This is a genomic window from Pseudorhodoplanes sp., assembly GCF_059499825.1.
In genome coordinates this window covers 1-109,668 of the sequence record NZ_JCABZI010000002.1, presented here as the reverse complement: position 1 = coordinate 109,668, position 109,668 = coordinate 1, and the positions used below count along the sequence as shown (strand labels likewise).

Genomic DNA, 109,668 nt, shown 5'->3' with positions numbered 1-109,668 from the left:
ACGAAGTGAAGACCAGGCGGCTGAAGCCCTCGCGCCACGGCCATATGATCGACCTGCGGCGCACCCTTCGCTCCAGCATGAAGGCGGGCGGCGCGGTGATCGACCTCAAATATCTTGGGCCGAAAACCCGTCAGCCGCCGATCGTGGCGCTGCTCGATATTTCCGGCTCGATGAGCCAGTACACGCGGCTCTTCCTGCATTTCCTGCACGCGGTGACCGACAACAGGAAGCGCGTCTCCACGTTTCTGTTCGGCACGCGGCTGACCAATGTGACCCGTGCGCTGAGACAGAAGGACCCGGACGAGGCATTGGCGGCCTGTTCCGGCGGGGTGCTGGACTGGTCCGGCGGCACGCGCATTGCGCCGTCGCTTGCCGCCTTCAATCGGCAATGGAGCCGGCGGGTGCTCGGGCAGGGTGCGGTGGTGCTGCTGATCACCGACGGGCTGGAGCGCGAGCCCGGCAACGAACTCGGTTTCGAGATGGACCGGCTGCATCGCTCCTGCCGCCGGCTGATCTGGCTCAATCCGCTGTTGCGGTTCGAGGGTTTCGAGGCCAAGGCCAGCGGCATCAGGGTGATGCTGCCGCATGTTGACGAATTGCGACCGATTCACAATCTCAATGCGATGAAGGATCTGTGCCGCGCGCTCTCGGCGGACGGCGACGGCAAGGCCGAGGCGAAGTATTGGTTGAACAAGGTCGCGTAGAACATGAGCGGCGCGCGGGGCGGCTATTTGTTTCGCGCAGGCTCAGGGACAGATTCAAGATCACAGCGGAGAGGATTCAAATGACTCAACAATCGCTGGCGACGGACGAGGACATTCTCAAAGCCGCCGAGGACTGGCGGAAGTCCGGCAAGGGCGTCGCGCTCGCCACCGTGGTCGAAACCTGGGGCTCGGCGCCGCGTCCGGTCGGCTCCAACCTCGTGATCGACGAGGAGGGCAACTTTCTCGGCTCGGTATCGGGCGGATGTGTCGAGGGCGCGGTGGTAACCGAAGCGATCGATGTGATCGGCAGCGGCAAGCCGAAGACGCTGGAATTCGGCGTCGCCGACGAGACCGCCTGGAGGGTCGGGCTGTCCTGCGGCGGCACCATCCGGGTCTATGTGGAGAAGGTTGATTGATTTTGGGCGCGGTGGTCGTGCCGCAATCTCGGTGCAACCTCCCCCCTTGCGGGGGAGGTCGGCGGCGGAGCCGCCGGGAGGGGGGTGAGGGCAAGCAGATGCCGCACCGGAAAGTGCCGAAGCAGAAACGCTCAAATGCCCGCGCGCTCCGCAGCGATATGACGGATGCCGAGCGTAGGCTTTGGTATCGGCTGCGTGCGCACCGCTTGAACGGCACTTCATTCAGACGGCAGGTGCCGATTGGAAGTTACATCGCCGATTTCGTGTGTTTGCAAGCTAGGTTGATTATTGAAGTTGATGGTGGGCAGCACGGTACGGAAAGCGATGCTAAGCGCGAAGCTTGGCTGCGGGGTCAGGGCTTTCATGTGCTGAGATTCTGGAACAACGATGTGCATGCGAATATCGATGGGGTTTTACAGGCAATCTCAGACACACTTGCGCAGGCATCACCCCCCTCCCTAACCCTCCCCCGCAAGGGGGGAGGGGACACCACCGAGTTCGTGGAAACAAAATGAAACTCTCCATCCTCACCGCGCTCAACACCGAACGCGCCAACCGCCGCGCCGCTGTCGTCGTCACCGATGTCACAAGCGGCGAGCAGCGGCTGGTGAAAGGCGCCGACGTCTTCCACGATCCGCTGAAGGACCTGATCGAGAAGCATATCCGCAGCGGCAAGAGCGGCATGGAGGAAACGCCGGACGGGAAGGTGTTCATCACCGTGCATGTGCCACCGGCAAAGCTCGTCATCACCGGCGCCGTCCATATCAGCCAGGCGCTGGCGCCGATCGCAAAGCTGCTCGGCTACGACGTGACCATCGTCGATCCGCGCACCGCCTTCGCGACCCAGGAGCGTTTCCCCGATGTGAGGGTGATCGCGCAATGGCCGGACGAGGCGCTCCCCAGCCTGAAGGTCGACAAGTACACCGCCTTCGTCGCGCTGACGCACGATCCGAAGATCGACGATCCGGCGCTGCTGCATGCGCTGTCGAAGGACTGCTTCTATATCGGCGCACTGGGTTCGCGGAAGACGCATGCGCGCCGGGTCGAACGGCTGAAGGCGCAGGGCATCGCGGATGATGCGATCGCGCGCATCCATGCGCCGATCGGGCTCGATATCGGCGCCATCTCGCCGCCGGAAATCGCGGTGTCGATCATGGGCCAGATCACCGCGCGTCTGCGGCAATCGCCGGAGAAGGCCACATGAAATTCGGCCCTTTCGCGCCCGACGACGCCTTGGGCGGCACCGCCGTGCATACCATCCGCGAGGGCGCGCTGGTACTGAAGAAGGGCACGGTGATCACGCCATCGCACGTGGCGGCGCTCAAGCAGGCCGGCATCGCCAGCGTCGTGGTTGCCCGCCTTGATCCGGGCGATGTGTCGGAGGACGATGCCGCAGCCGCCATCGCCGCAAGCGCATCAGGCGAGGCCGTGCGGGCCGACAAGGCCTTTACCGGCCGCTGCAATCTGTTTGCGGATAGTGCGGGCGTGCTGGTCGTCGATCGCGAGCGGATCGATGAACTCAACCGGATCGACGAAGCGGTGACGATCGCGACGCTGCCGGCCTACAAGCCGGTGGTGGAGGGCGAGATGATCGCCACCGTGAAGATCATCCCGTTCGCGGTTGCGGGTGATGTCTACATGCAGGCGATGCGCACGGTCGAGGCGGCAAGGCCGCTGGTGCGGGTCGCGCCCTATACGATCCGGAAGGTCGGCATCGTATCGACGCTGCTTCCCGGGCTGTCGCCCAAGGTGGTCGACAAGACGCTGAAGATCACCGAGGAGCGGCTGGCGCCCGCGGGCGCGCGCATCGTCGCCGAGCGCCGCGTGCCGCACGATCAGGCCGCGCTCGCCACCGCGATCAAGGACGTGCAGCGGGCAGGGGCGGAGCTTGTCATCGTGTTCGGCGCCTCCGCCATCGCCGACCGGCGCGACGTCATTCCGGCCGCGATCGAGGCGGTGGGTGGCAAGATCGAGCATTTCGGCATGCCGGTGGATCCCGGCAACCTGATGCTGATCGGATCGGCGAACGGACGCCCGGTGCTTGGCGCGCCGGGCTGCGCGCGCTCGCCGAAGGAGAATGGCTTCGACTGGGTGTTGATGCGATTGCTCGCGGGACTGCCGGTCACGCGCGCCGACATCACTGGCATGGGGGTCGGTGGCCTCTTGATGGAAATCGTGACGCGTCCGCAGCCGCGCGAGGAGCCGGAGATCGACAAGGGCGGACGCTTCGCTGCCGTCGTCCTCGCTGCCGGACGCTCGACCCGGATGGGTGGACCGAACAAGCTGATGGCGCAGGTGACGGGCAAGCCGTTGGCGCGGATCGCGGCGGAAGCGGCCCTGGCGTCGAAGGCGCGGCCGGTGGTCGTCGTAACCGGCCACCAAAGCGAGACCATTGCAGATGCTCTGTCCGACCTGCCGCTGCAATTCGCCCATAATCCGGATTTTGCGGACGGTCTGTCGACCTCGCTGCGGACGGGACTTGGCGCGCTGCCGGCGGATATCGATGGCGCGGTGGTGATGCTGGCCGACATGCCGCAGGTCGATGCTGCGCTGATCGACCGGCTGATCGCGGCTTACGATCCGGAAAAAGGCGCGCTGATTGCGGTGCCGGTGACCGACGGCAAGCGCGGCAATCCGGTGCTGTGGTCGCGGCGCTTCTTCCCCGAACTGATGGCGGTGACAGGCGACGTCGGCGCCCGGCACCTGATCGCCAAGTACAGCGAGGCGGTGGTCGACGTGCCGATGACGGGGCCGGGCGCGTTGGTCGATGTCGACACCCCCGCCGCGCTCGCGGCCGTGCGGGCCGAACTCGAAAACGGCTGAATAGCGCCACCGCGTGCCGCCTGCGGCACGATCCATCTATCTGAAGCAATGATGGTTTTCGGCGTCACGTGATCGTGCGCCGATCCCCGCTTGCGTTTCCTCCGGCGGATAATTATGACTGACTGGTCAGTCATAATTGGAGCGCCTGATGCCTGCCGGACCACCCCGAAAGCCGCGGCCGCGATCCGCGCGCGCGCCAGGTCCGGCTGAGCCGCCAGCCCCGAGCATAGAGGCGGCGGCATCACCCCCGCGCAGCGCGCGCGACATCCGCAGCGCCGCAAGGCGGCAATCCATCATGGGCGCCGCGCTGGAGGAGTTCTCGTTGCGTGGTTTCGAAGCGGCGCGGCTCGACGACGTGGCAAAGCGGGCCGGCGTCGCCAAAGGCACGGTCTATCTCTACTTCGCGGACAAGGAGACGCTGTTCCAGGAATTGGCGCGCTCGATGCTGACGCCGTTGATCGGGAATATCGAGACGCTCGCGGCAGTCGATCTGCCGTTTCCGGTGCTGGCGGAGCGGCTTGTGGCTGTCGTGGCTGACGAACTGGTCGGCTCGCGACGCAAGGACATCATTCGGCTGATCATCTCGGAGGGGACGCGCTTTCCGGCGATTGCCGACTTTTATTATCGCGAAGTGCTCAGCCGGGTGTTCTCGGCGCTGCGGCAAATTCTCCAGCGCGCCCTCGACCGTGGCGAATTGCGTCATCGCGGCCTCGTTGCGTTTCCGCAACTGCTGGGCGCGCCGGTGCTGGTAGCCGTGGTCTGGCAGAGTCTGTTCCAGAAGCACGCTCCGCTCGACATCCGGGCGATGCTCAACGCGCATCTCGATATTCTCCTGGACCGCGATGGAGGCGGGTCATGATCGTCCGGCAATGGATCGGTGCGGCTGCTCTCGCACTCGGAACGCTGTTGTCCGCTTGCAGCAATGGCAGCGACAACGTCATGCAAGGCTGGATCGAAGGCGATTTCATTTTCGTCAGTCCCGACGAACAGGGCCGCATCGAGCAGATGCTGGTGCGGCAGGGCGATGCGGTAAAGACGGGACAGCTTCTGTTCGTTCTGGATACGCAGTTGCAGGAGGCCGATCTCGGCGTGGCCGAGGCGACGCTGGCCAATGCCAAGCAGGCGTTCGATCGCGCACAGCAGCTCCTGCAAACCAAGTCCGGCACACAGAAGGATTTTGACGTCACGCAGGCGCTGTTCCGCGAGGCGCAGGCGCGGCTGGCCTCGGCCCAGACACGGCTCAACCGAAGGCGGGGCTTAAGTCCGGTCGACGGGTTGGTGCAGCAGGTTTACTACCGCGCCGGCGAAACCGTGCCCGCCAGCCGTCCGATCGTTTCGGTGCTGCCGCCGGGCAACGTGAAGGTCCGCTTCTACGTCGCCGAGCCGATGCTGGCGCGGATCGCGATCGACGAGCCGATCAGCTTTTCCTGCGATGGCTGTCCGGCTGGGATGACCGGCAAGATCAGCTTCATTTCGCAATATGCCGAATATACCCCGCCGGTGATCTACTCGCAGCAGGAGCGCCACAAGCTGGTCTATCTGGTCGAGGCGATTCCGAACGATCCGGCCGCGCTCCGGGTAGGGCAGCCGGTCGATGTGACGGTGACGCCCCGGGTTGCAGCGAAATAGACGCGTGCAGTCATGACCGTCAATTCGGACATCGCCATCGACGTGCACGGCCTGACCAAGTCGTTTGGCAGCCGCGTGGTCGTGCGCGATCTGTCGATGCAGGTAAAGAAGGGGACGATCTTCGGCTTTCTCGGGCCGAACGGCTCCGGCAAGACCACGACCATCCGCATGCTCACCGGCTTGCTCACCCCAGACAAGGGCGATGGCACGTGCCTGGGCTACGACATCCGGAAGCAGGCCGACCAGATCAAGCTGCGTGTCGGCTACATGACGCAGAAATTCAGCCTGTATCAGGATCTGTCGGTGCGCGAGAATCTGGAATTCGTCGCGCGCCTCCATCTGATGAAGGATCCCGCCGGCGCGGCGCGCGACATGATCTCGCGGCTTGGGCTGAAGGGCCGCGAAGAGCAATTGGCCGGCGAATTGTCGGGCGGGTGGAAGCAGCGGCTCGCGCTTGGCGCCTGCACGCTGCCGAGCCCGCAGCTTCTTCTGCTCGACGAACCGACAGCAGGCGTCGACCCGAAAGCCCGGCGCGAATTCTGGGACGAGATTCATGCGCTCGCCGCGGAAGGGCTGACCGTGCTGGTCTCGACCCATTACATGGACGAGGCCGAGCGTTGCCATGAGATCGCCTATATCGCCTATGGCGAACTGCTCACCCACGGCTCCGTCGATGCCGTGGTGCGGCAGGCGGGGCTCACCACCTACGACGTCAGCGGGCCTGACGTGAACGGTCTGCTGCACGAATTGCAGAACAAACCCGGCGTCGACATGGTAGCGCCGTTCGGCAACAGCCTGCATGTGTCGGGCCGCAATGCCGAAGGCCTGGAAACCGCAATCAAGCCGTATCGCGACCGGCCGGGGCTGACCTGGAAAAGCTCGGAGCCGACGCTGGAAGACGTGTTCATCGATCTGATGAGCCGCGCGAAGGATAATTTCCAGTGAGCGCGCAGTCTCCCGCGAACGCACCCGTGAGCACGCCGGCGAGCGTCAAGGTCCCGCGATGGGCCGCCTTCCGGCGCCGCACCGTGGCGATGCTGATCAAGGAATTCATCCAGCTGCGCCGCGACCGTGTGTCGTTCGCGATGATCGTGATGATCCCGCTGATGCAACTCGTCCTGTTCGGCTATGCGATCAACACCACGCCGCGCAACCTGCCGACCGCGGTGCTGCTGCAGGAGCACAGCGATCTCGGCCGCTCGGTGCTGAAGGCGCTGCAGAACACCCGCTATTTCAAGGTCACGCATCAGGTCGAGGACGAGGCGGAGTTCGACCGCCTGATCGCCTCCGGGACCGTGCTGTTCGGTGTCGAAATCCCGCGTGGCTTCGAGCGTGCGCTTCGGCGGGGCGAACGGCCGGTGCTGCTGGTCGCGGCGGACGCGACCGATCCGGTGGCGTCAGGCTCCGCGCTCGGTGCGCTCGGACAACTCGTGCGAATCGCGCTGCAGAACGACCGCGGGCTGCCGGAGAGCGGTCAGCCGCTGTTCGAATTTCGCGCGCATGCCCGTTATAACCCGGCGGCGGAAACCGCGCTCAACATTGTGCCGGGCCTGGTCGGCACCATCCTGACCATGACCATGCTGATCTTCACCGCGTTGTCGGTGACACGAGAAATCGAGCGCGGAACCATGGAAGCGCTGCTGGCGATGCCGATCACTCCGGTGGAGATCATGCTGGGCAAGATCATTCCCTATGTGGTGGTCGGCTTCATCCAGGCTGCTCTGATCATCGGCACGGGCGTGTTGCTGTTTCATGTCCCGATTTTCGGCAGCCTTTATCTACTGGCTTGGTTGTCGACGCTGTTCATCGCCGCCAACCTGTCAATCGGCTATACGTTCTCCACCGTCGCACAGAACCAGCTGCAGGCGGTGCAGATGTCGATGATGTTCTTCCTTCCGAACATCCTGTTGTCGGGGTTCATGTTCCCGTTCGCCGGCATGCCGGCCTGGGCGCAGTGGATCGGCGAGGGGTTGCCGCTCACCCATTACATCCGCATTGTTCGCGCGATCATGCTGAAGGGCGCGACCATCGAGGATCTGCGCTATGACGCGATCGCGCTGTTCGGGCTGATGCTGATCGCGATGACGATTGCGGTCACGCGCTTCCGTCGGACACTGGATTGACTATCGCCTCACATGCAATCCGAGCCGCGCGTAAAAGCCGTCGCGGTCGTCGCTGTCGGTTGCCCATCCCGCTGCCGCCGACCATTCGACCCAGGCGAAGCGGAAGCCGGTGATATGCAGCCCGGCGCGAAACTGCTTGTAACTGTCGCCGGTTGCGAAACCGCCAACCTCCGGTCCGAAATAGAAGGCGTCGGCCACGCGCCAGCCATAGGCGGCGCGCGCGACATAGCTCGGCCCGATCGATGAGACGGTTGCGTCGGCCGCAATCATCGTCATCGCATCGGGCTCATGCCAGAATTCGACCGCGCCGCGGATGCCGACGTGACTTCCGTTGAGGTCGCTGCCGGGATCGTACGGCGTCGTACCGTGATGCTGCAGATCCAGTCCCGCAAAAACAGTCACGAAGGTCTTGTCACGGACGAAGCGCCATCCCGCCAGTGCTGAGCCTACGAATTGCGTACCGGTAACCTGCGCATCGTCGAGCGCGCCGGAGCGGTATTGATACGAACCGGCACCGATCAACGCCTTGAAGGTGAAGCCACCGCGATCGAGTCCATCGGGTGACCACAGCGCGCCGCCATATGAGAAGCTGCCGTGGCGCCAGATGTCCGTGCCCGTGAAATAGAGAAAAGTATCATCGCTGCGCGCTAAGCCATCGGCATGCGCGGCAAGATTGCACGACCATACAACTGCCGCCACGGCAGCGAGCCGCAGGGCCACGCGAACGCATGACATGGAAAGCAACCCGCTACCAACGCGAGCCGGCAGGATACGCAGCCACTACCCGGTATTATCATGCTACGAGGATCAATTTCAGGTTGCAACAGGCTAGCGCCGCACCATCCGTCGCGGGGACTCGCCAAAGCTGCGGCGCACCATCGCGGAAAATGCGCTCGGGCTCGCATAACCCACCGCCGCGGCGACGCTGCCGACCGGCTCTCCCGAGGAGAGGCGTGCCAGGCCGTCCATGGCGCGCAGACGTGAGCGCCACTCATTGAAGCTGAAGCCGGTTTCGCTTCGGAATAGCCGCGCCAGGGTCCGCCGGCTGGCGCCGGCTCGCTCGGCCCATTCGTCGAGGCCGCCGTCCGCATCCGGATGCTCGAGCAACGTACGCGCCACGCGCGCGGCTCGCGGATCGCGCGGCATCGGGAGATCCAGCTTGCGTTCCTGCATGCGCTTCAATTCGGCAAGGATCAGGGCGGCGATCATGCCGCCTCGACCGGACTCGTCATAGGCGAGCGGCTCCTCCAGCGCGGCGAGGATCAGCTCCCGCATCAGCCCGCCGATTTCGACTAGGGTCGGACTTTGCGGCAGGCCGTGACACGCTTCCGGATCGATGTAGATCGTGCGCATGGCAAGTTCGCCGCGCATGACCATGCCGTGCGGGAAGGCGGGCGGCATCCAGAGCGCGAGCGCGGGGGGCACGATCCAGGCGGCGTCGACGGTCTCTACTTTCATGGTGCCAGAGATCGCGTGGATGAGCTGGCCGCGCTTGTGAAGGTGCAGCGGAATGCGATCGCCGTCCGGAAAGGTCTTGGCCATGGCCGCGATCGGGCGGGGGGCGTCGTCGCGATTGTTTCGGTATTCCGGGCGCATGGCTGGTTCCGGTTGGCCTGATCGCGACGATAATCGGCCTAACATCGCCATCGGGCAAGCGTATTGATGCGGGGTCAGATTCTTTCTCGCCGGGCCGCCCATGACCGACATCGCCGCAACCCATCAGCCGTTCAGCCGGGAGACCCGGGTGTCGATCGGGTTCATCAACTGGGCGCATGCGATGGATCACTACGTGCTGCTAATCTATCCGACGGTGGTGATCGGGCTGGAGGCGGTTTATGCGCGCACCTACGGCGAACTGATCGCGCTGTCGACCGCGGCTTTCATCTCGTTCGGGGTGTTCTCGCTGCCCGCCGGCTGGCTCGGGGATCACTGGAGCCGCCGCAACATGATGGTGCTGTTCTGGTTCGGTTGCGGCGTCTCGCTGTTTGCGGCGGGCCTGGCTCCGAACCTGGTCACGCTCGCGATCGCGCTTGGCGCGCTTGGCATGTTCGCGGCGATCTATCATCCGGTCGGCATGTCGATGCTGATCGAGGCTTCGAAGGCGCGTGGCCGCACGCTGGCCTTCAACGGCGTCTGCGGCAATCTGGGCGTCGCGCTGGCGGCCGGGATCACCGCGCTGATCGCGAGCTATCTCGGCTGGCGAATGGCCTTTTTCATTCCGGGCGCGGTCTGCATCGTCACCGGGTTCGTCTATATGTGGGCGGAGAGGGGCGACATCACCGGCAGGAGCGCGCGCAAGACCAATCCGGACGTGCGTCTCGGTCGCACCGCCACCTTCATCGTCTTCGGACTGTTTATTGTCATCGCGCTCGGTGCAGGCCTCGCCTTCAACGTCATCACGGTCGCGCTGCCGAAGGTGATCGATGAGCGCGCGGGACAGGGACTGTCGCTGGTTGCGGTCGGCGGCATTGCGACCGCGGTGTTCGTGGTCGGCGGGATCGCGCAGCTTGTCATTGGGCGACTGGTCGAATGGTTTCAGCCGCATATCCTGTTCGTGTTCGTCACGCTAATGTTGTTCACCGGCGCTGCATGGTCGGTGGTCGCGACCGGACCGATGCTGCTGGTCGCGCTCGCGCTGGCGATGGCCGGGGTCTACGCTCAGGTGACGGTCAACGACATCGTGCTGGCCCGTTATACCGCCGATGCCTGGCGCGGGCGGGTTTACGCGGTGCGCTATTTTCTGGTCTTCGTCACCGCCGGGATCGCGGTCGCTTCGATCGCATTCCTGCATGCGCGCGGCGGGTTCGATCTGGTGCTGCTTTTCACCGCTGGTGTCTGCCTGGTGTTCTTCCTGGCGACGCTCGGGCTCGCTGCCATGGTGTCGGGCGCGAGCATACGCAAACCGGCTGCGGTGCCGGCGGAATAGTCATGGCTCCGCCGGACGGAATTCGTCCGCGCCGCTGCCACGGCGGAGGGTCTCGATTTCGGCCTGCATGCGCTTCATGTTCTCGAACAGGCGCTTTGCGCTGAGCTGCATGAAGTAGTATCCGAATTTCGGATTCTGGAAAAACAGCTGCCGCACCTGGTCGTAGGAAATGGCAAGGATTTGCCCGCCATCGACGCAGATGGCGGATTGCGTGCGAACCTTGTCCGGCGACAGCATGCCGAGTTCGCCGACGACTTCGCCCGGCGGGATCTCAATCGAGAGCTCCGGAATACGCAGGCTGCCGGACATGATGAAGATGATCTCGTTCGCGGCATCGCCTTTCCGGAACAGCACTTCGCCGGGCTTCATGTCGCGCGTCGTCGTGAACGGCCTTATCCAGTTCATGTCGAGGTCGCCATCGTTCGAAGCCTCGACCTCGCGGACCAGCGTGAGCATCTGCCGCAATCGCCAGATGTTCAGCGGCAGCAATGCGACGTGGAGCACCAGCACCGGGTAGGCCGGATGCAGGTATCCGTAGGCGATAAACAGGAAGTTGCTTGCGATGGCGACGATGCGCAGCGGCACCATGGTCTTGGTGTAAAAGGTGGCAAAGACCAGAGCCGCTGCGAAATAACCGAGCCATTCGCTGGGTCGGAGCCCTCCGAAATGGCTGACGATATCTGCAAGAGTCATGGCAATCCCCTGAAGGTCGGACAAACCTGACCGCCTTCAGGGCGCCGTTCAATGGGAATTTGCGCCAGCCGGCCGTCGCATAGCGCGATGGCTATCCGGGCGGCCCCAGTGAATTGCCGGCTGCGCTACAGGGTCACGGCTCGGCGGGCTGGAATGTGTTTGCGTCTCGCGCGGCACGCAAGGCTTCGTTTTCGGCCTGGGTCCGTTTCAGATTGTCGAACAGGCGGCGCGCGCTTAGCTGCATGAAGTAATATCCGAATTTCGGATTCTGGAAGAACAACTGGCGCACCTGATCATAGGTTATGACCAGGATTTGCCCGCCATCGACGCAGATTGCCGATTGGGTGCGGACCTTGTCGGGGGACAGCATGCCGAGTTCGCCGACGACTTCGCCGGGCGGGATGGCGATGCCCAACTCCGGAATGCGCAGGCTGCCCGACATGATGAAGATGATTTCGTCGGCGGGGTCGCCTTTGCGAAACAGCACTTCACCCGGTGCCATGGCGCGCGTGGTCGTGAACGGCTTGATCCAGTTCATATCGAGGTCGCCCTCGAACGCCTCTTTGGTCTCCGTCACCAGCGACAGCATCTGCCGGAGCCGCAGGATGTTCAGCGGCAGCAGCAGGCAATGCAGCACCAGCAAGGGATAGGCTGGATTCAGGTAGCCATAGGCAATGAAGAAGACGTTGCTGCAGATGCCGACGATCCGCAGCGGCACCATGGTCTTCATCGAGAAGGTGGCAAAAACCAGCGCGGCGGCGACATAGCCGATGACTTCGGCAAAGCGCATATGGGTGAGGTAGCCGATAAGGTCGGCCATCTGTGAGCTCCGGAGTACGGGGAAAGGGCGGGGAGGCGGGGTGCAAGAAAGGCGCGATAAACTGGCGGCCTTCGGTAGCGACTTCAATCAAAATCTTGTCGTGGTGGGCAGGGGGGCAAGGCCAGAGTCCCGGAGGGAAAGGCCGTAACGGTTGCGACCAAGCGCTGACGCCCTATTTCAGAGCGATGCCGCTCGGCGGGGACGGCATTTGAACCTTTTGGCGGCGGGCAGCTACAGAAAAGTCATGGTGGCCTTGAATGTCCGTTCGGGCTCACCATATGACGTCGAACAGCGTTGAGTGAAAGCTCCGCTGCTGAGGGCCACGAATGCTGCAGGTGACGCCGGATGTACGCGCACCCGCTCATTTCGTGGCTTTTTGCTGCGCATTGCATCAGTGCTTCGTCATCGGTGATGGTGCGGGAACGATGCGGGGAGGCCGTGTCGCAAGTTCCGCTTCCAACCGTGCGATATTGTCGAACAACCGCTTGCTGGTGAGCTTGAGGAAGCCGAGACCGAATTCCGGGTTCTGGTAATAGAGCTCCTCGAATTTCTCGTAGGCGAGCGACAGCACTTCGCCGTCGTCGACCGATATCAGTGTCGCGGTTCGCACGCCGTCCGGCGAGAGCAGCCCCAGTTCGCCGACCACGGCTCCGGGTTCGAGCATGATGCCGATCTCCTGCAGCTGGTAGCGGCCGCTCACCACGAGATACATGGCCTCTGCGATGTCGCCCTTGCGGAAGATCACCTGTCCCTTTTTCGTCTTGCGCCGTGTCATGAATGGCTGAAGCCATGTCATGTCGAGATCGGACCGCGCGGCGCGCTGGGTCCGCCGGATCAGTTGGCGCATCTCGTGCACCCGATACAGGTTCAGGGGCAGCACGATGCAATTGAGCACGATCGTCGGCCAGATACCGGCCAGCCCGGCATAGATCAGAAACAGCACATTGGTCACGATGCCCACGACCCTGAGCGGGATCATGGTCTTCATCCAGTATTGCACCACCGTCAGAACGATGCCTGCGGTCGCCGCAGCTTGGGCAATCAGCGGAATTTCCATATCGTGCTCCAGGCCGGCTGCCTCTGCCGGCTCCCGGCGCACTATCGCCGCTCGGCGCCCTTTCGATCAACTCCGGCGGACAACTTCCCGATCAGCGCCATTGCCGCAGCCGGCGCCCGGACCTTCCCTTCGTGGATAAAGTACAAGAAGACGTCGCGGGCCTGTTTCTTCGGCGGCGATGGTGTGTCGACGCAGGGCAGGTCTTCGGGCGCGCCGCCCTGAGCCCATTGTTTCGCGCGGGCGGCCCAGGCGTCGATGGCCTTGGGCTGGTAGCCGGTCTTGATCGAGTCCTGACCCTTTTGCAGACGTGCATAGACGAAATCCGACGTCACATCGGCGATGGCCGGATAGGTGGCGTGCTCCGAAAAGCAGACCGCGACCCCGAACCGGCGCAGCAGCTTGGCAAAGCCCGGGACCCGGAAGCTGTCGTGACGCACCTCGACCACATGGCGGAGCTTGCGGCCGTCAAACTCGGCCGGGAGCAGCTCCAGAAATCGCCCGAAATCGGCCTCGTCATATTTCTTGGTGGGTGCAAACTGCCACAGCAGCGGACCCAGCCGATCCCCCAATTCGCTGACGCCGGAATTCAGGAACCGTTTGATGGAATCGCCGGCGTCCGCGAGCACGCTCCGGTTCACCGCAAAGCGCGGGCCCTTGAGGGAGAAGACGAAACCGTCCGGAACCTCCGAGGCCCATTTGCGGTAACTCGCCGGGCTTTGCGTGCGATAGAAGGTGCCGTTGATCTCGATCGACGTCAGGTGGCTGGCGGCGTAGCGCAACTCCTGGGCGTGGGGCAGGCCCTTCGGATAGAACTCGCCCCGCCAGGGCGCAAAGGTCCAGCCGCCGATTCCGGTGTAGATCCGCCCCTGTTTGGCTGCCATTCCAGCATTCCTCGGATATTGACCCTGACCATTCTACCGCTATCGTCTGTACAAAGCGGATTGTGCGGCAGCCTGAGACGTGGCTTAAGGCAACGATACATTTTTCAATGCCGGGGGACATCCATGCGTCTGTCTATCATCGCCACATTCATCGCAGCCGTGTCGCTGTCGGTCGCTTCGACCTCAGCCGACGCCCAGAGCAGGGTCCGCGCCGGCGGGCTGTCCTGCAAATTGTCGCCCACGGTCGGCCTGATCATCGGCTCGCGCCAGCAGATCCAGTGCACGTTCACCCCCAGCACGGGTGGGCGCGTTGAATATTACAGCGGTCATATCGGGCGGCTTGGCCTCGATCTCGGTGTAACCGGGGGCGGACGGATGATCTGGGGCGTGTTCGCGCGCACCACCAAGCTTCCGCCGCGCACGCTTGCCGGCACCTATGTCGGCGCCAGCGGCGACGCCTCGCTCGGCCTTGGCGGCGGCGCGAACGTCCTGGTCGGCGGCTCCAACCGGACCATCTCGCTGCAGCCGCTGCGCTGCAGGGACAGGTCGGCGTCAATCTGGCGGTCGGGATCGCCAGCATGACGCTGCGCTGAGGCGGATCGGATTTCGTTCGGCAAGAAGGGGCCGCGCGAGCGGCTCCTTCCTTTAAGTCGGTCGATCAGGCGCCAGGCACGCTGCCGGGCGGCAGGAAGTCGACCTCATGCGCGGCCGAGACCCGCACGACTTCTTCCGGGTCGGTCATGTTGTGCAGCAGCTCGAACAATTCTTTCAGCTTGCGTGAGGGCGAGACCCAGAATAATGCGCGGGTGGGCTTGTCGGTCTTGTTGTAATAGCCGTGCGGCAGGCCCATCGGCATGCGCACCAGATCGCCCGGACCGGCCTTCACCCATTGACCGTCGAGATACAGATCGAACGTGCCTTCCAGCATGTAGATAAACTCGTCCTGGGTCGGATGGATATGCGGCGGCACGAAGGTGCCGGGCGGGTCCAGGGTCTCGAACGAAAACGAGGTCGCGCAGTTCGATTTCTCATAATAGGTGTGGCCGAGAATGTTCCACACCGCCGGCGCGGTGCTCTTTCCGGCAGGCGTGATCCCCGGCGCGAGTTTGATCTCTGACATGCTGTGATCTCCTTCAGTAAGGCTTTGAACAGCGGCGGATGATCCAAGCAAAACCGGAGGCCTCTGCCAATGCGGGCCTTCGCCTACTGGAACGCGACCTCGGCGAAGCTTCGCAGCTTGCGGGAATGCAGCCGCTCCCATTCCTGCGATCTCAGCTTTTCGATCGCACGCAAGCCGATATCGAGATGCTGACCGACCCGCTGCCGGTAGAATTCGGCGGCCATTCCGGCCAGCTTGATCTCGCCATGCAGCGGCTTGTCGGAGACGCACAGGAGCGTACCGTAGGGCACGCGAAAGCGGAATCCGTTGGCTGCGATCGCCGCGGATTCCATATCGAGACCCACCGCACGCGACAGCGACAGCCGATGGATGACGGCTGCATGATTGCCGAGCTCCCAGTTGCGGTTGTCGACGCTTGCGACCGTGCCGGTGCGCATAATGCGCTTGAGCTCGTAGCCGGACAGGCCGGTCACTTCGGCCAGCGCCTGTTCGAGCGCGACCTGGATCTCGGCCAGCGCCGGGACCGGTACCCACAGCGGCAATTCCTCGTCGAGCACATGATCCTCGCGCACATAGCCATGGGCGAGCACGTAGTCGCCGAGCTTCTGTGAGTTGCGAAGGCCCGCGCAATGCCCGAGCATCAGCCATGCATGTGGGCGCAGCACTGCGACATGATCGGTGATGTTGCGCGCGTTCGACGGCCCAGTGCCGATGTTGATCATGGTGATGCCGCGGCTCCTGGGCGCCACCAGATGATAAGCCGGCATCTGCGGCAGGCGCGCGAGCGGCGCGACAGACTGCGCCAGGCCACCCCTGCGGGTGACGAGGTTGCCGGGCTCGACAAACGCCCCATAGACCGGATCGCCAGCGGCGACGCGTTCGCGGCACATCCGCACGAAGGCGTCGACGTAAAACTGGTAGTTGGTGAAGATCACGAAGTTCTGGAAATGCTCGGGATCGGTGCCGGTGTAATGCAGAAGCCGGTGCAGCGAGTAATCGACCCGCGCGGCGCGAAACATCGCAAGCGGGGCAGGGGCGCCGTGCGGCAGATGTAGCGTGCCGTCGGCGATCGAGTCGTCCATGGTCGCGAGGTCGGGCGTATCGAAGCGGTCGCGCAGCGGCAGCTCCGTCGCCTGACCGCCGGACGCGCGGCTCGCGGCAATGCCGATGTCCGACGCATAGGCAAAATGGACCGGGATCGGCTCGTGCGACTCGCCGATTTCGACGGGCACCCGATGATTGGCGAGCAGCAGTTCGATCTGCTCGGTGAAATAATCGCGGAACAGGTCGGGACGGGTGACGCTGGTTTCGTGCGTGCCCGGCCCGGACACGAATCCGTAGGAGAGGCGAGAATCCACGCGGCCATAAGTGTCGGTGGTGATCCGCACGAACGGATAGGTCGCGCGCACCCTTGCATCGAGTCGTGCGCCGGCGGCAAAGGCCTCGAAATGCTCGCGCAGGAATTGGGTGTTGCGCCGGTAGATATGGTCGAGCCGCTCGACCGCTGCCCTCGCATCTGTGAAGCGTTCGGCCGGGATGTGGTGCGGGGTGAGGAGGGTCAGGCCGTCTTGCATGAGACGGAGAGTGTACCGGCTTCGTGCGAAGTCAAGTCACGCTGCCGCCGCGACCCGGCCGGAAAAGCAAAAGGGGCCGCTTGCGCGGCCCCTTCGCATTTTTTCTCGACTAAGGCGTCTGGACTTAGAAGTCCATTCCGCCCATGCCGCCCATGCCGCCGCCACCCGGCATGCCGCCGGCGCCGCCCGCGTTCTTCTTGGGCAGTTCCGCAACCATGGCTTCGGTGGTGATCAGCAGGCCCGCAACCGAGGCTGCATTCTGGATCGCGGCACGCACGACCTTGGTCGGATCGATGATGCCCTTCGACAGCATGTTGCCGTATTCGGCGCTCTGCGCGTCGAAGCCGAAGGAATACTGGTCCTTCTCCAGGATCTTGCCGACGATCACCGAGCCGTCTTCGCCGGCATTGGTGGCGATCTGACGGGCCGGAGACTGAAGCGCCTTGCGCACGATCTCGACGCCGGTCTTCTGGTCGTCGTTCTGGGTGCGGATCTTCTTCAGGGCTTCGCTGGCACGGAGCAGGGCGACGCCGCCGCCCGGCAGGATGCCTTCCTCGACCGCGGCGCGGGTGGCATGCATCGCATCGTCGACGCGATCCTTGCGCTCCTTCACCTCGACCTCGGTCGCGCCGCCGACGCGGATCACCGCGACGCCGCCCGCGAGCTTGGCCAGACGCTCCTGCAGCTTCTCACGGTCGTAGTCCGAGGTGGTCTCCTCGATCTGCGCCTTAATCTGCGACACGCGCGCCTCGATGTCGGCCTTCTTGCCGGCGCCGTTGACGATCGTGGTGTTTTCCTTCTCGATCAGCACCTTCTTGGCGCGGCCGAGCATGTTGAGCGTGACGTTTTCGAGCTTGATGCCGAGGTCTTCCGAGATCGCCTGGCCGCCGGTCAGGATCGCGATGTCCTGCAGCATGGCCTTGCGGCGATCGCCGAAGCCCGGAGCCTTCACCGCCGCAACCTTCAGGCCGCCGCGCAGCTTGTTGACCACGAGGGTCGCGAGCGCTTCGCCTTCGACTTCTTCGGCAATGATGACGAGGGGCTTGGAAGTCTGAACCACGGCTTCGAGCAGCGGCAGCAATTCCTGCAGGCCCGACAGCTTCTTCTCGTAGACGAGGATATACGCATCGTCGAATTCGGTGCGCATCTTGTCGGCGTTGGTGATGAAGTAGGGGGAGATGTAGCCGCGGTCGAACTGCATGCCCTCGACGATGTCGAGTTCGGTTTCAAGCGACTTGGCTTCCTCGACGGTGATCACGCCTTCGTTGCCGACCTTCGCCATGGCCTTCGCCAGGAAATCGCCGATTTCCTTGTCGCCGTTGGCGGAGATGGTGCCGACCTGGGCGATTTCGTCGTTCGAGGTGACCTTCTTGGAATTCGACTTCAGGTGCTCGACAACGGCTTCGACCGCCAGATCGATACCGCGCTTCAGATCCATCGGGTTCATGCCGGCGGCGACCGACTTGGCGCCTTCCTTCACGATGGCCTGGGCGAGAACGGTGGCGGTGGTGGTGCCGTCACCGGCGAAGTCGGACGACTTCGAGGCGACTTCGCGCACCATCTGGGCGCCCATGTTCTCGAACTTGTCGTCGAGTTCGATTTCCTTGGCGACCGTCACACCGTCCTTGGTGATGCGCGGAGCGCCGAAAGACTTGTCGAGCACGACGTTGCGGCCCTTGGGGCCGAGGGTGACCTTCACCGCATTGGCGAGAACGTCAACGCCGCGCAGCATCTTGTCGCGCGCGTCGACGGAAAATTTTACTTCCTTCGCAGCCATTGTCCTATGTCCTCAATTCGTTCTTGTTGATTTCAGGCGGCTAGATGTCAGGCGGCCTTCTTGCGCGCGACGGTCTCTTCCATCACGCCCATGATGTCGCTCTCTTTCATGATCAGGTATTCGGTGCCGTCGATCTTGACCTCGGTGCCGGACCACTTGCCGAACAGAACCGTGTCGCCGACCTTCACGTCGATCGGAATGAGCTTGCCGGCCTCGTCGCGGCCGCCGGGGCCCACGGAGATGACCTCGCCGGTCTGGGGTTTTTCCTTGGCGGTGTCCGGAATGATGATGCCGCCGGCAGTTCTGTCTTCGGACTCGATGCGCTTGACGACGACGCGGTCGTGAAGCGGGCGGAACTTCATGGGTATCCTCCTTCAGCTCGATAAAACGAAAATTTTGAGACGGAATCCCGGGTTGGAACCCGGTTGCCGGCGATCTAGGGCCGGCTGGTCCGTGCGCAAGGGGTTTGACCCAAAAAATTGGCACTCGTCAAGGGGGACTGCTAGCACGCGTTGGCGGTCCGCTCCCACGCTCGGAAACAATTATCAGCAGCCCTTGGGCTATGCTGCTAACGCCTTGATTTTAGGAACGAATATCAATTTTTAGGCTTGTCAGAAACGATCGGGGATTGAAATCTTGCGGTCTCAAGGTTCGTGGGAATCGCTTTCCTAGAGGACTGACATGCCATCGGAAGACTTTAGAAAACAGGTGAATGGATACGGTCTGACCACCGCGGAAATCCTTTATCGGCGGCCCGACCACCCTTGGCTGCTGCAAACCTATGTCTGGCAGAACTATGATCTCTGCCCGGACTTTCCGGAGTTGAACCAGTTCTTGCGGTTCTGGGAAAAGTCGATCGAGGGGGTGCTGCATACCGTTACGGTCGCGCATTCGCGCCTGATCCGGCCGTCGGAGATCAAGGCGGTGGACGGGGTGTTCCGGCTGCACTAGCGGCTTGCGCTTAACTGTCCGGCGGACGTCGGTCGGTTATTCCGGCCGGCCGGCGAACGGCGCACAGATGGCTACAGCGCACATATGGCTGATGTGCGCCCGGCGCGCATAGTCAGCGCCCGGCATTTGCAATAGCGTCTGCGGCCCTTCGAAAGCCGCATCCTCCAGTATGTCCCATCTGTCATCCCGCCTTGCGCTCATGAGCGGGAATTTCATCACCGGGCTGTCCGTTCTGGCACCGGCCGGCATGCTGACCGAACTGTCGGCCGAACTCGGCGTGACCGTGCGCGATATCGGCCTGCTCGTGACCTATGGGGCCGTGGTCGTGTGCTTCGGCTCGCCGATCGTGTCTTGGCTGACCACGCGGGTTGGCCGCCGGCTGCTGCTGAGCGGCACCCTCGCGGTCATTGCCGCCGGCCATCTGTTGTCCGCCATGGCCGACAGTTACGCAGCCATTCTGGCTCTGCGGCTGGCGATGCTGACTTTCGGGGCGATCTATACTCCCCAGGCAGCCAGCACGATGGCTCTGATTGCCCCGGAAAAGGAACGGGCTGCGGCGCTTGCTTACGTGTTTCTCGGCTGGTCGCTGGCCATTGCCATCGGTTTGCCGCTGATCACCCTGTTCGCGACGCAATTCGGCTGGCGCGAGACTTTTCTTGCAATCGGCATTCTTGCGGTGATGGGTGCTCTCCTGAACGCAGCAGCGCTGCCCGGCGGATTGCAGGGCCATCGCTTGTCGCTGAGCAGTTTTGCAGACATTGCCCGCAACCGCACGCTGCTGCTGATCCTGCTGATCACGCTGCTCCAGATGTCGGGGCAATTCTCGATCACGATCTATATGGCGGCACTGGTCCAGAAAGTTGCGGACGCAGGTCCGGCCGCGGCGGGGCTGTTGTTCTCGCTGCTTGGCATAGCCGGTTTGATCGGCAACCTCGCCGCAACCCGAATGGTGCAATTCGCCGGTGTCCCGCGTACGCTCGGATTTTTCATCCTGGTCATGATGTCCGGGGCGCTGGTCTTTGCGCTCGGGACCGGGATCCTGGCGCTCATGGCTGCGGGTGTTTTCATTTTGGGTCTTGGTATCACCGCCGGAAATTCGATGCAGCAGGCGCGGCTCGTCACGGCGGCGCCGGTTCTGGCAAGCGCCACCGTCGCGCTCAATACATCGTTCCTGTATGTCGGGCAGGCAATCGGCTCAGGCGCGGCGGGCATTCTGTTCCAGCACGAATTGTACCGGACCATCGGATTCTTATCCGTCGCGTGCTTCGGGACGGCATTTCTGGTGTTTGTATTGTCCGAGCGCCGACGTGTCAGTGCAAGTGCCGTTCGTTAATGTCGGATTGACCATGTCATCGCCACACGTATTGCGGCGTAGGAAAAGAGCGCGATGGCGCGACTTCTCGCTGTTCCAATTCACAGTCTGTTAGCGCCACTCTCGTTAGTTGTGGTCAGAAGGACGCGCCTATGACCGCACTTGCTACGACCCATACCGAGATTTCGCCCACCCACAATTTGCTCGCTCTCGCGGCGGAGAGATCGTCGGAGAAGCGGCTCGAATTGCTCAGGCGCATCTCCGATACGTTTTCCGTTCAGAACGAGAGCTCAACGGTCCAGTACCTGCTTGGAGAAATTGTTTCCAAGCTGCTCGAAAACTTCGAGCGGGGCGATCGCGCGAGCGCGGCATCGATCCTGTCGCGTATGCCAAGTCTCCCGGAAGAAACGGCGAACGCTCTCGCTTACGACGCCGACTTCGCGGTCGCGCAGCCAATCATCCGCGACTACCGCGGGCTGCGTGACAAGGTGCTGGTCGACCTCGCGTCCACGGGAAGCCAGGCGCATCTCGAGGCCATCGCCGGCCGTCACACGCTCGCGCCGGACATTACCGACATCCTCACTGAACGCGGCAACGACGAAACTATCCGGACGCTTGCAGCCAACCAGGGCGCGCGCTTCTCGCGTCTCGGCATGCGCAAGATGATCCACAAGTCCGAGCACGACGCAATGCTGCGGGAGTTGCTGGTCAATCGTTCGGATCTGTCGCTGGAAGCGGTGGGCCAATTGCTCCCGATCGTGTCGCAGATACTTGCATCAAAGCTGCGCAGCTCGGATCTGACTTTCAGTCCGGCGGTCGTGCAGGAGCAGGTCACCAATTGGGTGTCCTATCGCAAGAAACATATCGGTCAGGTTCACCGCTACATCCAGCAGATCCGCGCCGGCTCCGAAAAGCTCGACAATGCCCTGATGGTGCTGGTCATGGAGCGGCGCCTGCTCGACGTTGCAACGGTGATCGCCAGTTCTCTCGATCTCGATCATGACTACGGGTTCAATCTCGTGACCCAGGGCAGGACCGATAACGTCATGGTGCTGCTGCGGGCGCTGAATGTGGCTTCGACCGCCGCTTTGGGCGTGCTGAGACTGCGCAGCGACAAACTCGGCCAGCAACTCTGCGGCCCGCCCGTGGACGAGGCGACTTACGAAAGCGTCGATGTTGCCGGCGCCCAGCGCGTGATCCGCTTCCTCAAGGTGCGGCGCCTCGCGATGGCGCAGGAACAGGCCGCGCAAGCCTCCTAGTGGAGGGTGCCGACGATTGCGCCGATGGTGCAGGTCGCAAGCGTGCCGGAGACAATGGTCTTCGGGCCGAGCGCGACGATTTCGTCGCGCCGCTCCGGCGCCATCACGCTCAGGCCCGCGATCATGATCCCGAGCGAGCCGAAATTGGCGAAGCCGCAAAGCGCATAGACCAGGATGAGGCGGGAGCGCTCGCTCAGCGCCTCGGGTCCGAGCTTGGACAATTCGACATAGGCGATGAACTCGTTGAGGACCGTCTTGATCCCCATCAGTTCGCCGCCGCGCAGCGCTTCGTTCCAGGGCAGCCCCATCAGCCAGCAGACCGGAGCCATCACCAGGCCAAGCATGCGCTGCAGGGTGATGTTCGCTCCGCCTATTTCGGGCAACACCGACAGAATCGCGTTAGCGAGATGCACCAGCGCGACCAGCACTGTCAGCATCGCGATGATATTGAGCAGGAGCGTCAGGCCTTGACCGGTGCCGATCGCGATCGCATCCATCGTCGAGGTCGCGACCGGCGGCGGATCGGCATAGTCCCCGACGGTGGATTCGTCCCGTTCTTCCGGCACCATCAATTCGCTGATCAGGATCGCGGCCGGCGCGCCGAGCACTGAGGCAATCAGCAGGTGCCCGGCGATCTCGGGAATGATCGGCCGCAGGATCGTGGCATAGACCACGAGCACGGTGCCAGCGATCCCGGCCATGCCGCCGGTCATGACGATGAACAATTCAGCCCGCGACAGCTTGTCGAGATAGGGCCGGATGAACAGTGGCGCTTCCACCATGCCGACAAAAATATTGGCGGCGGTCGACAGGCCGACCGCGCCGCCGACGCCCAGCGTGCGCTCCAGCGCCCACGAAAAGCCGCGCACGATCGGCGGCAGGATGCGCCAGTAGAACAGCAGCGTGGTCAGCACGCTCATCACCAGAACCAGCGGCAGCGCCTGGAAAGCGAGGATGAATTCGCTGCCGGGAAATTTTGGATCGAACGGCAGAGGACCGCCGCCGAGATAGCCGAACACGAAGCTGGTGCCTGCACGGGTTGCGGCGGCGATGGCGTCGACCGCGCTATTGGCGGCGGCGAAGCCGACGCGCAACGCCGGGATTTTGAAAAGCAGGACAGCAAGAATGACGGTGAGGGCCATCGCCGCAAACACCCGCCGCCACGATACCGCACGATGATTCTCGCTCATGGCAAAGGCCATCGCCGGAATGACGATGGCGCCAAGAAGCGATTGCAAGACAAGCATGTCAGTCCGCCCCGCCGCGTCGCGATTGTCGCGGCTATGAGCCATGCGTTCAAGCGCTCTTCTCAATGAAGACCTTCAATGCTCAACTCAAGAAAAAATCGGGGAGGAGATTGCAATGCGTTTGAACGCTTTCGCTGCTATGATCGGCGCTCTGGCGATGGCCGCCACCAGTGCTTCCGCGCAGGATAGTTATTCGTCGCGGCCGGTGACGCTGTCGCACGGGTTCGGGGCGGGCGGCAATTCCGATACTGTCGCGCGCATCATCGCGCCGGCTCTGGCCGAGCGCCTGGGCCAGCAAGTGATCGTGGAGCCGCGGGTCGGCGCCGGCGGCAATCTCGCAACCGATCGGGTCGTCAAGGCCGACCCCGATGGCTACAACCTGATCGTGCTCACCGGCGGGCATGCGGTGGGCGGCGCCCTGTACAAGGCCCTGCCGTTCGATCCGGTCGATGATCTTCAGATGTTGTCGACGCTGATCTATTTTCCGTTCGTGATTTCGGTCCGCAAGGATCACAGATTCCAGTCGCTCGCCGACCTGGTCGCGGAGGCCAAGGCCAAACCCAAGACCGTTACGTTCTCCTCGGTTGGTGTCGGTTCGACCCAGCACCTGGCCGGGGAGTTGCTCGCCTCGCTTGCCGGCATAGAGCTCGTCCATGTCCCGTACCGGGGCGGTCAGGCACCAGTGACGGACCTCCTTGGCGGCCGCATCGATGTGATGATCGACACCCTCACGGTCACCCGGCCGCAGCTCGATGCCGGTACAATTCGCGGGCTGGCGGTGACCAGCCTGTCGCCGTGGCCAAGCCTTCCCGGCATTCCGGCGGCCGCGGACACAGTCAAAGACTACGACGTGCGTTCGTGGATGGGCGTCGCCACCACCAAGGGCGTGCCGGAGTCACAGGTGAAGCGATTGAATGCGGACATCCTTTATGCGCTTCAGCAGCCGCAGGTCCGCGACAAGCTCGAGGCGATCGGCAACGAAGTTCGCGGGTCGACGCCCGAGGAAATGCGCGCCTGGGTGGCGGGAGAGGTCGCCAAATGGCGAAAAGTCATTGATGAAGCGCAGGTCGAGCGGCGATAGGCGGGCGGGTGAGCAACAATCCCTCGCGTGCCGCCCAGGCTCGAAACTCCAGTGCGAGCTGTTGGGCTTCGTCGGGGCTTTGGGCGTCCTCAAGACGCCTGACCAGGACGGATGCGGCGAGGCTGCAGTGGTTCATTGCGTGACGGCGAACGATTTCTGCCGCCTCCAGGGACGACTCAACCGCGTGTCCATCGCGCAATCGGACGGCGGGGCGTATGGCGAATGCTGACATCGCTTCGCTCCATGCTGGATACGGGACGAACGCAGGCGGAGCCGGCTGGTTCCGCCAGTGCACGGCCGCGACCGTCAAGCGCGCGTGATCAAGTCTGGAGCTGCGACGGTCGGGATGAAATCCCGTCGCGGGGCGGCTGGATCGGGCGTCGGCCACCCCGTCTCGGTCCGGTTGCGCCCGCTCTGCTTTGCCCGATAGAGCGCAGCGTCGGCGGCAGCGTATAGCGCGTCAAAATCGTAACCGGCCTGTATGCTGGAGGCGAGACCGACGCTCACGGTCGCGGCAACGGGCTGGCCGTGAACGCTGCCGGCCGCGCTCGCGAAATTGCTCCGCACCCGCTCAGCTACCGTGATTGCGGTTTCGGTGTTGACGCCCGGCAGTAAGGCCAGGAATTCCTCTCCGCCGATGCGGCCGAGCAGGTCGAGCGGACGCAACGACTGCATCGCCGAGTGCGTGAACAGGGCCAGCACCGCGTCTCCGGTGCGATGTCCGAACCGGTCATTGATGGACTTGAAGCGGTCGAGGTCGAACAGGAGAAGGGTAAGGGCTTCGTTCTGCTTCTGGGAACGCGCCAGCAGCCGTCCGGCCCGCTCAGTGAAGCCACGTCGGTTCGGAATGCCGGTCAGAGGATCGATGGTCGCGACATAGCGCTGTTGCGACTCGGCGCGCTCCTTGGTGAGCGCCATCAACAGGAACACCAGTGCAAACGAATAGAGCAGCGGTGCAAAGATAAACAGTGACGATGTCTGGGCGCCGAAGGAGGGCGTCTCCAGCGGGAAGGGCATCGTCATGAGGTACGGTGCGCGAACGGGAAAAAGCACTACGTGAATTGCCGCGATCCCGATGACCGGCCAGCGAGACAGCAGGCGTTCGTGCCGGCCGCGCCACAGCTCCGAGATGAAAGCAAAGCTGTAGCTGGCGACCAGAACGGAGGCGAGGGCGATGCGCGCGGCCGTCGCGTGCATGAACGCGTCGAATTGGCATGCTGCGAGCCAGATCAGGGAGCCGGCCACGAGCGAGAGCGGCACCGGGCGGCGTCCTTCGAACACGCGCGCGCCGGTCCATAACAGCCCATAACCCAGCATCATCAGGGCATTTGCGGCCTGAATCGACCAGGCGTCGGACACGATGCCGCGCAGCCCGAACAGCGCGGTCGCCGGGGCAATGACAAGAAACGCCGTACCCCACCAGGCGAGTGCCGGGGTGTTACGAGCCTGCATCCAGGCAAAAAGCAGGAGCAGACCGCTAAGCCCCATGCTGAAGGTGGTCACGGCGAACAGCGTGGCGATGTCGAGTATCACACGCGCTCAATAGCAAGATTCCCGTTCGGAAATCCATCCGGTGTTCCAATCGGAGGGGCGCACATCTTTTGGGCGACCCGCTCACCAGATGACCGTACGGGACCCGGTGGCGGCGTCAGCCGCGGCCTTCGAAGGGCATCTTCGTGGCCTTCACCGTCATGAACAGGACGTTCGATTCCAGCGACAGGCTTGCCATGTAACTGATGGCCTTGCCGACATCCTCGACCGCCATGCGGTCTTCGGCGCGCGTGGAGCCATCCGGCTGCAACATGCCCTGGGTCATCCGTTCCGTCAGCGCCGACACAGCGTTGCCGATGTCGATCTGGCCACAGGCAATGTCATAGGCGCGGCCGTCCAGTGCGGTGGATTTGGTCAGGCCGGTCACCGCGTGCTTGGTCGCGGTATAGGCCACCGTCAGCGGGCGCGGCGTATGCGCCGAAATCGAGCCATTGTTGATGATGCGGCCGCCGCGCGGCGTCTGGTCTTTCATGATCTTGAAGGCCTCCTGCGTGCACAGGAACGGCCCGGTAATGTTGGTGGCGACCACCGACATCCATTTGTCCAGCGACAGGTCTTCCAGCGGCACCGGAGGCGCGCCGATACCGGCATTGTTAAAGAGGAGGTCGAGCCGGCCGAAGGTCTCCTTCACTTTTGCGAACAGCGCCCTGATCTGGGCCGGGTCGGACACGTCGGTCGGCACCACAAGTGTCTTGCGACCCAGCGCCTGGCCTTCTTTCGCCACTTCCTCGAGCGGCTCCTTGCGGCGGCCGGCCAGAACCATGTCGAAGCCGTCCTTCATCAGGGCGATGGCGCTGGCGCGCCCGATCCCTGAACCCGCTCCCGTCACCAGCGCAACCTTGGCCGCCATCCCGTCACTCCTGCTTCTGATCCGGCTCATGTCCTTCTGGATATGAGCGAAAGGGCGGCCATCCTACGGATTGGCCGCGCCTCTGCAATGGCTGTGGCGGTATGATGGACGCGCGTCAGCTGGCGAGCGCGGCGGCGGCATCCCGCGCGATGCTGCGGTGGCTCGCCGGCATGGCGAGCCGAGTCGAGATCAGGTTGGGCGAGCCGGGCCGGCCGAACCGGTATCCCTGCATGGAATGCACACCGGCGGCGCGCAGGAACAATTGCTGTTCGGCAGTCTCGACGCCTTCCGCCGTCACCTTCATGCCGAGACCGCGGCCAAGGCCGACAATGGCATGAACGATGGCGGCGGCGTCCGGCGAGCGCTCCAGCGAGCGGACGAAGCTCTTGTCGATTTTCAGCTTGTCGAACGGGAAGCGCCGCAGATAGGCGAGCGACGAATAGCCGGTGCCGAAGTCATCGAGGGCGAGGCGAAGTCCCAAAGCCTTGAGCCGGTGCATCGCCACCTCGGCACTCTCGACATTGCCGAGGAGCGTGCTCTCGGTCAGTTCGAGCTCGAGGCAGGCCGGATCGAATTCGGTTTCCGCCAGGATGCGCTCGACCGTGTCTACAAAGTCAGGCCGGCGGAATTGCAGCGCGGACACGTTCACCGACACAATAAGACCCGGCCACGACTTTCCTTCCATACAGGCCCGGCGCAACACCCACTCGCCGAGTTCGATGATGAGCCCGGAATGCTCGGCGATCGGGATGAAGCGGGCCGGCTCGATATCGCCGCGCGTCGGATGCGACCAGCGCGACAACGCTTCAACGGCGAGCATGGTGTCGCCGCTGCCGTTGACGATAGGCTGATAGACAATGCGCAGCTGATCGGAATTGATCGCATCGCGCAGATCGCTTTCGAGCTGCTTGCGTTCCGAAAGGTCGGCATCCATCGCCGCATCATAGATGCAGGCACGGTTGCGGCCTTCGTTTTTAGCGCGGTAGAGCGCCATGTCGGCATAGCGCATGACGTCGGCGGCGACGAGCCCGGACCGGCGGTCGATCGTCGCAATGCCGATACTCGCACCGATCAGGATGTTGTGCCCGCCGATTGTATAGGGAGCACAGATGGCGGAAATGATCCGCTCCGCCGTGCGATGCAGGGCGGTGACCTCGGCGCCGCCGGTGATGATCACCGCGAATTCGTCGCCGCCGAGCCTGCTGACCAGATCCTCGGGGCGCAGCAATCCGGACAGGCGTGACGTGACCTCGCGGATCAGCTCATCGCCGACAGGATGGCCGAGCGTGTCGTTCACATCCTTGAAGTGATCCAGGTCAATGTAGAAAACCGCAGCCGACGGTGCGCCGTTCTGTACCGCGACGAGCACTTGTTCCAGACGCTCGCCGAAAAAATTCCGGTTCGGCAAGCCGCAAAGCGGATCGTGCAGGGCCAGATAGCGCAGGCGTTGCTCGCCCTGCGCGATCGTCGCTGCCGTCCTGCGCATGTAACCGTGGATGAGCGCGGCCAGAATTGCGAAGCCCGCAAAGGCGACCGTGATAAACGGAATTACACTGGTTACGATCTCGGAGCCCGGGCGCTTCGGCAGCCAGGTCAGGCTCATTACGGTGTGGCCGTCATAGTCCTTGAGGTCTTGGCTGTGTTCATTGGCGGGGGCGAGCTCCTTTTCGGTAACGCGCAACCCGTTGAGTTGCAGACGTCCCCCGATTTCCGCGAGCAGGCCTTCGTCTACGAACTTGACGGCGATCACGAGCGGCATGGTCTCCCGCGCGGCTTCGCCTGCGATCTGCTCGGTCGGTGCGATCAGGGAGGCGGCGATCGCCGCCGGGCGGCCGAGAAAGCGCTGGATCAGCGTGACGCGGGTCGGTTTTCCGACGTCGGTGCTGCGTCGCGGCTCGGAGATGCGGATCGCGCCCTTCGGTTCGTCTCCGGTGCGGCCGCGAAGATAGTCGATGGTCGGCGCGAGCTCCGGAACGATCGAATTGAACCAGCGCGGTTCGACACTGTTGCGGCCGAGCATGGCATAGGTCAGCTGGTCGGACCCGTCGGCCACGAAGACGAAATCGTGGTCGAAATAGTGCTTCAGCCAAAGCCCGACACGGTTATGCACCCACTCGCGATCGAACCGGTCGCGGATGCGGGAAGCCGCTTCCTCGTTGGCGCTGACGCTTTCCAGTTCGCGCAGGAGTTGCTCGCCGTGATTGGCGATGGCGCGCGACAGCAGCCGCTTCTCATGATCGAGCGAGACTTCGTCGGCGCGGCGCGCAGACGTGACGACGGCGACGACAACGCAAAGGATGGCAATCGCGACGATCACGCTGATCGGAATAACGATGCTCAACCGGGCGCGGTCCCAGTTTCCTTGCGCGCCTTTGTCAGCGAAACGCGCATTGGTTTCGGCCACCGCGATTACCCCTAAGTGCCGGATTACGATGCGGAAAACCTAGGAGACAAAGCTTGCGATTAACTTGCGCGCATCGCTCCAAGTGCAGCCGGAGCGGAACACCGGCGCCTTTCCGGGCGGGTGGTTAACCAGAGGTGCATCGCCCGTAGGAAATCGTGGGCTTTCGGAACTTGTCATCCCGCGCTTGATGGGATATCGCCCAACTTTACAACTCAGACGAAGCAAAATCTTTAGATTGGGCGAATAAGAAGCGATGACGACGAGAACGAAGCCTCCTTTCCGCGCCGACCATGTCGGGAGTTTCCTGCGTCGGGCGCGGCTCAAGGCTGCCCGTGTCCAGTTCGGCGCCGGCGACATCACGGCCGAACAACTCCGGACGGTGGAAGACGAGGAGATCGAAGCGCTTGTTCGTCACCAGGAAAGTTGCGGGCTGAAACTCGCCACGGACGGCGAATTTCGACGCGCGTGGTGGCATTTCGATTTTCTGGGTTTGCTGGATGGAGTCAACGTGGTCGAGGCCGATCAGGGCATCCAGTTTGCCGGCGTTCAGACCAAGCCGCTGACGCTGAAGGTGACGGGCAAAGTCGATTTTCCCGCCAATCATCCTTTTCTCGACCACTTCCGCTTTCTGAAGGCGACGACGAAAGTCATGCCGAAGATGACGATCCCGGCGCCGACGGTGCTGCATTTCCGGGGCGGACGCCGGGCGATCAGCAACACGGTCTATCCCGAGATGGAGCAGTTTTTCGCCGATGCCGGTGCGGGTTATGCGAAAGCGGTACGCGCGTTCTACGACGCCGGCTGCCGCTATCTGCAGTTCGACGATACAGCCTTCGCTTATCTCTGTTCGCCGGTCGAGATCGAAAAAGCCAGGCAGCGCGGCGACGATACCGATGGCCTCCAGAACAAATATGCGGAGATGATCAATATCGCGCTGGCGGCGAAGCCCGCCGACATGACCATCACCACCCATATCTGCCGCGGTAATTTCCGCTCGACCTGGGTCTCCGAGGGCGGCTACGAGCCGGTCGCCGAGACGCTGCTCGGCCGATGCAATTACGACGGCTATTTCCTCGAATATGACAGCGAGCGCGCCGGCGGGTTCGAGCCGCTGCGGTTTCTGCCCAAAGGCGACAAGCAGGTGGTGCTCGGCCTGATCACCTCGAAAAGCGGTACGATCGAGCGCCGGGACGACATCAAGCGGCGCATCGAGGAAGCGGCGAAATTCGCGCCGATTGAGCAGTTCTGCCTGTCGCCGCAATGCGGCTTCGCCTCGACCGAAGAAGGCAACGAACTGACCGAAGACGCGCAATGGGCGAAGATGCGCGAAGTCGTCGCGATCAGCGAAGAGGTCTGGGGACGCTGACGCCGGTATCGCGCCGCCCTATGCCGTCCCGGCATAGGGCGGGCGCGGGATGGCGTTGTGGGCCGCGCGCAGCGCTGCCGACCAGCGCTCGCGCAAGTCGTGGAAATAGGGTTCGCCCGGCTCGATGCGGTACGACAATTCCGCATCGCAGACATCGCGCCGCGCCACCAGAATGTCGATCGGCATGCCGACGCCGAGATTGGAGCGCATCGTCGAATCCATCGAGATCAGCCCGATCTTCAGCGCATCATAGAGGTCGACACCGTAGGTGATGGCGCGGTCGAGCACCGGCTTGCCGTATTTGTGTTCGCCGATCTGCAGATACGGTGTGTCGGTGGTGCATTCGATGAAATTACCGGCGGAATAGATCATGAACAGGCGCATGCGCTCGCCCTTGATCTGACCGCCGAACAGAAACGACACGTCGAATTTCACATCCGCTGCGGCGAGGGCGGGGCTTTCGGTGTCGGAAATCGAGCGCACCACGCGGCCAATGCGCTGCGCCGCCTGGAACATCGTCGGCGCATTCATCAGCGTTTCGACCTCGCCGGTATCCGGATTCTCCACTCCCTCGATCATGGTGGAAACGACCGACTGGCTCATCGACAGGTTACCGGAGGAAGCGATCGCCATGATCCGTTCACCCGGCTGCTTGAACACATGCAGCTTGCGGAAGGTCGACACATTGTCGAGCCCCGCATTGGTGCGCGTGTCCGCGATCATGACAAGCCCTTCGCGAACCAGAATTCCGCAGCAATAGGTCATCGTGTCAGCATTCCATCCTTGCGGCCGCGATCGGCCCGGCGGCGGCATTATCCTTATTCCGCCGCACAGCAAAAGCCCAATGTCGGACATTTGCCTCGATCACCGGCCGATTTGCCGCACGCGGGTAGGCGGACCTATTCCTGACTTTGGTCCGGCCCCTGCTGGATGCGAATCCGCACATCCAGACCTTCGCCATCGCCGCCGATCCGCGATCCGCGGACCGGTGCCGCGCTCAGATAATCAAGCCCGACGGCGACCCGCAGATATGCATCGGTCGGGCACATGCCGTTGGTGGCGTCGAAGCCGACCCAGCCGAGCCCATCCACATAGGCCTCCGCCCAGGCATGCGCGGCCTGCTGCTCGTTCATGCCGTCGGAGCGGTGAAAATAGCCCGACACATAACGCGCCGGAATGCCGAGACTGCGGGCAGCCGCGATGAAGATATGGCTGATGTCCTGACAGACGCCGCGCTTCAACGCGAAGGCCTCCGCCGCGGTGGTGTGAGCGTGGGTTGGATCGGTGTCGAAGGCGATCGTTTGCGGCAGCGTGTCGAGCAACGCATGCAGCTTCGGCAGCGGGTCCTGCGCGCCGTTGCCGGCGACCTCGCGGGCATAGGCGCAGATATCCTCGTTGGCTTGCGTCAGAGGTGTTTCCCGCAGGAACAGCGATGGTGGAAACGGCTCGACCGTGCCCTTCACGACGCCGTTCGCATCCTCGATTTCGGCCTCTCCCTCGACATGCACCATCAGATGGTCGAGCGGACCCTCGGCGGTCAGCGTGTGCGTTCTATTGCCGAAGGCATCGACATGGCAGGTGAGGGGGCAATCGGCCGACACGTCGATGCGCCAATTCATGATGTACTGGCTGTCGGTGTTGCGCGGGGTCAGACGCAGCGTCTGGATCACCCCGGTCACCGGCCAGGAATAGCGGTAGATGGTATCGTGCCAAATTCGGATGCGCATGGGTGGGGCGGATGCTGGCGTCTGCCCGCCGCAAAGGCAAGAGCCTTGGGGACGTTAAGCCTGGACCGCGGCGACTGGGTGACTGCGCCAGTGCCGCAGCTCGGGGGCTTAGCAAACGGGCCCTGAACCGGTACGCGCTCCGGAGCCCGTCGAGGGGACATTTTGTTGGCGTGGCTCAGAGCGCGGCGATGACTTGGATCTCGACCATCAACCCCGGATCGGCGAGATGGACGACTTCCACCATCGTGCTGGTCGGCAGGTTCTCCTTGAAGAACTCTTCGCGCGCAGCAACGATTTGCCTGAACTCGCGCATGTCGGTCGTATAGACCGTGGTCCAGACAATATCGGACAATGTCGCCCCGGCCGCCGTAAGGCTTTTCTCGATGTTCCGGATGCACTGGCGCGTTTGCTCCAGCATGCTTCCGGTACCGACCTGCTGGCCGTCGTCGTCGCGCGAGACCTGGCCGGAGATAAAGACCAGCGACTTTGGATGGTCGACGCGTACGAAATGGTTGTAAACCGTCGCCCGGACATTTTTCATGCCGGGCGGATTGCCTCGCTTTATGGGCATCGTTGTCTCCCGATTTATTGCCGCGATGGGCCTTCGATCAGTCGGAACTGATATTGGAGGCCTTGATAATATCTGCCCATCGCTTGTGGTCTGCGGCAATCAGCGCGGCGAATTCGGCCGGTGTATTGCCGGAGGGCTCGTAGCCATTGTTCACCAGCCATTCGCGCGTCGCGGGCTCGGCGATGATCTTCCTCACCTCGCTCGAGATGCGCTCGACGACGGGCTCGGGCGTCCCGGCGGGGAAGAACAAGCCTTGCCAGTTCAGGGCTTCGTAATTCGGCAGCCCCAGAGCTTCCGACACCGTCGGAATATCCGGCAAAGCCGGCGAGCGCTGCTTTCCGGTGACGGCGAGGCCACGCACCTTGCCCGCCTTGACCTGCGGCAGCGCGCCCTGGAAGCCGGACACCATTGCGGGTACGCGGCCACCGATCACATCCGCGAAGGCCGGCGGTCCGCCCTTGTACGGCACGTGTCCCAGCTTGATGTCAGCCTGGGCGCTCAGCATTGCGCCGGCCAGATGCTGCATGCTGCCAAAGCCCGATGAGGCGTAGTCGATCGAACCGGGGTTGGCTTTGGCGGCCGCGACCAGATCTTTCAAGGAATTGCCCTGGAAGCCGGGTCCGACCAGCCAGACGTTGTGCGACGTCGCAAGCTGGGTAATCGGCACGAAGTCTTTCATGCCGTCGATCGGAGGATTGCGACTGACGAGCGGGGTCACGATCGTGTCGATTGCGCCCAGCAGCAGCGTGTAACCATCGGCCGGCGCGCGCTTGACGGCCGCCGCGCCAAGCATGCCGGCGGCTCCGGGCCGGTTCTCGGTGACGACGGGCTGCCCCAGCCGATCTTTCAGTTTATCCGCGATGTAACGCCCGATGGTATCGGATCCGCCCCCCGGCGCCTGCGGAATGATGAGTGTTATGGGCTTGGAAGGATACGCCTGGCTATGCGCAAAACCGACGCTGGCAAGAACCACAGCGGCAGCCAATGTGTTCGTGAGGAGCGCTTTTGGATTGAGTCTTGTCACGATTGCTTCCTGGATCGACTGGCTACAAGGCCTGAGGGCTAGGCCAGATATTGCTGGGTGATGGTGGTGCTGATGCGGTTGTTGTCGGCGATGAATTCCTGGATGAATTCGTGCAGGCCGTTCTGGAAGATGGCCTCCATCCTCGCATTCTGCAGCCGGGTGCGGACGCCGCGCGCGAGCCGCTGCGAAGGACCCTGCCGCCCATAGGCGACCGCAATCGCATCGAGATAGCGCACCAGATTCTCGTAGCAGCTTGCCAGCGAGCGCGGCATTTCCTCCTTCAGGATCAGGAGGTCGGCGACCAGCCACGGTTTGACATTCTCGCGATAGACCCAGTGATAGGACGTAAGCGCCGAGACCGAACGCAGGATCGCGGCCCATTGGAAATAATCCAGCGGCCCGCCGACATGCTCGTTCGCCGGCAGCAGCATGTGATACTTGACGTCTAGAATGCGCGCGGTGTTGTCGGCGCGCTCCTGATACAGTCCGAGCCGTGAGAACCAGTAAGCGTCGTTGCGCAGCATGGTCCGGTAGGCCGAGCCGTCGAACCGCAGCGACGATTCCTGCACCCAGCGCAGGAAGCGCGACAATTCCTCGCGCGAGGTCGGGCCGTTGCCGTAACGGCGCAGTTCGAGCCAGGTCCCGTTGATCGCGTCCCACATTTCCATGGTGAGCGCAGTACGGACCGCGCGCGCGTTGGTGCGGGCGACCTCGAAACACGAGCGGATGGAGGAGGGGTTCGCAGTCGAGAAGGCGAGGAAGTCGGTGACGTTTTCCTCGTTGGCCTCCTCATAGGCCTCGAAGAAAGCGTGCGCGCAACCCGCCGTCTGCAAAGCGGATTCCCATTCGTTGCTTTCGCCGATATAGGCGATCGGCAGCGAGGTCAAGCGCTGGGTCGCCTCCAGGATACGCGCGAGATATTCCGCGCGCTCGACATAGCGCGCCAGCCAGTAGAGGTTGTCGGCGGTTCTCGAAAGCATCAGCCGTCCAGTACCCAGGTGTCCTTCGTGCCGCCGCCCTGGCTGGAATTGACCACGAGCGAACCGGCCTTCATCGCGACCCGCGTCAGCCCGCCGGGCACGATCCTAATCTTGTCGCGGCCAGTCAGCACGAATGGCCGTAGATCGACATGGCGCGGCGCCACCCCGGAATCCACGCAGGTGGGGCAGGTCGAGAGCGCGAGCGTCGGCTGCGCGATGAAGTTCTTGGGCGCGGCTTTCAGCTTGGCGCGGAAGGCAGCGATGCTTGCCTTGTCGGCTGCGGGTCCGATCAGCATGCCATAGCCGCCGGAGCCGTGAACCTCCTTCACCACCAGTTGCTCGATATTGTCGAGCACGTAGGACAGATGTTCCTCTTCGCGGCATCGCCAGGTCGGCACGTTCTTCAGGATCGGCTCCTCGCCGAGGAAAAATTTCACGATGTCGGGCATGTAGCTGTAAACGGCCTTGTCGTCGGCCACCCCGGTGCCGACGGCATTGGCAAGCGTCACATTGCCCGACTGGTAGGCAGCCATCAGGCCGGGCACGCCAAGTGCGGAATCCGGCCGAAAGGCGAGGGGATCGAGGAAGTCATCGTCGATGCGCCGGTAGATCACGTCCACCCGCTTCGGCCCTTGGGTGGTGCGCATGTAAACCACTTCGCCTTTGACGAAGAGGTCGCGGCCCTCGACCAGTTCGACGCCGAGCTTGTCCGCCAGGAACGAGTGCTCGTAATAAGCCGAATTGAAAACGCCCGGGGTCATCAGCACGACCGTCGGCTCGGCCGCCGAGCCGATCGGCGCGACCGATTGCAGCGTCGCCAGCAGATCGTCGGGATAATTGTCGACCGGCGCGACCCGGTGGCGCGAGAACAGTTCGGGAAACAGCCGCAGCATGATCTCCCGGTTTTCCAGCATGTAGGAGACGCCGGACGGGGTGCGGGCGTTGTCTTCCAGCACATAGAAGGTGTCGGCATCGACCCGCACGATATCGATGCCGGCGATATGCACATAGATGTCGTGCGGCACCCTCTGCCCATTCATTTCCGGCCGGAACGCCGGATTCTGAAACACCAGATCGTCGGGAATGATTCCGGCACGCAGGCATTCCCGCTTGCCGTAGATGTCCCGGATATAGGCGTTGATCGCCTTGACCCGCTGCTCCAGGCCGAGCCGGAGCGTGCGCCACTCGGTCCCCGAGAGAATGCGGGGGATCACGTCGAAGGGAATCAGCCGCTCGGTCGCATCGGCCTCGCCATAGACGGCAAAGGTGATTCCGATCCTCCTGAACAGCACCTCCGCTTCGCGCCGCCGCAAATCCAGTTCGTCCGGGCGAACATGCGATAGCCAGGCAGACAATTGCGAATAGGCGGGTCGGATCTGGCCGTCCACACCGCTCATCTCGTCGAACGCAACCGCCATGTCCCCCAAAGGTCCTTCCCCAGCAGCCGTGAACGCTGCAAGCTTCGCGCCAGTTCCGTCAGAATGGAAGGGGGACCGGTTCGGCCTTTTTGCCCATGGAAAGGGCGCGGGGCCTGTCCGGTGACACCTTTTCGTTCACCTGCTTGAGCCCGCGAGGCGCTCGCGGTACCAAAGCAGGAGAGGAGTCTAATGCCGATGAGCGAAGCGGACAATGACGCGACGGTCACCGCCGCGATTCTGGTTATCGGCGACGAAATCCTGTCCGGGCGGACCAAGGACAAGAATATCGGCTACATCGCCGAATATCTGACCGCGATCGGCGTGGACCTGCGGGAGGTGCGGGTCGTGGCCGATGTCGAGGAGGACATCGTCGCCGCTCTCAATGCGTTGCGTCATCGCTATTCCTACGTGTTCACAACCGGCGGCATCGGGCCGACCCACGACGACATCACCGCCGACAGCGTCGCCAAGGCCTTCGATGTGCCGATCGACTACGATCCACGCGCGGTCGCACTGCTGCAGCAGCGCTTCAAGGGACCGGACCTGAACGAGGCGCGCATGCGCATGACCCGGATCCCGCACGGCGCCGACCTCGTGACCAACAAGGTCTCGCTGGCGCCCGGATTCTGGATCGGCAATGTGATCGTGATGGCGGGGGTGCCGAGCATCATGCAGGCCATGCTCGACGAGGTCGGGCCGAAGCTCCGGACTGGGAAGCAGATGCTGTCGGTATCGATCCGCGCCGATGCGCGGGAGGGCGATATCGGCACCGAACTCGGCGAGATTGCAAAGGCCCATCCGGACGCCAGCTTCGGCAGCTATCCGTTTTTTGATGATGCGTCCGGACCCAATACCAATGTGGTGGTCCGCTCGCGGGACCCGGACGTGCTGGCGGTGGCAAAGATTGCGGTCGAGGACATGCTGGCGAGCGTCAAGGCCAAGCTCAAGGCGTCCTGAAGTTCCAACGCTCTTGTGATTCCCGTTTGCGCCGTGCCCGCGCTACCTGCGTTGGCATGTGGATGCTTCTGGTTCGGACGGTTGCCGGCATCGCCATTATGGCGTCTGCGACCATCGCAGGCGCGGCCGATTGGTCCGTCCTCAAGGCGCCCGGCACGATCGCACTGATCCGGCATGCCGATGCGCCGGGTGTCGGCGATCCGAAAGGCTGGCGGCTCGACGATTGCAGCACGCAGCGCAATCTGAGCGAGCGCGGGCGCCAACAGGCGCGTGCTCTGGGCGACGCCTTCCGCGCCAACGCAATCGCGCCCGAGAAGATCGTGGCGTCGGAATGGTGCCGGACGATCGAGACTGCGACCCTGATGCAACTCGGACCCGTCGAGCGGCAATCGGCCTTCAACAATGCCTACGTGCTGTACGGACAGCGCGCCGACTTGACGCTTGCCGCCCGTCAGACCCTTTCCGGCTGGAACGGTGAGGGGCTCCTGGTGGTGGTGACGCATGGCGACAATATCGAGCTTCTTGCGGGTGTCATGCCGTCACAGGGAGAAATCGTGGCGGTGCGCCGTGATCCGGGAAACCCGGACCGGCTGATTGTGGTCGGCCGCATCAAAGCCGCCGATGCGACGGGCAGAACCGGAGGTTGAAATGAGCCAGCAGACCTTTCCGCGCCGCCGGATGATCGGGCTCGGCGCCGGCGCGATTGCGGCGCTGGCTTTGCCAAGGCTTGCGTCTGGCCAGCAATTGCCGCTCACCCCGCAATGCAGTGCCGACGCACAGGCAACCCGCCCGCAGACCGAGGGGCCGTTCTTCAAACCGAGATCGCCGCTGCGCTCTGATCTGCGCGCCGAACTCAAGGGGACCCCGGTGACGCTGACCGGTCTCGTGCTGACGCGCGACTGCCGCCCGGTGGCCAATGCGCTGGTCGATCTGTGGCACGCCGATGCCGATGGCGACTATGACAACCGGGGTTTCCGCGGCCGCGGCCACCAGTTCACCGACACGCGGGGACGCTACCGCTTTCTGACGATCCGGCCGGCGCGCTATACCGGGCGCACGCCGCATTATCATGTGAAGGTTCAGGCGGCGAACGGGCCGGTCCTCACCACCCAGCTCTATTTCCCGGGCGACCCGGGAAACCGCCGCGACCCGATCTACCGGCCGGAGCTGGACATGACCTTTACCGGCGCGTCCGACGCCCGCTTCGATTTTGTGCTCGACCGGGCCTGACGCAACTCGCTTGATTTTCCTGTGGACCGGGCCGTGCTGGCGTTGGCAGCCTGCCTCTGCCAAGGCATGGCGGGAGCGTTGCCGCCGGGGGACAAGCGATGATGATGGCCGAACAGCATCCAAATGCGCCGAAACATTTTCCCGTATCGTGGGACCAGTTTCACCGCGATGCGCGGGCGCTGGCCTGGCGGCTGGCCGCGGCCGGCCCGTTCAGCGCCATCGTATGCGTGACCCGCGGCGGCCTGGTACCGGCGGCGATCGTGGCGCGAGAGCTCAATGTGCGGCTGATCGAGACGGTCTGCGTGGAGAGCTATGCCGGTTCGGGTGTCGGCCGGCAGGGCGAGCTTCGGGTTCTTAAGGGCATCGCCGACGCTGTCACCAGCGGCGCTCACGGCGGCGGGCAGGGCGTTCTGATCGTCGACGATCTCGTCGATACCGGAAAGACCGCGCGGGTGGTGCGCGATCTGATCCCGAAGGCGCATTTCGCCACCGTCTATGCCAAGCCGATGGGACGGCCGCTGGTGGACACCTTCGTCACCGAGGTGTCGCAGGACACCTGGATTTTCTTTCCGTGGGATACGGGTCTTGCCTTCATGCCGCCGATCCGCGAAGGCGGGTAAGCGGCTTGCCGCGACGCATCCGCTGCGCCATGGTGCGGCGCGCCTTCGGGGCCCCCGCGGACGTGGCGGAATGGTAGACGCAACGGACTTAAAATCCGTTGAGGGTAACCTCGTGAGGGTTCGAGTCCCTCCGTCCGCACCAGCAGGCAACGCAGGCACCGCATCCGGCTTTTGCCCCAATTGTTCTCTAACCAACCTCATGATCCTCTACGGCAATCCGCGCGTCTTCTTTGTTGCCCTTGCTGGCTTGCTCGCGGTGACCGGCTGCGCCAGTCACGAACTGGCCATGAATGCGAGCCGTCCCGGAAAATTCCGCGTCTTCAGCTGCGATCAGATGGACAAGCGCGGCGGCGACCTGGTCAAGCGCGAGCGGGAGCTCAACCAGTTGATGCAGAAGGCCCGGCAGGGGGCGGGCGGTGAGATCGCAATCGCGATCGCGTATCAGAATGAGTACAATACAGTGCTCGGTGATCTTCGCGAGCTCGAGTCCACCGCGGCGGAGCGCAATTGCGCATTGAAGTTCAGAACCGTGAGCGAGCGCGCCGTCCAATAGCGGATGGAACTTTTTTCCGGACCGCGTATTATCGGTCCGTCGCACGAGCATATCCCCGCCATCATTGAAAGGATCGGCCAGCCATGGGCCCCTTGATCAGCATCCTGATCACGTTTCTTGTTGTCATTCTGGTTCTTTATCTGGTCAACATGCTGCCGATCGACGGCCGCGCGAAGCAGATCGTGCGCATCATCGTCATCATCATCGGCGTGTTGTCGCTGCTGAAATATCTCGCCGTTTTTTGAGGATAGCGAGCTTTACAGCCGGATACTGCGCAGCCTGAGCGCATTTCCGACCACACTGACCGAAGACAAGGCCATTGCTGCTGCCGCCACGATTGGCGACAGCAGGATGCCAAAGGCGGGATAGAGCAGCCCGGCCGCGACCGGGACCCCCGCCGCGTTGTAGACAAAGGCAAAAAATAGGTTCTGGCGAATGTTGCGCATCACCGTCTCCGACAGGCGTCGCGCGCGCACGATGCCGGTGAGATCGCCCTTCAGCAGCGTCACGCCGGCGCTTTCGATCGCCACATCGGTGCCGGTACCCATCGCTATGCCGACATCGGCCGCTGCGAGTGCCGGGGCATCGTTGACGCCGTCGCCGGCCATCGCAACGATTCGTCCTTGGTTTCGGAGCTTTTGCACCACGGCGGCCTTGCCGTCGGGCAGAACCTCGGCTTCGATCTCGGTGATGCCGAGCTTTTTTCCGACTGCCAGCGCAGTCGTCCGGTTGTCGCCGGTCAGCATGACCACGCGGATGTTTTCCGCGCGCAGCGCTTGAAGCGCAGCGTGAGTTTCGGCCTTGACCGGGTCGGAGATCGCGATCAGACCCGCGGTCTTGCCGCCCACCGCGACGAACACGACGGTCGCGCCATCGCCGCGCAGGCGTTCTGCATCGGCTTGCATGGACGTGCTATCGATCCCGAGTTCGGCGAGGTACGACGCGCTGCCGATTGCGACCTGCCGACCGTCAACATTGCCGATTGCCCCTCTGCCGGTCGGCGAGTCGAACGCTCCGACCCGCGACATTGGCAGCGCCCGGTCTTTCGCCGCAGAGACGATCGCTGTTGCAATCGGGTGCTCGCTCGCGGCCTCGACGCTGGCGGCAAGGCGCAACACCTCATTCTGGTCAAAACCGCTCGCCGCGACCAGACCGGTGAGCGCCGGCCGGCCTTCGGTCAGCGTTCCGGTCTTGTCGATGACCAGCGTATCGACCTTTTCCATCCGCTCGAGCGCCTCGGCATTCCTGATCAGGACGCCGGCCTGCGCGCCGCGGCCGACACCGACCATGATCGACATCGGCGTCGCCAGTCCGAGCGCGCAGGGGCAGGCGATGATCAGCACCGATACCGCAGCAACGAGACCATAGGCGAAGCGCGGTTCGGGTCCGAAAGCCGACCACGCGCCGAAAGCGATCAGCGCAACCGCAACCACTGCAGGCACGAACCAGCCGGAGACCTGATCGGCGAGCCGCTGGATCGGTGCGCGTGAGCGCTGCGCCTGCGCCACCATCTGCACGATGCGGGCGAGCAGCGTATCGCGCCCGACCTGTTCGGCGCGGAACACGAATGAGCCGCTGCGGTTGATCGTCCCCGCGATCACCTTTCCGCCGATCTCCCTGCTGATTGGCATCGACTCGCCCGTCACCATCGATTCATCGATGGTGGAGCGTCCCTCAACGATCTCGCCGTCGACCGGCACTTTCTCGCCCGGCCGAACCCGGATGCGATCGCCGACTGCGATCTCATCGATCGCGATCTCGTGCTCATTGCCGTCGTCGCCGATCCGGTGCGCCGATTTCGGCGCGAGGTTGAGCAGCGCCTTGATCGCGCCGGAGGTCGCTTCGCGCGCCCGCAACTCGAGCACCTGTCCGAGCAGCACCAGCACCGTGATCACGGCGGCGGATTCGAAATAGACCGCGACTGATCCGTCATGGCCGCGGAAGGCCGCCGGGAAAAGCGACGGCACGAAAGTCGCGGCCACGCTGTAGGACCAGGCGACGCCGGTACCGAGCGCGATCAGCGTGAACATGTTGAGGTTGCGGGTGAGAATCGATTGCCAGCCGCGCTCGAAGAACGGCCAGCCCGCCCACAACACGACAGGGGTCGCAAGCGCGAACTGGATCAGGTTCGACCATGGCTGCGGCACGAGGCCGTGTCCGCCGACCAGATGCGATCCCATCTCCAGCGCGAAGACCGGTATCGCCAGCGCAAGACCGATCCAGAAGCGCCGCGTCATGTCGGCGAGTTCGGGATTGGGGCCACTGTCCGCGGTCACCAGATCGGGTTCGAGCGCCATGCCGCAGATCGGGCAGGCGCCGGGGCCGACCTGCCGGATCTCCGGATGCATCGGGCAGGTGTAGATCGTGCCCTCGGGGACCGGATCGGCGTGGTGTTCCCTGGGACAGAGATACTTGTCCGGATCGGCGATGAATTTTGTGCGGCAGCCGGCCGAGCAGAAATAGTAGGTGCGCCCGAGATGATCGTGGCGGTGCCTGGCAGAGTGCGGATCGACTGTCATCCCGCAGACCGGATCGATCGCCTTCGAAGGATTTTTGGCTTCGTGTGGCGTGGAACCGCTGTGGGAGCCACCATGGCAGCACCCAGCGTGCGAGTGGTTGGCGTGGGAATCCTGCACCATGGGTCCGGCCTTGCGTTTTATACCCTAGGGGGGTATATAGCGGTCATGCATGCGGAAGCCAAGGCCCAGGTGTCGAAAAGACTGAAGCGGATCGAAGGCCAGGTGCGCGGTCTTGCGCGCATGGTCGACGAGGACCGCTATTGCATCGATATCGTGACGCAGATTTCGGCCGTACGTGCGGCCTTGCGGCGCGTCGAGGAAGAAGTGCTGCGCGACCACGTCGCTCATTGCGTGGAAGGCGCCATCGCCTCCGGAAACCGCGCCGATCAGCGGCAGAAGATCGCGGAATTGATGGACGTGCTGGGGCGTTCCGATCGTTAGGCGTCGTCGCAAAAAGACTCTCCGCTCGTTCCCGCGAAAGCGGGACCCAGCGTCAGGTAAATCTGGATTCCGACTTTCGCGGGAATGAACGGAGATTGTGGTTGCTTAGGCGAACCGCTGCCGCGCCAGTCTCGCGCCGTCACCCAGCGCCTTCAGCTTTGCTTCCGCAATGCTCCGCTTCATCGGCGCCATGCCACAATTGGTACAGGCAATAATCCGCTCCTTCGGCACGTATCGCATTGCCGCCTCGATGGTGGCGGCGACATCCTCCGGCGTCTCAATATCGTCGGTCGCAACATCAATTGCGCCGACCAGAACGTCCTTGCCCTCGAGCAGCGACAACAGCGACAAGGGCACTTTCGAGTTGCGGCATTCGACCGACACCTGATCGATGCGGCTCGCCGCGAGCGCCGGGAAAATCTCCTCGTATTGCCGCCATTCCGCGCCCAGCGTGTTCTTCCAGTCGACATTGGCCTTGATGCCATAGCCGTAACAGATGTGCACCGCGGTCTTGCAGGAGAGACCGGCAATCGCGCGATGCAGCGCCGCGATGCCCCAGTCTGTCACCTCGCGCATGAAGACATTGAAGGCCGGCTCGTCGAACTGGATCACATCGACGCCGTCGGCTTCGAGCGCGCGTGCTTCCGCATTCAGGCAATCGGCAAAGGCGAAGGCCATCGCCACGCGGTCGTTGTAATGACGATCGGCGATGGTGTCGGCAATCGTCATCGGGCCGGGCAGGGTGATTTTCAGTTTGCGCGTCGTATGCGCGCGAGCGGCTTGCGCTTCCAGCGCGTGGACGCGATCCTTCAGGCGGAGCGGCGCAACGACCACCGGCACCATCGCCTTGTAGCGGTCGTTGCGGATTCCCATCTCGACCTTGTTGGCGAAGTCTATGCCGTCAATCCGTTCCAGGAAGCCGTGCACGAAATGCTGTCGCGCCTGTTCGCCGTCGGTCACGATGTCGATGCCGCAATCCTCCTGGAGCTTGACCACCAGGATGGTGGCGTCGCGCTTGCCTTCGTCGAGCGCTTCGCCGGTGAGGCGCCAGCCGGCCCATAGCTTTTCAGGCTCTGCAAGCCATGACGGTTTCGGCAGACTGCCTGCGATGGTGGTCTCGAACATGGCGTTTCTCCGCGGCGGCGAGGACGGGATCAGTCGGGCCGCCAATCGTAGAGCCAGTCGTAGCGCGCGCGAAGCCGCTCTCCGCCCATCAGGCGCATCGCGAGGTTACGAGCGAGCGCCGCCGGACCGGACATGTGGTAGGTGCGGCTGTTGGCGCGGGCTTCCTGCTGAACCCTCGCGACCCGCGCGCGGCGCAAGCCTTCGTAACGCCGCAGGCCGGGCTCGGGATCGGCGGCGGGCGAGGCCAGACACCGGGCCAGAATTTCCGCGTCCTCGATCGCCATCGCCGCGCCCTGAGCAAGGAACGGCAGCATGGGATGCGCTGCGTCGCCGATCAGCGTGACTGGAGCGTGATCGGGGAAGCGGTTGTCGCTGCGATCGAACAGCGCCCATTTCGCCCAGTTTTCCGGCGTGCCGACGAGGTCGCGCGCGGCCTTCGTCCAGCTTCCGCGCGGGAAGTGACGCAACAATTGATCGCGCGCGCCCGGCGCGGTCCAGCCGGGCGACTTCCATCGGTCGGCGACAATCGCGACAATATTGATCAGCGTGCCGCCGCGCACCGGATAATGGACCAGATGCGCGTCGCGTCCGAGCCAGAGCCGCGTGACCGGCCGCCGAAACTCTTCCGGCACGGCTGATGCCGGCAGCAACGCGCGCCATGCGGTGCGGTTGCGGAATTCCGGTTTCGACTTGTCGCCGAGCTGCGTCCGGACGGTCGACCAGATGCCATCGGCGCCGATCAGGGCCGGCACCCGTTCCTCGCGGGTGCCGCTTGAATCGCGCAATTGCGCGGTGATGCCCTTGGGATGAATGGCGAAGTCTTCGACCTTTGTGTCGAGTGTCAGAACCACGTCCGGCTGTTCGGCGACCGCTTCGACCAGTGCTGACTGCAGATCGCCCCGGTGCAGCATCCAGTAGGGCGCGCCATAGCGAAATTCCATCGCATGCCCGATCGGCATCCAAGCGATCTCGGCGCCGGATCCGGCGCTGCGGACGGACAATCCCTCAGGTACGACGACACTCGTGATCAGCCGTTCCGCGACGCCGAGCCCCTGCAGGATGCGGGTTGCATTGGGAGAGAGCTGGATGCCGGCGCCGACATCCGTCAGCATTTCCGCCTGTTCGGCGACCACCACGCGGTAGCCCCGGCGCGCCAGCGTCAGCGCCGCTGTCAGCCCGCCGATGCCGGCACCCGCAATCAGGATGGTCCGCGATGAGGCCACCGGCGGGGCTGCAGTCGGTCAGGCGGCTTGCGGATCGATCCAGGCGCAATCGGCGGGGCGGGATTCGGACGGACCCAGAGCCGGATTGTAGCGGTACAGGGTCGAGCAGTATTCGCAGATGATCTCGTTATCGGCGCCCATGTCGCAGAAAATATGCGGATGATCGAAAGGAGGGCGCGCGCCGATGCACATGAACTCCTTGGCGCCGACTTCGATCACCGGCACGCCGGCCTCGTTCTGGAAATGTGGAACACCCTGATCGGCCATGGTCGGCTCAGCCTTCGATTCTGTCCGGTTGAGATCGTGTTGCGTGGCACAATAGCGCCGCTCGCCCGGTAATCAATGCCAGCATTAACCAACCACGGCCGAGCGGCGCAACCCGAAACGGCTTTGCGGGTTGATCCCGGCAATGCCTTGGTGAGTCCTTGAAAAACACCAAAAAATTGCAACATCTCCGTTAGCGCTGAACCGCGGTCAACGAGACCCTCTTCGATGCATATCCCTGAACCCCCGGCTGGACCGATGCGCGCCGCCTTTGTGCGCATGCGGCTCTTGATGATCGCGGCCGGCGTGTTCGGAATTGCTGCGCTGGCGCTGCTGCCGCCTGCAATCGAGGCCGGCTGGCTCCTGGTCGTGCAAGACGATCCGGTTGCGCTCGCCGACCGCAAGCTGGCGCGCAGTTTCAACAGCGAAGCCGCCACCCGGGAGATCGAGGCGGCGCTGGCGGCGGACGACTCGGAGCTTGCGCAAAGCTTCGTCGAACTGGCGCGCGACCGGAATGTTGCGATTGCCCCTGAACTTGCAGCCAAAGTGGATGCCGCAGTCGCAAAAGCCTCCGGGGCGATCAGAACGGCGGAGAATTTTACCCGCGGACTGATCGTCGGCGAACCGGACGATCTTGTCAGTCTGGCCGGAACTGCGCTGGGCGATCTGTTCGTTTTCGGCGACATCCGCGACGCGGTGCGGGAAGGCTCGCGCTATGCATCGGGTCAGGAGGTCGATCCTCTGATCTTGGGGCTCTCGGCGGTCGGCATTGCCGTGACCGCGGGCACCTATGCGTCGCTCGGCACCGGTGCGCCCGCGCGGGTCGGGCTGTCGCTGGTGAAGGCCGCGCGCAAGACCGGCCGCATTTCCGCGCGCATGGCGGAATCGGTCGGGCGCACGCTGCGGTCGGTGGTCGATGGCAAGGCGCTCCGGACCGCCATCGACGGCGCATCGTCGGTGAACCCGGCCGCAACCGTCCGTGCCGTTCGCGGGGCGGTCAAACTCGAGAAAGCCGACGATCTGTTCCGGCTCACCCGCAATGTGGGCGAGGTCCAGGCCAAGGCGGGGACGCGCGCCGCGCTGGACGGGTTGAAGATTTCGGATTCACCCCGCCAGATGGCGCGGGTGGCCAAGCTCGCCGAAAAGCAGGGCGGCAAGACCCGCGCCGTCCTCAAGTTCCTTGGCCGGGGCGCGATTGCGCTCACCGTGGCCGCCTTCGACCTCTCGTTGTGGGTGCTGTGGGCGGCGCTGACGGTTTTTGGCTTCGTTTCGGCCGCGAAGGGCGCGGTGGAGCGCGCCACCTGGCGAGGGTTGCAGCGGCGGAAGGTCCGCCACGCAAAACGGGAACTTCAGCGCCAGCGGCGCTTGGCAATCGCGGCGGAGCACGGGTAGGGTCCGGCCGCTTTTGAAAGGCCGATATCCACGACATGCCAAGCTTCAGACACGGCACCGTCGAGATTGCCTATCTCGACGAGGGCCAAGGTGACCCCATCGTTCTCATCCACGGCTTCGCGTCGAACCGCGAGGCCAACTGGGTCTATCCGGGCTGGGTTTCGACTCTGACCGGCGCAGGCCGGCGCGTCATCGCGCTCGACAATCGCGGCCACGGCCAGTCGACCAAGCTCTATGACCCGGCCGACTATCGCACCGGCAAGATGGCCGACGATGTGCTCGCCTTGCTGGATCATCTCGAGATCGAGCGTGCAGACGTGTTCGGCTATTCGATGGGCGCACGGATCACCGCTTTTCTCGCAGCGTCCCATCCGCAACGCGTGCGCTCGGCCATCCTCGGCGGTCTCGGCTATAAGCTGATCGATGGCGTGGGCTTGCCGGAAAGCATCGCCGAGGCGCTGGAAGCGCCGTCGCTCGCGGATGTGACCGATCCGATGGCGCGTACGTTTCGCGCCTTTGCGGACCAGACCAAATCGGATCGCCGTGCGCTGGCAGCATGCATTCGCGGATCGCGTCAGGTCATGAGCATTGACGAGGTCTCGCAGATCACGACGCCGACGCTGGTTGCGGTCGGCACCAAGGACGACGTGGCGGGTTCTGCCGGACGGCTCGCCGCCGTGATGCGCAACGCGCGCGCGCTCGATATTCCCGGGCGCGACCACATGCTCGCGGTCGGAGACAAGGTTTTCAAGGCCGCGGTGATGCAGTTTCTCGACGAACAAGCCTGATTGGAACGCCATGAGCAAGCATGTCACCCCGGCCCAGGCGGCCTTCACCGGAGCAAGCGGCAACCGCCTTGTCGGTGACGTGTTCGGCGACAAGGGGCCGTCCGTGATGCTGCTGCATGGCGGCGGTCAGACCCGGCACGCCTGGCGAACGACGGCTGCGGAACTCGCGCGGCGCGGCTGGACGGCCTATGCGATCGATCAGCGTGGTCATGGCGATTCCGAATGGGTCGCGGACGGCGCCTATTCGTGGGTCGATTTCGCCGGCGATGTGAAAGCCATCGCTGCAGAGCTTGAGCGCCGGCACGGCAGCAAGCCGGTTGCGATCGGCGCATCGATGGGCGGTATCGCATCCATGCTCGCGGAAGGCGAAAGCTTCCGCGACGGCGGCGAGCATGTACTGTCTTCTCTCGTGCTGGTCGATATCACGCCGCGGGTCGACTATGAGGGTGTCGACAAGGTGCAGGGCTTCATGCGTGCGCACGCCGAGGACGGCTTTGCCACGATCGAGGAGGCGGCGGACGCGGTGGCCGAATATCTGCCGCACCGACCGCGCCCCAAGAGCACCGAAGGGCTCAAGAAGAATCTGCGGCTCGGTCCGGACGGCCGCTGGCGCTGGCACTGGGATCCGCGCTTCATGCAGGGGCGCAAGAGCTTCGATCCCGACCGCAAGCGGCTGGAAGAGTCGATGCTCGATGCTGCGCGCAACATCAAGGTGCCGGCCTTGCTGGTACGCGGTGGCTCGTCCGAACTGGTCCAGGAGGCCCATGCGCGCGAGTTCCTCGAACTCGTGCCGCACGCCGAATATGTCGATGTCGGCGGCGCCCGGCATATGGTGGCGGGGGATGCCAACGATCATTTTTCAAACGCGGTTATCGAATTTCTCGGCCGCTCGAAAGAGCGGCGGGCGGCGACATTGTCGTGACGAAATCCCTGCGTTCGGAATGAGATAGCCACGTCTCGTAGAAAATTATTCTACGGGCATGCGCAAATGCCACCCGCTGCCCGCGAAAAGCCGGGGTGGCGGAGATCAATTTCAACCTTTATGTGTTAGCCTCGAACGATCGGAAGCGAGACGTATCCATGGCGCATTATCAGGTCAGGCCGGCAACCACCGTCGGCAAGCTCGACCCGGTCTGGACGAAAGTCCGCGAGGAGGCCGACGCAATCGTGCGCGCCGAGCCGGCGCTGGCGACCTTCATCTATTCGACCATCCTGCATCACGACACGCTGGAAGCGGCGGTGGTGCATCGCGCCTCCGAGCGGCTCGACCATCAGGACGTATCGGGCGAGATGATCCGCCAGGCTTATGCCGATGCGCTGGAGGACGAGCCCTCGATCGGCGACGCATTCCGCGCCGACATCGTCGCCACCATCGACCGCGATCCGGCGACCGACCGCTTCATCGAGCCGGTGCTGTATTACAAAGGCTTCCACGCCATCGTCACGCATCGTCTCGCGCATTGGCTCTACGGCAAGGGCCGCAAGGATTTCGCGCTCTACCTTCAGAGCCGCTCGTCCGCCGTCTTCCAGTGCGACATTCATCCGGCGGCAAAGATCGGACGCGGCATTTTCGTCGACCACGCGACCGGCATCGTGATCGGCGAAACCGCCGTGGTCGATGACGATGTGTCGATGCTGCACGGTGTCACGCTTGGCGGTACCGGCAAGGAAGACGGCGACCGCCATCCGAAAATCCGGCGCGGCGTGCTGATCGGAGCCGGTGCGAAAATCCTCGGTAACATCGAAGTCGGACATTGCGCGCGCATCGCGTCAGGGTCGGTGGTGATCAAGCCGGTGCCGAACAATGTGACGGTTGCGGGCGTTCCGGCGCGCGTGGTCGGCACCGCCGGCTGCGCCGAGCCGTCGCGCCGCATGGACATGCTGTTCGAAGTCGGCAGCTAAGACCCCGTGAATTTACGGCTTTGCGTCCGGCCGCAGCCTGACGTATTGAGCATTCGATTGCGTGGGCTGAGTGCCTGCGTTTGAAAACATGCAGGTGAGGCGATCGTGGACGTCCAGGAAATCAAGAAGATCGACGCGTATCTGAAGCGGTTGTTTGACAACCCGAAGATCCGCGTGGTGCCGCGTCCCAAGAAGGACGATTCCGCCGAAGTCTATATCGGCGAGGAATTCATCGGCGTGCTGTTCGTCGACGATGAGGACGACGACAAGTCCTATAATTTCCAGATGGCGATCCTGGAGACGGATCTGGAGCCGTAAGGCCGCGCCGCCTGCGAAATCGGCATCCTGGAAGAATATTCTAAAGTGCCGATTTTCAATGCTCGTAGAACATCGGAAGCTCGCGGCTGAGCGAGCGATGCTCGGCGAGCTCGGACATCGATCCGGCTTGCGAGCGTTATGATGTCCGGAGTTGTGCTCCCACGAGCTGCCGGATCAGCTTCTCCAGGCCCTCCGACACCGTCTGCCACTCGGACAACCATGCGCGCGGGAAGCGGGCGGTGACATCGGCCTGGTCGATCCGCCGCTCGTACAAGCACATGCCGATGGCGGAGCCGGTCGCGCTGTCGCGCGTGCAGCGGACCATGAAGCGTCCGGGATTGCGGTCGCTGTAGATGATGTCTTCGCCCTGATAGGGCGTTCCGTCACGGAACGGCCGGAGCGTGAGCGCATCCGGCGTGGTCGAGATGCTCGGCTCCAGATAGCGCGGGTAGATGGTGTTGAACCGCTCCAGCGGGGGCAGGGTGTTGCCGAACGCGGCGATGGTTACGAACACCCGGTCGATCGCGTGCGGCGATGAGACGGGACCGGTCTTCACGGCGGGATCTGGCGGCGTAAGCGACGGCCACAGGAACACGACATCGACGCGCTCCTGCGTTCCCGGCTTGCGCTGGACCTTGTTGCGGATCGCTGCGGGCGGGATGTTGAAATTGACGCCGTTCACGGTGATCGGGAGCGTCGGCGCGTCGACCGTCAGATCGGCGGCGGGCCAGCGCGGCCACAGGATATAGGTCACCCAGCTGCCGGCCGCGATCACGCCGGCCACGAAGATGGCGATCGGCAGCCACAGCAAGCCGCGGGGACGGCGCTGGCGCCGCTTTTTGCGGGTTTGCGGGTAGGGCGCGGGATGGGTCTGCGTCATCGCCATGACGGCTCTCCGGGCGGCGCTGGTGCGAATCACCCGAGTATAGGGGCAGCGCCCGGACCGGCCCCACGATATGAATTTACCGGCGTTTACCCTTTCTTAACGAAGCGCTGGCGTCCGGCGGCACCGTTTGTCACATGATTCGTTGAGAAACGCCGGGAGTTAAGGATCGTGTCCGCGGGCTCGTTGCATTCGCTTTATGTTCTGGTGCTGGGCTTTTCGGTGGCCGGCGCGCTTGCCACCGGCTACCAGCTTCTGACGGCGCGGCCTGCCTCCTTCAATATCTTCGGAGATGGAACCGGCGCCGCGGCGGCGGCGCATGTGCCGTTCCTGGTCTTCGCCGCGCCCTTCATCATTCTTCGCGATGCGATCGTGCTGCGCCGGCCGGGGAGCGAAAACTTCTTTCCCGCGATGGTGGCGACGGTGGTCGCAGGCTGCTGGAGCCTGTTGTCCGGAAAATTCGTTATTGTCGCGATTGCGGCGCTCGGACTGAACTGAGCGCTCATTCTCGAAAGTGCGACCATGCCGATCTATGAACTCGACGGGCAGGCCCCGGAATTTCCGGCCGACAAGAAATACTGGGTCGCCGAGACCGCCGTGCTGATCGGAAAGGTGCGGCTGAAGACCGATGCGAGCGTCTGGTTCGGCGCGGTGCTGCGTGGCGACAATGAGTGGATCGAACTCGGGCTGCGTTCGCAAATCCAGGACAACGCGACGCTCCACACCGATCCCGGCTTTCCAATCACCATCGGCGAGGATTGCGTGATCGGTCACAAGGTCATGCTGCATGGCTGCACCGTCGGCAACAACAGCTTGATCGGCATGGGCGCGATCGTCCTGAACGGCGCGCGCATCGGTAACAATTCGCTGGTCGGTGCCGGCGCGCTGGTCACCGAGGGAAAATCGTTTCCGGACAATTCGCTGATCGTTGGATCGCCGGCCCGCGTGATCCGCACGCTCGACGACAAGGCGACCGCGCAGATCCGTGCCGGCGCCGACATCTATGTCCAGCGTTCGCGCGAATATGCCAAAGGGCTGAAGCGGGTCGGCTGATTGCAGCCTGTCCTGCGGCCGCTTTCCAGCCCGGCAGGGTTAACGAGTCCTGACCGCGATCGCCGCCGTTTCGGGATGGCAATTTATATCGAGTTAGAACGATCGCGGTTACGGTGCGCTCAACTTATCGAGGCGCCCCATGGCCGAACGACGAAAAACCGAACGAACGCGCGCTCTCTTCGCCGGAACGGTGAAAGCCGGATTTGGCCGCGGGCTGGAATGCACCATCCGCAATGTATCGGAGGAGGGCGCCTGCCTGGTCTTCGCGAACCGGCGCACGGCATTGCCGGAGGAATTCTCGCTGGCCGTTGCGTCCGATCAGTCGCGACGCCGCTGTCAAATGGTGTGGCAATCCGCCTACCGGGTCGGAATTCGCTTCGCGACCGGGGGCTGACATGGTCGAACGCCGCAGAGCGCAGCGAATGAAGACGCTGAAAACCGGCGCCGTCAGCTTCGGCGTGGTGGCGATCGTCGATTGCACCATCCGCAACATGTCGAGCGCAGGCGCCTGTCTCGAATTTCCCTGCCGGCCGATCCTACCCAGGGATTTTTCCATGGTGATCAAGCCGGAATATATCCGCCGCGCGTGCCGGGTCGCCTGGCAGGCCGGTAGCCGCGTCGGCGTCGAGTTCATGCGCCGGCGCTGAAAGCGCGTCCCGCCATCCCGGTTCGAGCATTTACCCGCATTCGTCGCCGGCCGGTCGTGCCGGCGGGCGCGGGAATCTTGGAAAATGGCGTCATGCTCTCCCGCTGAAAACTAGCCGCACCTCCCGCTAAGAGCCTGCCGTTGAGATGCAAGATTGCATCCGCAGTGATCGCGACGGAATGAGCGGCCAGACAGGCGGGATAGATTTTCAGCAGCCTATTTGTGGCAAACGCCTTCTAGCGGTTGTGTGCCCAAGCGCAGAAGCGTGCGAGCCATTTCCACCGGATCCCCGTCATCGGATACTCTTCTGTTTCAGTATCGTAGACGGCCCAAGGGGCGCACCAGTCAGCAAAGCGGTCGTTCCACGATCCGGTGTCGCCGTCCTCGTCGGTGCCCACGACCACGTAACGCTTGCTCATTCATCCTCTCCGCTGGCCGCCGCCTCGCGCCAAATCTCGCGTTCTGCATTGGTCAACTTTTCCCATGGCGGGAACGGGTAGCAGGGGAATTCGGCGCTGTTCGGCGTCTGCGCGATTATCGAGTCGCGATCCTTGCGCGCTTGTTCTGCCTCGACCTTCGCAGGCGGCACAGCGGGCCTCAGGCTATTGGCATGACGCTTGATCGCGGTGTCTTCGATCTTCTTGGCAAAGTCGAAAACGCTGCCGCGACTGTAGGCGATCGCGAACCATGTCCAGACCATGTGCCAGTGGCCCGGCTCGGGCCTGAGAAACCTCAAGCGCCATACAAATGGCTGGCCGTATTCAAGAGTAATCACACGCAACCCTCCCGTGCGGGAAATTTTCATAGCCGCAACCGGTGGTAAAATCATGCTTAAAATCCAACAGTTGGGTGCGCATTTCGTCGCAGCCAGTGGTATCGAAATGGAGGTGTCCGCTCGCATTGGAGAGAAGCCGCGCGAGAATTGCATCGCGGTTGCGGTTGGGTATGAGGTCCACCGTCTTTCCGTAGCGGTGCTGAGATGGGTGTCCCGACCCCGCAATCACGACGCGAGGCACGCAGACCGTCCCATGTCGGACTCGCCCGCACCCTGGATCGGCTTATCGGCATTTTGGAGCGTGGCGCGCTCCGCCAAAAAAGTAAGGCCGGCGCTTCGGGGAGAAGGCCGGGCGCGGCAACCGGTCTCGGGCGGCATCATTTGCGTTTCAGGCGATCCCCTGATCGCGCGGACGCGGTGGACGATAGGTTCTGGACGCGGGAGAGCTTCCGTTAGGTCGTTGCGGCTGCGATGATCGAGGCAGCGTCGCGACGGAGCTCCGGATGAATGTATTGTGCTTTGCACCGGGCGGTGCGGCTCGACAACCTTCGCGAAGGCGTGCTCGCACATCAGCAATTTCACCGCTGCACATGAAAGCCGCATCGCGACAAACGGTGCCGCCCGTCTGAATTATCCGGCGAGACACATCGAGGTCGACAATCGCCTGAGCTGGTTTCTCGGGCGGCTGGATCGCGCATTCGGCCGGGATGCGTTCTATGTGCATCTGAGCCGAAACCGAAGGGAGGTCGCCGAAAGTTTCGCCGCAACGGTCATTAGCCGCGCCTGCTGCCGCGGGTCCGTGGCAGCTTCTGCGATTCCCGCGTTCGCGCGTGGCGCGCTCCGCCAAAAAAAGGTGCGGCCGGCTCTTGGGGGGAGAGCCGGCCGCCACGAGCCCGGTCTGGGACGGGGAGGGGTGGGGACGTGACCGGGATCGTGTGTTCGCTATTCTCTGGTTCCCTGAGCTCTAATCGATTGAGCTAGCGTGAGGTTGCGGTCGAGAGCGTCGGTCGCGGGTCGCCGAGCGAAATCCACACATTCTGATCATGCTGGGACTGGCGCTTGACGAAACGGTAATCGGTATCCGACCAGAGCAGGATGTCGGGATGCTGGTTGTCGAGAATGAACTCGCCCTTGTCGGTCTTCACGGTGAGCACCGCATGGCCATCGCCGTTGCGCTCGCGCACCACAGTGATCAGCAGCGCCTCGCGCGGCCAGCCAGCCTTGATCAGCATGCGGCGCTTCAGCAGCACATAATCCTCGCAATCGCCGCGGCCGGTGTCGGGATAGGACCACTTCTCGACCACGCCCCACTGATCCATGTCGGTGATCGGCTTGATCGTGTCGTTGACCCATTTGTTGACGCGCACGAGATCCTTCCAGGCCTTGGTGGTCAGCACGACATCGCGCGGCATCGACGGTGCGACGTTGCATTCACGGCGGTTCTCTGCGCAGAACTCGATCCATCCGATCGGAGCACGCGATGACTCGCCGGTGGAAACAAAAAGCGCGTGGGGGCTTGCCGAAGCCGCGCTGGCGAATACAATGACGCAGCCAGCCGCTGCAATCCGTACGCTGTTGCGTATGTTGAGCAGAACTCGTTGCACCGCGTGACCCCTTCCCTTCTTGTTGGGTCACACTTCGCACAAAGCTTTTGTCGTGCCGCTAAGTCGCGTGTTCGCATTTGAATCGAAAGCGACTAAACAGCGCGACGAATTTGAACCTCACTTGAATCGCATTTATCTAAAATTTGAATCGATCGCTCCGGCGCGCGCAATGCGGTTGCCTGCGGCGCGGTACGGTTTGCCTGAATTCCAAAGATGAAATGCGCGTTTCGCGGGATCGCGAACGGACGGAATGGCCTGCAATTGTGGGGCAAGGTTGCGCCGATGCCGCGCGGGCATACGGGCCGGGCAGGCCGGAAACGGCGTTTATCCGCTGTTGACGCTTTCTTCCAGAAAGTCCGGGTGCTGGTGGCGCACGAACTCGATGGCAAAGCCTTCGTCCAGATGACGGACGACGCGGCCCTGTACCTTTCCGACCGTGACGAGCGCGCCGAGCGGGGGGCGCTGGTCGGTCGCGACCGCAGCACCCGACAGCGACACGTCGATCAGCCGGCATCCGATATTCACACCGTTTGGCAGGATCAGCATCGTCATCGGATTGCGCGGGGCGAAGCGTCCGTGACGGCGGTCTTCGGGAGAGTCGAGCAGGTGGCGGTTGGCGAGCCAGGTCAGCTGGGCGGCGAGCTTGTCGCGCTTGCGCGAGGTGGCGGCGATGGTGGAGGCGAAGCCGTTGTCGAAATGCCGGGTGCAAACGCCCTCGAGCCGGCCGACATGGTCGATATAGGCAATCACCCGTTCGCCGATCTGCGGGAATGTCGGCGCGAACACCGCCATTCCGCCGGGTGACATGTTCACCACCTGGCAAGGATATTCGCGCCGGTCTGACAGCATGTAACGGCCAAGCAGATTGACTTTCACACGCTGGAAGCGGCGGCGCTCTTCGCTGTGTGGAAGAATGCGCTGATTTACCTGAGCCAGATTGCCGAAAATTGCTGCCATGACGCGCTGATCAGTCTGCACGCCGCGCGATTGCACGCGGCGGTTAAAACCTATTCGGGCGGCGTTAACGCGGGGTTAGCCTTGAAAAAAACGTGAAATGCGGCTCGCAGCGGCCGGATAGAAGACAAAACCCCGTCCGCGCAACGGCGCGTCGCGGCCAGGGATCGTTGTTGCGGCGCCGGCCGCGTTGGTGAAACGCAACTCGCCGAGTTGCAGCGACTGGACCGGACGCGTGCCGAGCCAGTAGGGCGGTGCGGCGACGGTGAGGCCACCAAGGACGCGGCCCGCGGCGCCATCGCTGCCGGCAAGCGGCAACAGGATCATCTCGATGCCGACGGTCTCCGCCGCTTCATTGCGACCGGTCACGCCCGCGACGACCCCTTCCATGTCCTGGGTGACCGTCTGCAGCAAGTCGCGGATCGCGCGCTGGTCGTCGATGCCCCAGAGGGTCTCGAAAGGTTTCCGCGTCAGTTCCGATCCGAACAGCGCGCAGACCTCGGTTCCCGCGATCCTAAACGGATGGCCCTGTTTCGGATCGAAGGCCAGAACGAAGGTATTGGCCAGGCATGAGCGGATCGCGCCGGGCTCGATATCGCTGCGTTCGGGCGCCGGGCGCGTGCCACGCAGCGCGTCCCAATACTCGAACAAGGCCCGGGTGGCGTCCTGCTTCATCGCGCTGGTGTGCCGTTGCTGCGCTACCGGACGCTGGTCTGTTCCGAAGCGGGACAGATTGCGGCCCGGAAATTGCCGATGAGAGCAAGGTTGCAGGACGCGTGCCTGCCGCCGGGCCGGCGCGTTAGCCTTAACCGGAGCTTGCGCTTGGCGGACGTCGCCACGCTGTTAGGGTTGCTGCGAACCAGACGGCAGGCTCTCGAGCCTCAAGAATCAGACGAGGGGACGTGACCGGTACCGAAAGGTCCGACAGCGTCCGGGACAGCGGATGGGGAGGGCCAAAAGCTCTCCCCATCGCATTTTTGCGACGGGTCCCGCCGATTTTCTCCCCTGACTCCGATTTGACTTGAAGTCGCGAGGCGGGCGGGCGAGGAGGGCGCCGGACAATATCAGCCCATGCATCCCGTCAGCGCCCGCGAACCGATCTTCAACGTCCCGACCGTACTCGTTGCGACGCTCGGCGTCCTGGTGGCGATCCACCTGCTGCGCTCGTTCCTGTCGCAGGCGGCCGATATCGAGATCCTGTTGCTGTTCGCGTTCATTCCGGCGCGCTACGACAGCAATATCCTCGCCAATGCGGCGTGGCCCGGAGGCGTCGCCGCCGATGTCTGGACCTTCGTCAGCTATGCGCTGCTCCATGCAGACTGGATGCATCTGCTATTCAATTCGGTATGGCTGCTTGCTTTCGGCACGCCACTGGCGCGCCGGTTCGGCGCGGCGCGGTTTCTGGCCTTCTGCGCGGTGACGGCGGCTGCGGGCGCACTGGCGCATCTCATGACCCATTTCGGTCAGATGATTCCGATGGTCGGCGCTTCCGGTGCTATCTCCGGAACCATGTCGGGCGCCATGCGCTTCGCGTTTCAGCGCGGCGGGCCGCTTTCATTCGGCGGTTCTGCGCATTCGTATCGGGTGCCGGCGTTGTCGCTGGTCGATTCGTTTCGCGATCCGCGCGTGCTTGCGTTTCTCGCGGTGTGGTTCGGCCTCAATCTCCTCTTCGGCCTTGGCGCAGTCTCGCTGACCGGTAACGAGCAACCTGTTGCATGGCAGGCCCATGTCGGCGGGTTTGTGGCCGGACTTGTTCTTTTCAGCTGGTTCGATCCGGTCGGACCGGCACCGGAACGCAACGATCGCTACGCTGCCTGATGCGTTGCAGCACGTTTGGCGCTGGCTAATGTGTCAACGCCGTGGAACACTCGACCGCATCGTATGGTTGAGATGCGAATGCACGGGGCTTCCCGTTGCGGGAATGCCGTGCTTCCTAGGGAGGCGCATATGATCGTGAAATCGATCCTCTCCGCCAAAGGCCGCGATGTGGCAACGATCGCACCAACGGCGACGCTGGCGGAGGCTACCAAGGTTCTTGCGGAACGGAAGATCGGCGCTCTGGTCGTAACCGGTGCGGGCGGCCGTATTACCGGAATCGTTTCGGAGCGCGACATGGTCCGCGCCTTTGCCCAGCACGGCGCCGCGGCGTTTCAGCTTCCCCTGACCGACGTGATGACCCGCAAGGTGCAGACCTGCACGCCGACCGATACGGTCTCGATGCTGATGGAGCAGATGACCGCCGGAAAATTCAGGCATCTGCCGGTGATGGATGACGACAGGCTCGTCGGCATCATCTCGATCGGCGACGTGGTCAAGTATCGCCTGACCGAGCTTGAATTCGAAAAGGACGCAATGCGCGATTACATCCAGACTGCGTAGCCCGCGGTCCGATCGGGACGCGTTATCGCCGCTCAGGTAAGGGCGGCGAGCGCATCCTCGATATCGGGGAGCGATCGTTCAGCGGCCTGGACGCCGATCTCGATCGCTTCTTTGGCGCGATGAAAGTCGAACAATCCGATCTTGCCGCAGCGTGGTGAGATCATGACGTCAGGCGGGTCGCCGGCGAGGCGTGACCGCGTCACACGATCCTGCATGATGTTGAACGAATCCACCATGATGCTGGCGATGTTCGGGCTGCTCCGGCCGCCGATCAATTGCCGCTTGAGCAGGAATTCAGGACTGAGGAAGCGTCCCAGCCCGGCCGGGCGCTCCCGCATCTCGGTCAGAATCCGGGCGTCGTCCGCGTCCGGACCGTGATCCGAAATCGTGCCGCCGCGTCCTAGCATGTCGGAATTCAGGTTGACCGCGATCACCAGCCGCGCGCCGAGCGCACGCGCCGCCGATACCGGCACCGGATTGACCAGCGCGCCATCCACCAGCCAGCGGCCACCGAGGCGCACCGGCGTGAACAGACCGGGCAGGGCATAGGATGCGCGCGCGGCATCGGCGACCCGCCCGCGCGTCAGCCAGATTTCGTGGCCGGTGCCCAGCTCGGTCGCAATGCAGGCGCAGCGTTTCGGAAGATCTTCGAGCAGCGCGCCGCCGAATGTGTCCTCGAGACGCTGCGCCAGCCGATTGCCGGAAATCAGGCCCGAGCCGCCGAGACTGACATCGAGATAGCCGAGCACGCCGCGCGTCGTTAGTCCGCGCGCCCATTGATCAAAGGCATCGAGCTTGCCAGCGGCATGACACGCGCCGACCACGGCGCCGATCGAGGTGCCGACCACGACATCGGGCTTGATGCCATGTTTCGCCAGGATCTGCAGAACACCGATATGGACGAAGCCGCGCGCGATTCCGCCGCCCAACGCAAGACCGATGCTCGGTCTGGGTGGCACCGCTTTCTCCGCATCTGCTTCCGCCGTGCGGTCACCGTTCATGGCGCGCCGGATCAGGTCCTGCAGCAAGGTTGGTTCCTTTTCCCGATGATTGCGGCATCGCCGGGCCGAGACAAGAGCGCGCGGAAAAAATTGCGGCTGTGCGACTCATCACATCAGGGCGTCGACGGTCGCACCATCTGAAACTCGCTTTCGACCACGGCATAGTTGCGATAGCCGTTGCGGGCGATCGGCTTCATGGCGGCGGTGTCGAGCCGCCCGTCACGGATGAAGCGATCGTCGATATGCACGCCGACCACCTGACCGAAGACCACATGGGTGTCGAGATCGCGTCCGTCGATATCCGCGAGCGGCAGGATCTGCAGCAACACACATTCGAGCGCGCAGGGTGACGCCGCCACGCGTGGCGGCCTGACGATCCGCGATGGCGCGGCGGCGAGTCCGGCGTCCTTCATCTCGTCGACACCGCGCGGCATCGGCGCCGAAGTCCGGTCCATCGCCTCGCGCAGGTCCCAGGTGGCGAGATTGCAAACGAACTCGCGGGTCTCGCGGATGAAGGCGAACGAATCCTTCTGTCCCTCGCTGGAGAACATCACGACCGGGGGTCGGCTGGAGACGCCATTGAAGAACGAATAGGGCGCGAGATTGATCGCGCCGCCGGCGCTCATCGAAGTGATCCAGCCGATCGGGCGCGGCGCCACGACCGCCTTGAACGGATCGTGCGGCAGACCGTGATCGTTCTTGCGCGCGTCGTAGAACATCGCTCAGCCGCCAAAGCGGGTCACGATCTCCGACAGCGGCGGACGCGGGCGATCCTCCGGCGGCCGCGACGGCTTGCCGATATGCACGAAACCGGCAATGCGCTCGCCATCCGCAAGCCCCATCGCCTTCAGGACACGCGGGTCGTAGGCGTACCACTCGGTAATCCAGTTGGCGGCATAGCCGAGCGCATGGGCGGCGGTGACCAGGTTCATGGTGGCGGCACCGGCGGACAGGACCTGTTCCCATTCCGGAATCTTGGCATGCGCCGCCGCCCGGCTGACCACGGCGATCACCAGCGGCGCGCGCGCCAGGCGGTTGCGCTCGAAGGCGATCTGGTCGGGGGTCGCGTCCGGGCGGTCCGACCGGAAGATATCAGCGATCGATTCGCCGATGAGGTTGCGGGAATCGCCCTCGAACAGGATGAAGCGCCAGGGCGCCAGTTTGCCATGATCCGGGACGCGCGAGGCGATGGTCAGGATCGTGTCGATTTCGGATTGTGTGGGGGCAGGGCCGTTCAGCTCGATCGGCTTGACGGAGCGGCGTGTCGTGAGCAGGGAGAGGGCATCGGTCATGCCGTTGCCGCTACCACAGGCCGCATGGCGGCACAAATGCCCGCGGGTCCCGAGCAGGCTTGAATTCGCCGCGATTTCCGCTGAAAACAACCGCATGAGGGCGTTGGGAACAATGGCGGCGCGGGCAGGCTCAGGCACGGCATTCGCCGTCGCTTTGCTTGTTGCGAGCGTCTGGTCGGGCGTCTGGCCGGCTTCGGCGCAGCCATTCACCAGCGGTGGCTCGGCGCCGATCGGCGTGCCCTCGGCCTCCGCCGCACCCGGCGAACCGCAGAGTCTGGCGCCACCCGGTGCCAGCCTGGTCGCGCCCGGTTCCGACGTGTTGCGTCCACCGGCGCCGATTCCGCTACCGGTCGCGCCGCTGGTGGCGCCCGAGAAAATCGAGCGGCCGCCGGCACTGGCGATCCCGTCTCCCGCTCCGGCATTGGCACCTGTCGCACCGCCCGGGCAGGTCGCGCTCAATCTGAGTGCGCGCTTTGGCAGCGATATGCCGCAGGTGCCCGGTGGAATCCTCTGGCGCGTTTTCCCCGACAGGGCAGATGCCGCAGGCGTGATCCGGCCGATCCGCGAAGACAAGTCTGCCGCGCCCACCATCTTGCTGCCGCCGGGCGGCTACATCGTTCACGCCAGCATGGGCCACGCGCATACGCTGAAGAAGGTGCAGTTGCGTTCCGAGGCCGTGCGAGAGGTGTTCGACATCCCGGCCGGCGGCATCCGCATCGAGGGCAAGGTCGGCGATGCGCGCATTCCGGCGTCGCAAATCCATTTCGATGTCTACAAGGGCAGCCAGTTCGAGACCGGAGACAAGCGTCCGCTCACCCAGAACGTGTTGACCGGCGAAGTGATGCTGGTGCCGGAAGGCACCTATCATATCATTTCGCATTACGGCGACGGCAACGCGGTGGTGCGTTCCGATATCCGCGTGCAGGCCGCGCGCGTCACCGACGTGACCGTCAATCATCGCGCCGCGATCGTCACACTCAAGCTGGTGTCGGGCAATGGCGGCGAGGCGCTGGCCAATACGCAATGGTCGGTGCTGACGCCCGGCGGCGACGTCATCAAGGAATCGATCGGTGCCTTCCCGCGCGTGGTTCTGGCGGAGGGCGACTATCGCGTGATCGCGCGCAACGAGGGGCGCTCGTTCCAGCATGACTTCAACGTTGTCCCTGGCGTCGATCGCGAAATCGAGGTGATCGCGCGGTGACGGCGTTGCGCCGGACGCCCTGACGGCGGCGCCATTCGGAGGCGATCTTGCATCGTCCGCTCGCTCTTTGTGTCACGCTTGTGCTGCTGGCGCTTGCAGGTCCTGGCTCAGGGACCGCTTTTGCCGATGGCCCGCGCGCCGACGACATCGCCCGGATGAAGGCGGAGTACCGGCGTCCGCCGGCACGGGCCATCGAGAACGCCGCGCTGGTCGATCTTGGCCGCGACCTGTTCTTCGACCCCATCATTTCGGCGACGGGCAAGACGTCCTGCGCGACGTGCCACCGGCCGGAACTCGGCTGGGCCGCGAATGAGCCGCGCAGCATCGCCGATTCCGGACGTCCGACCCAGCGCAAGACCCAGACTTTGCTCGGGATCGGTCACGCCCGGCCGCCCTTCGACTGGGACGGGCGCCATGCGACGCTGGAGGCGCAGGCTGTGTCGTCGATCGGCACCGGTTCGATGTCGATGTTCGCGACCCCGAACGAAGTGAAGGTGGACGATATTGTTTCGCGTCTCCGCAGCAACAATCGCTATGTGGCGCAATTCGCAAAGGCTTTGCCGGGAGCGCCGATTAATCTCGACAATGTTGTGATCGCGCTCGCTGCATTCCAACGCAGTATCGAGCCGGGCCAGGCGCCGTTCGACCGCTGGATCGAGGGCGACGAGACCGCCATCCCTGAAGCGGCGAAGCGCGGCTTCGTCCTGTTCCACACCGAGGCCGCCTGCGCCGGCTGCCATCACGGCTGGCGCTTCACCGACGATGCCTTTCACGACGTCGGGACCAGTACGACCGACCCGGGCCGCGGACGCGAGTTGAAGCACGACCCGAGGATGCAATTCGCGTTCAAGACGCCGACGCTGCGGTCGGTGGCGCTGCGCGCACCCTATCTGCATGACGGCAGCGCCGCGACCTTGCGCGATGTCGTCGATCTTTACGTGAAGGGCGGCATCGACCGGCCAAGCCGTTCGCCGATGATCAATCCGTTCGAACTGACGGAGCAGGAGCGCGACGATCTGGTCGCATTCATGCAGACGCTGACGGGGGAGGACGGGGCGAAGTAACTAGACGGCGGTCCAGCCGCCGTCGCTTTTGCTCAGACGGCGGTCCACCCGCCGTCATGGGCGATCAGTTGCCCGGTCACATAGGCCGAGGCGTCGCTGGCGAGATAGATCACCAGTCCCTGCAATTCCTTGGCTGCACCGCGTCGGCCCATCGGGGTGCCGGCGGCGATGGCCTGTTCGAAGCGCTGCTTGTTTTCGTCGCTCCAGTCCGCCTTGAAATGATCGGCAAGACGGGTGCCCGCGCCCTGCCAGCCCGGGGCGATGGCATTGGCGCGAATATTGTCGGCGCCGTATTCGGCCGCGATCTGCTTCGTCATGCCGATGAGACCGGCCTTGGTGGCTGCATAGGCCACGCCCGATACCGGCATGCCCGGATAGAAGCCGCCGATCCCGATCAGCGATGCGACATTGATGATCGAGCCCGAGCGCGCCTGCAGCATCAGCGGGATGACCGCGCGCGCGACCAGGAACGGCCCGGTCAGGTTCACGTCGACCACCCGCCGCCAGTCTGCGAACTCGACCTCATGCAGCCGTTTCGGATAGGGCGCGACCCCCGCATTGTTGACCAGCACGTCGAGCTTGCCATGCGACGACTGCACCGCGCGGCCGAGATGGGCGACCTCGCTCTCGTTTGCGACATCGAACACGATGCGCGAGGCCTTGCCGCCGGTCGAGTGAATGATCGAGACGGTTTCGGTGACCCAGCCCTTGTCGCGATCGGCGCAGATCACGTCGCAGCCGGCGGCCGCGAGGCCGAACGCCATTTCGCGGCCAAGCCCGGACCCCGCGCCGGTGACCAGCGCCACTTTGCCATCGAGCTTGAACAGCTCCAGCGACATCAGGCCGCCTTCGCCAAGCGTGCGCGCCGGAGATCCGGCGGCAGGGCCTCCTCGGCCAGCATGGCGAGCGCCTGATCGAGCGGCATGATCTGCTGGCCCTCCTTGCCGAGCCGGCGGATCGAGACCGTGCCTTCCGCGGCCTCCTTCTTGCCGACCACCAGCAGGACCGGAACCTTGGCGAGCGAATGTTCGCGCACCTTGTAGTTGATCTTCTCGTTGCGAAGATCGGTCGAGACCCGCAAGCCGAGCGCCGTCGCCGCCTTCATCGCCTCGTGGGCGTAATCGTCGGCATCCGACACGATGGTGCAAATCACCGCCTGCTTGGGCGCGAGCCACAGCGGCAGGTGACCGGCATAATGCTCCAGCACCACGCCGAGGAAGCGCTCCATCGAGCCGCAGATCGCGCGGTGGATCATCACCGGGATCTGCTTGGATCCATCGGGCGCGATATAGAAGGCCTCGAACCGCTCCGGCAGGTTGAAGTCGACCTGCGTCGTGCCGCATTGCCAGTCGCGACCTATTGCATCTCGCAAAACGTATTCGAATTTGGGCCCGTAGAACGCGCCTTCGCCCGGATTGATCGCGGTCCTGATCTTCTGGTTGCCGCTGCGCGCTTCGATCTGCTTCAGCACGTCCTGCATGATCGCTTCGGCATGATCCCACGCCTCATCGGAGCCAACGCGCTGTTCGGGGCGGGTGGAGAGCTTCACCGTCATCTCGCCCTCGAAGCCGAAATCGGCATAGGTCGAGAGGATCAGGTCGTTGATCTTCAGGCATTCCTCGGCCATCTGCTCGGGCGTGCAGAAGACATGCGCGTCATCCTGGGTGAAGGCACGCACCCGCATCAGCCCGTGCAGGGCGCCGGACGGCTCGTAGCGATGCACCAGTCCGAACTCGGCCATCCGCAACGGCAATTCGCGATACGAACGCAGGCCGTGCTTGAAGATCTGGATATGGCCGGGGCAGTTCATCGGCTTGATCGCGAACACGCGCTCGTCCTCGGTGTGATCGCCGGCCGATTTCGCCATGAACATGTTTTCGCGGAACCAGCCCCAATGGCCGGAGGTCTCCCACAGCGACTTGTCGAGCAATTGCGGCGCGTTCACTTCCGCATAATCGCCCTTCAGGCGACGGCGCATATAGGCGACGATTTCCTGGAACATCGTCCAGCCGGCGGGATGCCAGAACACCGTGCCGGGACCTTCCTCCTGGAAGTGGAACAGGTCCATCTCGCGGCCGAGCTTGCGATGGTCCCGCTTCTCGGCTTCCTCCATGCGATGCAAGTAATCGTCGAGTTCGTCCTGTTTGGCGAATGCGGTGCCGTAGATGCGCGACAGCATCTCGCGGTTTGAATCGCCCCGCCAATAGGCGCCCGCGACCTTCATCAGCTTGAAGGCGTTGCCGATCTTTCCGGTCGAGGTCATGTGCGGGCCGCGACACAGATCGAACCACTCGCCCTGCTTGTAGATCTTGAGCTGCTGATCTTCGGGAATGGCGTCGATCAGTTCGACCTTGAAGTTCTCGCCCTTGTCCCGGAACACGCGCTTGGCCTCGTCGCGCGTCCAGACCTCCCTGGTGAAGGGTTTGTCGCGCGCGATGATCTCGCGCATCTTCTTTTCGATCGTGCCGAGGTCTTCCGGCGTGAACGGCTGGTTACGGGCGAAGTCGTAGTAGAAGCCGTTCTCGATCACCGGACCGATGGTGACCTGGGTGCCCGGCCACAAGGCCTGCACCGCCTCGGCGAGCACATGCGCGCAATCGTGCCGGATCAGTTCCAGCGCACGCGGGTCTTCCCTGTTCAGAAACTCGATCCTGGCGTCGGCGGTGATCGGGTCGGCGAGGTCGGTCACCACCCCGTCGAGGGCCATTGCGACCGTGCGTTTGAGCAGCGAGGGCGAAATGCCCTTGGCAATATCGGCGCCGGAAATGCCGGCGGGAAACTCCCGGCGGGCGCCGTCGGGAAAGGTCAGCGCGACCATGATGTCAGCTCCTGTTGCTCACTCCCGCGAACGAGCGCGGGTAAGCGGATGTCGGTCAGGCATATAGCAAAGGGTGAGGGAAGGGCAATCGGCTTGGTAGCGCAGCTCGCGGTCCTCAGCGAAATCGCGGCGAATGGGCTCGTTCCAAACGAGGGTCGCGGCGGAGACCAGGCACGTAACCGTACGTTCCCGACTTCGACCGGAGGACTTGCGGAAGCGCTCCTTCGCTGTTGCCGCGATGCGGCGCGCCAGGCTACCGATACCACCGAAGACCCAGCTCCTGCGCGTCGCGGACAACCGCGCCACTCTACCGCCGCTTTGATTTGCTCCCTATGTGCAAAGTGTTCGCCGCCGGCATATATCTCCGATGGTTTCTCCGCGACTTGCTCTCTCCGTCCTTTGCGCGCTGCTGCTGCCGGCCGCGACTGCTGCATTCGCGCAGCCCGCACAAAAATCGCGTGGCGGGTTCAAGCACGAGCCGATGATTTTCTTCGTCGCCAAGGGCGACGCGGATGCCTGCGGTCCGGGCTGCGACACCTGGATCGCCGCCGAGGGCACGTTCGATCCCGCTGTGCATGAGCGGTTGAGCGCATTCCTGAAAGTCCCGGCACGCCGCAGGCTGCCGATCTTCTTCCACTCGCCGGGCGGCGAATTGCAACCCTCGATCGCAACCGGCAACCTTTTGCGGGAGCGGCGCATGACCGCGGGGATCGGCCAGACATTGCCCGAGGGCTGCCGGGTTCGCGCGCGCGCCGATGCGGCCTGCCGCAAGCTGATGGCCTCGGGACGGGTGCTGAAGGCCGCGCTCAAGGTCGATCGCGGCGTCTGCGCGTCGGGCTGCGGCTATGCCCTGATCGGCGCGTCCGCGCGGCTGATCGGTCCGGGCGCCAAATTCGGCGTCCATGCGAACCGGCTGGTGCCGGTCCGTGCAGCCGACGCTTCAAATCAGCGGGCGAATGCCGCAATGACCCGCGAAGCTGAACTGCGCGCCTACGAGTTGCTCCGGCAATATGTGGCGTTGGCCGGAGTCGATCCCGCGCTGATCGATCTGGCGATAAAAACGCCTCATAATCGCGTGCATTGGCTGACGGAACGGGAACTCACCCTCTATGGCGTCGTGCCCGGCGATTCTTTCGAAACCCGCTGGCTGCGCATTCCGGTGGCGGACGGCAAGTTCACCATCGTGAAATCGGTGACCCAGCCCTCGCAATCCAATCGCGACGAGTACCGGACCACGATCATCGGCATCGACTGTATTGCCGGCGAGCGTCCGTCGGTCACCTTGCGGCGCGAACTGCCCTCCACCGAGCAGGGGGGCCGTGTTGCGATGCGGATCAGCTCGGGCGAGGCCTTCGTGCTGATGTTTAACGAGGGACGGCGGACCGACGCGGCGACCGAGCTCCGGGTTCAGCCGGTGGCCGCCGATGCGCTGGCACGGGCAGCGGCAAGCGACGTTATCGTGCTGCGGGAGGAGCAGGACTCCTGGTCGCGAGAGACGCGGCTGTCGACGCAAGGACTGTCCGAAGCGCTGGGCGGCGCCCAGCCTCGCTGTGGCGTCGGCCGGGTCTGAGGCTCCAAAATTCTTTCATCGCGGCCGGAACCTCGGGGCGGGTTGGGCGTTCAACGCGCGGAGACAGGTATAACGGCCGGGCGACGCTGCTTGCCCGGCCGATCCACGCTTTGGAACCCTTGCCTGACGATTGATGGATACTGCGCAAGCCTCCGCTATCCGGTCGTTGCGGCTCGCCATGGTGGCGGCCTTTGTCCTCCCCGTTATTCTGTTTTCCTTCCTCGCGGTTACCGATTATCGGCATCTCCAAAAGGTCGCCGATGAGCGACTGGAGCGGACTGTCAATATCCTCCAGGAGCACGCACTGAAGGTCTTCGAGACCATCGAGCGCGGCATTGCCGAGACCAATGAGATCGTCCGCGGCATGTCGGACGACGAGATCGTGGCCGACGAGGCGCGGCTGCACGAACGGCTTCGCCAGCTCACGCAGTCGCCACAATTCAAGTCACTGTGGGTGTTCGACCGAAACGGGCGGGCGCTGGTGAATTCGCTGGCCTATCCGCAGCCGGCGGGCCTGAATTTCGCCGATCGCGACTATTTCCAGGCCCATACCGGCAACAGCGGCGATATCTTCGTTGGAGAGGTGCTGCGGCCGCGCGCACCGTATCCCGGCGAGGATTTCTTCAGCGTGAGCCGTGCGCGTCCGAGCCCGGACAGGGCGTTTCGCGGCGTCGTACAACTGTCCATCCGGCCGTCCTATTTCGAGCAGTTTTTCAACAAGCTGCAATCGTCCTATTCCGGCGCATATGCCTCGCTGGTCCGTGCGGATGGCGCGTTGCTGGCACGTCATCCGTCGCTCGGCTCCGATCCCAGCCAGCCGGTCACGACTCCGCTCACCGAGGCGATGCGCAACAATCCCTGGGGCGGCTTCACCACCCGGGTGTCGGCGGCGGACGGGATCGAACGGCGACTGGCCTGGAGGAAGCTGCCGGACCTGCCGGTCTTCGTGCTGGCGGGGACCGAGACCGGCGCCATCCGTGCCGAATGGCTGACCGCCATGGCGGGCTATCTCGCCTTCGGATTGCCGGTCACCGCGCTTCTGCTGGCAGCGATCTGGGTGGCGCTCGAACGCACGCGCAAGCTTTATGAGGAGGAAGGCCGCCGCGCCGCCGCTGAAGGCGCGCTGCGTCAGGCCCAGCGCATGGAAGCGATCGGGCAATTGACCGGCGGCGTCGCGCACGACTTCAACAACATCCTGATGATCGTGAAGGGCAACGTACATCGCCTGCGGCGCGAATTGAGCGAACCGAAACTGGTGCGCAAGCTCGAGATGATAGAGACCGCCTCGCAGCGCGGGGAGAATCTGGTGCGGCAATTGCTGACATTTTCGCGCAAGCAGAATCTGTCGCCGGCGACCATCGATCTGGCCGGACGCGTTCGCGACTTCCGTTCGCTGCTCGCGCCCTCGCTGCGCGGCGACATCGAAATCAGGATCGACGTGCCGGAGACCATTGCGCCGGTTCGTGTCGACCAGAGCGAACTTGAACTCGCCGTTCTCAATCTCGCGGTCAACGCCCGCGACGCCATGCCCAATGGCGGTGTGATCGAGATTTCGGTGCGGCCGGTGCGGCTGCGCGGCGACGCGGCGCATGACAAGCTCGAGGGCGATTTCGTCGCCTTGTCGATCGGCGATACCGGCTGTGGAATTCCGCCCGAGACCATTGCGAAGATTTTCGAGCCGTTCTTCACCACCAAGGAGGTCGGCAAGGGCACCGGCCTCGGCCTCAGCCAGGTCTATGGCTTCGCCAAGCAGAGCGGCGGCACCGTTACGGTGGCGAGCCGGGCCGGGCAGGGCGCGGTGTTCACGCTCTATCTGCCGCGCTCGCCCGAACAGCCGCAGCGTTCCGCGCCGGTGCGGATCGGCGACGCCGCGCCGGTCGATGCAGGCTCGGTGCTGGTGGTGGAGGACAATACCGAGGTCGCCGATATTGCCACCGCGTTGCTCAACGAACTCGGCTATCAGGTAACGCGGGTGGCGAGCGCGCAAACCGCGCTGGAGGTGTTGCGCGCCGGCGAGCAATTCGATCTTGTATTTTCCGACGTGGTGATGCCGGGCGGCATGAACGGCGTCGAACTCGCGCATCAGATCGGCAAGGAATATCCCGGCCTGCCGGTGGTTCTGACCACCGGATATTACAACGCGGTCGACAAGCCGTTGCCGCGCGGGATGCCGGTGGTGCGCAAGCCCTATGACATTGCCGAACTGAAAAAGGCGCTGCAGGCCGCAACCGCCAAGCCGCCGCAACAAAAGCGCGCGGCGACGGCGTGATCCGGCAGGTGTGGCCATTCTCGAAGTCACATCCGCGTCAGAGACCGAATGCATGCTTCGCGCCCGGCACCCGATATGTTAGTCGCCCACAATGACCTCGCATTGGTACCAGCTCTGGCGCGACCGGCGCGGGCGGATTTCGCCGATGCGGCTTGGCGGGCTTGCGCTGCTGCTGGTTCCGGTTGCGCTCGCGCTGCAAGCCTGGCTCTCGCAAACGCTGGCGCCGCGGCTGCTGAACGATCTCGTACACCGAACTGGCTATTGGGCGCTGATCTTCATGCTGGTCGCGCTTGCGATCACGCCGCTGCGCCGGAGCGGCCGCTTTGGCGGACTACTCGACGTGCGGCGCATGATCGGCGTCGGCGCCTTCGTCTATGCGACGTTGCACATTTTCCTTTACATCGCCGATGAGCGCTTCGATCTCGTCAAGGTCGGGCTCGAGATCGTCAAGCGGCTCTATCTCACGGTCGGCTTCGTTGCCTGGCTTGGCCTGGTGGCGCTGGCGGTCACCTCCAATGATACGATGGTGAAACGGCTCGGCGCACTGCGCTGGCGCCGGTTGCATCAGGTGACATACGCGGTGACATTCCTGTCGCTGTTTCATTTCTTTCAGCAGACCAAGGCTGACTTCACGCTGCCAGCGACCATCACCGGGTTGTTCGGCTGGTTGATGATCTACCGCGCACTCGCCGCGTGGAAGGGACCGGAATTGTCGACGCTCGCGCTCTTTGTGATGACGGTCTGCGTATCGCTTGCGACCTTCCTCGGCGAGGCCGTCGGCATCGCGCTCTGGTACAAGGTCTCGCCGATGACGGTACTGTCGACAATATTCGATTTCGGTCTGGCGATCCGGCCCGGGTGGTATGTGCTCGGGGCCGGCCTTGCGGTCTGCCTGCTCGATGCCGTGCGAGCGTGGATGCAGCCACGGCGCGACCGTCCGGACCGGAGCGCGGCGGATCAGGTGTCCGCGGCTGGTGGGGTCTCGTTGGTGGAACGCCAGCGCGCATAGCGCCACGGCAGGAACCAGCGCGCCCTGGCTGGCGGCTCCGCCGGAACAAAATCGAGGCCCGAGGTTCCGTAGGGATGGCAGCGGCACAGCCGGCCAAGCGTCATCCATCCGCCCGCCCAAAGCCCGTGATGCCGCAGCGCATCATCGCCGTATTCGGAACAGGTCGGCAGATGCCGGCAATGAAACCCGATCAATGGCGACAGCGAATAACGATACAGTTGAATCAGCCCGCGACCGGCATTTCGTGGTGCCGAGCGGACACACCGGGCGATATTCGAGGTGGCGGCCCTGGCCGAGGATACAGGTTCGGTCATGTCTGAATGCGCCAATTGCCCCTGAAATAGGGACGATCTGGAACTTTACGACAAAGTTCCAGACCGAATTTGTTTTCGTGCTTTCGTTGCAGAGCAGCACTCAGGTCTGGACGCGAATCCCGCAGGCATATTAAAAATTACGCAGGGTGACGGGAGATCTCGAAAGACCGGTGGACAACAAGCCGGAACCTTTGTGGTGCGGGATTTCCGGGTAACCGGGGGATTTGCATGAAGCTGCGCCTGACCGGTGCGGTCGCACTGGGATGTCTCTTTGTGTCGTTCGCGGCGCCGGTCGCTGAAAGTGATCCGTCCCGTTCGGCGCCTATGCAATTCACGCTGCGGCAGGACGCAGTGAATTGCGATCCGAACTGCAAGGTCTGGATTTCGGCGACCGGTATGATCCGTGCCGATACCGCGCGTGATTTCGAAGTTTTCGCCGCCAAGAACAATCTCCGCGGTTCGACCGTTGTGCTCAATTCCGAGGGTGGATCGGTGCATGGCGCGATCGCGCTCGGCCGTTCGATCCGCAAGCTGAACATGACGACGACGGTCGGGCGCACCGTCGACACCAAAGGCGCATCCGATCCGCGGATCGCAAGCATCGTTCCGAAGGCCGACTGCGAGTCGATGTGCGCCTTCGTACTGCTGGCCGGCGCCAAGCGCATCGTGCCGCCGGAGGCGCGGGTGCGCGTGCATCAGATCTGGCTCGGTGATCGACGGGACGATGCCGCGGCCGCAAACTATTCCGCCGAGGATCTGGTGCTGGTGCAGCGGGATATCGGCAAGCTTGCGCAATACACCATCGAGATGGGCGGAAGCGTCGAGCTTCTGGAGGTGTCGCTTCGAATTCCCCCCTGGGAGCCGATGCGGCTGCTGAGCCGTGAGGAGATGCGGCGGATGAATCTCGACAATTCCGATGTCACCGACGCCCGCGCATCGCAGCCGCAATCGACCACCAGCGCGAGTCCGTCGCAGCTTCCGGTCAAGCGCATTTCGCTCACGGCGCAGGCTGAACGCGGATGGTTCACGGCCGAGCGCGCCGGCGTGACCACGCTTGCGCGCAAACATCCTCTGACGGTGGAAGGCGAGGATCTGGGGACCATCGACCTGGCGTTCACGTGCGGCAGGAATGCCGGCGAGTATATCGTGCTGTATTCCGAGACCCGGCGTGGGATCGGTGTCGACGCAGCACCGCTGACGAGCGTAGCATTGCGGCTGGCCAACACTGTCGTTCCGATGTCGCTTGAGGTCCCGCGGGCGGCGCGGGATGGAGGCGAGGCGCAGTCATTGGCGAGCGGAACCGTGACGGGTTCGATGCTGCAGAATTTTGCCTCGAGCCGGATGCGTTCGATCGTGATCGAAACCACGTCCGGGACTTCCGACCCGGCGGTGATCCGGATCGGCAATAGCGGCGCGGCCGCCGCCGTGACGCCTTTCATGGCCAGCTGCGCGCAGCACCCGGCGCGCGCGGAGCACGCCGTGCTGCAGGCCGGATCGCGCTAGCCCAAACGTCGGGGCAATCGTAGGCCGGCGCCTTATTCCGCCGCTTCGGTGGTGGCCGCGCGTTTTTTCTCGATCTGGTCGATCGCCGAGACCACCGCGTCGAAGGTCAGAAGCGTGGAGGCATGGCGCGCCTTGTAGTCGCGGACGGGCTCAAGGACTGCCACATCGGCCCATTTACCCTCCGGCGGGGCGCCATTCTCCTTCAGCATGCGCCGGACCGCGTCGCGCAGCGAGCGCAATTCCCCGGCCTGCGAGCCGATCACATTCCGGGCCATGATCGAGGAGGAGGCCTGGCCGAGCGCGCAGGCCTTCACGTCATGGCTGAAGTCGGTGACGGTATCGCCGTCCATTTTCAGGTCGACGGTGACGGTCGACCCGCACAATTTGGAGTGGGCGGTAGCGCTGCCATGCGCGTCAGGCATGCGTCCGATCCGGGGGATCGACCCCGCAAGCTCAAGAATCCGGGTGTTATAGACGTCATTCAACATGAAAAGAGCCGATGGTTCGGACCAGGAAACCGTATTTGTCTTGATCGGGTGACCGTCTATATATGGCCTCGGGACTGCAGCGTCCAAGCCCGGGGAGACGTCCGGGCGAATACCGGCGCTGCCGACCCCTGACAGAGCCTGGCGCCGCCGATAGGGCGCCGGTCGAACGGAGAGACCATGGACGCGATCGTGAAGCCCTGGCCAAAGCATCCCGCAGCCTCGTCGCAGGCCCAGCCGGATCATGCGCGCGCCGCACCCGCGCCGCTGGAGAGCCGGCCGACCCGCGAACAGGCCGAGGAGGCCGTTCGCACCCTGATCGCATTCGCCGGCGACGATCCGGCCCGCGAGGGCGTGCTGGAGACCCCCTCGCGGGTGGTCGAGGCCTATGAGGAGATGTTCCGCGGCTATACCGAAAGCGCGGCTGACGTTCTCGACAAGACCTTTGCCGAGGGCGAGGCCTATGACGATTTCGTCCTGGTGCGCGACATCACCTTCAATTCGCATTGCGAACATCACATCATGCCGTTCTTCGGCAAGGCGCATATTGCCTATCGGCCGGTCGGCCGGGTGGTGGGGCTGTCGAAGCTCGCGCGCCTCGTCGACGTGTTTGCCCGGCGTTTGCAGACGCAGGAGCATATGAGCGCGCAGATCATCACCGCCATCGACGAGATCCTGAAGCCGGCGGGCGTCGCTGTGATGATCGAGGCCGAGCATATGTGTATGTCGATCCGAGGCGTCACCAAGCCCGGCGCCCTGACGGTGACGACGCAATTCCGCGGCACGTTCCGGGACGATCCGAACGAGCAACTGCGCTTTATGAATTCGGTCCGTTCGCGGTAGCGTTAAGCACGCGGGTCGCCTCGAACTCCGCTCATTCCCGCGGAAGCGGGAATCCAGCTAATGCCTTTCCGCGTTGCCTGTTTGCGCTGGGTCCCCGCCGTTGCGGGGACGCGGGGAGATTGTTGCCGGATTTGCCATGGCTGAAAAAAGCGACATCGAGGAAGGCACACGTCTCCTCCCCAAATTCGACGCCGACGGACTTATCACCGCGGTCGCAACCGATGCCGCGACCGGCGAACTGCTGATGGTCGCGCACATGAATGCAGAGGCGCTGGCCAAAACCATCGCGACGGGTGACGCCCATTATTACAGCCGCTCGCGCAAGAAGCTCTGGCGCAAGGGCGAGGAGAGCGGCCACACCCAGCGCGTGATCGAGATCCGCGTCGATTGCGATCAGGACGCGGTGTGGCTCCGGGTCGAGCAGACGGGGCCGGGCGCTTGCCATACCGGACGCCGCTCGTGCTTCTATCGCGCGGTGCCGCTCGGGCAATCGGGCGAGGCGACGCTCGAGTTTCGCAACGCGGACAAGGCGTTCGATCCGGCGGACGCGTATAAGCGGTAACCGCCGAAGCGAGTCTCAGCTGCCGTTTCCGCTTCGCGCGAGCAGCACCCTGGCCCGCACCAGATGCGGCCGGTCGTACATCTTGCCGCCGATCCCAACCACGCCGGCCCCGGGCTGCGCTGCGAACGCGTCGATAATGCTGCGGGCATGCGCGATCGCGTCCGGCGTCGGGGTGAAGACCTCGTTGATGGCCGCGACTTGCGCCGGGTGGATCGCCATCTTGGCGGTGAAACCGTCGCGTCGCGCTTCCTCGCATTCGCGGCGCAGGCCAGTGTCGTTCCTGAAATCGACATAGACAGTGTCGATGGCAGCGACCCCTGCCGCCGCGGCGCCGGCGAGGCAGAGGGTGCGGGCCAGCCGGTAGGGATCGAGGAAGCGGCCGTCCGTGTCGCGGTTGGCCTCGGCGCCGAGTTCGGCGGACAGGTCCTCGGCGCCCCAGGTCAGCGCGGTCAGGCGCGGACTCGAACCGGAGTAAGTCCCGGTGGTGAACAGCGAGGCCGCGGTCTCTGTCGCCAGCGCCACGATGGCGATGCCACCGTCGGGCAGGCCCGCGATGGCCTCGCGCGCCGACAGCTTGGCATGCAGATGCGTGACTGACTCGCCGCCGGCGGCCTTCGGCAGCATGATCGCGTCGGGCCGCCCCGGCACGATGGCGTCGAGGTCGTCGTCGGTCAGCCCGGTATCGAGCGCGTTGATACGTACCAGCAGCTTCTGCCCGCCGCGCTTGGCGCCCTGCAAAAAGGTGAGGGCGGTCGCGCGCGCAGCGGCCTTGCGATCCGTCGACACGGAATCCTCGAGGTCCACGATCAGCGCGTCGGCGCCGCTGGTCACGCCCTTGTCGAGCTTCTTGTCGGAGTCGCCCGGGACGAACAGGAGCGAGCGCATTCAGGCAACCGGCCGCTTCTTGATGAAGGCCTGACGTTTGCACTCCGCAACCAGCTTGCCGTCCTGGTTGAAACAACGGTGCAGCAATTCGACGATGCCGGCATCAGGGCGCGACTTCGATTCGCGCTTGCCGATGATTTCGGTGGTGGAATGCAGCGTGTCGTTCTCGAAGACCGGATGCGGAAATCGGGTCTCCTGCATGCCGAGATTGGCGATGGTCGTGCCGGTCGAGATGTCACTCACTGACATGCCGATCATCAGTCCGAGCGTGAACAGCGAGTTCATCAACGGCTGGCCCCATTCGGTTTCGGTGGCGCAGAAATGCCGGTCGATATGCAAGGGCTGCGGGTTCAGCGTCATGTTGGAAAACAGCATGTTGTCCATCTGAGTCACCGTGCGGTAATAGCGGTGCTCATAGGTGCGGCCGGGCTCGAAATCCTCGAAATACAATCCGCCGCGCGGGTGCCGCCTGTCGTCGCTCATGAAGTTCCTCCCGCCGCGCAGGGCGCGGACTAAAATCCGTCTTAACCCTCCATTTACCATAATTCGCGAAAGTCGCGACGGTCGGGCAGGCAAGCGCAGCCGTCGGGCCGAGAAGGATTAAGCAGCATGGCGGTCGAAGCCACGACGGCAGCGGGACCTGCGGGGGCCACACCGGTCACCGCTGCGATTCGCAAGGCGTCGCAGGTCACCGGCGCCAAGTTCAGCTATCTGCTGGCAACCGCGAAGGTCGAATCCAACCTTAATCCGAATGCCGCCGCCAAGACCTCCTCGGCCGGCGGCCTGTTCCAGTTCATCGATCGGACCTGGATCGGCACGCTGAAAGAGGCCGGCCCGCATCTCGGCTATTCGCGCTATGCCGATGCGATCACCCGCACCGATGATGGTCGCTATGTGATTTCCGACCAGTCGATGCGGCGCGAGATCATGGCGCTGCGTCAGGATCCGACCGCGAATGCGCTGATGGCCGGCGTATTCACCAATTCCAACGCCAAGCACCTGACCAACAAGCTCGGACGCGCCCCGACGGACGGCGAGCTTTACATGGCCCATTTCATGGGCGCGAACGGGGCGGCGCGTCTGATATCGGCCGCCGAGAGCAATCCAGGCGCGGTCGCGGCGGAGTCGTTTTCCGCCGCCGCGCGGGCCAATCGCTCGATCTTCTTCGATAAGAGCGGCCGTGCCCGCTCGTTCGCCGAGGTCACGCAAAATCTTGCCGGCCGCTTCGACGTGGCGAAGTCCCGCGTCGCCGGTTTGAGCGGCGGTGAAGCGGTTCAGAGCACCGGCAATGTCGCGGAAACGGCGCGCGTTGCACGGGCCTATCAGATGACGGAAGCGACCGCGACCGTCCCCGCCATGGCTGCGGTCCCTGCCATCCCCGCGGCGCCGAATGTCGTACAGGCGGTGCAGAACGCAGTGCCGGGTGAGCGGGTCTTCCACAATCCGTATCGCACGGCCCAGCGTCCGCAACCGGTGAATGCCGCGGTGACCGAATTATGGGCTCCGAAGACGCGGACCACGCAGCAGGAGCAGGCGCGTCACATCGCCCGTGACCTGGAGCAAAGGACACGGCCCCGGTCGACGCAGCCTGAGGCGCAAGTCGCGCAGGTCGCGCAAGGCATGCCGGCGACCCAGCCGGTTCAGGCCGCGCAAACTTCGGAAGCCCAAGGCACCGCCAGCTATGGCGCGCTCGGGCTGTTCCAGGATACGAGGCCCGACGTGCGTTCGCTCTTCACGCATGGTGTGCGCGGCTAGGCGCAGTCACGCGCCGGCGCGGACGGGCAGTGCGCGCGTTAACACCCCGGCAATCTTCGCAAAGATTTATGGTGAACTCTTTGTTAAGGGCCGCGCGCTAGTCTTGGTATCAGCCGGCGGGGATATCGTCGCGTCAGCGTGTTGAGCCAGACATGATTGTGAGACAGTTTCTCTTTTGGTTGCGTAGTGCCCCCGCCGGCGAACGGGCTGATGCGACCGCTGCACTGGCCCGCGCCTATCTTTATTCAGATTTGTCGGACGACGATCTCGCGGCCGCAGAAGGCGCGATGACGATGCTGCTCGACGATGCATCGCCGCTGGTGCGCGGCGCGCTGGCCGACGTGCTCGCAGCGAGCGAATATGCGCCGGCCTCCGTCATCTACGCGCTCGCCGCCGATCAGCCGGAAATCGCAGCTGTCGTTCTGGAGCGCTCGCCGCTTCTGGTCGACGCCGACCTCGTGGATGCGGTGGCGACGCAGGGGCCGTCAGCGCAATGTGCCATTGCGCGGCGCGCGTATGTGCCGCGTTCTGTCGCCGCCGCCATCGCAGAAGTCGGTTCCGCCGAGGCATGTCTCGAACTGCTGGAAAACGACGGCGTCGACATCGCGTCGTTCTCGATCGACCGCATTGTCGAACGGTTCGGCCATCTCGCGCCGATCCGGGAAATCCTGCTGGCGGGCGAGGGGCTTTCCGCCTCCACGCGCCAGGCACTGGTCGCCAAACTGTCGGAGACGCTGGCCGAATTCGTGGTCGCGCGCGACTGGCTGAACGAAGATCGCGCCCGCCGCGTCGTCAAGGAGGCGTGCGAGAAGGCCACCGTGGTGCTTGCCGCAGGCACGCCGGAAGCTGAGGTGAGGCCGCTGATCCGGCATCTGCGCGAGAGCGGGCAACTAACCGCCGGCCTGATCTTGCGCGCGCTGCTGTCGGGCAACGTTACGATGTTCGAAGAATCCCTTGCCGATCTGTCCGGCATCTCGCTGTCGCGGGTGACGCGATTGGTGCATGACCGCCGGGGCGCCGGATTCCGCGCCGTTTATGAGGCGGCAGGATTGCCTGCGAGCGCCTATCCCGCCTTCCGCGAGGCGATCGCGAGCATGCAGGAAGACGGTTTCCTCGGCGATCCGTCCGGTTCCGCCCGCTTGAAACGCCGCATGATCGAGCGGGTGCTGACGCGCTGCACCAGCGCCGACGCCGAAGAGATTGCACCGCTCATCATGCTGTTGCGACGCTTCGCGACCGAGGCTGCCCGCGAAGAAGCGCGGATGTTCTGCGAAGATCTGGTCGACGGGCTTCAGACCGATCCCGCCGATCGGATGATCGCGGCCTGATCTGCACGCAACCACTTTCCTGAAGCGAAGAACTAACGCGATCTGGCCGGATCGCGGGCGTGTTCCGCGCTGTCGCGCAACGCCGATTTCAGGTCAGTGGGCCGGCCGTGCTTGTTCAGAAGATCGCGCACCGCTTCATCGACCAGTTCCTGAAGGGTAGTGGCGCGGTCTTCCGCAAGCTCGCTCAGGGCCCGCATGTCTTCGGGGTGAAATGCGATCAGCTTGCGCGGCATGTTGCCTGATCGCTAGTCCTGAGTCCGCGGATGGTGCTGATGCAGGAACACCGCCAGCTGCTCGCGCAGGGATTCGTCGCGCTCGGTGTGATGACCGGCGACAACGGCATCCTCGAACAGCCGCTGCTGAATCTCCTGCGGCAGGTCGCCCCATGCGGAGATGACAGCCTGTCCGAGCGCGAGTGAAAAGCGGCGTTCTTCGTCCATTGATGATCTCCTGCCGGGGAGAACGCGGCCTGCGGCCTCCGGTTCCGGGCTCAGCCTCGAGCCGGCGTCAGAAGCTGTCCGGCACCAGCGGCGGCGAGATCAGCCCGTCAAGGTAGCCCGGGCGGTGGCGGTTTTCATGCACCAGCAATTCGTCGGAGACGAGCCGCAGCTTGCCGGTCAACGCCGTCGCGATGTCCGCGATATCGGGTCTCGCATATTCGCGAACGATGGCGCGCACCGCATCGACATGCTGGTCGATCAGGGCGATCGGTATCCGATCCCTGTCGGGCGAATGTTCGAGCACCCGGCACAGACTTTCAGCGGCCGGCGGCCAGCGGATAGCCGAACGTCGCGGCATCGCCCTTCACGTCATGAGCGGCATGAAACAGTTCTTCGAAACTTCCCTTGGTGAAGCCGTGTTCTCTCACCGCCCGTCGCGCCGCATCCAGGCGGTCGCATTCCGCGGTCATCCACTCGCCGAATTCGCTCGATAATTGCGCGAGCGCTTCCTCGGCGCGCGCGAGCGGATCGTCTCCCGGCGCCACGAACTTGACCTTCAGCTTTTCGAGCCGGTTGACCGGAGTGATGATCTCGTGGTCGCCGAACAGCTGCACTTCGCACCGATTGTTCCTCGGTTCAGCCATGGGAGGGTCCTTTCGGGTCAGCCGGTTGTGCCTTTCCGAGCAAAGACTGTTGGGTGATGAAATCGGCATGGCCGCCGCGCCGGCGCTCGGGGCCGTTGTAGCCAGGATTGGCGGAGCGTCTCCGGTCGGGACCGAAATAGGTCTTGGTCCGGACGAACGGACGAGGATTCATCACGACGTTGACGATGCGTTCGTAAAGCGCCCGGGCCGAAAGCGGTTTGACCAGAAACTCGGTCACCCCGGCGTCGCGCGCGGCCGTTACCCGTCGTCTTTCGGAATGGCCGGTAAGCATGATGATCGGAACGAACGGGTTGGGATTGGCGCCGGGCTGGCGGATCATCTGGGTGAGTTCGAGCCCGTCGAAGATCGGCGTCGCCCAGTCGGTGATCAGGATATCGGGAACGTTGGCGTTGAAGGCTTCAAGTCCGGCGGCACCGTCTTCGGCTTCATGGACTTCGCGCGAACCGAAGCCTTGCAGGAGCGTGCGCACGATCCGCCTCATATGGGCGTTATCGTCGACCACGACGAAGCGCAGGCGGCTGAAATCGATGCGCGACATGAGCGATTGAACTACAATCCACGGGCGTAGCGGGCGAGGGTACGGCCTTCGCCGTTAACGAACGATTGAGGATAATCGCCGCGCAATCGGCAGATCAGTAGCCGAACTGCTCGCGCAGGATCCGCTCGTCGAGGCTGTGCCCGGTGTCGAACAGCATGTGCATGGAAATGTAATGATCCATGGCGATTTCGACGCGGGTCATGTCGCGCACCTCGGAATGGTCGGCGACGGCTGCGACCGGCCGTTTGTCCGGGTCGATCACCTCGATGGTGACCTGCGCGGAATCGGGGAGGAGGGCGCCGTGCCAGCGGCGCGGACGAAACGGGCTGATCGGGGTCAGCGCCAGCAAGGGGGCCTTGATCGGAATGATCGGGCCCTGGACCGAGAGATTGTAGGCGGTAGAGCCCGCAGGTGTCGCCACCATGACGCCATCGGCGACGAGTTCCGGCAGACGCTCCTTGCCGTCGATCATGATGCGCAGGCGTGCCGCCTGATAACTCTGGCGAAATGCGGACACCTCGTTGATCGCATAATGCTCATGCAATTGACCCGCCCGGTCGCTGGCGCGCATAACTAGGGGGTGGATCACCGTCGGCTCGGCCGCCGCCAGCCGCTCCTGCAGGCCGGTCTCGTTGAATTCATTCATCAGGAAGCCGACGGTGCCTCGATGCATCCCGTAAACGGGCTTGCCGGATCGCATCAGGGCGCGCAGCGTCTGCAGCATGAAGCCGTCGCCGCCGAGCGCGACCACAACGTCCGCGGCCTCGGGCTTGCAGTCGCCATACCGGGCGACGAGGCGTGCATGCGCCTCGACGGCCTCCGGGGCCGGGCTCGCCACGAAGGCGATTTTATCGTATCGGCGGCTCATCAAACCGGCTCGCTCATCGTGTCGTGCTTGCTATAACGGCCGCGCCCGGTATGCGAGCGGCTTTGAATCTGGATGTTCGAACGGGGTACAAGCTGGAACCGGGACACTTGCCCCGGGGACGCCTGTCCCCAAAGAGTTGCCCCCCAAGAGAGGACGTTATGGAACGCGTAGTGCTCGTCTATACGACTTATCCTTCGCTTGTCGAGGCGGAGAAGGCCGGACGCGCAGTGGTGGAGCAGAGGCTTGCGGCCTGCGTCAACATCCTGCCCGGGATGGTTTCGCATTACAGGTGGGAGGGGAAGCTCGAGCGCGGCGAAGAGGTGATCATGTTCATCAAGACGCGCGCCTCTTTCGCCGACCGGGTGCGCAAGGCGATCAAGGCCGGGCATCCCTACAAGACGCCCGCGATCATGGTGATCCCAGTGGAGTCGGTCGAGGACACCTATCTGCGCTGGATCATGGCGGAGACCGATCGCATGGCGATGGCCGGCGACTAGGGCAGGCCCGCCGGCGTCAGTAGACCAGACCGTCGCCCGCGAGCGCCAGCTTCAGCGACGTGTAGTCGTCGCATTGCGTGCCACAGATCGAAGCGATGGTCTCCAGGTGCTGCTCGGCCTTCGAACGGTCCCCGCGTTCCAGATGCCACATCCCGTAATATTGCCAGGTGCGGGTGTGGCTGGGATCGGCGGCAAGCGCGGTCTCATACCAGGTCCGGGCATCCTCGGTGCGGCCGAGTTTGCGGCTGGCAAAACCGATCAGGTTGGCGACGTCGGGATGCTCATCGCGCCCGAGCGAGCGCAACACGGTGATGGCCTGCTCATAATCCTGCTGCCTGTAGATCAGCGCATAGGCGTTTCGATAGCCTTCGATGAAGGGGAGCTCGGACTTTTTTTCCGGCGCCTTTTGCTTGCCTTCGCGCGGTGCGGGCTTGCGCTTGACCTTTGGGTCCTTGGCCTGACCGGCGGGATCCGCCGATTGCAGGCTCATGCCAGCGCCGGGATTTTCGACCCCGGCGGCATGCGCATTTGACCCAACGGTTGCCGATAAGGCGATGGCGCCGGTGAATGCCGCCGCAAGAAACGTGGAACGTAGCAGTTGCATCGCGGCCTCACGGTCTGTGGAGAGCATCTGCTCGCCAGCTCAGTAGGTCATGTTTCCGTTCAATGCGTCGCGCAGCGACGTGTATTCCTCGCAACCCTGTCCGCAGATCAACTGGATGCGCTCAAGATGCTGCTCGGCTTTCGCCCGGTCGCCGCGCTCGAGATGCCACATCCCGTAATATTGCCAGGTGCGCGAATGGTTCGGATCAGAAGCGAGGGCTTTCTCATACCAGGCGCGGGCGTCTTCGGTGCGGCCGAGCTTGCGGCTGGCAAAACCGATCAGATTGGCGATATCAGGGTGACCGTCGTGTCCCAGCGCTGCAAGGATCGCAATGCCGCGCGCATAATCCTGCCGCGTGTAGACCGCGTCATAGGCGAGCTTGTAGCCGTTGCGAAATTCGAGGTCGGATTTCTTGTCCGCCGGTTTGGCATCGGCAGGCTTGGAATCGGCGGGTTTGGTGTCGGGCGCCTTGCTGTCGGCGGCTGGCTTGGCGTCCTTCTTCTCGCCCGGTTTGTCGGTGGGAGCGGTGGCCGGCTTGGCAGGCTCATCGATACCCATGGCGTGAACCTGACCCGCCATGGCGGTCGCCAGAACGGCAACACCGGCAACAAGAAGGAAGCGTTTGATCATACGGGTTATCGCCCTGTGTTCGAGTGTTGGTCGGTGCAGCAGCGACAATAGTTCAAAACAATTCGCACGGACATCGCGCCATCCCTCGCACCTGATCAAACATACAGATTCTTCGTGTCAATCCGGTGCCTGTTACTCACAACGGCGTGATCTTGACTCCCCGGCGGCCGGAATGGATCATGGTTACCGCACTGGTTCTCCGGTCCGGCCGGAGAGGCAAGAGGGAACGCGGAACGGTCCGTTTCGACCGAAGCCGTGGCTGCCCCCGCAACTGTAAGCGGCGAATTTGCGTCCATTCATGGCCACTGGGAAACCGGGAAGGCCGGATGCAGGTGACGACCCGCGAGCCAGGAGACCTGCCAGCGCAGTCACCCAACCGGTGGGCGGGGCGTCCATACGGAGCGGCTGTTCGCAGCGGTGACGCTTAAATGCCGATGCGAAGGCCGCTGGGGTCTCCCAGCGACTTTTTCATAGGGCGTGAGCGGCGCTGACCGGCGCGGTGGCGATGTATGCCGTCGACGGTGGTAATGCGGGGTTCGCGTGTCCTTCGCGTCGGGTGTGTTCACCCAAGGCTCCGGCTCTGCCGGGGCGGCGAAGGATCGTAATGATGGGGGCTTTTTCCAATACAAGTCGCGGCCGAGCGGCAAGGCGAAGCGGGGCGACGGCACTTGCCGCTCTGCTGTCGTCGGCGGCCTTCGGCGGGGCCATGGCGCAGAGCGTCACGCTGCCGGATATCAACGTGACGAGCAGCCGGTTGACGGGGGTCGGGGGCATCGGCCGCCCGACGACGTCAGAACCGGCTCCTGGAACCGTGCAGGAGGCCGAGGCGGTGAGCGGCATCCTGTTCGGCGCGGCGGGGATCACGGGTGCGTCCACCACCGTGATCACGGCCGAGGATATCTCGCAGTCCCCAAGCATGACGGTGCAGGACATCCTCGCGCGCGAGGCGGGCGTGCAGGTCCAAAGCCTCTACGGCAGCGTCAACGGCGCCGGCAGCACCATCGATTTGCGCGGCTTCGGTGCGACCGCGCAATCCAATACGCTGATCCTGATCAACGGCCGCAGGCTCAACGACGTCGACATGGCGGCGGTCGATCTGTCGTCGATCCCACAGAACGGGATCGAGCGGATCGAGATTACCCGCGGTAATTCCGGCGCGGTCCTGTACGGCGACAATGCAGTCGGCGGCGTGGTCAACATCGTCACCAAGTCCGGCGTCAACCTGCCACCCTCGGCGCGGGTTGAGGCACTGGCCGGCTCCTATGGTTATCGCGAGGGGCGGGTGTCCGGGAGCACATCGTCCGGACCCTTTTCCGCGTCGGTCTATGGAAATGCCGTCACGTCAGACGGCTACCGCGTGAACAACCACCTCAATCAGCAAAATGCGGTCGGCGATCTTCGTTACACGACCGAGCAGGGATCGTGGTTTCTCAACCTGTCCGGCGACAACCAGCGGCTCGGATTTCCGGGAGAGCGCCGCGTCAATCCCTTCCTCGGGATCGATCAGATGACCACGGACCGCCGCGGTACCGATAAGCCCTATGACTACGGTGATAAGCAGGGCTACAGCGCGACCGGTGGTTTCACCCATATGCTGGCACCCGACATCGAACTGATTGTGGACGGCGGCTGGCGACGCAAGGATCAGCAGGCGGGATTCTTTTCCCCGTTCCAGGAAGCCTACGTCAACACCACGCTGTCGACCTATTCGCTGACGCCGCGCATGAAAATCAACACGCCGCTGTTCGGCCTGCCGTCGCGCATCATCACCGGTCTCGATTATTACGATTCCAGTTACGATTCCGATCGCAGCCAGTTTTCGGGCCTGGCGCCGATCCATCAATACAGGTTGGGGCAAAGCTCGCTCGGTGGTTATTGGCAACAGACCGTGTCGGTGCTTCCGACCACCGACCTGTCAGGCGGCATACGCGTGCAGCGCACGAGCGTGAACGCCAGAGACCAACTCGATCTCAATGCGCCGGGTGCCTCACCGGTCGTCTGCTTTCCGCCTTTCGGCTGCTTCGGCGATACGCAGGGAATTCCGCTCGATCAGGCCGAAACCAACCAAGCCTATCACGCCGGATTCGAACATCGCTTCAATTCGGTCTTTTCGGTCTTCGGCCGCGCGGCGCAGAGCTTTCGGACGCCCAATGTCGACGAGCGGGTCGGCATGGCGCCGAACGGGACGCCGACCAACTTCAATCTCAAGACGCAGACCTCACACGACATGGAAGCCGGCGTGCGGTTTAAATACGGACGGTTCGCGTTGCAGAGCAGCGTCTATCAGATGAAGCTTGAAAACGAGTTGATGTTCAATCCGGTGACTTTCATCAACTACAATCTCGATCCGACGCAGCGGCGCGGCGTCGAGACCATCGTGGGATGGCAGATCACCGACGATGTGCGGCTGAAGGGCAGCCTCACCTATATCGATGCCACGTTCCGCGAAGGTCAGTATGCCGGCAATCAGGTGCCGCTGGTGTCACCCTGGACCGGCAGCATCGGCGTGACATGGAACATCTTCAAGCGTCACCTGATGTTCGATGGCGTCGTGCGTTATGTCGGCGAGCGGCGGATGGACAACGATCAGGCGAATTTCCAGCCGCAGATCCCGGCGGTCACGCTGGTGGATGTGCGGCTGGGCGGCGAACTCGACCAGTTCTTCTGGGCGGCGTCGATCGAAAATCTCTTCAACGAGATGTATTACAATTACTCGGTCGCTAGCGCGACCCTCACCAATGTCGGCGTCTATAATGCGTATCCGCTGCCTGGCCGCACCTTCATGCTGCGCGCCGGCATGAAGTGGTAGGCTGCTAGGAACGAAAGACTAAGGGCCACCCGGCGAGGGCGGCCCTTTGTCGTTGCAGCGGTGGCAAGACTATAGCGACGGCGACCACATCGCCGGCACCAGGTCATAACCCGTAGCGGTCTTGGTGATGTAGCCGGAGGCGGGGAACGGCCAGTGATAGCCGTGTGCCAGCATCTTGTCGGCGGCAGCACGGTCGAGCAGCATCTTGCGGGTTTCGGCGGCCTTGTTGCCGTCGGCGTCGAACACCGCTTGCCAGGTTGGATTGCGCACGAACAGCCACGGATTGTTGGTGGCGTCGGCAACATAGAGCATCGACTTGTTGCCGTTTGCGATCGAATAGGCGGTGTGACCGGGGGTGTGCCCGGGGGCGGCGATGCTGGCGATGCCGGGCTCGACCTCCTTGCCGGGGGTAAAGCGCTGCACCTTGCCGGCGATGTCGCCGAAGATGCGGCGCGCATTCTTGAACGAGCCCTGGGCGGCTTCCGGCGCCCGCGTCATGTTGCCGTCGTCCATCCAGAACGCCCATTCGGCCTCGGGCACGTTGATCGAGGCGTTCGGGAAGAACAGCGCATTGTCTTTCCCCTTGATGCCGTTGATGTGGTCGGGATGGAAATGCGAAATGTAGATGGCGTCGACCGACTTCGGATCGATGCCGGCGGCAGCGAGATTGCCGGCGAAGGTGCCGGATTGCGGAGCAGGGCCAGCTGCCATCATCCCGCCGGTGCCAGTATCGAGCGCGATCAGCTTGGAGCCGGTATTGACCATCAAGGTCGTGAACGGAATGGGCACCACGTCGGTTGGCAGGAAGGCGTCGGCCAGCGCCTTCTGGACGTCGGGCAATTCGGCGTTGCGCACAAATGACGCATCGAGCTTGCGGTACCAGGTGCCGTCGTTGATCGCGGTCACCTCGTAGTCTCCGATCTTGAAGCGGTAGAAGCCAGGACCTTGCTGACCGCTTTGCGGCGCAGCGGCACGGGCGGCTTGCGGCGGCAGTGCGGCGCCGACGGCGGCTATCGCGGTGCCGGCAAGCAGGTGGCGGCGAGACAAGTCTGACATCACGCATTCTCCCTCGTTGGTGATTCGTTGGAATTTCGGCTTATTTGAGCATCAACACCGCAGGGCCGACGCTATTCCGGAACCCCGGAAAAGTCGGGCCCGACCTTGTTTTCAGCCAGCATGCCCCGTTACTCTGCCGCCCATAAATACCCGCCCCATGAAGGGCGGATAACGGGAGGAATTCATGAGGCCTTTTTCTGGCTGGGCTCGGACTCTGCTCGCCGCGATGGTCGCTGTCTGTTTCGCCGCCTCCGCGCAGGCGCAAAACTATCCGTCAAAGCCGATCACGCTGATCGTGCCGTTCCCGGCCGGCAGCACGACCGATCTGGTCGGGCGGATCCTGCAGGACGAACTGGCCAAGGCGGTCGGCCAGACCGTGGTCATCGACAATCGCGGCGGGGCAGGCGGCAGCGTCGGCACCGAAGCGGTCGCCCGCTCGGCGCCCGACGGCTATACGCTGCTGATGGGGACGATCGGCACGCATTCGATCAATCCGGCCGTCTACGCCAAGATCAACTACGATCCGATCAAGGATTTCGAGCCGATCATTCAGTTCGGCACCGCGCCGAACGTGCTCGTCGTGCATCCCAGTCTGCCGATCAAAAGCGTCGCCGACCTGATCGCCTATATCAAGGCCAATCCGGGCAAGGTGAATTACGGCTCGTCCGGTAACGGCACGTCCAACCATCTGTCGGGCGCGATGTTCGTTGCCCGCAACGGACTGAACGCGACGCACGTCCCCTACAAGGGCGGCGCGCAGGCCATCACCGATCTGCTGCGTGGCGAAATTCAATTTATGTTCTACCATTATCTGCCGCTGCTCGGTCATATTCAGGACGGCAAGCTGCGCGCAATCGCCAATACCAATGCGACCCGGATCGATGCATTGCCGGATGTGCCGGTGATGAAGGAAGCCGGCATGGATGACTTCGTTGTCTCGGCCTGGTTCGGGGTCTGGGCGCCCGCCAACACGCCGAAAGACGTCGTCACCAAGCTGAACGAGAACATCCTCAAGATCATCAACTCACCGCAGGTGAAGAAGAATCTGCTCACGCAGGGGATCGATCCGGTGGCCGGTTCGCCCGAGGACTTGCGCAAGCTGAACGAGGCCGAACTCGCCCGCTGGGCAAAGGCCGTTCAGCAGGCCGGCGCCAAGCTGTCGAACTAGAAAAATTACGGGAGGAACGTCATGAGACTGAAATTCACGGGCCTATCCGTCTGTGTTGCTGCAGGTCTGGCAGCGTTTGCTATGCCGGCGGCCGCTCAGCAATGGCCATCGAAGCCGGTCACGGTGATCGTGCCGTTTGCGGCCGGGGGCAATGTCGATGCCGCCGCGCGCATTTTCTCCGAGCGGCTGTCGTCGCGGCTCGGCCAGCAATTCGTCATCGAAAACAAGAGCGGTGCCGGCGGCAGCCTCGGCATCGGCGCGATGGCGAAGGCCAACCCGGATGGCTACACGCTGGCGGTGGTATCGGCGGGGACGCTGTTCATCCTGCCGCACATCTACAAGGAGAAGCTCGGCTATGACGGGCTGAAGGACATCCGGCCGATTGCCATGGTCGCGTATCAGCCCAACATGCTGATCGTCGATCCGAAGGTGCCGGCGAAAACGCCGGCCGAATTGTTCGCCTACATGAAGGCCAATCCGGACAAGCTGAGCTACGGCTCGTCCGGCATCGGCACGTCGCAACATCTGTGCATGGAATTGATCGTCCAGCATACTGGCGCCAAGATCGCACACGTGCCTTACCGGGCATCGAACCAGATTATCCAAGACCTGATTGGCGGCCAGATCCAGATGACCTGCGATCAATTCTCCACCGCCTACCCACAGGTGCAGGGGGGTAAGGCGCGCGCCATCGCGGTTTCCTCGCTGGAGCGCTATGCCGTGGACCCGTCGATCCCGGCGCTTGCCGAGACGGTACCCGGCCTCGAGGTCACATGGACGGCGGTGTTCGTGGCCCCCAGCAAGGTGCCGCCGGAGATCGCCGACAAGCTCGCCGCCGAGTTGCGGGAGATTGCAAAAGATCCGGCCATGATCGAACGCCTGAAGGGGCTCGGCGTGACGCCGATGAGCGTTACCGGAGCGGATTTGCAGAAAATGATCGCGACCGATTACGACAAGTGGAAGCCGATCGTGGAACGGGCGAAAATCCCGCAGCCCTGATCCGCCGCAGATCCTAAACCATATTGCAACTATCGCCATCATTGGCCGGGCATAAGCCGTCGAAGACGCCTTGTGTCCCGGCCAATTGCGTCCTTAAGCTAACGCGAATCGAGCATTGATGTGCTCGGGTATCACGCGCACAACGCGCTGTGATCGCGGGAGATTGATCGTGACGGACGTATCCCGGCGGACGGTGATTGGCGGCGCGGCGGCGATAGGGGGAGTGGCGATGGCTGGAGACGGAGATTCTTACGCGGGTCAGCCGCCTTATGGGCCGATGCCGGTGCCGCTGCAGGGCAAGGAATTGCCGTCGCTGCGCTATGCGCTGGGCGCCGCGCCGAACATCCCGCGCGACGGCGGCTGGTCGAAGGAAGCCACGGCGCTGAATTTTCCGGTCTCGCAGAAGCTGGCCGGCGTTTTGATGCAGCTCGATCCAGGGGCGTTGCGCGAATTGCACTGGCACGCCAACGCCGCCGAATGGGCCTATGTCATCAAGGGGGCCTGCCGGGTCACCACCATCGATCCGAACGGGCAATGCGAAATCGTCGATTTCGGTGCGGGGGATGTCTGGTACTTCCCCCGCGGGCACGGCCATTCGATCCAGGGCATCGGGACCGAGCCCTGTGAATTCATCCTGATCTTCGACAACGGCTATTTTTCGGAGTTCGGCACCTTCAGCATCACCGACTGGATCGGCCATGTGCCGGCGGAGGTGCTGGCCAAGAACTTTGCGGTGCCCGAATCCACCTTCGCGAATTTTCCGAAGAAGGAGGTTTATCTGGTGAAGGGGCCGGTGCCGCCGCCCCTTCCGGACAATCCCGCGCCCGGATCGCTCAATGCGCCGGCCGAGACCCACCGCTATCGCATGCTGGCGCAGCGTCCGCCGCAGGAATATCCCGGCGGCACGCTCCGGGTGGTCTCGCAGAAGGAGTTTCCGATCTCGACGACGATGACCGGCGCGCTGATGCGCGTGAAGCCGGGCGGATTGCGTGAACTTCATTGGCATCCCAATGCCGACGAGTGGCAGTATTACATCAAGGGCAGGGCACGGATGACTGTGTTCGGATCGGGTGGTCGCGCCCGCACCGAAGAATACGGCCCCGGCGATGTAGGTTACGCGCCGCAAGGCTTTGCCCATTACATCGAGAATATCGGCGACGACGAACTCGAACTCGTGCTCGCTTTCAACAACGGCGACTACCAGTCGATCTCGGCAACCGCCTGGTTCGCGGCCAATCCGCCCGAATTGCTGGCCACCAATTTCGGCGTCCCGGCTTCGACCTTCGCGGGATTCCCGAAGGCCGAAACGCCGATGCCGGATTGAGGTCTGTGGCATGAAGGCATTGCTGCGTTGTTTTGTGGCGTTGCGTTGTGCCGTGACGTTGCGTTGTGCCGTGACGCTGCTGCCACTCGTCGCTGCATCGTCCGCATTGGTTACGTCCGCATGGGCTCAGACCCTTGAGCCCGGGCGCTGGCGGGTGATGACCACGACCCTATCGGGGCCTATGACGCCACCGGAGGTCGCAACCCGGTGCCTCACGCCCGAGGATGTCGCCGACCTCGGCAAGACATTCGGACCGCAGGTCAAGACCGAAAATTCCGAATGCAAGCGAACGGAATTCACGCTCGAGCCCACCGGCCTGACTTGGCGACTGCAATGCAAGGGCCAGCTGAACATGGACGTCGCCGGGCAGTTCATCTTCGACAGCCCGACGCGATACAGCGCGATGGTCACCACCAGGGCCAGCATGCTCGATCAGATCGTGCAGCAGGGGATGGTGTCGATTTCGGCCGAACGCATCGGCGAGTGCCGGTAGCATTCGGCGGGTGTCGTTTGGCGCCAACAGCGGGCGCGACGCGCCTTAATCCGGCAGCACGGTCTTGGGGCGGGGATAGAGGTGGTCGGCCGCGACCTTGACCATGATCAGGATCGGCGTGGCCAGGAACGCACCGATCGGCCCCCACAGCCATGCCCAGAAGGCGAGCGACAGAAACACCGCCAGCGGATGCAGGAGCAACTGGCGGCCGATAATGGTCGGCACCAGGAAATGCCCTTCGATGAAGGTGAAGGACATGAACAGCGCTGGCGCGATCAGCGCCGGCAACAGCGTATCGAAGGTCAGAAGCCCGATCATGAAGAGGACAAAGTGCATCACTCCGGGGCCGACATAGGGGATGTAGTTCAGCGCGAACGCCAACGCGCCCCACAAGAGCGGTGCCGGAAATCCGAGCGACCAGGTCACGAGCGTGCAGACCAGCCCGACGCCGGCATTGATGATCGTCACCGTGAGCAGATAGCCGTTGAGGCTGCGCTCGGTGTCATTGAAAATCTTCAGGGCGCGCAGCCGTCCGTCCCGAGTGGCAAAAATATTGACGACATACTGGCGCATCGCCGCGCGGCCGAGCACAAAGAAAAACAGCGTCGCAAAAAAAAGAATGAATTGCACCATCGCCGGCGTGATGGTGCCGACCACGCTACCGATCACTTGCGTCGGCTGTGACACGTCCACCGTCACCCCGGACGATCCGGCGAAAGTCGAATACAGCTCCTTCAGCGCGGTCAGGGGCCGTTCCATGAACCGGAATTTTTCTTTGATATTGGCTCCGATCTCGCCCGACCGCGCGATCAGATCGGAAATTGGATCGGCAAGAAGCAGCACGGCGAAATAGAACATTGCGCCGATGATTGCCACGATCACCAGAGCCGGCACCCAGGCGGGCAGGCCGTGCCTGACCGCATAGCCGGTGAGCGGTCCGATGGTGAAGGCCACGATCAGCGCGGCAAGCAGCGGCACCAGCAACGGCCGCGCGAGATAGAGGAACACGCCGAACATGATCGTCGCCATCAGAATGGTGGCGAGCTGCGCCGTCATCTGCCAGAACGCGGTGGTATCCTCGAACGGGGTCGGGTCCATCGCGCCGATCCGCACACGGCCCGCCGTCACGGAAGGCGGTGCGGGTGGGCGTCCACCTGATTCCCGGGGCTCGGCCGGCTGTCCCGTCCGGGTGTTTCGCATCATATTCAAGATGTCTTGCCCCGTCGCGTTGCCGGCCCCTTGCCGCGCAGCACGGAACAATCCCGAAAAAGCGAATGGGTTCCATTGTCGCAAAAACTGACGGCGAACGCGGTCCTGTCCCGGTTCGGCACGATTTTCGTGGCATCGCGGTTGCACATCCCGTCACGGGATGAAGTCACCGGCCAGGATGTGCCGGAAGGGAGTGGCATGCCATGACCAAAAGAACGGCCGTGGGCTTTGCAATGATTGCCGTCGCCCTGGGTGCGGCAGGAACGCCGGCCCTGGCGCAGCAGCGCACGACCGATACGGTGGTGGGAAGCTGCGTCTATAGCGGCGGCGGCTCGCATTGCGTGCGGCAATACCGCTATGGCGATCCGGGCAATAGCGGAATCCGGTCGCTGCGCGAACCGATCCCCGAGGAAGTCGCCGAATTGCGTGAGCGCGAGATGCGCTGGGTCGAGCGCTGCCAGCCGATGCTGCGCCGTGACGCCTATGGCGTCGGCCGATACGTCTATGCCGCGCGCGGTTGCGAATACGGCCGGGACAGCGACTGAGCGTCCCGCGCTAGAACCGGCTCGGCCGTGCCGTGACCATCGGCGCGACCAGAAATACGATCAACAGCAGTCCCACCAGATCCATTGCGGTCATCCGCATCTCCCCATGGTGCCGGGATGGCGCGACCCCCGTCGCGCAATCCGGAGCGCGCATTCCTGCGCGCCTCGATAAACCCGCATCTCCCAATGCGATCCGGAACAATGGTGGGCGCGGCGGGCTAACGCCGGCTGAAGAAAGACGGTTAACTGGCGCACCGTGGCCACGAGACAACAGGCGCGATCCGCATTAGGATGGCGCGATGAGAACGATCGCCATCGCCCTCCTGATAGCTCTGTCTCCGGTGACGTCCGCGCTCGCCCAGAGCAAGGCTGCGACCACCAAGGCGCTTGCCACCCGGCCGACCACCGAGATGCAGCCCGCCGGTCCGAAGGCGCAGTCCGAAAAGCGGGCCAAGTCATGCGAGGAATACGGTGCCGGTTTCAAGCCGATTGAGGGGACCGGGACCTGCGTGAAGATCGGCGGCTATATCCGCATGCAGAGCGAGCGGTAGCGGCAGGCGTCAGCGCCTTCTGCGCATAACGCTTCGATCGGGTGCCAACCAAAAAGAAGCCCCACGCCGTTTCCGACGCGGGGCTGACTTGGTCCAATCGGATAGGGAGGTTCACGCCGCCGATTGCCCCTCAATTATCGCCGCGGCGCGGAAAATGTCGTCTCACAAGCTGTTGCGGCGCGTGACACCTCGTGAAACGGCGTTGGATGCAACCTGATCGGGTGCCGGACATTGCCAGCCCAGAGGTGATTCATGGGATGGGTTGGCCCGAATGGGCGCGTTTACAAGGACAAGCGCTGGGTGGTGTTCGCCGCGATCGGCGCGGCCTTCGTCGCGGTCGCTGGCTGGGTGAAGGGGCGCATGACGCGCAAGACGGACGACGGCGCGGAGGAGTGATGCGCAGTCGGCGGGCCGCAACGGATATGGGGCGCGTCTATTCGGGTCTCGGCAGTTGCGGCGCCGGCTGGCCCTTCTTGTCGGGGCAGGCATTATCCAGGACGGTGTACAGATCGGCCATGCCGAATTTCATCATCCTGGGCCCGAGGTCTCCCGCCGCGATCGTGATCTGAGAATCCCCCAGTTCGATCTTCGTCTGGGCGGTCACGAACCATGAGCCGTTCGGCTTCCTCAAAAACAGGGAGCAGTCGACTTTGGCGTCCGCCGGGTTGTTCTGAGCGGCTGCAACAGGCGCCGCAACGAGGGCAATCAGCAGGACAGGAATTTTCATGGTCATGCGCCTCGGCTTCGTCGCTGCGGGTCAGTGACCGAACGTGGTCGTCCGGCGACGGTTCCAGGTCGTCTGGCAGGGTGAGGTGGCGCAGCCGGCATCTCGTCCGCGCGGAGGACGGCCAGCGTCGCCAAGCAATGTTGATGTGCCGGCCGAGGGGATTGAGACCCCGACCTTCGGTTTACCAAGCAAGCAACGAGCCCCACGCATGATGAGGAACACCTGAGGTCCGGGGTGGTTGTCTGCCCATGAACACACACGGCATAGTCCAGGACGAGCGCGGGCAGGACCAGCCAGAGGACAAGAAGCGGGCTCAACAGAAATCCCAGACCAAAGTGGGTACAGCCAAACCCGAGCTGACGGACTACGAGAAGACGCCGGGGGCGGGTACGCTTCCAGGGCCGGGGAAAAACGACGACGCCACGGCGGGCTGATTGTCCCGACCTTCATCCGCAGCCAGGTCTCGGCCGCAAACGCTAGCTCGCATGACAAGATGCATTTGCGACTAGCCGAGGCGAGCGCTCGCGCAGAGAATTGCGGAGTCCGATCCGGCGTAACTGAAGGAAGCCCCCGCGGCGATTGAGGCCTACCGGAAACTCCGCGCGCCGGTTGCGGGCCAGTCCGGAGAGAGGCAATCTAAGACGCCGTTAGCAGAGTGGTGCCGGCTGAGGGGATTGAACCCCCGACCTTCGGTTTACAAAACCGCTGCTCTACCGCTGAGCTAAGCCGGCATTCCGTTTCGGAACAGTCACTTAGCAAATCAAATGCGAAGCTCAAGCCCGAATGTCTACCGATCTTCTACCATTTTTGGCGGGAGCTGATGGATTCTGTCGTCAGTCTGTTCTCCTGGCGCCGCGCGGCTGTGCCCATAGCAGCCCCGTGGATTTCGTCAAAAAGAAAACGGGGGCCGATCCTGCCACCGCATCAGTCCGACTCGTCATTGACTCCTAGAACCGGCCTACGGCGCCTTCTGTGCTGCCCGTATGGCGGCATCGACCTTGGCCACCGCGTCCTCCTGCATTCCCGGCAGGACATGGCTGTAGAGATCGAGCGTGATCCCGATCTTGCTGTGTCCCAGCCGCTCGCTGGCGACCTTCGGATGCACTCCCTGCTGTAGCAGCAGCGTGGCGTGCGTGTGCCGTAGATCATGAAACCGAATGCGGGGCAGGGTGGTGCCTGCGATGATCAGGGACCAGCGGTGGGTCAGGTTGTTCGGCTGGTGCGGGCTGCCATCCGCCTGGGTACAGACGAATGTATCGTCAGCCGGCCGCATGCCGAGCTTTAGAAACTCCTGAGCCTGCCGGAGCCGCCACGCCTTCAATTCTTCGATCATCGTAGAGCTGAGGGCAATGCTGCGCCCCTTGCCGGTCTTCGGTTCCTTATAGCGCACGACGTTGCCTGTCTGCTCTGCGCTCTCGACGACGGACAGCTTGCCGGTGGTCAGGTCAACGCTGCGCCAGCGCAGGCCGGCAATCTCACCACGCCGCATGCCGCAGAGGAGGGCGAGCATGGCGGGGATGAACAGCCGTGACGGTCGGACAGCTTCGATGGCCTGCGCTGTTTGCAGTAGGTCGAAGGTCATCATCGGCTTCTTTTCGACCTTGGGAGGGCGGACGGCATCGCATGGATTGCGGGCCAGCAGGCTCCACTCGACCGCTTGGGCAAGCGCCCCTTTCAAGATCGTGTGCATGTGATGGACCGTGCGAGGCGATAAACCGCCGGTGCCGTGCTTCCTGCGACCGCTCGTCAACGCCTCGGCATAGGCAGCCGAGATTTGGGGCGGCGTAAGCTTCGACAGGATGACGGTTCCGATGCGGGGACCAATAGTCTTGCGGCATACTTCCGTGTACCGCTGGTGGGTCTTGGGACTGACGTTCGGCTTCACTGTGTCGAGCCACCGGTCCAGATAGCCGGCGACGCTGACATTCTTGGCATCGATCAGGATGCCGCCCTCAAGCTCAGTCAGCTTCGCGCGGAGGAATGTCTGCGCCTCGGCCTTGTTCTTTGCGCCATCGGCCTTGAACCATTTGCGCTTACGCTTCGGCTTGCCGGTAACGGGATCGATGGTGCTCGTCTCGACGATGGCGAAATAGGTCGCGCCCTTCTTTACGATCGAGCCCTTCATTGGTCATCCTCCAATTTCGGATGTTGCCGTAGATATTCACGTCTCCATGCTTCAATCTCTTGAGGGGTGAGTGCGGCGGGTCGCTTGCTCGGATCGGCCGGTGCCGGCTTGATAATCATCAGTGCGTCCGGTCCGTGTCCGCTCAAGCCAACGGGCCGGCCGCGCCTGATGCGATCCTTCATGTCTTCGTCGGTGGAGCGCTCGTTGAATCCTATTGTGTGCCAGACCGGAATTTTTTCGCCGTCGATCTCGACGTCAGATACCTCGCGTGCGTACACGGTGGTGACGCTGTCAGGGTCCCACTTGTCATCCCCTCGGCCGATCTTGACCCATAAGATGTCCGGAACGATTTTCGCGAGGAACTTGGCTGTCGCACGCACGAGCGCGGCGGCGAGGTCACTCGACTCGTCATCAAAGCGCTCGCTTGTTTTGTTTGTCGCCATCACGGCAGCGACCAAGTGAAACAGGCTCGATGCTTCGGGACTACCCAACATCTCGTCGTTAGTGAAAGAGCGATCCAACCGGCGTTCGATTTCCTCGCTGACGGTGCGTCCGGTTTCGGCTGCTGCTGCGATCAGCTTCGCGTCGAGATCGGGATAAATCTTAAAGGTGCGGTTCTTCGATAGTTTTCCACCGGCATGGCGTGTTGGCCTACCTCGTTGTTTTGCTGTCGTTTTTTCGGACTTTGGCAACGATCGACTTCCTCCGCACTATTTTCGTACTGTATATGCCGCACCTTAACTTGACAATAGAACAAAGGCGGAATAGATAAAACAGACGGTTAATCCCGTACGAAAAGGAGAGCTGCCGATGGCACGGAAGCCGAGGGGGGCTGCGAAACCCTCAGAGATGACAACGGAGGAGGCGGTGCGCATGTGCCGCGAGAGTGTGACGGTGCCGCTATGGCCGCACACGGGCAAAGCCCTGGGCTGGAGCAGGGACAAAATCTACGCGGCGGCGCGGGCAGGGGAGATCGGCGGGCTTATCGAGGTCGGCGGGTCATACCGCGTTTCGACGGCGTGGCTTCGCCGAGTTCTGAGTCTTGATGGACAGGTGGCGGCATGAGCGACGCGGTTCTCAGCCGCCGGGGGCGCAGATTTCCTGATCACCATCCTGGCAATGGGGCAGCCGCGTCTCGTCGTTGAAGACCACGACAGCTCATTTTTTCGCATGGGTACCGAGCGTAGGCAGGCGCCATGACGGTTGTTGCATCACGCAAACTCGACAGAAGGGGCCGGGCAACCGGCTCTCTTCGCACCGGCAAACGTGGCAAGATCACTTGGCAGTTTTGTCCGCTGCCCTACGAAATGATGGGGTCTCCACCCTTCCGCGTCTTAGGCTTGGCCGAACGTCGCGTTCTGGATCGTATCCAATGCGAACACGGCATGCATGGCGGCGTCGATAACGGTCGCCTCATCGTGACATATCAAGATTTTGAGGAATTCGGGATCGATCGGCACGCAATCAAGCCTGCGATCAGCGTGTGCGTAGCCCTAGGCTTCGTCGAGGTCACGCAAAAAGGCCGCTCCGGCGTCGGCGAGTTTAGGAAGCCGAACGCTTTCCGGTTGACCTATCTGCCCGTGCCGCCAATGGGGCCAACCAACGAGTGGTCCAAGATTCAGACAATCGAAGAAGCGAAGGCAATCAAGGGCAAGATCAAGCGCGTGAGGGTGGCCAGGCTCAAGCGTTGGTCCAAGCCTCGGGTGACGTTCCTCGCGTACAGCAGGGAAGATATAGAAAGTAGTGTGGAAACTCACACCGAAACCAGGGCCGCATAGTGGTGGGCATTCACACCACGCCTCCCTTCTGTCCGGTGTGCATTTCACCACCGAACAAGGTGGGTAATTCCCCACTGGGTTCTAAATGCACCGCCAAGGAACTCACAAATAGAGAGCGTGGTGACCAGCGCGGAGCCCGTACTAGAAAAAGGGAAAAGGGGACAAAGAGGAAATGAAAGATGGGGCGACGAGGTTATCGTGCTCGACTTGAAAGCGGACTTAAACTCGATCTCAACTCACTAGCTCGACGCGGGACTATCCGGCCCGGCGCAGCCACCGGGCCGCGAGGCATAATTTGGACGCACAGTTATTGGGGCGACGTTGCTAGCGGAGTCATCACCGCCGATCTGAGCGGGACCGACGAAGGTTGGTTCCGTATCCAGATCGACGGCGGCCTCGATCAACGCATCATAGTCGTGGCTCGGCCTCGCCATTTCGGTGGTCGGCAATGGTTTTTCATCTGCCCCTATCTCAATCAACGCTGCATGGTGCTATGGATGCCACCAGGCGCGCGCCATTTTGCGTCTCGGCAACGGTGGGGCCGCCAGGTAGCTTACGCTTCGCAGTTCTGCGACCGCGACAACCGAGCGCACCGTGGGAAGGCCAAGATCAATGCGGATCTATGTCGAGTTGGGGGCTTCGATCCTGATGATTGGGACTTTCCCCCTAAGCCGAAATGGATGCGATGGTCCACCTACCAACGTGCCGAACGGCGTTTTGATGCCTACGATGAGATGCTTGAGGAGGGCCTCGCAGAGCTACTTACTAAATTTCAGCGGCGGGGCTGGCTGAAGTAATTCTCCTTTTCAATCAATGTCTGGATTCCGGTTCGGCAACTGATTTCGATATTCTCCAGCTTTGAGGCTCGGCCCGAACTTGTTGTTTCCTTGGCAAATCTGCGCCAGTGCCGGGCCCGAGAACTTGATGATATCGGCTACAGGCGGGACGGTTCGCGGTGTTCATGCCTAGCGATAGGCAAAGCCTTACCCGACCGCCACTACCGTCGGAGCGCCGACCTGATGGAGACAGACCTGGCTATAGCGGCAGAACAAGTCATCCAGTGAGGGCGTCGCAAAATTTCCTGGGCAAAATCATCGGATCTCTAGCGCGCCGTTCCGTTCGGGAGATCAAAGCTGGGGCCGCATACGCCGGCGCGGTGTTGTGAAGTCACCTACGGTAGCGTTTGCCTCGGCTTGAAAAGAGTACACCTCCGCACAACTAGTGTCACGTTTCAATCAACGTTGGTTGACTGAAACGTAACATGGCCAATACAAAACATGAAAGGAGTAAGCTCAAACCGGAGGCAGCAAATGGCAACGTGCGGCAAGTTTATTGCTTACTTTCGCGTGTCAACCGACCGTCAGGGCCGCTCGGGGCTTGGCCTGGAAGCGCAGCGTGAATCGGTTGCCCGCTATCTTAACGGTGGTGACTGGCAGATCATTTCGGAGTTCACCGAAGTCGAGTCCGGAAAGGTCTCTGATAGGCCCCAATTGGAAAAGGCGCTTGCTACAGCACGTTTGCACCGTTGTCCGCTGGTGGTGTCTAAGGTAGATCGCCTGACGCGATCTGTGGCTTTCCTGGGCCGTTTGCTTGAGGCTGGCGTGGACGTGCGTTTTGCCGATTTACCTCAAATCGAAGGAGCCACCGGGCGCTTCTTGCTGCAGCAAATGGTTTCGGTAGCCGAGTTGGAGGCTGGCATGATTTCAGCCCGCACGAGGGCGGCTCTGGCGGCTGCGAGGCGCCGCGGAGTGAAGCTTGGTGGTAACCGTGGCGTTGCCCCGTCTGACAAGGCACGCGCGCAGGCGCGGCGGGCAATTCAGCAGCGTGCAAATGTACGGGCGGCCGACATCGCGGAGAAGATCAAGGAACTTGAAATGCAGGGCGCCAACTCGCTGCGTGAGCTTGCCGCGGGCCTCAATGCGGCTGGCATCCCAACGGCGCGCGGTGAAGGAGAGTGGTCTGCGGTTCAGGTCCAACGCGTAAAGGCGCGTGTTCGAGCGGGTGCATAAGAAGGCCGCTAAGCGCGCACAAACAAATCGGAATAGAAAGCCTTTAGGCCTGCTCTGATCCGAGAAACCGGAGCCGGCTCATCGGGCGCTAAAGCGCACAGATAGGCGCGCGCAAGCTGACACCAGACGGGTCGCTTCACAGAGCGCCGCGTCTTCTTCCGGGGTACATACTTTAGTCATCCTCCACAACACGTGATCATTGATGGTTCCCCGCACGTATCGGGGCATCTCATCCACCTCCATTTTGATCCATGTCAGCGGTCCCGGGCGACCTCAGTGCTTGAACAAATATGACGAAAAGAACGAGACCTTGGTCATTGGTCACGTCCATCTGCCAGCTTTCGTCAGCCCATAAGTTGCCTGCGTGCTGCTGGAGTAATTGTCCAATTCGCTTAGCGGCATCAAGGCGAGCTTCGTTCGAGTCCCGGAGTTCCGACACCTCGGTCAACATGACGTGGGTGTCCGTTCGAACCTGAAAATGGAAGCGCACTGTTTACTCCAGAAAGCCCGCCCAATTTGCTTCTAGCAAAGAGGAGGGAGGAAGCGATGCGACGCCGGATGGAGCGTCGCTGAATCCGGAACAACTCCCTCTCTGAAATGTTCCGCCCCTTCTTTTGGCAATACAAAGTACAGCCACGCGATGCGCAAACGGCCCTTCGGGAGCCTTCCTTACGGTCAGTCCATCATGTCTTTTTACAATGGCGCATTTAAGTGCGTGGCTTATCTCCAGATAAGGAGCTACTGGAGGTTGGAATGAACTGGAAATTGAAAAGTCTCGTTGCGATGTCTCTTATCGGCGCGTTGCCGCTTCTCGTAGCTCCGGTGTCAGCAGCGCCCGGCGATGGAGTTTCCAAACATCAGCGCGTTCAAAAGCAGAAGGTTCGGAAGGGCCCTGCTGTCCGCAGTCATCAGTCCGCACCCGCTCGGTCAGCGTATCGTAACCACGCATGGCCCGACCCATCCCTCGATCGCCGCGGGCGACCCTATCGACCAAACTTCTATTCGCCCTGCACCGTCGATCTGGGTTATGGCCGCTTTGCGGACTGCAACTCCTGGAACAACTGATCTCCCCGAATTTAGTGGAGGACGGCGGGGCGTGCTGTTTCATCGAGGTTAACACTGTCTAATCGACCACCGATGGCCGCCTCCGCGACACGAAATAGGCTCGGCCGCCCCAAAGTGCCGAGCTCATAATCCGTGTGATTTAACATACGGCTCTCACGGATAGACATATCCGCGACCATTGTGATGTTTATAGAGAGGTCGGAGCTGCGTTTGACGTACGCTCCATTCTCGCGCACGGCGGAAACGCTTCATCGAATGCTATCGCAAGTGGCAGCCAACGCTGCCAGGCTAAAAAGGACAAGCGGAACGCGATCGAAGGGCCCGGGCGCATGTCGTTGCTGCGCAAGCCGTCCTCAGTCCTGTTTCGAATTTCAACACGGACCCTGGGACAGGACTGATTACTTCCTCTTTCTGCTTTACGATTGATCTCTTGAACTTCCTGCCGCGAAAGCTCAACCAGCGGGTTTTTGATTGTTCTTGGCATATTCACTGTCTTGATTACGCGAGGTCTACCGGACTTAATTTTACGATCGGCTTGACGTGCGCGAGAGTGATTCTTTCACCTCGTTCAGACGACATGCGCTTCACCGCCCGCGATGTGCGCCGCGTTTGCGATGGCTCAAAAAGGAACTTGTTAGATGCTCTATCCTGGCTTTGCCATCCAGTCGCGACCTATATGGCGGCGGCCTGCACCGAATGGGAAAACCACTCCGATGCGGGCCGTCCTTCAAAAGGGAAACGGTGCCGCTTTGCTTCACAAGGCCATTACGAGGGTCGCAGGTGTCTGGGGCTCAGTCCTGAGCACGCTGCGCAACAGGAACGAGGAAGCGGCCGGCGCCGCTTATCGCGTCATCCGGCTGGACCCGAACGGGCTGCCGATCGCATTTGATATGGTTGTCGCCAACAGCGAGGCTGAAGCGATCAGACAGTTTCGGGATCAGCTGAACGGAGAGAGCGCTGAGCTATGGCGAGGCGCCCGGCTCGTCGATACTTACTTTAGATGATCAGCGGATCAAGCAGTTCATTTCATTCGACAAGGAATCGCCGCGGCGCAGGATGACAACGGCCTGCCTTGACGTTTTTATTCTTTGTAACGCGCTCCGACGGGGCGGAATTCCCAGCGCGGTGCGGAGCGGGCGATCGAGTCGTTTGCCGAGTCGCGCTGGAGGTACAGTGACTGCGAGAAGCCCACGGCAATAGCACGCTGCTGGACAGCAGTCTGTCTGCTTCATCCTGCGTGAGGTTGCATATTTTGTTCATGCGGGTGGCAGGACCTACGAGCTTTCACCAGCGAACAGCGCAATCTTTGAGCTGGGTGGGGTCGGACCGCGCATTCATTATCGGTCTCAGCTTGCAACCTTTCTCGAGCTGCGCTCCGTGGGCGGCCTTCGCTCGTAGATTAAGCTGGTTTCAAATACGAAGAAATCTTAGGCTTGTTTGAAGCAACCAAGTCTCAATTACCGCCGAAAGCAAGGCTGCGGATAATCCTGATGGCGGAAGATTTGGCGTCATTGGAAACGGCTCGGGGTGCAGCTCGGCGCGCTCGCCTGGCCGGGTAGGGTTTCGTTTCAACCGTTTCATGATGTGCTCAGCATACTCGAACATCTTCGCTTCCGGGGCCGGGTAAGGGCCTGCACCTCCAGTTGGGTTGGTAGCTTCTCCGATGAACCGCCGCGTGTGGAGGAACTAAACGTTCTCACTTTCGTTTCCGATAGCTTCAACAACTTGGAGAAACGCCCATGCGAGCTTTCCTTATTCTCGTAGCGTCGGTCGCGCTGATTACAGCGGCCCATGCTCAACCTAAACCGGCGAACTCTGATCCCGCAACGCCGGCGGTCACAACACCTAACTCACCGAATAACCCTGGCGCCCCCGCGGCCGGCGCTAACAGCTTTACCGAAGGTCAAGCGAAGTCGCGCCTCGAAGACAACGGCTTTTCGAACGTCAGCGACCTGACAAAAGATCAGAACGGCGTCTGGCGTGGCAAGGGCAGCAAGGGCGGCAAATCTGTCGACGTGAGTGTCGACTATCAGGGCAATATCACGCCTCGTTAAGAAGGAATGCGACAATGACGACAACTATTTCCCGGCTATATAATTCTCACCGTGAGGCTCGCGCAGCGGTGCGCGACCTTGAAGCAGCCGGAGTCGACCACGGCGACATCAGTATCCTCGTAAGCAATGCAGACAGCTCTTACGACGAGAAAACGGGTACGTTTCCTGACCGAGATCTGGACGGAACCGATGATCGCGCTGAGGCAGCCGGAACTGGGGCTGGCATTGGCGCGGTCGCTGGTGGTACGGTGGGTGCGTTGACCGGCCTGGGTCTACTGGCAATTCCCGGAGTTGGTCCTATCGTCGCGGCAGGTTGGTTAGTCGCCACCCTGACAGGAGCGGCTGCTGGCGCTGCAACCGGCGGCTTGGTTGGGGCCTTGACGCAAGCTGGCGTTTCGAAAGAAGACGCTGATGTTTATGCTGAAGCCCTCCGCCGTGGTGGCGCCCTGGTAAGCGCTCGCGTCGAAGACAACAACGCATCGCGTCTGCAATCGATCATGGATCGGTCTTCGGTACGGGTGACGGATCGCGCGGCGGCCTACCGAGCTAGCGGATGGAAGTCCTTCGATCCGGCCGCGGCCCCCTACACCCCGGAACAAATTAGAAAAGAGCGTGAATTGTATCGTTAATGACGGTAACATGGCCCCGTTCTAAGTGAAGATCGGGGCGGTGTTGCGAGTCGGTGGTCCGCTGTGAGGATCCTTTGGGCAATATTCGGGTTATTGATGTCTGCTGCCGTACGGATCATATCCACTTTTTTGACTCGTTGATCTGGGCAGCAGGTCGGCGTCTGGGCCGACATAGCGCGCAAGCCATCAGTCAACTGCGTCGCAGCGCTACCCACTCGGAGACTTGCAGCTGACAGGTCGCAGTTGCTCGCTTGATCTAGCGCTAATCGGCGTTTTTTGCATACGCAGTTTGCCAATTCACTTAGATGCTGGCCCTTTTACTTCGCACCCCTCGGTCATCGCGCCAAGCCGGGCACTAAATCTCAATGGACCCTTACATACCTGTACTTTTGGCGTTCGGCATACTTGTGTTGCTGAGTGCTTGGTTACCGCTGCTGTTGCAAAAGCTGCCACTATCGTTGCCGATCGCATGTCTTGTTGTCGGTGCAGCTGTCTTTGCACTGCCAATTGTTCCGGGCGTCATTCCGCATCCGCAAGAGATACTAAAGCTCACGGAGCGGACGACCGAGCTGGTCGTCATTATCTCTTTAATGGGAGCGGGCCTTAAGCTCGACCGGGCCCTCACGTGGAGCACGGGCGGCGTCACGTGGCGACTTCTTGCGTTCGCTATGCCTCTCACCATCCTGCTGCTCGCGATTCTTGGATACAGCCTTTTGGGGCTAGGTGCAGCCGCCGCTGTCCTTATAGCGTCAGCGCTAGCTCCTACGGACCCGGTCTTGGCAAGCGACGTTCAAGTCGGTCCTCCACACGAGGGTCAAGAAGATGAGGTCCGGTACGCGCTTACGTCAGAAGCTGGATTGAATGACGGTCTTGCCTTTCCATTTGTCAATTTCGCTATCGCCATTGCTTTATCTACGTCCTCCGACGGCGAGTGGTTGGCAAGATGGTTCTTCTTTGATGTCATTTGGAAGCTGGTTGTTGGCTTGATGATAGGCGTGACAGTTGGCTATGTCCTCGCCTGGATCACCTTTCGATTGCCGCAGCGCGCTCGCTTGTCTCGCACAGGTGACGGGTTTGTGGCGCTCGGGATCACCGCCATAGCCTACAGCGTGACTGAACTAGCTTACGGCTATGGGTTTCTGGCCGTATTCGTTGCGGCCTTATCATTTCGAGCCAAAGAGCGTGCTCATGACTTTCATGCCAAGCTGCACGAGTTTACAGATCAGTTGGAACGTTTGTTGATGGCGGTTCTGCTGATTCTGTTGGGAGGGGCGATAACGGCAGGCGGTTTGCTGAAAGAGGTGACTTGGTCGGTGGTACTTTTCGCTGGCTTGGCACTCTTCGTTGTTCGCCCGGCCGTTGCCTACTTAAGTTTGTGGGGCAGGGCCGAGCCGGTACGGGAGCGATTAGTCATCAGCTTTTTTGGCATTCGAGGAATGGGCTCCATCTACTATTTGGCTTATGGCCTTGGGCACGCAAGCTTTTACTCAGAGGGTGTGCTGTGGAGTGCAGTGACACTGGTCATCGTTGCTTCAATCTTTATCCACGGATTAACTGTCACACCTGTTATGCGTTTTCTGGACGCGGAAAGATCGCAGTCGAAATCAGAATAGAGATCGTAACTTGGACCACGCCGTGGGGTGGAGATCCCGTGCTTTGAACTCATACGAGCGGACAGGAGTTTGTGTGGGCCGTGGTCCACTTAGCGCGCTTTCAGACCGGCATCTCGGAGGGCGGCGTAATGCCTGAACCCCGTCCCAGCGTCGATGCCCGCACTGTCACCGTGCGTGTGCGATCCGCCGGCGCGGTGGGCGAAAGCTCGTGCTTGCGCCCGACGGCGCCGAACTCACCAGTGCGCCCGTCACCCGGCATGTCGACAACGCCATGGTCAAGGCGATCGCCCGGGCGTTCCGCTGACGCGAAATGCTAGACAGTGGAGACTACGCCACCATTCGTGAGATCGCCAATTCGGAGAAGATCAACGAGTCGTACGTGGGTCGCGTCCTGAGGCTTACGCTGCTAGCGCCCGACATTGTATCGCCGGGCGACAGCCGGCAGAACTGCAGCTAGAGGGCCTGATGAGGCCGTTTCCGGTGGAGTGGAGCGAGCAGCGGCAGAATATATCCGTTACATAAAAAAGAGCGTGGCGGCCTAATAGCGCCAGTTATTTATAGAGGAACAGCGCGTCCCTGCAGACGAAATTCCCGAGGGCTCAAACCTGTCGCGTTGCGGAACGCGCGGGCGAAATGCGCCGGTGCGGAATAACCGAGCACGGTTGAGATTTTGGTGATGGACACGCCGCCGTCGCGCAGGAGCTCCAGTGCCCGCCTGCTGCGCATCATGTTCGCGATGCTGCGGAAGTCAGTGCCTTCGCGATTGAGCTCGCGCTGCAGCGTTCGCACGCTGGTATTGATCGAGCGTGCGGCGCTATCGATGGAGACATGTCCCGCCAGTACCTGAGACCAGACCTGCTGGGCGATGACGTCTCGCAGGTAGTTCATCTCGCCACATGCTACGCGTGCGCGCGCCACGTCCTCGGCCGTGACCAGCACATACGTGGGTTGCCGCTTGGGTTCTGCGCGCAGGTCTCTGGCGTCGAGTTGCACCGAAATCCGCGGAGCATCGAAGACGACCGGGGATTGGAAGGTGTCTTCGTAAATTGCGGCGCGCATTGGCCGAGGAAAGTCAAGCGCGATGAGTTGGGGCCGCCAGTCGGGCGGCAGATATTGTCTGCACACGCTCAGGATGACGCCGGCGGCGCCACAGGCTACATGCCGATATCCCTCCTGACCCTTGGCGGCGCTTATGTAATGTATTTGCGCTCGGTCATCGTCGAGCGTGATTGAGAGCGCATCGCCCTTGCTGTGAAAGCCGATGGTGGCGATGCCGCGCCGGATCGCGGCGCCCAGAGTCGGTACGCCGAGCAGATGCTGGCCCCAGCAGCCGTAGCTGGCGATCGAGAGGTGGGGCGCCACCAGCAAGCCGAAATGCTCATCTCCCGAAAGCCGCGCGACTGATTCAACGAAGGTCGTCATAGTCGCGTGCGGGATGAAGCAGTCCTGATCCTCGATTGCTTCAATATCGAGCATTGCGGCCCGGTTGGCGCGCGTGAGCAAGCGCTGGCCGAACGCGCGGCGCACGAATGCCGGGACGCCGGCGAGTGCGGTCACGGAAATTACCGGTGTGGAACTGAGGCCTCGCGAAATTTTGAGCGGGGCTGGCGCAAAATGGTTCGTCGGTTGCGGCATGGGGTGATCTAGTGCGCGTCGCAGGGTCTGGGACAAGGTTGAGCGGACTCACGCTATGCCACATTTCATTCGGCTTTAAGAGCGGTGGCGGCCGAGTTGCGGATCTAGAGATCAATTGCTTGGAGGGAACTCATGAAGGCCAACTTTCTGACCAGCCTTGTCCTGGCCGGCGGTCTGACCGTCGCTAGTGGGAGCGGGTCGTCTTTTGCGCTTACGCCGGACGAGGCGAAGGCGATCGCGATGGACGCCTATATCTACGGGTATTCGCTGATCACCACCGAAGTAACGCGGGTCCAAATGACCAATGTCGACAAAGTGGCGGGGACGCGGGGCCCAATGGGTCAGTTCATCAACATCCCGCGCTACCCGCCAGCCGATTACCGTGGTGTCTCAGCACCGAATGCCGACACGCTGTATTCCGCAGCCTGGATCGACCTCGAAAAGGAACCGACCGTTTTCAGTCATCCAGACATGGGCAAGAGATACTATCTCTTTCCTATGTACAGCCTGTGGATGCCGGTTATCCATTCGGCGGGCAGCCGCACTACCGGGGAAAAGGCGCAGACCTTCCTGCTGACTGGACCGGGTTGGAAAGGCGCAGTCCCGGCCGGCATGACCGAGATCAAGTTCCCGACTCGGTACATGCTGATCCTAGGGCGCACCTACGCTGACGGCACCGAGGCAGACTACAAGGCAGTGAACGCGCTGCAGGCACAATACGACCTGCGGCCGCTTTCGGCCGTTGGCAAGGATTACACCTATACGGCTCCCCCAGTCGATCCGAACCCCGGCTATTCGATGACCGATAAGCCTCAGGAGGTGATCCTGGGCCTTGGAACCGAGGGCTATTTCAAGATGATGGCCAGGCTGATGTGCAAAGACGCACCGCCGGCAGCCGAAGACGCGCCGATCCTCGCCGAAATGGCCAAGATCGGCATCACCGCGTGTAAGGACTTTGCGCTGTCATCGCTCGATCCCGCTGTGCAGGCGGCCTTGAAAGACCTCCCGCAGCAGGCGCTCGACAAGATCAACGCCAACAAGGCCGCGATGGGTGTAGAGGTGAAAGGCTGGCTGTTCACCAAGGGGCTCGGCCAGTACGGGACCGATTACATGAAGCGCGCGCTGGTCGCGGCGTTCGGTTGGCCGGCAAATCTGCAAGCGGATGCGGTTTATCCGTATACCGAGGTCGACAGTTCCGGACAACCGCTCAGCGGCGCAAACAAGTACACGCTGACCTTCGCCAAAGGGCAGGAGCCGCCGGTAAATGGCTTCTGGTCGATCACGATGTACCAGATCGACCAGGGCTGGTGGTTCGTGCCCAACGCGCTGAACAAATTCACCGTCAGCCCACGCAACAACCTCAAACCCAATCCGGACGGATCGGTCACGCTTTATTTCCAGGCCGAGTCGCCTGGCGCCGACAAGGAATCGAACTGGCTGCCGGCGCCGAAGGGAGCATTCCTTCCGATGCTGCGAATGTATTGGCCGAAGGAAGCCAATCCATCGATCCTCGACGGCACATGGTCGCCGCCGCAGATCGTGAAGGCGAACTGAGTGGCAGGGGCCGGAGGAGGTTTGCTCCGAATGGATCATGGCCGGGGGATCAATCCGGCCATCTTCCCGCCCGCCCATCTGCAGCTTACGCAGATACACTCTAAAGAAGTCCATAGCGGCGGTGACGCGTTGGGCCAACCAGGAAATGTTGGTCCAAAATTTACTAGCGATCGCCCTTATCGTCGTAGCTCGACTAGATGAGCCTCTTTATTACCTTAACCATGACTCTCGTCTGGCCGAAATCCCATCTGGACTAGGTGGTCTTCCGACATTGCTGTGGTGATTGCAGTTGAGGCAAAACACCGCGACGCGACGCATACCCCGAAATAGGCATGATGCGGCGATCAGACGCTTCGCGGGAGCATAGTCGTGTGATGACCGAGGTTCATCTGGCAGCAACGCCAGAAAGCCGAGCGAAGTTGGAACACCTCGAGGCGTAACCCTGCTGAGGTCCACCGCTCCGGTCGGCTCGGGGGGGCTGCGATCGCCATCAAAATCGTTTTGACCCAGCTCACAATCGCCGATGGTGCCACGGCAAGCCGCTGCAGGCTCGCTCCTTCAGCTACAGCGCCCTTGGCGGGAGATGCAGGCGGCGGGCCGACGCGTGTCAAAGTCGGAAACGGCAGGATTGTTGGCCGAGAGGCTGTGGAACGCAGATTGGGCTGAGGTTGTCGAAGCGGGAGGCAATGTTCGACATATTCAATGATGTCCTGCTCGCTTGCGACTGGCGCATCAATAAGGGGAGCGGGTCCCGCTATTTGATCCGTCCGTGCCGGCGGCTCGTCGCGGGCGGCGACGGCCGGGGTGTCGCCGGCGGCTTTGTGTCGTCAAGCAGCCTGACAGCAACAGGAAGTGCCTCGGGATCGCCACGATGAGATCAGTCTCAGCGATTACCGCGAGGGCAAGCATGAAGTTCGGAACGGTCAAGGCGATGCGTCGGCTGAGGCCGCGCTCGGCAAGCATCTTGTCCACGAACCCGTGGCTGTCGCCGCTTTGGGACACGAGCAGATGCTGCGCAGCACAAAATGTTCCCAACGTGGGCGATTTTGTGAAAGGATGACGGGCGCGCGAGGCGATGACAAAATCCTCGTGGTACAGCTGCTGAGAAACACTCGGGTCGGTCAGTCTGCGATTGCATTGTGCGCGAAATGTCCAATTTCGGTGCAAGCGCTACGGCTGAAAGTGCGGTCGGCAATTCCCCTCAATTCAAGCTAGTTTTGTCCGGGGACAACGTTCCACGAGCATGTGTTCTCTCGTCGCAGGCGTCTTCCGGACGACAAAGCTGACGCGAAACCGCCATTTGTTGCGCACGTATCACGGCCGAGATACCGGAGCTTATCAACTGCCAGCAGGGTCTTTGGAAACATACATCGCAGAGAGGACGACGCGTATATTAAACTCGGCAATCCCGGGCTACTCAAATTGCGTCAGTCCAACGGTGAAGTTTTCCGAATGCAGTGCGCTGTCCTTCCCAACGGAGGGCGGATGCTTGCTACCCGGATGTCACTGATATCGTGCCAAACGCCGACGAACTGAAGGCTTTGCCCTGATTATTAAACTCACGCGCCGAGGCAACCGACACCCAAAAAGCGAGGAACCTTACCTTGAGCGGGAGGGTTGCCAGCTTCAGTTGTGTACTGAGTGCTGCGCAGTCTATAGGCGCGCTGATTACTTCTTAGTCAAAACCAGACGACTTTTACCGAAAATCAATGCTGCTGCCTTAAGCAGTCTTCGTCGGGCTTCCTCGAATCTCATACCACGGCGCCGTGCCAGCGAGTGTCGGATGTAGATAGCGGAAGACACGCTAGGCCTGCGAAGCCGACGCGCGGGTCAGTCTAATCTTCGAGGATACAGGCATGATGCCTTCGAACCAGGCCGCGGTCACAGCGGGCGCCGGCTTTTTTGCCGACCGTCGAATCAGTACCAAGTTGTTCACAGGCTTTGCCGCTGTGTGCGCTGTATTGGCGGTAGCGGTTGGTTTCACTCTCTATGTTGCGAGCAGCGCCTCGACAACCGTCGAACGAATGGCCAACCTTAGAGTTCCGGTAGCTCTCGACAGTACCGAGCTCGTCGGCAACGTCTACTCGACGCTAGCCACGCTACGTGGGTATCTGCTGACGGGTAACCCGCAAGGCAAGAAAGATCGCGAAGCGATGTGGAAGGAGCTTGAAGCGACCAGCGCGTCTTTCGATTCCAAGGCGCAACGCTTCACCAATCCCGCCAACAAAAGAATGTGGATCGAAGCCAAGTCGCTGCTCGAGGAGTTCCGGTCTG

General features: G+C 62.8%; 115 protein-coding genes, 2 tRNA genes, 1 pseudogene and 1 riboswitch (1 of these 119 only partly in view). Of the genes and pseudogenes, 62 read left to right on the top strand and 56 right to left on the bottom strand.

The genetic code is table 11. The features are described from left to right. The 9 genes from AC5I5I_RS03890 to AC5I5I_RS03850 form a co-directional block, all read left to right on the top strand. Positions 1-704: the 3' portion of a vWA domain-containing protein gene (locus tag AC5I5I_RS03890; RefSeq protein WP_495970082.1), read on the top strand. The gene continues 523 nt to the left of window position 1, outside the view; 704 of the gene's 1,227 nt are visible here — the last part of the coding sequence; its start codon lies off the left edge, out of view; it ends in the stop codon at positions 702-704. Between the two features lie 80 nt (positions 705-784). Further along, on the top strand, positions 785-1,120 hold the full coding sequence (locus AC5I5I_RS03885; RefSeq protein WP_495970080.1) for an XdhC family protein: 336 nt from the start codon (positions 785-787) through the stop codon (positions 1,118-1,120). A gap of 98 nt (positions 1,121-1,218) precedes the next feature. Beyond that, on the top strand, positions 1,219-1,635 hold the full coding sequence (locus AC5I5I_RS03880; RefSeq protein ID WP_495970078.1) for an endonuclease domain-containing protein: 417 nt from the start codon (positions 1,219-1,221) through the stop codon (positions 1,633-1,635). Next, positions 1,632-2,324 (top strand): XdhC family protein, encoded by a 693-nt coding sequence (locus AC5I5I_RS03875; RefSeq protein WP_495970076.1) that lies wholly within the window; start codon positions 1,632-1,634, stop codon positions 2,322-2,324. The genes AC5I5I_RS03880 and AC5I5I_RS03875 overlap by 4 nt, the downstream gene beginning before the upstream one ends. Then, positions 2,321-3,943 carry an NTP transferase domain-containing protein gene (locus AC5I5I_RS03870; RefSeq protein WP_495970074.1) on the top strand — a complete coding sequence of 541 codons (1,623 nt, stop codon included), beginning with the start codon at positions 2,321-2,323 and terminating at the stop codon, positions 3,941-3,943. Before AC5I5I_RS03875 ends, AC5I5I_RS03870 begins: the two co-directional genes overlap by 4 nt. A 295-nt stretch (positions 3,944-4,238) precedes the next feature. Beyond that, positions 4,239-4,802, top strand: coding sequence for a TetR/AcrR family transcriptional regulator (locus AC5I5I_RS03865; protein ID WP_495970072.1), 564 nt, complete (start codon positions 4,239-4,241; stop codon positions 4,800-4,802). After that, positions 4,799-5,572: an HlyD family secretion protein gene (locus tag AC5I5I_RS03860; protein WP_495970070.1), complete on the top strand. Its 774-nt coding sequence runs from the start codon at positions 4,799-4,801 to the stop codon at positions 5,570-5,572. The genes AC5I5I_RS03865 and AC5I5I_RS03860 overlap by 4 nt, the downstream gene beginning before the upstream one ends. 12 nt (positions 5,573-5,584) lie before the next feature. Then, on the top strand, positions 5,585-6,517 hold the full coding sequence (locus tag AC5I5I_RS03855; protein WP_495970068.1) for an ABC transporter ATP-binding protein: 933 nt from the start codon (positions 5,585-5,587) through the stop codon (positions 6,515-6,517). An 89-nt stretch (positions 6,518-6,606) separates the two neighbouring features. Next, positions 6,607-7,695: an ABC transporter permease gene (locus tag AC5I5I_RS03850; RefSeq protein WP_495971120.1), complete on the top strand. Its 1,089-nt coding sequence runs from the start codon at positions 6,607-6,609 to the stop codon at positions 7,693-7,695. Here AC5I5I_RS03850 and bcsS read toward each other — a convergent pair whose 3' ends face one another. Both bcsS and AC5I5I_RS03840 read right to left on the bottom strand, forming a co-directional pair. After that, entirely contained in the window at positions 7,696-8,430 is a 735-nt protein-coding gene (gene bcsS / locus AC5I5I_RS03845; protein ID WP_495970066.1) for a cellulose biosynthesis protein BcsS, read from the bottom strand. A gap of 93 nt (positions 8,431-8,523) precedes the next feature. Further along, complete coding sequence (locus tag AC5I5I_RS03840; protein WP_495970064.1) at positions 8,524-9,291, bottom strand: AraC family transcriptional regulator; 768 nt, start codon at positions 9,289-9,291, stop codon at positions 8,524-8,526. A 100-nt stretch (positions 9,292-9,391) separates the two neighbouring features. On the opposite strand from AC5I5I_RS03840, the gene AC5I5I_RS03835 reads away from it, so the two are divergent. Then, positions 9,392-10,621 carry an MFS transporter gene (locus AC5I5I_RS03835; RefSeq protein ID WP_495970062.1) on the top strand — a complete coding sequence of 410 codons (1,230 nt, stop codon included), beginning with the start codon at positions 9,392-9,394 and terminating at the stop codon, positions 10,619-10,621. Here AC5I5I_RS03835 and AC5I5I_RS03830 read toward each other — a convergent pair whose 3' ends face one another. From AC5I5I_RS03830 to AC5I5I_RS03815, 4 genes are all read right to left on the bottom strand, one after another. After that, positions 10,622-11,314 carry a Crp/Fnr family transcriptional regulator gene (locus AC5I5I_RS03830; RefSeq protein ID WP_495970060.1) on the bottom strand — a complete coding sequence of 231 codons (693 nt, stop codon included), beginning with the start codon at positions 11,312-11,314 and terminating at the stop codon, positions 10,622-10,624. 133 nt (positions 11,315-11,447) lie between these two features. Next, on the bottom strand, positions 11,448-12,134 hold the full coding sequence (locus tag AC5I5I_RS03825) for a Crp/Fnr family transcriptional regulator (RefSeq protein WP_495970058.1): 687 nt from the start codon (positions 12,132-12,134) through the stop codon (positions 11,448-11,450). 391 nt (positions 12,135-12,525) lie between these two features. Continuing rightward, positions 12,526-13,191 carry a Crp/Fnr family transcriptional regulator gene (locus tag AC5I5I_RS03820; RefSeq protein WP_495970056.1) on the bottom strand — a complete coding sequence of 222 codons (666 nt, stop codon included), beginning with the start codon at positions 13,189-13,191 and terminating at the stop codon, positions 12,526-12,528. Between the two features lie 41 nt (positions 13,192-13,232). Further along, a complete protein-coding gene (locus tag AC5I5I_RS03815) occupies positions 13,233-14,072 on the bottom strand; it encodes a DUF72 domain-containing protein (RefSeq protein WP_495970054.1) in 840 nt (279 codons plus the stop codon). 123 nt (positions 14,073-14,195) lie between these two features. Between AC5I5I_RS03815 and AC5I5I_RS03810 the strand changes: the two genes are divergently transcribed. After that, the gene (locus tag AC5I5I_RS03810) at positions 14,196-14,654 is read left to right on the top strand and encodes a DUF992 domain-containing protein (RefSeq protein ID WP_495970052.1); all 459 of its coding nucleotides are present in this window, start codon (positions 14,196-14,198) and stop codon (positions 14,652-14,654) included. A gap of 76 nt (positions 14,655-14,730) precedes the next feature. On the opposite strand, the gene AC5I5I_RS03805 is transcribed toward AC5I5I_RS03810, so the two are convergent. From AC5I5I_RS03805 to groES, 4 genes are all read right to left on the bottom strand, one after another. Continuing rightward, the gene (locus AC5I5I_RS03805) at positions 14,731-15,192 is read right to left on the bottom strand and encodes a cupin domain-containing protein (protein ID WP_495970050.1); all 462 of its coding nucleotides are present in this window, start codon (positions 15,190-15,192) and stop codon (positions 14,731-14,733) included. Positions 15,193-15,275: 83 nt separating this feature from the next. After that, a complete protein-coding gene (locus AC5I5I_RS03800; RefSeq protein WP_495970048.1) occupies positions 15,276-16,766 on the bottom strand; it encodes an AMP nucleosidase in 1,491 nt (496 codons plus the stop codon). A 124-nt stretch (positions 16,767-16,890) separates the two neighbouring features. Continuing rightward, positions 16,891-18,543, bottom strand: a complete 1,653-nt coding sequence (groL, locus tag AC5I5I_RS03795) for a chaperonin GroEL (RefSeq protein ID WP_495970046.1) — start codon at positions 18,541-18,543, stop codon at positions 16,891-16,893. A gap of 47 nt (positions 18,544-18,590) precedes the next feature. Further along, positions 18,591-18,905, bottom strand: coding sequence for a co-chaperone GroES (gene groES, locus AC5I5I_RS03790; RefSeq protein ID WP_495970044.1), 315 nt, complete (start codon positions 18,903-18,905; stop codon positions 18,591-18,593). Positions 18,906-19,224: 319 nt separating this feature from the next. Between groES and AC5I5I_RS03785 the strand changes: the two genes are divergently transcribed. From AC5I5I_RS03785 to AC5I5I_RS03775, 3 genes are all read left to right on the top strand, one after another. Then, on the top strand, positions 19,225-19,494 hold the full coding sequence (locus AC5I5I_RS03785) for an usg protein (protein WP_495970042.1): 270 nt from the start codon (positions 19,225-19,227) through the stop codon (positions 19,492-19,494). A gap of 199 nt (positions 19,495-19,693) precedes the next feature. Next, entirely contained in the window at positions 19,694-20,827 is a 1,134-nt protein-coding gene (locus AC5I5I_RS03780) for an MFS transporter (protein ID WP_495970040.1), read from the top strand. Positions 20,828-20,958: 131 nt separating this feature from the next. Next, positions 20,959-22,065: a DUF2336 domain-containing protein gene (locus AC5I5I_RS03775; protein ID WP_495970038.1), complete on the top strand. Its 1,107-nt coding sequence runs from the start codon at positions 20,959-20,961 to the stop codon at positions 22,063-22,065. On the opposite strand, the gene AC5I5I_RS03770 is transcribed toward AC5I5I_RS03775, so the two are convergent. Next, positions 22,062-23,312: a NupC/NupG family nucleoside CNT transporter gene (locus tag AC5I5I_RS03770; RefSeq protein WP_495970036.1), complete on the bottom strand. Its 1,251-nt coding sequence runs from the start codon at positions 23,310-23,312 to the stop codon at positions 22,062-22,064. The genes AC5I5I_RS03775 and AC5I5I_RS03770 overlap by 4 nt on opposite strands. A gap of 115 nt (positions 23,313-23,427) precedes the next feature. Between AC5I5I_RS03770 and AC5I5I_RS03765 the strand changes: the two genes are divergently transcribed. Then, the gene (locus AC5I5I_RS03765; RefSeq protein WP_495970034.1) at positions 23,428-24,393 is read left to right on the top strand and encodes a Bug family tripartite tricarboxylate transporter substrate binding protein; all 966 of its coding nucleotides are present in this window, start codon (positions 23,428-23,430) and stop codon (positions 24,391-24,393) included. 306 nt (positions 24,394-24,699) lie between these two features. On the opposite strand, the gene AC5I5I_RS03760 is transcribed toward AC5I5I_RS03765, so the two are convergent. The 3 genes from AC5I5I_RS03760 to AC5I5I_RS03750 all read right to left on the bottom strand — a co-directional run bounded on the left by AC5I5I_RS03760 (position 24,700) and on the right by AC5I5I_RS03750 (position 29,135). Beyond that, the gene (locus tag AC5I5I_RS03760) at positions 24,700-25,926 is read right to left on the bottom strand and encodes a GGDEF domain-containing protein (protein WP_495970032.1); all 1,227 of its coding nucleotides are present in this window, start codon (positions 25,924-25,926) and stop codon (positions 24,700-24,702) included. A 115-nt stretch (positions 25,927-26,041) separates the two neighbouring features. Next, a complete protein-coding gene (locus tag AC5I5I_RS03755; protein WP_495758551.1) occupies positions 26,042-26,794 on the bottom strand; it encodes an SDR family oxidoreductase in 753 nt (250 codons plus the stop codon). Positions 26,795-26,909: 115 nt separating this feature from the next. Next, positions 26,910-29,135: a putative bifunctional diguanylate cyclase/phosphodiesterase gene (locus tag AC5I5I_RS03750; protein WP_495970030.1), complete on the bottom strand. Its 2,226-nt coding sequence runs from the start codon at positions 29,133-29,135 to the stop codon at positions 26,910-26,912. Positions 29,136-29,451: 316 nt separating this feature from the next. Between AC5I5I_RS03750 and AC5I5I_RS03745 the strand changes: the two genes are divergently transcribed. Next, the gene (locus tag AC5I5I_RS03745) at positions 29,452-30,564 is read left to right on the top strand and encodes a 5-methyltetrahydropteroyltriglutamate--homocysteine S-methyltransferase (RefSeq protein WP_495970028.1); all 1,113 of its coding nucleotides are present in this window, start codon (positions 29,452-29,454) and stop codon (positions 30,562-30,564) included. A gap of 18 nt (positions 30,565-30,582) precedes the next feature. Here the strand turns inward: AC5I5I_RS03745 and AC5I5I_RS03740 are convergent, their stop codons facing one another. From AC5I5I_RS03740 to AC5I5I_RS03715, 6 genes are all read right to left on the bottom strand, one after another. Further along, a complete protein-coding gene (locus AC5I5I_RS03740; RefSeq protein WP_495970026.1) occupies positions 30,583-31,329 on the bottom strand; it encodes a proteasome-type protease in 747 nt (248 codons plus the stop codon). Positions 31,330-31,463: 134 nt separating this feature from the next. Beyond that, positions 31,464-32,291: a transglutaminase family protein gene (locus tag AC5I5I_RS03735; protein ID WP_495970024.1), complete on the bottom strand. Its 828-nt coding sequence runs from the start codon at positions 32,289-32,291 to the stop codon at positions 31,464-31,466. A gap of 175 nt (positions 32,292-32,466) precedes the next feature. After that, positions 32,467-32,862 carry a RidA family protein gene (locus tag AC5I5I_RS03730; RefSeq protein WP_495970022.1) on the bottom strand — a complete coding sequence of 132 codons (396 nt, stop codon included), beginning with the start codon at positions 32,860-32,862 and terminating at the stop codon, positions 32,467-32,469. Between the two features lie 37 nt (positions 32,863-32,899). Beyond that, on the bottom strand, positions 32,900-33,886 hold the full coding sequence (locus AC5I5I_RS03725; RefSeq protein WP_495970020.1) for a Bug family tripartite tricarboxylate transporter substrate binding protein: 987 nt from the start codon (positions 33,884-33,886) through the stop codon (positions 32,900-32,902). Positions 33,887-33,924: 38 nt separating this feature from the next. Beyond that, entirely contained in the window at positions 33,925-34,866 is a 942-nt protein-coding gene (locus tag AC5I5I_RS03720; RefSeq protein ID WP_495970018.1) for an alpha-E domain-containing protein, read from the bottom strand. Next, a complete protein-coding gene (locus AC5I5I_RS03715; protein WP_495970016.1) occupies positions 34,866-36,284 on the bottom strand; it encodes a circularly permuted type 2 ATP-grasp protein in 1,419 nt (472 codons plus the stop codon). Before AC5I5I_RS03715 ends, AC5I5I_RS03720 begins: the two co-directional genes overlap by 1 nt. A 195-nt stretch (positions 36,285-36,479) precedes the next feature. Here AC5I5I_RS03715 and AC5I5I_RS03710 point away from each other — a divergent pair, with 195 nt between their 5' ends. The 7 genes from AC5I5I_RS03710 (at position 36,480) to AC5I5I_RS03680 (ending at position 39,889) form a co-directional block, all read left to right on the top strand. Then, positions 36,480-37,241, top strand: coding sequence for a competence/damage-inducible protein A (locus AC5I5I_RS03710; protein WP_495970014.1), 762 nt, complete (start codon positions 36,480-36,482; stop codon positions 37,239-37,241). Between the two features lie 62 nt (positions 37,242-37,303). Continuing rightward, positions 37,304-37,888 (top strand): histidine phosphatase family protein, encoded by a 585-nt coding sequence (locus AC5I5I_RS03705; protein WP_495970012.1) that lies wholly within the window; start codon positions 37,304-37,306, stop codon positions 37,886-37,888. Between the two features lies 1 nt (position 37,889). After that, positions 37,890-38,471 carry a dioxygenase family protein gene (locus AC5I5I_RS03700; RefSeq protein WP_495970010.1) on the top strand — a complete coding sequence of 194 codons (582 nt, stop codon included), beginning with the start codon at positions 37,890-37,892 and terminating at the stop codon, positions 38,469-38,471. 98 nt (positions 38,472-38,569) lie between these two features. Next, positions 38,570-39,091, top strand: a complete 522-nt coding sequence (gene gpt / locus AC5I5I_RS03695) for a xanthine phosphoribosyltransferase (RefSeq protein WP_495970008.1) — start codon at positions 38,570-38,572, stop codon at positions 39,089-39,091. A 56-nt stretch (positions 39,092-39,147) separates the two neighbouring features. Continuing rightward, positions 39,148-39,233, top strand: a tRNA-Leu gene (locus AC5I5I_RS03690). A 57-nt stretch (positions 39,234-39,290) separates the two neighbouring features. Next, positions 39,291-39,644, top strand: coding sequence for a hypothetical protein (locus AC5I5I_RS03685; RefSeq protein ID WP_495970006.1), 354 nt, complete (start codon positions 39,291-39,293; stop codon positions 39,642-39,644). Positions 39,645-39,727: 83 nt separating this feature from the next. Next, positions 39,728-39,889, top strand: coding sequence for a Thivi_2564 family membrane protein (locus tag AC5I5I_RS03680; RefSeq protein WP_325613104.1), 162 nt, complete (start codon positions 39,728-39,730; stop codon positions 39,887-39,889). A 12-nt stretch (positions 39,890-39,901) separates the two neighbouring features. Here the strand turns inward: AC5I5I_RS03680 and AC5I5I_RS03675 are convergent, their stop codons facing one another. Beyond that, positions 39,902-42,283, bottom strand: coding sequence for a heavy metal translocating P-type ATPase (locus tag AC5I5I_RS03675; protein WP_495970004.1), 2,382 nt, complete (start codon positions 42,281-42,283; stop codon positions 39,902-39,904). 45 nt (positions 42,284-42,328) lie between these two features. On the opposite strand from AC5I5I_RS03675, the gene AC5I5I_RS03670 reads away from it, so the two are divergent. Beyond that, positions 42,329-42,604 (top strand): metal-sensitive transcriptional regulator, encoded by a 276-nt coding sequence (locus AC5I5I_RS03670; protein ID WP_495970002.1) that lies wholly within the window; start codon positions 42,329-42,331, stop codon positions 42,602-42,604. A gap of 105 nt (positions 42,605-42,709) precedes the next feature. Here AC5I5I_RS03670 and AC5I5I_RS03665 read toward each other — a convergent pair whose 3' ends face one another. Genes AC5I5I_RS03665 through AC5I5I_RS03655 form a run of 3 tightly spaced genes read right to left on the bottom strand, consistent with a single transcriptional unit; the run spans position 42,710 to position 45,219 of the window. Next, complete coding sequence (locus tag AC5I5I_RS03665) at positions 42,710-43,729, bottom strand: methionine synthase (RefSeq protein ID WP_495970000.1); 1,020 nt, start codon at positions 43,727-43,729, stop codon at positions 42,710-42,712. Between the two features lie 29 nt (positions 43,730-43,758). Beyond that, positions 43,759-44,952: an FAD-dependent monooxygenase gene (locus AC5I5I_RS03660; RefSeq protein ID WP_495969998.1), complete on the bottom strand. Its 1,194-nt coding sequence runs from the start codon at positions 44,950-44,952 to the stop codon at positions 43,759-43,761. An 18-nt stretch (positions 44,953-44,970) separates the two neighbouring features. Then, positions 44,971-45,219 carry a zinc-finger domain-containing protein gene (locus tag AC5I5I_RS03655; protein ID WP_495969996.1) on the bottom strand — a complete coding sequence of 83 codons (249 nt, stop codon included), beginning with the start codon at positions 45,217-45,219 and terminating at the stop codon, positions 44,971-44,973. 255 nt (positions 45,220-45,474) lie between these two features. Here AC5I5I_RS03655 and AC5I5I_RS03650 point away from each other — a divergent pair, with 255 nt between their 5' ends. The 5 genes from AC5I5I_RS03650 (at position 45,475) to AC5I5I_RS03630 (ending at position 49,616) form a co-directional block, all read left to right on the top strand. Further along, positions 45,475-46,608: a hypothetical protein gene (locus AC5I5I_RS03650; RefSeq protein WP_495969994.1), complete on the top strand. Its 1,134-nt coding sequence runs from the start codon at positions 45,475-45,477 to the stop codon at positions 46,606-46,608. Positions 46,609-46,643: 35 nt separating this feature from the next. Continuing rightward, positions 46,644-47,396 carry an alpha/beta fold hydrolase gene (locus AC5I5I_RS03645; protein WP_495969992.1) on the top strand — a complete coding sequence of 251 codons (753 nt, stop codon included), beginning with the start codon at positions 46,644-46,646 and terminating at the stop codon, positions 47,394-47,396. Between the two features lie 10 nt (positions 47,397-47,406). Further along, complete coding sequence (locus tag AC5I5I_RS03640; RefSeq protein WP_495969990.1) at positions 47,407-48,318, top strand: alpha/beta fold hydrolase; 912 nt, start codon at positions 47,407-47,409, stop codon at positions 48,316-48,318. A gap of 158 nt (positions 48,319-48,476) precedes the next feature. After that, entirely contained in the window at positions 48,477-49,298 is an 822-nt protein-coding gene (cysE, locus tag AC5I5I_RS03635) for a serine O-acetyltransferase (RefSeq protein ID WP_495969988.1), read from the top strand. A gap of 105 nt (positions 49,299-49,403) precedes the next feature. After that, a complete protein-coding gene (locus AC5I5I_RS03630; protein WP_495969986.1) occupies positions 49,404-49,616 on the top strand; it encodes a DUF3126 family protein in 213 nt (70 codons plus the stop codon). A 136-nt stretch (positions 49,617-49,752) separates the two neighbouring features. Here the strand turns inward: AC5I5I_RS03630 and AC5I5I_RS03625 are convergent, their stop codons facing one another. Continuing rightward, on the bottom strand, positions 49,753-50,502 hold the full coding sequence (locus tag AC5I5I_RS03625) for a hypothetical protein (RefSeq protein WP_495969985.1): 750 nt from the start codon (positions 50,500-50,502) through the stop codon (positions 49,753-49,755). Positions 50,503-50,670: 168 nt separating this feature from the next. Here AC5I5I_RS03625 and AC5I5I_RS03620 point away from each other — a divergent pair, with 168 nt between their 5' ends. From AC5I5I_RS03620 to AC5I5I_RS03605, 4 genes are all read left to right on the top strand, one after another. Then, positions 50,671-50,997: a DUF6949 family protein gene (locus tag AC5I5I_RS03620; protein WP_495969983.1), complete on the top strand. Its 327-nt coding sequence runs from the start codon at positions 50,671-50,673 to the stop codon at positions 50,995-50,997. Between the two features lie 24 nt (positions 50,998-51,021). Continuing rightward, the gene (locus AC5I5I_RS03615; RefSeq protein ID WP_495969981.1) at positions 51,022-51,552 is read left to right on the top strand and encodes a gamma carbonic anhydrase family protein; all 531 of its coding nucleotides are present in this window, start codon (positions 51,022-51,024) and stop codon (positions 51,550-51,552) included. A 139-nt stretch (positions 51,553-51,691) separates the two neighbouring features. Beyond that, entirely contained in the window at positions 51,692-51,946 is a 255-nt protein-coding gene (locus AC5I5I_RS03610; RefSeq protein ID WP_495969979.1) for a PilZ domain-containing protein, read from the top strand. Position 51,947: 1 nt separating this feature from the next. Then, positions 51,948-52,199: a PilZ domain-containing protein gene (locus AC5I5I_RS03605; RefSeq protein ID WP_495969977.1), complete on the top strand. Its 252-nt coding sequence runs from the start codon at positions 51,948-51,950 to the stop codon at positions 52,197-52,199. Between the two features lie 235 nt (positions 52,200-52,434). Here AC5I5I_RS03605 and AC5I5I_RS03600 read toward each other — a convergent pair whose 3' ends face one another. The 5 genes from AC5I5I_RS03600 to AC5I5I_RS03580 form a co-directional block, all read right to left on the bottom strand. Further along, complete coding sequence (locus tag AC5I5I_RS03600) at positions 52,435-52,617, bottom strand: hypothetical protein (RefSeq protein WP_495969975.1); 183 nt, start codon at positions 52,615-52,617, stop codon at positions 52,435-52,437. Beyond that, positions 52,614-53,027, bottom strand: a complete 414-nt coding sequence (locus AC5I5I_RS03595) for a hypothetical protein (protein ID WP_495969973.1) — start codon at positions 53,025-53,027, stop codon at positions 52,614-52,616. Before AC5I5I_RS03595 ends, AC5I5I_RS03600 begins: the two co-directional genes overlap by 4 nt. A gap of 923 nt (positions 53,028-53,950) precedes the next feature. Further along, the gene (locus AC5I5I_RS03590) at positions 53,951-54,565 is read right to left on the bottom strand and encodes a transglutaminase-like cysteine peptidase (protein ID WP_495971118.1); all 615 of its coding nucleotides are present in this window, start codon (positions 54,563-54,565) and stop codon (positions 53,951-53,953) included. A 336-nt stretch (positions 54,566-54,901) separates the two neighbouring features. After that, positions 54,902-55,534, bottom strand: coding sequence for a PilZ domain-containing protein (locus tag AC5I5I_RS03585; RefSeq protein WP_495969971.1), 633 nt, complete (start codon positions 55,532-55,534; stop codon positions 54,902-54,904). A gap of 75 nt (positions 55,535-55,609) precedes the next feature. Beyond that, positions 55,610-56,206, bottom strand: a complete 597-nt coding sequence (locus AC5I5I_RS03580) for a PAS domain-containing protein (RefSeq protein WP_495969969.1) — start codon at positions 56,204-56,206, stop codon at positions 55,610-55,612. A gap of 396 nt (positions 56,207-56,602) precedes the next feature. Between AC5I5I_RS03580 and AC5I5I_RS03575 the strand changes: the two genes are divergently transcribed. Both AC5I5I_RS03575 and AC5I5I_RS03570 read left to right on the top strand, forming a co-directional pair. Further along, positions 56,603-57,349: a rhomboid family intramembrane serine protease gene (locus AC5I5I_RS03575; RefSeq protein WP_495969967.1), complete on the top strand. Its 747-nt coding sequence runs from the start codon at positions 56,603-56,605 to the stop codon at positions 57,347-57,349. Positions 57,350-57,478: 129 nt separating this feature from the next. Continuing rightward, entirely contained in the window at positions 57,479-57,910 is a 432-nt protein-coding gene (locus tag AC5I5I_RS03570) for a CBS domain-containing protein (protein ID WP_495969965.1), read from the top strand. Between the two features lie 32 nt (positions 57,911-57,942). On the opposite strand, the gene AC5I5I_RS03565 is transcribed toward AC5I5I_RS03570, so the two are convergent. From AC5I5I_RS03565 to AC5I5I_RS03555, 3 genes are all read right to left on the bottom strand, one after another. Continuing rightward, entirely contained in the window at positions 57,943-58,938 is a 996-nt protein-coding gene (locus tag AC5I5I_RS03565) for a patatin-like phospholipase family protein (RefSeq protein WP_495969963.1), read from the bottom strand. Positions 58,939-59,024: 86 nt separating this feature from the next. Further along, positions 59,025-59,630, bottom strand: a complete 606-nt coding sequence (locus AC5I5I_RS03560) for a flavin reductase family protein (RefSeq protein WP_495969961.1) — start codon at positions 59,628-59,630, stop codon at positions 59,025-59,027. A 3-nt stretch (positions 59,631-59,633) separates the two neighbouring features. Then, positions 59,634-60,203: a nitroreductase family protein gene (locus tag AC5I5I_RS03555; protein WP_495969959.1), complete on the bottom strand. Its 570-nt coding sequence runs from the start codon at positions 60,201-60,203 to the stop codon at positions 59,634-59,636. Between the two features lie 112 nt (positions 60,204-60,315). Here AC5I5I_RS03555 and AC5I5I_RS03550 point away from each other — a divergent pair, with 112 nt between their 5' ends. Both AC5I5I_RS03550 and AC5I5I_RS03545 read left to right on the top strand, forming a co-directional pair. Then, the gene (locus AC5I5I_RS03550) at positions 60,316-61,404 is read left to right on the top strand and encodes an RgsD C-terminal domain-containing protein (protein WP_495969957.1); all 1,089 of its coding nucleotides are present in this window, start codon (positions 60,316-60,318) and stop codon (positions 61,402-61,404) included. 47 nt (positions 61,405-61,451) lie between these two features. Then, the gene (locus AC5I5I_RS03545) at positions 61,452-62,468 is read left to right on the top strand and encodes a cytochrome-c peroxidase (protein WP_495969955.1); all 1,017 of its coding nucleotides are present in this window, start codon (positions 61,452-61,454) and stop codon (positions 62,466-62,468) included. Positions 62,469-62,500: 32 nt separating this feature from the next. On the opposite strand, the gene AC5I5I_RS03540 is transcribed toward AC5I5I_RS03545, so the two are convergent. After that, positions 62,501-63,307 carry an SDR family NAD(P)-dependent oxidoreductase gene (locus tag AC5I5I_RS03540; RefSeq protein WP_495969953.1) on the bottom strand — a complete coding sequence of 269 codons (807 nt, stop codon included), beginning with the start codon at positions 63,305-63,307 and terminating at the stop codon, positions 62,501-62,503. Next, positions 63,307-65,286 carry a threonine--tRNA ligase gene (gene thrS, locus AC5I5I_RS03535; RefSeq protein ID WP_495969951.1) on the bottom strand — a complete coding sequence of 660 codons (1,980 nt, stop codon included), beginning with the start codon at positions 65,284-65,286 and terminating at the stop codon, positions 63,307-63,309. The genes AC5I5I_RS03540 and thrS overlap by 1 nt, the downstream gene beginning before the upstream one ends. A gap of 367 nt (positions 65,287-65,653) precedes the next feature. On the opposite strand from thrS, the gene AC5I5I_RS03530 reads away from it, so the two are divergent. The 3 genes from AC5I5I_RS03530 to AC5I5I_RS03520 all read left to right on the top strand — a co-directional run bounded on the left by AC5I5I_RS03530 (position 65,654) and on the right by AC5I5I_RS03520 (position 70,134). After that, a complete protein-coding gene (locus AC5I5I_RS03530; protein WP_495969949.1) occupies positions 65,654-66,856 on the top strand; it encodes a COG3904 family protein in 1,203 nt (400 codons plus the stop codon). 133 nt (positions 66,857-66,989) lie between these two features. Continuing rightward, complete coding sequence (locus AC5I5I_RS03525; protein WP_495969947.1) at positions 66,990-69,125, top strand: hybrid sensor histidine kinase/response regulator family protein; 2,136 nt, start codon at positions 66,990-66,992, stop codon at positions 69,123-69,125. 91 nt (positions 69,126-69,216) lie between these two features. Continuing rightward, the gene (locus tag AC5I5I_RS03520) at positions 69,217-70,134 is read left to right on the top strand and encodes a protein-methionine-sulfoxide reductase heme-binding subunit MsrQ (RefSeq protein WP_495969945.1); all 918 of its coding nucleotides are present in this window, start codon (positions 69,217-69,219) and stop codon (positions 70,132-70,134) included. On the opposite strand, the gene yidD is transcribed toward AC5I5I_RS03520, so the two are convergent. Then, positions 70,083-70,448, bottom strand: a complete 366-nt coding sequence (gene yidD / locus AC5I5I_RS03515) for a membrane protein insertion efficiency factor YidD (protein WP_495969943.1) — start codon at positions 70,446-70,448, stop codon at positions 70,083-70,085. The two genes, AC5I5I_RS03520 and yidD, sit on opposite strands and share 52 nt — an antisense overlap. A gap of 228 nt (positions 70,449-70,676) precedes the next feature. Here yidD and AC5I5I_RS03510 point away from each other — a divergent pair, with 228 nt between their 5' ends. Next, positions 70,677-71,951: a COG3904 family protein gene (locus tag AC5I5I_RS03510; RefSeq protein WP_495969941.1), complete on the top strand. Its 1,275-nt coding sequence runs from the start codon at positions 70,677-70,679 to the stop codon at positions 71,949-71,951. A gap of 32 nt (positions 71,952-71,983) precedes the next feature. Here the strand turns inward: AC5I5I_RS03510 and AC5I5I_RS03505 are convergent, their stop codons facing one another. Beyond that, complete coding sequence (locus AC5I5I_RS03505) at positions 71,984-72,439, bottom strand: iron-sulfur cluster assembly scaffold protein (RefSeq protein WP_495969939.1); 456 nt, start codon at positions 72,437-72,439, stop codon at positions 71,984-71,986. Positions 72,440-72,616: 177 nt separating this feature from the next. On the opposite strand from AC5I5I_RS03505, the gene folE reads away from it, so the two are divergent. Together folE and hisI are read left to right on the top strand one after the other, a co-directional pair. Beyond that, entirely contained in the window at positions 72,617-73,279 is a 663-nt protein-coding gene (gene folE, locus AC5I5I_RS03500; RefSeq protein WP_495969937.1) for a GTP cyclohydrolase I FolE, read from the top strand. 136 nt (positions 73,280-73,415) lie between these two features. After that, on the top strand, positions 73,416-73,841 hold the full coding sequence (gene hisI, locus AC5I5I_RS03495; protein ID WP_495969935.1) for a phosphoribosyl-AMP cyclohydrolase: 426 nt from the start codon (positions 73,416-73,418) through the stop codon (positions 73,839-73,841). 15 nt (positions 73,842-73,856) lie between these two features. Here hisI and AC5I5I_RS03490 read toward each other — a convergent pair whose 3' ends face one another. Then, entirely contained in the window at positions 73,857-74,726 is an 870-nt protein-coding gene (locus tag AC5I5I_RS03490; protein ID WP_495969933.1) for an HpcH/HpaI aldolase/citrate lyase family protein, read from the bottom strand. Further along, positions 74,727-75,209, bottom strand: a complete 483-nt coding sequence (locus tag AC5I5I_RS03485) for a MaoC family dehydratase (protein WP_495969931.1) — start codon at positions 75,207-75,209, stop codon at positions 74,727-74,729. A gap of 126 nt (positions 75,210-75,335) precedes the next feature. Here AC5I5I_RS03485 and AC5I5I_RS03480 point away from each other — a divergent pair, with 126 nt between their 5' ends. Together AC5I5I_RS03480 and AC5I5I_RS03475 are read left to right on the top strand one after the other, a co-directional pair. Continuing rightward, positions 75,336-76,481: a transglycosylase SLT domain-containing protein gene (locus AC5I5I_RS03480; protein ID WP_495969929.1), complete on the top strand. Its 1,146-nt coding sequence runs from the start codon at positions 75,336-75,338 to the stop codon at positions 76,479-76,481. Positions 76,482-76,732: 251 nt separating this feature from the next. Continuing rightward, positions 76,733-77,809 carry a DUF2336 domain-containing protein gene (locus AC5I5I_RS03475; protein ID WP_495969927.1) on the top strand — a complete coding sequence of 359 codons (1,077 nt, stop codon included), beginning with the start codon at positions 76,733-76,735 and terminating at the stop codon, positions 77,807-77,809. A gap of 32 nt (positions 77,810-77,841) precedes the next feature. Here AC5I5I_RS03475 and AC5I5I_RS03470 read toward each other — a convergent pair whose 3' ends face one another. The 6 genes from AC5I5I_RS03470 to AC5I5I_RS03445 all read right to left on the bottom strand — a co-directional run bounded on the left by AC5I5I_RS03470 (position 77,842) and on the right by AC5I5I_RS03445 (position 80,320). Further along, complete coding sequence (locus AC5I5I_RS03470; RefSeq protein ID WP_495969925.1) at positions 77,842-78,042, bottom strand: ribbon-helix-helix domain-containing protein; 201 nt, start codon at positions 78,040-78,042, stop codon at positions 77,842-77,844. A 12-nt stretch (positions 78,043-78,054) separates the two neighbouring features. Beyond that, on the bottom strand, positions 78,055-78,249 hold the full coding sequence (locus tag AC5I5I_RS03465; protein WP_495969923.1) for a hypothetical protein: 195 nt from the start codon (positions 78,247-78,249) through the stop codon (positions 78,055-78,057). A 67-nt stretch (positions 78,250-78,316) separates the two neighbouring features. Next, positions 78,317-78,553 carry a hypothetical protein gene (locus AC5I5I_RS03460; protein WP_495969921.1) on the bottom strand — a complete coding sequence of 79 codons (237 nt, stop codon included), beginning with the start codon at positions 78,551-78,553 and terminating at the stop codon, positions 78,317-78,319. 13 nt (positions 78,554-78,566) lie between these two features. Then, complete coding sequence (locus tag AC5I5I_RS03455) at positions 78,567-78,893, bottom strand: hypothetical protein (protein ID WP_495969919.1); 327 nt, start codon at positions 78,891-78,893, stop codon at positions 78,567-78,569. Beyond that, positions 78,886-79,452 carry a response regulator gene (locus AC5I5I_RS03450; protein WP_495969917.1) on the bottom strand — a complete coding sequence of 189 codons (567 nt, stop codon included), beginning with the start codon at positions 79,450-79,452 and terminating at the stop codon, positions 78,886-78,888. The genes AC5I5I_RS03455 and AC5I5I_RS03450 overlap by 8 nt, the downstream gene beginning before the upstream one ends. Before the next feature lie 94 nt (positions 79,453-79,546). Further along, positions 79,547-80,320, bottom strand: coding sequence for an NAD kinase (locus AC5I5I_RS03445; RefSeq protein ID WP_495969915.1), 774 nt, complete (start codon positions 80,318-80,320; stop codon positions 79,547-79,549). A 158-nt stretch (positions 80,321-80,478) separates the two neighbouring features. Between AC5I5I_RS03445 and cutA the strand changes: the two genes are divergently transcribed. Continuing rightward, positions 80,479-80,817 carry a divalent-cation tolerance protein CutA gene (gene cutA, locus AC5I5I_RS03440; RefSeq protein ID WP_495969913.1) on the top strand — a complete coding sequence of 113 codons (339 nt, stop codon included), beginning with the start codon at positions 80,479-80,481 and terminating at the stop codon, positions 80,815-80,817. Between the two features lie 16 nt (positions 80,818-80,833). On the opposite strand, the gene AC5I5I_RS03435 is transcribed toward cutA, so the two are convergent. Together AC5I5I_RS03435 and AC5I5I_RS03430 are read right to left on the bottom strand one after the other, a co-directional pair. Then, positions 80,834-81,421 carry a tetratricopeptide repeat protein gene (locus AC5I5I_RS03435; RefSeq protein WP_495969911.1) on the bottom strand — a complete coding sequence of 196 codons (588 nt, stop codon included), beginning with the start codon at positions 81,419-81,421 and terminating at the stop codon, positions 80,834-80,836. Between the two features lie 39 nt (positions 81,422-81,460). Next, complete coding sequence (locus tag AC5I5I_RS03430) at positions 81,461-82,051, bottom strand: tetratricopeptide repeat protein (protein ID WP_495969909.1); 591 nt, start codon at positions 82,049-82,051, stop codon at positions 81,461-81,463. Positions 82,052-82,226: 175 nt separating this feature from the next. Continuing rightward, a riboswitch (cobalamin riboswitch) is annotated at positions 82,227-82,429 on the top strand. A 328-nt stretch (positions 82,430-82,757) separates the two neighbouring features. Between AC5I5I_RS03430 and AC5I5I_RS03425 the strand changes: the two genes are divergently transcribed. Beyond that, a complete protein-coding gene (locus tag AC5I5I_RS03425; protein ID WP_495969907.1) occupies positions 82,758-84,860 on the top strand; it encodes a TonB-dependent receptor in 2,103 nt (700 codons plus the stop codon). Positions 84,861-84,929: 69 nt separating this feature from the next. On the opposite strand, the gene AC5I5I_RS03420 is transcribed toward AC5I5I_RS03425, so the two are convergent. Further along, on the bottom strand, positions 84,930-85,916 hold the full coding sequence (locus AC5I5I_RS03420; RefSeq protein WP_495969905.1) for an MBL fold metallo-hydrolase: 987 nt from the start codon (positions 85,914-85,916) through the stop codon (positions 84,930-84,932). Between the two features lie 184 nt (positions 85,917-86,100). Between AC5I5I_RS03420 and AC5I5I_RS03415 the strand changes: the two genes are divergently transcribed. The 4 genes from AC5I5I_RS03415 to AC5I5I_RS03400 all read left to right on the top strand — a co-directional run bounded on the left by AC5I5I_RS03415 (position 86,101) and on the right by AC5I5I_RS03400 (position 89,900). Further along, entirely contained in the window at positions 86,101-87,084 is a 984-nt protein-coding gene (locus tag AC5I5I_RS03415) for a Bug family tripartite tricarboxylate transporter substrate binding protein (RefSeq protein ID WP_495969903.1), read from the top strand. 21 nt (positions 87,085-87,105) lie between these two features. Continuing rightward, the gene (locus tag AC5I5I_RS03410) at positions 87,106-88,083 is read left to right on the top strand and encodes a Bug family tripartite tricarboxylate transporter substrate binding protein (RefSeq protein WP_495969901.1); all 978 of its coding nucleotides are present in this window, start codon (positions 87,106-87,108) and stop codon (positions 88,081-88,083) included. Positions 88,084-88,312: 229 nt separating this feature from the next. Next, entirely contained in the window at positions 88,313-89,407 is a 1,095-nt protein-coding gene (locus AC5I5I_RS03405) for a cupin domain-containing protein (protein ID WP_495969899.1), read from the top strand. A gap of 10 nt (positions 89,408-89,417) precedes the next feature. Further along, entirely contained in the window at positions 89,418-89,900 is a 483-nt protein-coding gene (locus AC5I5I_RS03400; protein ID WP_495969897.1) for a DUF3617 domain-containing protein, read from the top strand. Positions 89,901-89,945: 45 nt separating this feature from the next. Here AC5I5I_RS03400 and AC5I5I_RS03395 read toward each other — a convergent pair whose 3' ends face one another. Then, positions 89,946-90,998: an AI-2E family transporter gene (locus tag AC5I5I_RS03395; protein WP_495969895.1), complete on the bottom strand. Its 1,053-nt coding sequence runs from the start codon at positions 90,996-90,998 to the stop codon at positions 89,946-89,948. 314 nt (positions 90,999-91,312) lie between these two features. On the opposite strand from AC5I5I_RS03395, the gene AC5I5I_RS03390 reads away from it, so the two are divergent. From AC5I5I_RS03390 to AC5I5I_RS03380, 3 genes are all read left to right on the top strand, one after another. Next, positions 91,313-91,654: a hypothetical protein gene (locus AC5I5I_RS03390; protein WP_495969893.1), complete on the top strand. Its 342-nt coding sequence runs from the start codon at positions 91,313-91,315 to the stop codon at positions 91,652-91,654. Positions 91,655-91,953: 299 nt separating this feature from the next. Beyond that, on the top strand, positions 91,954-92,205 hold the full coding sequence (locus AC5I5I_RS03385) for a porin (protein WP_495969891.1): 252 nt from the start codon (positions 91,954-91,956) through the stop codon (positions 92,203-92,205). A gap of 252 nt (positions 92,206-92,457) precedes the next feature. Further along, positions 92,458-92,601, top strand: coding sequence for a hypothetical protein (locus AC5I5I_RS03380; protein ID WP_495969889.1), 144 nt, complete (start codon positions 92,458-92,460; stop codon positions 92,599-92,601). A gap of 37 nt (positions 92,602-92,638) precedes the next feature. On the opposite strand, the gene AC5I5I_RS03375 is transcribed toward AC5I5I_RS03380, so the two are convergent. The 4 genes from AC5I5I_RS03375 to AC5I5I_RS03360 form a co-directional block, all read right to left on the bottom strand. Continuing rightward, on the bottom strand, positions 92,639-92,938 hold the full coding sequence (locus tag AC5I5I_RS03375) for a hypothetical protein (protein ID WP_495969887.1): 300 nt from the start codon (positions 92,936-92,938) through the stop codon (positions 92,639-92,641). A 650-nt stretch (positions 92,939-93,588) separates the two neighbouring features. Further along, positions 93,589-93,663 (bottom strand) — tRNA-Thr (locus AC5I5I_RS03370). 227 nt (positions 93,664-93,890) lie between these two features. Continuing rightward, a complete protein-coding gene (locus tag AC5I5I_RS03365; protein WP_495969885.1) occupies positions 93,891-95,057 on the bottom strand; it encodes a site-specific integrase in 1,167 nt (388 codons plus the stop codon). After that, positions 95,054-95,749 (bottom strand): hypothetical protein, encoded by a 696-nt coding sequence (locus AC5I5I_RS03360; protein ID WP_495969880.1) that lies wholly within the window; start codon positions 95,747-95,749, stop codon positions 95,054-95,056. Before AC5I5I_RS03360 ends, AC5I5I_RS03365 begins: the two co-directional genes overlap by 4 nt. Before the next feature lie 504 nt (positions 95,750-96,253). Between AC5I5I_RS03360 and AC5I5I_RS03355 the strand changes: the two genes are divergently transcribed. Together AC5I5I_RS03355 and AC5I5I_RS03350 are read left to right on the top strand one after the other, a co-directional pair. Beyond that, the gene (locus tag AC5I5I_RS03355) at positions 96,254-96,835 is read left to right on the top strand and encodes a hypothetical protein (RefSeq protein ID WP_495969878.1); all 582 of its coding nucleotides are present in this window, start codon (positions 96,254-96,256) and stop codon (positions 96,833-96,835) included. A gap of 1,310 nt (positions 96,836-98,145) precedes the next feature. Further along, positions 98,146-98,844: a recombinase family protein gene (locus tag AC5I5I_RS03350; protein WP_495969876.1), complete on the top strand. Its 699-nt coding sequence runs from the start codon at positions 98,146-98,148 to the stop codon at positions 98,842-98,844. 229 nt (positions 98,845-99,073) lie between these two features. On the opposite strand, the gene AC5I5I_RS03345 is transcribed toward AC5I5I_RS03350, so the two are convergent. Then, positions 99,074-99,334, bottom strand: coding sequence for a DUF6894 family protein (locus AC5I5I_RS03345; protein WP_495969874.1), 261 nt, complete (start codon positions 99,332-99,334; stop codon positions 99,074-99,076). Positions 99,335-100,547: 1,213 nt separating this feature from the next. Between AC5I5I_RS03345 and AC5I5I_RS03340 the strand changes: the two genes are divergently transcribed. The 4 genes from AC5I5I_RS03340 to AC5I5I_RS03325 all read left to right on the top strand — a co-directional run bounded on the left by AC5I5I_RS03340 (position 100,548) and on the right by AC5I5I_RS03325 (position 104,205). Next, complete coding sequence (locus tag AC5I5I_RS03340) at positions 100,548-100,913, top strand: hypothetical protein (RefSeq protein ID WP_495969872.1); 366 nt, start codon at positions 100,548-100,550, stop codon at positions 100,911-100,913. 735 nt (positions 100,914-101,648) lie between these two features. Beyond that, positions 101,649-101,963, top strand: coding sequence for a PepSY domain-containing protein (locus AC5I5I_RS03335; RefSeq protein ID WP_495969870.1), 315 nt, complete (start codon positions 101,649-101,651; stop codon positions 101,961-101,963). A gap of 14 nt (positions 101,964-101,977) precedes the next feature. After that, complete coding sequence (locus tag AC5I5I_RS03330; protein WP_495969868.1) at positions 101,978-102,592, top strand: hypothetical protein; 615 nt, start codon at positions 101,978-101,980, stop codon at positions 102,590-102,592. Between the two features lie 365 nt (positions 102,593-102,957). Next, positions 102,958-104,205 (top strand): cation:proton antiporter, encoded by a 1,248-nt coding sequence (locus tag AC5I5I_RS03325; RefSeq protein ID WP_495969866.1) that lies wholly within the window; start codon positions 102,958-102,960, stop codon positions 104,203-104,205. A gap of 555 nt (positions 104,206-104,760) precedes the next feature. Here AC5I5I_RS03325 and AC5I5I_RS03320 read toward each other — a convergent pair. Then, positions 104,761-105,762 (bottom strand): AraC family transcriptional regulator, encoded by a 1,002-nt coding sequence (locus AC5I5I_RS03320; protein WP_495969864.1) that lies wholly within the window; start codon positions 105,760-105,762, stop codon positions 104,761-104,763. A 210-nt stretch (positions 105,763-105,972) separates the two neighbouring features. Here AC5I5I_RS03320 and AC5I5I_RS03315 point away from each other — a divergent pair, with 210 nt between their 5' ends. Next, positions 105,973-107,394 carry a DUF1254 domain-containing protein gene (locus AC5I5I_RS03315; RefSeq protein ID WP_495969862.1) on the top strand — a complete coding sequence of 474 codons (1,422 nt, stop codon included), beginning with the start codon at positions 105,973-105,975 and terminating at the stop codon, positions 107,392-107,394. Positions 107,395-108,126: 732 nt separating this feature from the next. Here AC5I5I_RS03315 and AC5I5I_RS03310 read toward each other — a convergent pair. Continuing rightward, entirely contained in the window at positions 108,127-108,561 is a 435-nt protein-coding gene (locus tag AC5I5I_RS03310; protein ID WP_495969860.1) for a LysR substrate-binding domain-containing protein, read from the bottom strand. A gap of 689 nt (positions 108,562-109,250) precedes the next feature. Here AC5I5I_RS03310 and AC5I5I_RS03305 point away from each other — a divergent pair. Continuing rightward, positions 109,251-109,668 (top strand): annotated as a pseudogene (locus tag AC5I5I_RS03305) (methyl-accepting chemotaxis protein); the annotation flags it as partial.

Excerpts from the sequence above, each read along its gene's own strand:
- folE (WP_495969937.1), top strand. The coding sequence starts at position 72,617 with ATGGACGCGATCGTGAAGCCCTGGCCAAAGCATCCCGCAGCCTCGTCG.
- AC5I5I_RS03550 (WP_495969957.1), top strand. The coding sequence starts at position 60,316 with ATGGCGGCGCGGGCAGGCTCAGGCACGGCATTCGCCGTCGCTTTGCTT.
- AC5I5I_RS03785 (WP_495970042.1), top strand. The coding sequence starts at position 19,225 with ATGCCATCGGAAGACTTTAGAAAACAGGTGAATGGATACGGTCTGACC.
- AC5I5I_RS03710 (WP_495970014.1), top strand. The coding sequence starts at position 36,480 with ATGAGCGAAGCGGACAATGACGCGACGGTCACCGCCGCGATTCTGGTT.
- AC5I5I_RS03530 (WP_495969949.1), top strand. The coding sequence starts at position 65,654 with ATGGTTTCTCCGCGACTTGCTCTCTCCGTCCTTTGCGCGCTGCTGCTG.
- AC5I5I_RS03820 (WP_495970056.1), bottom strand. The coding sequence starts at position 13,191 with ATGGAAATTCCGCTGATTGCCCAAGCTGCGGCGACCGCAGGCATCGTT.
- AC5I5I_RS03615 (WP_495969981.1), top strand. The coding sequence starts at position 51,022 with ATGCCGATCTATGAACTCGACGGGCAGGCCCCGGAATTTCCGGCCGAC.
- AC5I5I_RS03680 (WP_325613104.1), top strand. The coding sequence starts at position 39,728 with ATGGGCCCCTTGATCAGCATCCTGATCACGTTTCTTGTTGTCATTCTG.
- AC5I5I_RS03380 (WP_495969889.1), top strand. The coding sequence starts at position 92,458 with ATGGGATGGGTTGGCCCGAATGGGCGCGTTTACAAGGACAAGCGCTGG.
- AC5I5I_RS03350 (WP_495969876.1), top strand. The coding sequence starts at position 98,146 with ATGGCAACGTGCGGCAAGTTTATTGCTTACTTTCGCGTGTCAACCGAC.
- AC5I5I_RS03645 (WP_495969992.1), top strand. The coding sequence starts at position 46,644 with ATGCCAAGCTTCAGACACGGCACCGTCGAGATTGCCTATCTCGACGAG.
- AC5I5I_RS03525 (WP_495969947.1), top strand. The coding sequence starts at position 66,990 with ATGGATACTGCGCAAGCCTCCGCTATCCGGTCGTTGCGGCTCGCCATG.
- AC5I5I_RS03510 (WP_495969941.1), top strand. The coding sequence starts at position 70,677 with ATGAAGCTGCGCCTGACCGGTGCGGTCGCACTGGGATGTCTCTTTGTG.
- AC5I5I_RS03875 (WP_495970076.1), top strand. The coding sequence starts at position 1,632 with ATGAAACTCTCCATCCTCACCGCGCTCAACACCGAACGCGCCAACCGC.
- AC5I5I_RS03415 (WP_495969903.1), top strand. The coding sequence starts at position 86,101 with ATGAGGCCTTTTTCTGGCTGGGCTCGGACTCTGCTCGCCGCGATGGTC.
- AC5I5I_RS03715 (WP_495970016.1), bottom strand. The coding sequence starts at position 36,284 with ATGGCGGTTGCGTTCGACGAGATGAGCGGTGTGGACGGCCAGATCCGA.
- AC5I5I_RS03810 (WP_495970052.1), top strand. The coding sequence starts at position 14,196 with ATGCGTCTGTCTATCATCGCCACATTCATCGCAGCCGTGTCGCTGTCG.
- AC5I5I_RS03855 (WP_495970068.1), top strand. The coding sequence starts at position 5,585 with ATGACCGTCAATTCGGACATCGCCATCGACGTGCACGGCCTGACCAAG.
- AC5I5I_RS03330 (WP_495969868.1), top strand. The coding sequence starts at position 101,978 with ATGACGACAACTATTTCCCGGCTATATAATTCTCACCGTGAGGCTCGC.
- AC5I5I_RS03605 (WP_495969977.1), top strand. The coding sequence starts at position 51,948 with ATGGTCGAACGCCGCAGAGCGCAGCGAATGAAGACGCTGAAAACCGGC.
- AC5I5I_RS03575 (WP_495969967.1), top strand. The coding sequence starts at position 56,603 with ATGCATCCCGTCAGCGCCCGCGAACCGATCTTCAACGTCCCGACCGTA.
- AC5I5I_RS03355 (WP_495969878.1), top strand. The coding sequence starts at position 96,254 with ATGACGGTTGTTGCATCACGCAAACTCGACAGAAGGGGCCGGGCAACC.
- AC5I5I_RS03830 (WP_495970060.1), bottom strand. The coding sequence starts at position 11,314 with ATGACTCTTGCAGATATCGTCAGCCATTTCGGAGGGCTCCGACCCAGC.
- AC5I5I_RS03455 (WP_495969919.1), bottom strand. The coding sequence starts at position 78,893 with ATGGCTGAACCGAGGAACAATCGGTGCGAAGTGCAGCTGTTCGGCGAC.
- AC5I5I_RS03420 (WP_495969905.1), bottom strand. The coding sequence starts at position 85,916 with ATGTCAGACTTGTCTCGCCGCCACCTGCTTGCCGGCACCGCGATAGCC.
- AC5I5I_RS03470 (WP_495969925.1), bottom strand. The coding sequence starts at position 78,042 with ATGCCGCGCAAGCTGATCGCATTTCACCCCGAAGACATGCGGGCCCTG.
- AC5I5I_RS03865 (WP_495970072.1), top strand. The coding sequence starts at position 4,239 with ATGGGCGCCGCGCTGGAGGAGTTCTCGTTGCGTGGTTTCGAAGCGGCG.
- AC5I5I_RS03870 (WP_495970074.1), top strand. The coding sequence starts at position 2,321 with ATGAAATTCGGCCCTTTCGCGCCCGACGACGCCTTGGGCGGCACCGCC.
- AC5I5I_RS03375 (WP_495969887.1), bottom strand. The coding sequence starts at position 92,938 with ATGACCATGAAAATTCCTGTCCTGCTGATTGCCCTCGTTGCGGCGCCT.
- AC5I5I_RS03610 (WP_495969979.1), top strand. The coding sequence starts at position 51,692 with ATGGCCGAACGACGAAAAACCGAACGAACGCGCGCTCTCTTCGCCGGA.
- AC5I5I_RS03655 (WP_495969996.1), bottom strand. The coding sequence starts at position 45,219 with ATGGCCGATCAGGGTGTTCCACATTTCCAGAACGAGGCCGGCGTGCCG.
- AC5I5I_RS03480 (WP_495969929.1), top strand. The coding sequence starts at position 75,336 with ATGGCGGTCGAAGCCACGACGGCAGCGGGACCTGCGGGGGCCACACCG.
- yidD (WP_495969943.1), bottom strand. The coding sequence starts at position 70,448 with ATGACCGAACCTGTATCCTCGGCCAGGGCCGCCACCTCGAATATCGCC.
- cutA (WP_495969913.1), top strand. The coding sequence starts at position 80,479 with ATGGAACGCGTAGTGCTCGTCTATACGACTTATCCTTCGCTTGTCGAG.
- AC5I5I_RS03555 (WP_495969959.1), bottom strand. The coding sequence starts at position 60,203 with ATGACCGATGCCCTCTCCCTGCTCACGACACGCCGCTCCGTCAAGCCG.
- AC5I5I_RS03650 (WP_495969994.1), top strand. The coding sequence starts at position 45,475 with ATGCGCGCCGCCTTTGTGCGCATGCGGCTCTTGATGATCGCGGCCGGC.
- AC5I5I_RS03395 (WP_495969895.1), bottom strand. The coding sequence starts at position 90,998 with ATGGACCCGACCCCGTTCGAGGATACCACCGCGTTCTGGCAGATGACG.
- AC5I5I_RS03325 (WP_495969866.1), top strand. The coding sequence starts at position 102,958 with ATGGACCCTTACATACCTGTACTTTTGGCGTTCGGCATACTTGTGTTG.
- AC5I5I_RS03850 (WP_495971120.1), top strand. The coding sequence starts at position 6,607 with ATGCTGATCAAGGAATTCATCCAGCTGCGCCGCGACCGTGTGTCGTTC.
- AC5I5I_RS03700 (WP_495970010.1), top strand. The coding sequence starts at position 37,890 with ATGAGCCAGCAGACCTTTCCGCGCCGCCGGATGATCGGGCTCGGCGCC.
- AC5I5I_RS03805 (WP_495970050.1), bottom strand. The coding sequence starts at position 15,192 with ATGTCAGAGATCAAACTCGCGCCGGGGATCACGCCTGCCGGAAAGAGC.
- AC5I5I_RS03775 (WP_495970038.1), top strand. The coding sequence starts at position 20,959 with ATGACCGCACTTGCTACGACCCATACCGAGATTTCGCCCACCCACAAT.
- AC5I5I_RS03425 (WP_495969907.1), top strand. The coding sequence starts at position 82,758 with ATGGCGCAGAGCGTCACGCTGCCGGATATCAACGTGACGAGCAGCCGG.
- bcsS (WP_495970066.1), bottom strand. The coding sequence starts at position 8,430 with ATGTCATGCGTTCGCGTGGCCCTGCGGCTCGCTGCCGTGGCGGCAGTT.
- AC5I5I_RS03770 (WP_495970036.1), bottom strand. The coding sequence starts at position 23,312 with ATGCTTGTCTTGCAATCGCTTCTTGGCGCCATCGTCATTCCGGCGATG.
- AC5I5I_RS03315 (WP_495969862.1), top strand. The coding sequence starts at position 105,973 with ATGAAGGCCAACTTTCTGACCAGCCTTGTCCTGGCCGGCGGTCTGACC.
- AC5I5I_RS03670 (WP_495970002.1), top strand. The coding sequence starts at position 42,329 with ATGCATGCGGAAGCCAAGGCCCAGGTGTCGAAAAGACTGAAGCGGATC.
- AC5I5I_RS03340 (WP_495969872.1), top strand. The coding sequence starts at position 100,548 with ATGCTCTATCCTGGCTTTGCCATCCAGTCGCGACCTATATGGCGGCGG.
- AC5I5I_RS03490 (WP_495969933.1), bottom strand. The coding sequence starts at position 74,726 with ATGCGCTCGCTCCTGTTCGTCCCGGGCGACTCCGACAAGAAGCTCGAC.
- AC5I5I_RS03405 (WP_495969899.1), top strand. The coding sequence starts at position 88,313 with ATGGCTGGAGACGGAGATTCTTACGCGGGTCAGCCGCCTTATGGGCCG.
- AC5I5I_RS03580 (WP_495969969.1), bottom strand. The coding sequence starts at position 56,206 with ATGAAGCAGGACGCCACCCGGGCCTTGTTCGAGTATTGGGACGCGCTG.
- AC5I5I_RS03595 (WP_495969973.1), bottom strand. The coding sequence starts at position 53,027 with ATGATTTTACCACCGGTTGCGGCTATGAAAATTTCCCGCACGGGAGGG.
- AC5I5I_RS03825 (WP_495970058.1), bottom strand. The coding sequence starts at position 12,134 with ATGGCCGACCTTATCGGCTACCTCACCCATATGCGCTTTGCCGAAGTC.
- AC5I5I_RS03745 (WP_495970028.1), top strand. The coding sequence starts at position 29,452 with ATGACGACGAGAACGAAGCCTCCTTTCCGCGCCGACCATGTCGGGAGT.
- AC5I5I_RS03800 (WP_495970048.1), bottom strand. The coding sequence starts at position 16,766 with ATGCAAGACGGCCTGACCCTCCTCACCCCGCACCACATCCCGGCCGAA.
- AC5I5I_RS03505 (WP_495969939.1), bottom strand. The coding sequence starts at position 72,439 with ATGTTGAATGACGTCTATAACACCCGGATTCTTGAGCTTGCGGGGTCG.
- AC5I5I_RS03435 (WP_495969911.1), bottom strand. The coding sequence starts at position 81,421 with ATGCAACTGCTACGTTCCACGTTTCTTGCGGCGGCATTCACCGGCGCC.
- AC5I5I_RS03585 (WP_495969971.1), bottom strand. The coding sequence starts at position 55,534 with ATGGCAGCAATTTTCGGCAATCTGGCTCAGGTAAATCAGCGCATTCTT.
- AC5I5I_RS03410 (WP_495969901.1), top strand. The coding sequence starts at position 87,106 with ATGAGACTGAAATTCACGGGCCTATCCGTCTGTGTTGCTGCAGGTCTG.
- AC5I5I_RS03755 (WP_495758551.1), bottom strand. The coding sequence starts at position 26,794 with ATGGCGGCCAAGGTTGCGCTGGTGACGGGAGCGGGTTCAGGGATCGGG.
- AC5I5I_RS03485 (WP_495969931.1), bottom strand. The coding sequence starts at position 75,209 with ATGAGCGACGACAGGCGGCACCCGCGCGGCGGATTGTATTTCGAGGAT.
- AC5I5I_RS03880 (WP_495970078.1), top strand. The coding sequence starts at position 1,219 with ATGCCGCACCGGAAAGTGCCGAAGCAGAAACGCTCAAATGCCCGCGCG.
- AC5I5I_RS03390 (WP_495969893.1), top strand. The coding sequence starts at position 91,313 with ATGACCAAAAGAACGGCCGTGGGCTTTGCAATGATTGCCGTCGCCCTG.
- AC5I5I_RS03430 (WP_495969909.1), bottom strand. The coding sequence starts at position 82,051 with ATGATCAAACGCTTCCTTCTTGTTGCCGGTGTTGCCGTTCTGGCGACC.
- AC5I5I_RS03450 (WP_495969917.1), bottom strand. The coding sequence starts at position 79,452 with ATGTCGCGCATCGATTTCAGCCGCCTGCGCTTCGTCGTGGTCGACGAT.
- AC5I5I_RS03540 (WP_495969953.1), bottom strand. The coding sequence starts at position 63,307 with ATGTCGCTGGAGCTGTTCAAGCTCGATGGCAAAGTGGCGCTGGTCACC.
- AC5I5I_RS03400 (WP_495969897.1), top strand. The coding sequence starts at position 89,418 with ATGAAGGCATTGCTGCGTTGTTTTGTGGCGTTGCGTTGTGCCGTGACG.
- AC5I5I_RS03705 (WP_495970012.1), top strand. The coding sequence starts at position 37,304 with ATGCTTCTGGTTCGGACGGTTGCCGGCATCGCCATTATGGCGTCTGCG.
- AC5I5I_RS03465 (WP_495969923.1), bottom strand. The coding sequence starts at position 78,249 with ATGGACGAAGAACGCCGCTTTTCACTCGCGCTCGGACAGGCTGTCATC.
- AC5I5I_RS03860 (WP_495970070.1), top strand. The coding sequence starts at position 4,799 with ATGATCGTCCGGCAATGGATCGGTGCGGCTGCTCTCGCACTCGGAACG.
- AC5I5I_RS03665 (WP_495970000.1), bottom strand. The coding sequence starts at position 43,729 with ATGTTCGAGACCACCATCGCAGGCAGTCTGCCGAAACCGTCATGGCTT.
- AC5I5I_RS03740 (WP_495970026.1), bottom strand. The coding sequence starts at position 31,329 with ATGACCTATTGCTGCGGAATTCTGGTTCGCGAAGGGCTTGTCATGATC.
- groES (WP_495970044.1), bottom strand. The coding sequence starts at position 18,905 with ATGAAGTTCCGCCCGCTTCACGACCGCGTCGTCGTCAAGCGCATCGAG.
- AC5I5I_RS03735 (WP_495970024.1), bottom strand. The coding sequence starts at position 32,291 with ATGCGCATCCGAATTTGGCACGATACCATCTACCGCTATTCCTGGCCG.
- AC5I5I_RS03720 (WP_495970018.1), bottom strand. The coding sequence starts at position 34,866 with ATGCTTTCGAGAACCGCCGACAACCTCTACTGGCTGGCGCGCTATGTC.
- AC5I5I_RS03570 (WP_495969965.1), top strand. The coding sequence starts at position 57,479 with ATGATCGTGAAATCGATCCTCTCCGCCAAAGGCCGCGATGTGGCAACG.
- AC5I5I_RS03730 (WP_495970022.1), bottom strand. The coding sequence starts at position 32,862 with ATGCCCATAAAGCGAGGCAATCCGCCCGGCATGAAAAATGTCCGGGCG.
- AC5I5I_RS03840 (WP_495970064.1), bottom strand. The coding sequence starts at position 9,291 with ATGCGCCCGGAATACCGAAACAATCGCGACGACGCCCCCCGCCCGATC.
- AC5I5I_RS03560 (WP_495969961.1), bottom strand. The coding sequence starts at position 59,630 with ATGTTCTACGACGCGCGCAAGAACGATCACGGTCTGCCGCACGATCCG.
- AC5I5I_RS03765 (WP_495970034.1), top strand. The coding sequence starts at position 23,428 with ATGCGTTTGAACGCTTTCGCTGCTATGATCGGCGCTCTGGCGATGGCC.
- AC5I5I_RS03675 (WP_495970004.1), bottom strand. The coding sequence starts at position 42,283 with ATGGTGCAGGATTCCCACGCCAACCACTCGCACGCTGGGTGCTGCCAT.
- AC5I5I_RS03815 (WP_495970054.1), bottom strand. The coding sequence starts at position 14,072 with ATGGCAGCCAAACAGGGGCGGATCTACACCGGAATCGGCGGCTGGACC.
- hisI (WP_495969935.1), top strand. The coding sequence starts at position 73,416 with ATGGCTGAAAAAAGCGACATCGAGGAAGGCACACGTCTCCTCCCCAAA.
- AC5I5I_RS03685 (WP_495970006.1), top strand. The coding sequence starts at position 39,291 with ATGATCCTCTACGGCAATCCGCGCGTCTTCTTTGTTGCCCTTGCTGGC.
- AC5I5I_RS03445 (WP_495969915.1), bottom strand. The coding sequence starts at position 80,320 with ATGAGCCGCCGATACGATAAAATCGCCTTCGTGGCGAGCCCGGCCCCG.
- thrS (WP_495969951.1), bottom strand. The coding sequence starts at position 65,286 with ATGGTCGCGCTGACCTTTCCCGACGGCGCCCGCCGGGAGTTTCCCGCC.
- AC5I5I_RS03365 (WP_495969885.1), bottom strand. The coding sequence starts at position 95,057 with ATGAAGGGCTCGATCGTAAAGAAGGGCGCGACCTATTTCGCCATCGTC.
- AC5I5I_RS03385 (WP_495969891.1), top strand. The coding sequence starts at position 91,954 with ATGAGAACGATCGCCATCGCCCTCCTGATAGCTCTGTCTCCGGTGACG.
- AC5I5I_RS03640 (WP_495969990.1), top strand. The coding sequence starts at position 47,407 with ATGAGCAAGCATGTCACCCCGGCCCAGGCGGCCTTCACCGGAGCAAGC.
- AC5I5I_RS03335 (WP_495969870.1), top strand. The coding sequence starts at position 101,649 with ATGCGAGCTTTCCTTATTCTCGTAGCGTCGGTCGCGCTGATTACAGCG.
- AC5I5I_RS03600 (WP_495969975.1), bottom strand. The coding sequence starts at position 52,617 with ATGAGCAAGCGTTACGTGGTCGTGGGCACCGACGAGGACGGCGACACC.
- AC5I5I_RS03780 (WP_495970040.1), top strand. The coding sequence starts at position 19,694 with ATGAGCGGGAATTTCATCACCGGGCTGTCCGTTCTGGCACCGGCCGGC.
- groL (WP_495970046.1), bottom strand. The coding sequence starts at position 18,543 with ATGGCTGCGAAGGAAGTAAAATTTTCCGTCGACGCGCGCGACAAGATG.
- gpt (WP_495970008.1), top strand. The coding sequence starts at position 38,570 with ATGATGATGGCCGAACAGCATCCAAATGCGCCGAAACATTTTCCCGTA.
- AC5I5I_RS03835 (WP_495970062.1), top strand. The coding sequence starts at position 9,392 with ATGACCGACATCGCCGCAACCCATCAGCCGTTCAGCCGGGAGACCCGG.
- AC5I5I_RS03520 (WP_495969945.1), top strand. The coding sequence starts at position 69,217 with ATGACCTCGCATTGGTACCAGCTCTGGCGCGACCGGCGCGGGCGGATT.
- AC5I5I_RS03625 (WP_495969985.1), bottom strand. The coding sequence starts at position 50,502 with ATGGCGATGACGCAGACCCATCCCGCGCCCTACCCGCAAACCCGCAAA.
- AC5I5I_RS03885 (WP_495970080.1), top strand. The coding sequence starts at position 785 with ATGACTCAACAATCGCTGGCGACGGACGAGGACATTCTCAAAGCCGCC.
- cysE (WP_495969988.1), top strand. The coding sequence starts at position 48,477 with ATGGCGCATTATCAGGTCAGGCCGGCAACCACCGTCGGCAAGCTCGAC.